The organism is Vibrio sp. UCD-FRSSP16_30, assembly GCF_001676025.1.
Classification (GTDB): Bacteria; Pseudomonadota; Gammaproteobacteria; order Enterobacterales; family Vibrionaceae; genus Vibrio.
The window spans coordinates 173,015-288,357 of sequence record NZ_LZFW01000002.1 but is presented as its reverse complement, the minus strand read 5'-3'; the positions used below and the strand labels follow the sequence as shown (position 1 = coordinate 288,357).

At 42.1% G+C, this 115,343-nt stretch carries 116 protein-coding genes, 10 tRNA genes and 1 other RNA gene (2 of these 127 running past the window's edge); 63 read left to right on the top strand and 64 right to left on the bottom strand.

The annotated features are described in order from the left end of the window. The 19 genes from A9260_RS02855 to tldD all read left to right on the top strand — a co-directional run. On the top strand, window positions 1-557 hold the end of the coding sequence (locus A9260_RS02855; protein WP_068695986.1) for a GspE/PulE family protein. 1,171 nt of this gene lie to the left of the window's left edge; the window shows 557 of its 1,728 coding nt (coding positions 1,172-1,728); the start codon falls outside the window, past its left edge; the stop codon is at window positions 555-557. 6 nt (window positions 558-563) lie between these two features. Further along, window positions 564-1,784, top strand: a complete 1,221-nt coding sequence (locus A9260_RS02850) for a type II secretion system F family protein (RefSeq protein WP_068695984.1) — start codon at window positions 564-566, stop codon at window positions 1,782-1,784. Then, on the top strand, window positions 1,768-2,241 hold the full coding sequence (locus A9260_RS02845) for a hypothetical protein (protein WP_068695982.1): 474 nt from the start codon (window positions 1,768-1,770) through the stop codon (window positions 2,239-2,241). The genes A9260_RS02850 and A9260_RS02845 overlap by 17 nt, the downstream gene beginning before the upstream one ends. A 92-nt stretch (window positions 2,242-2,333) precedes the next feature. Beyond that, a complete protein-coding gene (locus A9260_RS02840) occupies window positions 2,334-2,915 on the top strand; it encodes a prepilin-type N-terminal cleavage/methylation domain-containing protein (protein ID WP_068695980.1) in 582 nt (193 codons plus the stop codon). A gap of 237 nt (window positions 2,916-3,152) precedes the next feature. Beyond that, the gene (locus A9260_RS02835; protein ID WP_068695978.1) at window positions 3,153-3,647 is read left to right on the top strand and encodes a type II secretion system protein; all 495 of its coding nucleotides are present in this window, start codon (window positions 3,153-3,155) and stop codon (window positions 3,645-3,647) included. Between the two features lie 175 nt (window positions 3,648-3,822). Next, the gene (locus tag A9260_RS17165; RefSeq protein ID WP_068695976.1) at window positions 3,823-4,299 is read left to right on the top strand and encodes a type II secretion system protein; all 477 of its coding nucleotides are present in this window, start codon (window positions 3,823-3,825) and stop codon (window positions 4,297-4,299) included. Between the two features lie 125 nt (window positions 4,300-4,424). Then, window positions 4,425-4,904, top strand: coding sequence for a prepilin-type N-terminal cleavage/methylation domain-containing protein (locus tag A9260_RS02825; protein ID WP_068695974.1), 480 nt, complete (start codon window positions 4,425-4,427; stop codon window positions 4,902-4,904). After that, window positions 4,901-5,467, top strand: a complete 567-nt coding sequence (locus A9260_RS02820; RefSeq protein ID WP_068695972.1) for a type IV pilus modification PilV family protein — start codon at window positions 4,901-4,903, stop codon at window positions 5,465-5,467. The genes A9260_RS02825 and A9260_RS02820 overlap by 4 nt, the downstream gene beginning before the upstream one ends. Then, window positions 5,467-6,231 (top strand): PilW family protein, encoded by a 765-nt coding sequence (locus A9260_RS02815; RefSeq protein WP_231892542.1) that lies wholly within the window; start codon window positions 5,467-5,469, stop codon window positions 6,229-6,231. Before A9260_RS02820 ends, A9260_RS02815 begins: the two co-directional genes overlap by 1 nt. After that, window positions 6,221-6,697 (top strand): MSHA biogenesis protein MshP, encoded by a 477-nt coding sequence (locus tag A9260_RS02810; RefSeq protein ID WP_156683992.1) that lies wholly within the window; start codon window positions 6,221-6,223, stop codon window positions 6,695-6,697. The genes A9260_RS02815 and A9260_RS02810 overlap by 11 nt, the downstream gene beginning before the upstream one ends. 50 nt (window positions 6,698-6,747) lie before the next feature. Beyond that, the gene (locus A9260_RS02805) at window positions 6,748-10,170 is read left to right on the top strand and encodes a DUF6701 domain-containing protein (protein WP_068695968.1); all 3,423 of its coding nucleotides are present in this window, start codon (window positions 6,748-6,750) and stop codon (window positions 10,168-10,170) included. A gap of 159 nt (window positions 10,171-10,329) precedes the next feature. Further along, window positions 10,330-11,373: a rod shape-determining protein gene (locus A9260_RS02800; RefSeq protein ID WP_068695966.1), complete on the top strand. Its 1,044-nt coding sequence runs from the start codon at window positions 10,330-10,332 to the stop codon at window positions 11,371-11,373. Window positions 11,374-11,421: 48 nt separating this feature from the next. After that, the gene (gene mreC / locus A9260_RS02795; RefSeq protein ID WP_068695964.1) at window positions 11,422-12,318 is read left to right on the top strand and encodes a rod shape-determining protein MreC; all 897 of its coding nucleotides are present in this window, start codon (window positions 11,422-11,424) and stop codon (window positions 12,316-12,318) included. Then, on the top strand, window positions 12,308-12,796 hold the full coding sequence (gene mreD / locus A9260_RS02790; RefSeq protein ID WP_068695962.1) for a rod shape-determining protein MreD: 489 nt from the start codon (window positions 12,308-12,310) through the stop codon (window positions 12,794-12,796). The genes mreC and mreD overlap by 11 nt, the downstream gene beginning before the upstream one ends. A gap of 3 nt (window positions 12,797-12,799) precedes the next feature. Continuing rightward, window positions 12,800-13,375, top strand: a complete 576-nt coding sequence (locus tag A9260_RS02785) for a Maf family protein (protein ID WP_068695960.1) — start codon at window positions 12,800-12,802, stop codon at window positions 13,373-13,375. A gap of 15 nt (window positions 13,376-13,390) precedes the next feature. Continuing rightward, window positions 13,391-14,860 carry a ribonuclease G gene (rng, locus tag A9260_RS02780; RefSeq protein ID WP_068695958.1) on the top strand — a complete coding sequence of 490 codons (1,470 nt, stop codon included), beginning with the start codon at window positions 13,391-13,393 and terminating at the stop codon, window positions 14,858-14,860. A gap of 12 nt (window positions 14,861-14,872) precedes the next feature. Continuing rightward, complete coding sequence (locus A9260_RS02775; protein WP_068695956.1) at window positions 14,873-18,751, top strand: YhdP family protein; 3,879 nt, start codon at window positions 14,873-14,875, stop codon at window positions 18,749-18,751. Between the two features lie 10 nt (window positions 18,752-18,761). Further along, complete coding sequence (locus tag A9260_RS02770; RefSeq protein WP_068695954.1) at window positions 18,762-19,598, top strand: carbon-nitrogen hydrolase family protein; 837 nt, start codon at window positions 18,762-18,764, stop codon at window positions 19,596-19,598. 7 nt (window positions 19,599-19,605) lie between these two features. Next, window positions 19,606-21,051, top strand: coding sequence for a metalloprotease TldD (gene tldD, locus A9260_RS02765; protein ID WP_068695952.1), 1,446 nt, complete (start codon window positions 19,606-19,608; stop codon window positions 21,049-21,051). Window positions 21,052-21,172: 121 nt separating this feature from the next. Here the strand turns inward: tldD and yjgA are convergent, their stop codons facing one another. Beyond that, entirely contained in the window at window positions 21,173-21,700 is a 528-nt protein-coding gene (gene yjgA / locus A9260_RS02760; protein ID WP_068695951.1) for a ribosome biogenesis factor YjgA, read from the bottom strand. Window positions 21,701-21,830: 130 nt separating this feature from the next. Between yjgA and pmbA the strand changes: the two genes are divergently transcribed. Then, window positions 21,831-23,174 (top strand): metalloprotease PmbA, encoded by a 1,344-nt coding sequence (pmbA, locus tag A9260_RS02755; protein ID WP_068695949.1) that lies wholly within the window; start codon window positions 21,831-21,833, stop codon window positions 23,172-23,174. Between the two features lie 101 nt (window positions 23,175-23,275). Here pmbA and mgtE read toward each other — a convergent pair whose 3' ends face one another. From mgtE to A9260_RS02695, 12 genes are all read right to left on the bottom strand, one after another. Next, entirely contained in the window at window positions 23,276-24,634 is a 1,359-nt protein-coding gene (gene mgtE / locus A9260_RS02750; RefSeq protein WP_068695947.1) for a magnesium transporter, read from the bottom strand. A gap of 120 nt (window positions 24,635-24,754) precedes the next feature. Next, on the bottom strand, window positions 24,755-25,027 hold the full coding sequence (locus A9260_RS02745; protein WP_068695945.1) for an HPr family phosphocarrier protein: 273 nt from the start codon (window positions 25,025-25,027) through the stop codon (window positions 24,755-24,757). Beyond that, window positions 25,024-25,893, bottom strand: coding sequence for an RNase adapter RapZ (gene rapZ / locus A9260_RS02740; RefSeq protein WP_068695943.1), 870 nt, complete (start codon window positions 25,891-25,893; stop codon window positions 25,024-25,026). The genes A9260_RS02745 and rapZ overlap by 4 nt, the downstream gene beginning before the upstream one ends. Window positions 25,894-25,897: 4 nt before the next feature. Continuing rightward, window positions 25,898-26,365, bottom strand: coding sequence for a PTS IIA-like nitrogen regulatory protein PtsN (gene ptsN, locus A9260_RS02735; protein ID WP_068695941.1), 468 nt, complete (start codon window positions 26,363-26,365; stop codon window positions 25,898-25,900). 2 nt (window positions 26,366-26,367) lie between these two features. Continuing rightward, window positions 26,368-26,655 (bottom strand): ribosome hibernation promoting factor, encoded by a 288-nt coding sequence (gene hpf / locus A9260_RS02730; protein ID WP_068695939.1) that lies wholly within the window; start codon window positions 26,653-26,655, stop codon window positions 26,368-26,370. Window positions 26,656-26,676: 21 nt separating this feature from the next. Continuing rightward, complete coding sequence (locus A9260_RS02725) at window positions 26,677-28,128, bottom strand: RNA polymerase factor sigma-54 (RefSeq protein WP_068695936.1); 1,452 nt, start codon at window positions 28,126-28,128, stop codon at window positions 26,677-26,679. Window positions 28,129-28,170: 42 nt separating this feature from the next. Further along, on the bottom strand, window positions 28,171-28,896 hold the full coding sequence (gene lptB, locus A9260_RS02720) for an LPS export ABC transporter ATP-binding protein (RefSeq protein ID WP_068695934.1): 726 nt from the start codon (window positions 28,894-28,896) through the stop codon (window positions 28,171-28,173). 7 nt (window positions 28,897-28,903) lie between these two features. Further along, on the bottom strand, window positions 28,904-29,401 hold the full coding sequence (lptA, locus tag A9260_RS02715) for a lipopolysaccharide transport periplasmic protein LptA (RefSeq protein WP_068695932.1): 498 nt from the start codon (window positions 29,399-29,401) through the stop codon (window positions 28,904-28,906). Further along, window positions 29,382-29,945 (bottom strand): LPS export ABC transporter periplasmic protein LptC, encoded by a 564-nt coding sequence (gene lptC, locus A9260_RS02710; RefSeq protein WP_068695930.1) that lies wholly within the window; start codon window positions 29,943-29,945, stop codon window positions 29,382-29,384. Before lptC ends, lptA begins: the two co-directional genes overlap by 20 nt. Next, on the bottom strand, window positions 29,942-30,499 hold the full coding sequence (gene kdsC, locus A9260_RS02705) for a 3-deoxy-manno-octulosonate-8-phosphatase KdsC (RefSeq protein WP_068695928.1): 558 nt from the start codon (window positions 30,497-30,499) through the stop codon (window positions 29,942-29,944). The genes lptC and kdsC overlap by 4 nt, the downstream gene beginning before the upstream one ends. 3 nt (window positions 30,500-30,502) lie before the next feature. Then, the gene (gene kdsD, locus A9260_RS02700) at window positions 30,503-31,477 is read right to left on the bottom strand and encodes an arabinose-5-phosphate isomerase KdsD (protein ID WP_068695927.1); all 975 of its coding nucleotides are present in this window, start codon (window positions 31,475-31,477) and stop codon (window positions 30,503-30,505) included. 10 nt (window positions 31,478-31,487) lie between these two features. Beyond that, window positions 31,488-32,453, bottom strand: a complete 966-nt coding sequence (locus A9260_RS02695) for a calcium/sodium antiporter (RefSeq protein ID WP_068695925.1) — start codon at window positions 32,451-32,453, stop codon at window positions 31,488-31,490. A gap of 189 nt (window positions 32,454-32,642) precedes the next feature. On the opposite strand from A9260_RS02695, the gene mlaF reads away from it, so the two are divergent. From mlaF to A9260_RS02655, 8 genes are all read left to right on the top strand, one after another. After that, a complete protein-coding gene (gene mlaF, locus A9260_RS02690) occupies window positions 32,643-33,446 on the top strand; it encodes a phospholipid ABC transporter ATP-binding protein MlaF (protein ID WP_068695923.1) in 804 nt (267 codons plus the stop codon). Next, entirely contained in the window at window positions 33,443-34,234 is a 792-nt protein-coding gene (gene mlaE / locus A9260_RS02685) for a lipid asymmetry maintenance ABC transporter permease subunit MlaE (RefSeq protein ID WP_068695921.1), read from the top strand. Before mlaF ends, mlaE begins: the two co-directional genes overlap by 4 nt. Before the next feature lie 2 nt (window positions 34,235-34,236). Then, window positions 34,237-34,716: an outer membrane lipid asymmetry maintenance protein MlaD gene (mlaD, locus tag A9260_RS02680; protein WP_068695919.1), complete on the top strand. Its 480-nt coding sequence runs from the start codon at window positions 34,237-34,239 to the stop codon at window positions 34,714-34,716. 11 nt (window positions 34,717-34,727) lie between these two features. Next, on the top strand, window positions 34,728-35,360 hold the full coding sequence (mlaC, locus tag A9260_RS02675; RefSeq protein WP_373604467.1) for a phospholipid-binding protein MlaC: 633 nt from the start codon (window positions 34,728-34,730) through the stop codon (window positions 35,358-35,360). Next, entirely contained in the window at window positions 35,360-35,683 is a 324-nt protein-coding gene (locus tag A9260_RS02670) for an STAS domain-containing protein (RefSeq protein ID WP_068695914.1), read from the top strand. Before mlaC ends, A9260_RS02670 begins: the two co-directional genes overlap by 1 nt. A gap of 1 nt (window position 35,684) precedes the next feature. Continuing rightward, window positions 35,685-35,939, top strand: a complete 255-nt coding sequence (gene ibaG, locus A9260_RS02665) for a BolA family iron metabolism protein IbaG (protein ID WP_068695912.1) — start codon at window positions 35,685-35,687, stop codon at window positions 35,937-35,939. Between the two features lie 9 nt (window positions 35,940-35,948). Further along, window positions 35,949-37,217 carry a UDP-N-acetylglucosamine 1-carboxyvinyltransferase gene (gene murA / locus A9260_RS02660; RefSeq protein ID WP_068695910.1) on the top strand — a complete coding sequence of 423 codons (1,269 nt, stop codon included), beginning with the start codon at window positions 35,949-35,951 and terminating at the stop codon, window positions 37,215-37,217. 247 nt (window positions 37,218-37,464) lie between these two features. Beyond that, window positions 37,465-38,226 carry a 1-acylglycerol-3-phosphate O-acyltransferase gene (locus A9260_RS02655; protein WP_068695908.1) on the top strand — a complete coding sequence of 254 codons (762 nt, stop codon included), beginning with the start codon at window positions 37,465-37,467 and terminating at the stop codon, window positions 38,224-38,226. Window positions 38,227-38,284: 58 nt separating this feature from the next. On the opposite strand, the gene A9260_RS02650 is transcribed toward A9260_RS02655, so the two are convergent. The 4 genes from A9260_RS02650 to argF form a co-directional block, all read right to left on the bottom strand. Beyond that, complete coding sequence (locus A9260_RS02650) at window positions 38,285-38,674, bottom strand: RidA family protein (protein WP_068695906.1); 390 nt, start codon at window positions 38,672-38,674, stop codon at window positions 38,285-38,287. 42 nt (window positions 38,675-38,716) lie between these two features. Then, a complete protein-coding gene (pyrI, locus tag A9260_RS02645) occupies window positions 38,717-39,178 on the bottom strand; it encodes an aspartate carbamoyltransferase regulatory subunit (RefSeq protein ID WP_068695904.1) in 462 nt (153 codons plus the stop codon). A 16-nt stretch (window positions 39,179-39,194) separates the two neighbouring features. Beyond that, entirely contained in the window at window positions 39,195-40,124 is a 930-nt protein-coding gene (pyrB, locus tag A9260_RS02640) for an aspartate carbamoyltransferase (protein WP_068695902.1), read from the bottom strand. A 203-nt stretch (window positions 40,125-40,327) separates the two neighbouring features. After that, window positions 40,328-41,332 carry an ornithine carbamoyltransferase gene (gene argF / locus A9260_RS02635; RefSeq protein WP_068695900.1) on the bottom strand — a complete coding sequence of 335 codons (1,005 nt, stop codon included), beginning with the start codon at window positions 41,330-41,332 and terminating at the stop codon, window positions 40,328-40,330. 474 nt (window positions 41,333-41,806) lie between these two features. Between argF and rraB the strand changes: the two genes are divergently transcribed. Beyond that, on the top strand, window positions 41,807-42,226 hold the full coding sequence (rraB, locus tag A9260_RS02630; protein ID WP_068695898.1) for a ribonuclease E inhibitor RraB: 420 nt from the start codon (window positions 41,807-41,809) through the stop codon (window positions 42,224-42,226). 109 nt (window positions 42,227-42,335) lie between these two features. Here the strand turns inward: rraB and A9260_RS02625 are convergent, their stop codons facing one another. From A9260_RS02625 to pepA, 4 genes are all read right to left on the bottom strand, one after another. Further along, entirely contained in the window at window positions 42,336-42,737 is a 402-nt protein-coding gene (locus A9260_RS02625) for a DUF2061 domain-containing protein (RefSeq protein ID WP_068695897.1), read from the bottom strand. Between the two features lie 223 nt (window positions 42,738-42,960). Beyond that, on the bottom strand, window positions 42,961-45,834 hold the full coding sequence (locus A9260_RS02620; protein WP_068695895.1) for a valine--tRNA ligase: 2,874 nt from the start codon (window positions 45,832-45,834) through the stop codon (window positions 42,961-42,963). A 95-nt stretch (window positions 45,835-45,929) separates the two neighbouring features. Then, window positions 45,930-46,385: a DNA polymerase III subunit chi gene (locus A9260_RS02615; RefSeq protein WP_068695893.1), complete on the bottom strand. Its 456-nt coding sequence runs from the start codon at window positions 46,383-46,385 to the stop codon at window positions 45,930-45,932. Between the two features lie 72 nt (window positions 46,386-46,457). Beyond that, window positions 46,458-47,966, bottom strand: a complete 1,509-nt coding sequence (gene pepA, locus A9260_RS02610; RefSeq protein WP_068695891.1) for a leucyl aminopeptidase — start codon at window positions 47,964-47,966, stop codon at window positions 46,458-46,460. A gap of 218 nt (window positions 47,967-48,184) precedes the next feature. Between pepA and lptF the strand changes: the two genes are divergently transcribed. Then, window positions 48,185-49,285 carry an LPS export ABC transporter permease LptF gene (lptF, locus tag A9260_RS02605; protein ID WP_068695889.1) on the top strand — a complete coding sequence of 367 codons (1,101 nt, stop codon included), beginning with the start codon at window positions 48,185-48,187 and terminating at the stop codon, window positions 49,283-49,285. Further along, window positions 49,286-50,356 (top strand): LPS export ABC transporter permease LptG, encoded by a 1,071-nt coding sequence (lptG, locus tag A9260_RS02600; RefSeq protein WP_068695887.1) that lies wholly within the window; start codon window positions 49,286-49,288, stop codon window positions 50,354-50,356. An 81-nt stretch (window positions 50,357-50,437) separates the two neighbouring features. On the opposite strand, the gene A9260_RS02595 is transcribed toward lptG, so the two are convergent. Continuing rightward, on the bottom strand, window positions 50,438-50,914 hold the full coding sequence (locus A9260_RS02595) for an RDD family protein (RefSeq protein ID WP_068695884.1): 477 nt from the start codon (window positions 50,912-50,914) through the stop codon (window positions 50,438-50,440). A gap of 191 nt (window positions 50,915-51,105) precedes the next feature. Here A9260_RS02595 and A9260_RS02590 point away from each other — a divergent pair. From A9260_RS02590 to A9260_RS02575, 4 genes are all read left to right on the top strand, one after another. After that, a tRNA-Leu gene (locus A9260_RS02590) sits at window positions 51,106-51,190 on the top strand. A 392-nt stretch (window positions 51,191-51,582) separates the two neighbouring features. Next, window positions 51,583-52,668, top strand: coding sequence for a type I restriction endonuclease (locus tag A9260_RS02585; protein ID WP_068695881.1), 1,086 nt, complete (start codon window positions 51,583-51,585; stop codon window positions 52,666-52,668). Between the two features lie 34 nt (window positions 52,669-52,702). Next, window positions 52,703-53,455: an ion transporter gene (locus A9260_RS02580; protein WP_068695878.1), complete on the top strand. Its 753-nt coding sequence runs from the start codon at window positions 52,703-52,705 to the stop codon at window positions 53,453-53,455. A gap of 140 nt (window positions 53,456-53,595) precedes the next feature. After that, window positions 53,596-54,474 carry a patatin-like phospholipase family protein gene (locus A9260_RS02575; protein ID WP_068695876.1) on the top strand — a complete coding sequence of 293 codons (879 nt, stop codon included), beginning with the start codon at window positions 53,596-53,598 and terminating at the stop codon, window positions 54,472-54,474. 30 nt (window positions 54,475-54,504) lie between these two features. Here A9260_RS02575 and A9260_RS02570 read toward each other — a convergent pair whose 3' ends face one another. Both A9260_RS02570 and A9260_RS02565 read right to left on the bottom strand, forming a co-directional pair. After that, window positions 54,505-55,050, bottom strand: a complete 546-nt coding sequence (locus A9260_RS02570) for a pilus assembly FimT family protein (protein WP_197485219.1) — start codon at window positions 55,048-55,050, stop codon at window positions 54,505-54,507. Window positions 55,051-55,448: 398 nt separating this feature from the next. Then, on the bottom strand, window positions 55,449-56,786 hold the full coding sequence (locus tag A9260_RS02565; RefSeq protein ID WP_068695875.1) for a 6-phospho-alpha-glucosidase: 1,338 nt from the start codon (window positions 56,784-56,786) through the stop codon (window positions 55,449-55,451). Between the two features lie 134 nt (window positions 56,787-56,920). Here A9260_RS02565 and A9260_RS17160 point away from each other — a divergent pair, with 134 nt between their 5' ends. Next, window positions 56,921-57,631 carry a GntR family transcriptional regulator gene (locus A9260_RS17160; RefSeq protein WP_068695873.1) on the top strand — a complete coding sequence of 237 codons (711 nt, stop codon included), beginning with the start codon at window positions 56,921-56,923 and terminating at the stop codon, window positions 57,629-57,631. Window positions 57,632-57,828: 197 nt separating this feature from the next. On the opposite strand, the gene glmS is transcribed toward A9260_RS17160, so the two are convergent. After that, entirely contained in the window at window positions 57,829-59,661 is a 1,833-nt protein-coding gene (glmS, locus tag A9260_RS02555) for a glutamine--fructose-6-phosphate transaminase (isomerizing) (RefSeq protein WP_068695872.1), read from the bottom strand. A gap of 51 nt (window positions 59,662-59,712) precedes the next feature. Continuing rightward, window positions 59,713-60,480, bottom strand: a complete 768-nt coding sequence (locus tag A9260_RS02550) for a DeoR/GlpR family DNA-binding transcription regulator (RefSeq protein WP_068695870.1) — start codon at window positions 60,478-60,480, stop codon at window positions 59,713-59,715. A gap of 342 nt (window positions 60,481-60,822) precedes the next feature. On the opposite strand from A9260_RS02550, the gene nagB reads away from it, so the two are divergent. Then, window positions 60,823-61,623 (top strand): glucosamine-6-phosphate deaminase, encoded by an 801-nt coding sequence (nagB, locus tag A9260_RS02545; RefSeq protein WP_068695868.1) that lies wholly within the window; start codon window positions 60,823-60,825, stop codon window positions 61,621-61,623. A 202-nt stretch (window positions 61,624-61,825) separates the two neighbouring features. Here nagB and A9260_RS02540 read toward each other — a convergent pair whose 3' ends face one another. The 15 genes from A9260_RS02540 to mutY form a co-directional block, all read right to left on the bottom strand. Next, window positions 61,826-62,362, bottom strand: coding sequence for an MltR family transcriptional regulator (locus A9260_RS02540; protein ID WP_068696046.1), 537 nt, complete (start codon window positions 62,360-62,362; stop codon window positions 61,826-61,828). Between the two features lie 68 nt (window positions 62,363-62,430). Further along, entirely contained in the window at window positions 62,431-63,576 is a 1,146-nt protein-coding gene (locus A9260_RS02535; protein ID WP_068695866.1) for a mannitol-1-phosphate 5-dehydrogenase, read from the bottom strand. A gap of 96 nt (window positions 63,577-63,672) precedes the next feature. Beyond that, the gene (locus A9260_RS02530; RefSeq protein ID WP_068695864.1) at window positions 63,673-65,553 is read right to left on the bottom strand and encodes a PTS mannitol transporter subunit IICBA; all 1,881 of its coding nucleotides are present in this window, start codon (window positions 65,551-65,553) and stop codon (window positions 63,673-63,675) included. Between the two features lie 640 nt (window positions 65,554-66,193). Further along, window positions 66,194-66,269, bottom strand: a tRNA-Asn gene (locus tag A9260_RS02525). A gap of 20 nt (window positions 66,270-66,289) precedes the next feature. Then, window positions 66,290-66,365 (bottom strand) — tRNA-Thr (locus A9260_RS02520). Window positions 66,366-66,442: 77 nt separating this feature from the next. Beyond that, window positions 66,443-66,518: transfer RNA gene (locus tag A9260_RS02515), tRNA-Asn, on the bottom strand. A 21-nt stretch (window positions 66,519-66,539) separates the two neighbouring features. Next, window positions 66,540-66,615: transfer RNA gene (locus A9260_RS02510), tRNA-Thr, on the bottom strand. Between the two features lie 45 nt (window positions 66,616-66,660). After that, window positions 66,661-66,736 (bottom strand) — tRNA-Phe (locus tag A9260_RS02505). A 596-nt stretch (window positions 66,737-67,332) separates the two neighbouring features. Beyond that, a tRNA-Asn gene (locus tag A9260_RS02500) sits at window positions 67,333-67,408 on the bottom strand. A 39-nt stretch (window positions 67,409-67,447) separates the two neighbouring features. Then, window positions 67,448-67,523 (bottom strand) — tRNA-Phe (locus A9260_RS02495). A gap of 7 nt (window positions 67,524-67,530) precedes the next feature. Further along, window positions 67,531-67,606: transfer RNA gene (locus A9260_RS02490), tRNA-Thr, on the bottom strand. A gap of 53 nt (window positions 67,607-67,659) precedes the next feature. Next, window positions 67,660-67,735: transfer RNA gene (locus A9260_RS02485), tRNA-Phe, on the bottom strand. Window positions 67,736-67,838: 103 nt separating this feature from the next. After that, window positions 67,839-68,993, bottom strand: coding sequence for a membrane-bound lytic murein transglycosylase MltC (gene mltC / locus A9260_RS02480; protein ID WP_068695862.1), 1,155 nt, complete (start codon window positions 68,991-68,993; stop codon window positions 67,839-67,841). Window positions 68,994-69,040: 47 nt separating this feature from the next. Next, a complete protein-coding gene (locus tag A9260_RS02475; RefSeq protein WP_068695860.1) occupies window positions 69,041-69,313 on the bottom strand; it encodes an oxidative damage protection protein in 273 nt (90 codons plus the stop codon). 10 nt (window positions 69,314-69,323) lie between these two features. Continuing rightward, window positions 69,324-70,376 (bottom strand): A/G-specific adenine glycosylase, encoded by a 1,053-nt coding sequence (gene mutY, locus A9260_RS02470; protein ID WP_068695858.1) that lies wholly within the window; start codon window positions 70,374-70,376, stop codon window positions 69,324-69,326. 208 nt (window positions 70,377-70,584) lie between these two features. On the opposite strand from mutY, the gene trmB reads away from it, so the two are divergent. From trmB to glsB, 3 genes are all read left to right on the top strand, one after another. Continuing rightward, window positions 70,585-71,304, top strand: coding sequence for a tRNA (guanosine(46)-N7)-methyltransferase TrmB (gene trmB, locus A9260_RS02465; RefSeq protein WP_068695856.1), 720 nt, complete (start codon window positions 70,585-70,587; stop codon window positions 71,302-71,304). Window positions 71,305-71,573: 269 nt separating this feature from the next. Then, on the top strand, window positions 71,574-72,605 hold the full coding sequence (locus A9260_RS02460) for a TRM11 family SAM-dependent methyltransferase (RefSeq protein WP_068695854.1): 1,032 nt from the start codon (window positions 71,574-71,576) through the stop codon (window positions 72,603-72,605). Window positions 72,606-72,695: 90 nt separating this feature from the next. After that, the gene (glsB, locus tag A9260_RS02455) at window positions 72,696-73,616 is read left to right on the top strand and encodes a glutaminase B (RefSeq protein WP_068695852.1); all 921 of its coding nucleotides are present in this window, start codon (window positions 72,696-72,698) and stop codon (window positions 73,614-73,616) included. A gap of 73 nt (window positions 73,617-73,689) precedes the next feature. Here glsB and hemW read toward each other — a convergent pair whose 3' ends face one another. Genes hemW through A9260_RS02425 form a run of 6 tightly spaced genes read right to left on the bottom strand, consistent with a single transcriptional unit; the run spans window position 73,690 to window position 78,162 of the window. Further along, window positions 73,690-74,871 carry a radical SAM family heme chaperone HemW gene (gene hemW, locus A9260_RS02450; protein WP_068695850.1) on the bottom strand — a complete coding sequence of 394 codons (1,182 nt, stop codon included), beginning with the start codon at window positions 74,869-74,871 and terminating at the stop codon, window positions 73,690-73,692. Further along, the gene (locus A9260_RS02445; RefSeq protein WP_269451460.1) at window positions 74,868-75,494 is read right to left on the bottom strand and encodes an XTP/dITP diphosphatase; all 627 of its coding nucleotides are present in this window, start codon (window positions 75,492-75,494) and stop codon (window positions 74,868-74,870) included. Before A9260_RS02445 ends, hemW begins: the two co-directional genes overlap by 4 nt. 8 nt (window positions 75,495-75,502) lie before the next feature. Further along, the gene (locus tag A9260_RS02440) at window positions 75,503-75,946 is read right to left on the bottom strand and encodes a DUF4426 domain-containing protein (RefSeq protein WP_068695848.1); all 444 of its coding nucleotides are present in this window, start codon (window positions 75,944-75,946) and stop codon (window positions 75,503-75,505) included. 38 nt (window positions 75,947-75,984) lie between these two features. Continuing rightward, a complete protein-coding gene (locus tag A9260_RS02435; protein WP_068695846.1) occupies window positions 75,985-76,554 on the bottom strand; it encodes a YggT family protein in 570 nt (189 codons plus the stop codon). Between the two features lie 18 nt (window positions 76,555-76,572). Next, window positions 76,573-77,397, bottom strand: coding sequence for a pyrroline-5-carboxylate reductase (gene proC / locus A9260_RS02430; RefSeq protein ID WP_082957010.1), 825 nt, complete (start codon window positions 77,395-77,397; stop codon window positions 76,573-76,575). A 54-nt stretch (window positions 77,398-77,451) separates the two neighbouring features. Next, a complete protein-coding gene (locus A9260_RS02425) occupies window positions 77,452-78,162 on the bottom strand; it encodes a YggS family pyridoxal phosphate-dependent enzyme (protein WP_068695844.1) in 711 nt (236 codons plus the stop codon). A 24-nt stretch (window positions 78,163-78,186) separates the two neighbouring features. Here A9260_RS02425 and A9260_RS02420 point away from each other — a divergent pair, with 24 nt between their 5' ends. Beyond that, window positions 78,187-79,233, top strand: a complete 1,047-nt coding sequence (locus A9260_RS02420; RefSeq protein WP_068695843.1) for a type IV pilus twitching motility protein PilT — start codon at window positions 78,187-78,189, stop codon at window positions 79,231-79,233. A gap of 26 nt (window positions 79,234-79,259) precedes the next feature. Further along, entirely contained in the window at window positions 79,260-80,363 is a 1,104-nt protein-coding gene (locus tag A9260_RS02415) for a PilT/PilU family type 4a pilus ATPase (RefSeq protein WP_068695841.1), read from the top strand. A gap of 5 nt (window positions 80,364-80,368) precedes the next feature. Here A9260_RS02415 and ruvX read toward each other — a convergent pair whose 3' ends face one another. The 8 genes from ruvX to metK form a co-directional block, all read right to left on the bottom strand. Further along, complete coding sequence (gene ruvX / locus A9260_RS02410) at window positions 80,369-80,794, bottom strand: Holliday junction resolvase RuvX (RefSeq protein ID WP_068695839.1); 426 nt, start codon at window positions 80,792-80,794, stop codon at window positions 80,369-80,371. Next, window positions 80,791-81,351 (bottom strand): YqgE/AlgH family protein, encoded by a 561-nt coding sequence (locus A9260_RS02405; RefSeq protein WP_068695837.1) that lies wholly within the window; start codon window positions 81,349-81,351, stop codon window positions 80,791-80,793. Before A9260_RS02405 ends, ruvX begins: the two co-directional genes overlap by 4 nt. 120 nt (window positions 81,352-81,471) lie before the next feature. Further along, window positions 81,472-82,419 carry a glutathione synthase gene (gene gshB, locus A9260_RS02400; protein WP_068695835.1) on the bottom strand — a complete coding sequence of 316 codons (948 nt, stop codon included), beginning with the start codon at window positions 82,417-82,419 and terminating at the stop codon, window positions 81,472-81,474. Window positions 82,420-82,430: 11 nt separating this feature from the next. Next, on the bottom strand, window positions 82,431-83,162 hold the full coding sequence (gene rsmE / locus A9260_RS02395; RefSeq protein ID WP_068695833.1) for a 16S rRNA (uracil(1498)-N(3))-methyltransferase: 732 nt from the start codon (window positions 83,160-83,162) through the stop codon (window positions 82,431-82,433). Between the two features lie 95 nt (window positions 83,163-83,257). After that, on the bottom strand, window positions 83,258-83,953 hold the full coding sequence (locus tag A9260_RS02390; protein WP_068695831.1) for an endonuclease: 696 nt from the start codon (window positions 83,951-83,953) through the stop codon (window positions 83,258-83,260). A 103-nt stretch (window positions 83,954-84,056) separates the two neighbouring features. Continuing rightward, entirely contained in the window at window positions 84,057-84,551 is a 495-nt protein-coding gene (locus A9260_RS02385) for a SprT family zinc-dependent metalloprotease (RefSeq protein ID WP_068695829.1), read from the bottom strand. A 132-nt stretch (window positions 84,552-84,683) separates the two neighbouring features. Further along, window positions 84,684-85,478 (bottom strand): DUF2189 domain-containing protein, encoded by a 795-nt coding sequence (locus A9260_RS02380; RefSeq protein WP_068695827.1) that lies wholly within the window; start codon window positions 85,476-85,478, stop codon window positions 84,684-84,686. A gap of 236 nt (window positions 85,479-85,714) precedes the next feature. After that, a complete protein-coding gene (gene metK / locus A9260_RS02375; protein ID WP_068695825.1) occupies window positions 85,715-86,869 on the bottom strand; it encodes a methionine adenosyltransferase in 1,155 nt (384 codons plus the stop codon). A 340-nt stretch (window positions 86,870-87,209) separates the two neighbouring features. On the opposite strand from metK, the gene tkt reads away from it, so the two are divergent. From tkt to A9260_RS02345, 6 genes are all read left to right on the top strand, one after another. Further along, window positions 87,210-89,204, top strand: coding sequence for a transketolase (gene tkt, locus A9260_RS02370; protein ID WP_068695823.1), 1,995 nt, complete (start codon window positions 87,210-87,212; stop codon window positions 89,202-89,204). Between the two features lie 162 nt (window positions 89,205-89,366). Further along, a complete protein-coding gene (gene epd / locus A9260_RS02365; RefSeq protein ID WP_068695821.1) occupies window positions 89,367-90,392 on the top strand; it encodes an erythrose-4-phosphate dehydrogenase in 1,026 nt (341 codons plus the stop codon). Between the two features lie 163 nt (window positions 90,393-90,555). After that, the gene (locus A9260_RS02360; RefSeq protein ID WP_068695819.1) at window positions 90,556-91,719 is read left to right on the top strand and encodes a phosphoglycerate kinase; all 1,164 of its coding nucleotides are present in this window, start codon (window positions 90,556-90,558) and stop codon (window positions 91,717-91,719) included. A gap of 128 nt (window positions 91,720-91,847) precedes the next feature. Then, window positions 91,848-92,924: a class II fructose-bisphosphate aldolase gene (gene fbaA, locus A9260_RS02355; RefSeq protein ID WP_068695817.1), complete on the top strand. Its 1,077-nt coding sequence runs from the start codon at window positions 91,848-91,850 to the stop codon at window positions 92,922-92,924. A 257-nt stretch (window positions 92,925-93,181) separates the two neighbouring features. Next, window positions 93,182-94,003, top strand: a complete 822-nt coding sequence (mscS, locus tag A9260_RS02350) for a small-conductance mechanosensitive channel MscS (RefSeq protein WP_156683994.1) — start codon at window positions 93,182-93,184, stop codon at window positions 94,001-94,003. Between the two features lie 161 nt (window positions 94,004-94,164). Beyond that, window positions 94,165-94,857 carry an oxidative stress defense protein gene (locus tag A9260_RS02345; protein ID WP_068695813.1) on the top strand — a complete coding sequence of 231 codons (693 nt, stop codon included), beginning with the start codon at window positions 94,165-94,167 and terminating at the stop codon, window positions 94,855-94,857. A 316-nt stretch (window positions 94,858-95,173) separates the two neighbouring features. Here A9260_RS02345 and serA read toward each other — a convergent pair whose 3' ends face one another. The 5 genes from serA to zapA all read right to left on the bottom strand — a co-directional run bounded on the left by serA (window position 95,174) and on the right by zapA (window position 98,457). After that, on the bottom strand, window positions 95,174-96,403 hold the full coding sequence (gene serA, locus A9260_RS02340) for a phosphoglycerate dehydrogenase (protein ID WP_068695811.1): 1,230 nt from the start codon (window positions 96,401-96,403) through the stop codon (window positions 95,174-95,176). A gap of 210 nt (window positions 96,404-96,613) precedes the next feature. Further along, on the bottom strand, window positions 96,614-97,270 hold the full coding sequence (gene rpiA / locus A9260_RS02335) for a ribose-5-phosphate isomerase RpiA (protein WP_068695809.1): 657 nt from the start codon (window positions 97,268-97,270) through the stop codon (window positions 96,614-96,616). A gap of 82 nt (window positions 97,271-97,352) precedes the next feature. Continuing rightward, the gene (locus tag A9260_RS02330) at window positions 97,353-97,952 is read right to left on the bottom strand and encodes a 5-formyltetrahydrofolate cyclo-ligase (RefSeq protein WP_068695807.1); all 600 of its coding nucleotides are present in this window, start codon (window positions 97,950-97,952) and stop codon (window positions 97,353-97,355) included. Window position 97,953: 1 nt separating this feature from the next. After that, a non-coding RNA gene (gene ssrS, locus A9260_RS02325) (6S RNA) lies at window positions 97,954-98,138 on the bottom strand. A 28-nt stretch (window positions 98,139-98,166) separates the two neighbouring features. Next, on the bottom strand, window positions 98,167-98,457 hold the full coding sequence (zapA, locus tag A9260_RS02320) for a cell division protein ZapA (protein WP_068695805.1): 291 nt from the start codon (window positions 98,455-98,457) through the stop codon (window positions 98,167-98,169). 290 nt (window positions 98,458-98,747) lie between these two features. On the opposite strand from zapA, the gene A9260_RS02315 reads away from it, so the two are divergent. Genes A9260_RS02315 through A9260_RS02305 form a run of 3 tightly spaced genes read left to right on the top strand, consistent with a single transcriptional unit; the run spans window position 98,748 to window position 101,724 of the window. Next, entirely contained in the window at window positions 98,748-99,314 is a 567-nt protein-coding gene (locus A9260_RS02315; protein ID WP_068695803.1) for a UPF0149 family protein, read from the top strand. A gap of 40 nt (window positions 99,315-99,354) precedes the next feature. Further along, window positions 99,355-100,512, top strand: coding sequence for a 2-octaprenyl-6-methoxyphenyl hydroxylase (ubiH, locus tag A9260_RS02310; RefSeq protein ID WP_082957009.1), 1,158 nt, complete (start codon window positions 99,355-99,357; stop codon window positions 100,510-100,512). 9 nt (window positions 100,513-100,521) lie between these two features. Then, on the top strand, window positions 100,522-101,724 hold the full coding sequence (locus tag A9260_RS02305; RefSeq protein ID WP_068695801.1) for an FAD-dependent 2-octaprenylphenol hydroxylase: 1,203 nt from the start codon (window positions 100,522-100,524) through the stop codon (window positions 101,722-101,724). 53 nt (window positions 101,725-101,777) lie between these two features. Here the strand turns inward: A9260_RS02305 and A9260_RS02300 are convergent, their stop codons facing one another. Together A9260_RS02300 and ygfZ are read right to left on the bottom strand one after the other, a co-directional pair. Next, entirely contained in the window at window positions 101,778-101,984 is a 207-nt protein-coding gene (locus A9260_RS02300; RefSeq protein WP_068696038.1) for a DUF1107 domain-containing protein, read from the bottom strand. A 554-nt stretch (window positions 101,985-102,538) separates the two neighbouring features. Continuing rightward, on the bottom strand, window positions 102,539-103,477 hold the full coding sequence (ygfZ, locus tag A9260_RS02295; protein WP_068695799.1) for a tRNA-modifying protein YgfZ: 939 nt from the start codon (window positions 103,475-103,477) through the stop codon (window positions 102,539-102,541). Window positions 103,478-103,664: 187 nt separating this feature from the next. Here ygfZ and A9260_RS02290 point away from each other — a divergent pair, with 187 nt between their 5' ends. Next, window positions 103,665-103,928: an FAD assembly factor SdhE gene (locus tag A9260_RS02290; protein WP_068695797.1), complete on the top strand. Its 264-nt coding sequence runs from the start codon at window positions 103,665-103,667 to the stop codon at window positions 103,926-103,928. An 85-nt stretch (window positions 103,929-104,013) separates the two neighbouring features. Here A9260_RS02290 and nadB read toward each other — a convergent pair whose 3' ends face one another. Further along, window positions 104,014-105,645, bottom strand: a complete 1,632-nt coding sequence (gene nadB / locus A9260_RS02285) for an L-aspartate oxidase (RefSeq protein WP_068695794.1) — start codon at window positions 105,643-105,645, stop codon at window positions 104,014-104,016. A 408-nt stretch (window positions 105,646-106,053) separates the two neighbouring features. Here nadB and rpoE point away from each other — a divergent pair, with 408 nt between their 5' ends. From rpoE to acpS, 11 genes are all read left to right on the top strand, one after another. Next, a complete protein-coding gene (gene rpoE / locus A9260_RS02280) occupies window positions 106,054-106,632 on the top strand; it encodes an RNA polymerase sigma factor RpoE (RefSeq protein WP_068695792.1) in 579 nt (192 codons plus the stop codon). A gap of 24 nt (window positions 106,633-106,656) precedes the next feature. Continuing rightward, window positions 106,657-107,292: an RseA family anti-sigma factor gene (locus A9260_RS02275; RefSeq protein WP_068695790.1), complete on the top strand. Its 636-nt coding sequence runs from the start codon at window positions 106,657-106,659 to the stop codon at window positions 107,290-107,292. Continuing rightward, window positions 107,289-108,254 (top strand): sigma-E factor regulatory protein RseB, encoded by a 966-nt coding sequence (gene rseB, locus A9260_RS02270; protein WP_068695788.1) that lies wholly within the window; start codon window positions 107,289-107,291, stop codon window positions 108,252-108,254. Before A9260_RS02275 ends, rseB begins: the two co-directional genes overlap by 4 nt. A gap of 13 nt (window positions 108,255-108,267) precedes the next feature. After that, a complete protein-coding gene (locus A9260_RS02265) occupies window positions 108,268-108,762 on the top strand; it encodes a SoxR reducing system RseC family protein (RefSeq protein ID WP_068695786.1) in 495 nt (164 codons plus the stop codon). Window positions 108,763-108,871: 109 nt separating this feature from the next. Continuing rightward, window positions 108,872-110,665: a translation elongation factor 4 gene (lepA, locus tag A9260_RS02260; RefSeq protein ID WP_068695784.1), complete on the top strand. Its 1,794-nt coding sequence runs from the start codon at window positions 108,872-108,874 to the stop codon at window positions 110,663-110,665. A 96-nt stretch (window positions 110,666-110,761) separates the two neighbouring features. Further along, on the top strand, window positions 110,762-111,658 hold the full coding sequence (lepB, locus tag A9260_RS02255) for a signal peptidase I (RefSeq protein WP_068695782.1): 897 nt from the start codon (window positions 110,762-110,764) through the stop codon (window positions 111,656-111,658). 9 nt (window positions 111,659-111,667) lie between these two features. Further along, window positions 111,668-112,348: a ribonuclease III gene (rnc, locus tag A9260_RS02250; RefSeq protein ID WP_068695780.1), complete on the top strand. Its 681-nt coding sequence runs from the start codon at window positions 111,668-111,670 to the stop codon at window positions 112,346-112,348. Continuing rightward, window positions 112,338-113,327 carry a GTPase Era gene (gene era, locus A9260_RS02245; protein WP_068695778.1) on the top strand — a complete coding sequence of 330 codons (990 nt, stop codon included), beginning with the start codon at window positions 112,338-112,340 and terminating at the stop codon, window positions 113,325-113,327. The genes rnc and era overlap by 11 nt, the downstream gene beginning before the upstream one ends. A 54-nt stretch (window positions 113,328-113,381) precedes the next feature. Then, window positions 113,382-114,101 (top strand): DNA repair protein RecO, encoded by a 720-nt coding sequence (recO, locus tag A9260_RS02240; protein WP_068695776.1) that lies wholly within the window; start codon window positions 113,382-113,384, stop codon window positions 114,099-114,101. Beyond that, complete coding sequence (gene pdxJ, locus A9260_RS02235) at window positions 114,098-114,829, top strand: pyridoxine 5'-phosphate synthase (protein WP_068695774.1); 732 nt, start codon at window positions 114,098-114,100, stop codon at window positions 114,827-114,829. Before recO ends, pdxJ begins: the two co-directional genes overlap by 4 nt. After that, window positions 114,829-115,209: a holo-ACP synthase gene (gene acpS / locus A9260_RS02230; RefSeq protein WP_068695772.1), complete on the top strand. Its 381-nt coding sequence runs from the start codon at window positions 114,829-114,831 to the stop codon at window positions 115,207-115,209. Before pdxJ ends, acpS begins: the two co-directional genes overlap by 1 nt. 34 nt (window positions 115,210-115,243) lie before the next feature. On the opposite strand, the gene barA is transcribed toward acpS, so the two are convergent. Continuing rightward, window positions 115,244-115,343, bottom strand: the 3' portion of a protein-coding gene (gene barA / locus A9260_RS02225) for a two-component sensor histidine kinase BarA (protein WP_068695770.1). Its footprint extends 2,657 nt past the window's final position; the window shows 100 of its 2,757 coding nt (coding positions 2,658-2,757); the start codon falls outside the window, past its right edge — the gene reads right to left on this strand; it ends in the stop codon at window positions 115,244-115,246.

Here is a 115,343-nt window from a genome sequence, read left to right as displayed (position 1 = left end):
TCGGTGAGATGCGTGACCAAGAAACTGTTGAAATTGGTTTACGAGCCGCATTAACCGGTCACCTAGTATTAAGTACTTTGCACACCAATGATGCCGTTGATAGTACGCTTCGTATGATGGACATGGGCGCGCCAGGTTACTTAATTGCCAGTTCTGTTCGCGCAGTACTCGCGCAGCGTTTGATTCGCCGCGTATGTAGCGATTGTAATGAACCTCATACCACCAGTGTCGGCCAGCAAACTTGGTTGCAGGCTCGATTCCCTAATCAGACTAATGCACACTTTTCTAAAGGTCGCGGCTGTCAAAGCTGTAATTTGACGGGTTATAAGGGGCGTGTAGGTGTATTTGAACTATTAGAGCTTGACCAACCATTAATGGATGCATTACGTTCAAATGATGCGGTTGGATTTACTCAACAAGCACGCAAAACAGACGGCTACAAACCTTTATTGGTATCGGCAATGGAATTGGCGCTACAAGGGGTTGTTAGCTTAGAAGAAGTCATGACTTTAGGTGAGGGTGATAACTCCGAGCTTACTGACGCGTATATGTTGTAGGTATCAATGGCGACGTTTAAATATCAAGGAAGAAATCTTGAAGGTCAGAAAGTCAATGGCCTAGTTGATGCTGCCACCGAAGAGTTGGCGGCAGAAGCTTTAATAGGTAAAGGGATCATCCCTACTTCTTTGCGCTCAGGGACATTCAAAGAAAAAAGCAGCTTTGACTGGAAGTCGATGTTTGTCCCTGCCGTACCTCTTGAAATCTATGTGATATTTTGTCGTCAGATGTACAGTCTGACCAAGGCCGGTATACCACTATTGCGAGCCATTCGTGGTTTGACGACAGATGCCAGTAACAAGCAGCTAAAGCAAGCATTGGAAGAAGTCGGTGATGAGCTGACCAATGGTCGTAGTCTATCGGCATCCATGCAACTGCATTCCTCAGTATTTAGCCCTCTATTTGTTTCGATGATCTCGGTGGGAGAAAGCACCGGTCGTCTTGATCAGGCTCTACTGCAACTCAGCAACTACTATGAACAAGAATTAGAAACTCGTAAGCGGATTAAAACCGCGATGCGCTATCCGGTGTTGGTGTTGTCATTTATTACCTTGGCTATGTTTGTATTGAACATAAAGGTTATCCCGCAATTTGCCAGTATGTTTAGTCGCTTCGGGGTCGATCTTCCTTTACCTACACGAATACTCATCGGTACATCTAACTTTTTTGTGGAGTATTGGACGCTATTACTGGCGATTATGGTGGGTTTGATTTTTGCTTTTCAGGCGTGGATTAGCCGCGCAGAAGGGCGAGAAAAGTGGGATAGGATGCGTTTGAAGTTTCCGGTTGTGGGAGATATTGTCAATCGAGCGCAATTAGCTCGCTTCTCACGGACATTTTCTCTGATGCTGCAATCTGGCGTGCCACTGAATAATGCATTGGCATTATCCGCAGAATCGATGGATAACAAATATCTTGAAGCGCGCTTATTAGAGATGAAATCGGCGATTGAAGCCGGTTCTGCTATCTCCGCAGCCGCAAAAAATACGGGAATATTCACCCCTCTAGTTCAACAAATGATCTCAGTGGGTGAAGAAACTGGTCGTATTGATGAGCTTTTAATAGAAGTGGCCGACTTTTACGACCGAGAAGTGGATTATGACCTTAAAACATTAACCGCTCGTATTGAGCCAATTTTGTTGGTGATTGTCGCGGGAATGGTATTGATTCTAGCGCTGGGTATTTTCCTACCTATGTGGGGAATGCTGGATGCCATACAAAGATAGCAATAAAGAGAATAGGGCAGATACACACCTTGTTCATTTTTCAGCATGGGTTGCTGTGGTGCTCATTTTAATTGCGCTGTTGCTAGTATCGTTGCAAAGAGTCAGAAAAGAGGCAGAAAGTACTTCGGTGTCTCTTATTGCCCATAATGCATTGTATCGAGCCAATTATTTACGCCAGTACTGGGAGCTTCATGGGAAGCCAGTATTTGCTGAGATTAATGGGCTGATGATTGAGTTTAATGATAAAGGCTGGGTGAAACCTGTGCTAAAGGATGTGAAAAGCTGTAAGGCATGGCAGGAGATAATACTGCCGGAGCCAAAGCATGAGTACTCCCCTGTATCAATGGAATTGCAGCAGGATGAGAATCAATATTCATGCACTTACACTTTTAACAATGATGAATCACTAGTAATTAACATGGTTGGAGGGAATCTATCTATTCAAAAGGAATATTGAAACATTTAGTAACTATTTTTTCTATTACATGTAGATTATTTGACCAATGTCTATATAATCTGTCGTCCAAAGTATACCCAAGAGGGATTGTTATGAAACGTAATGCAGGTTTTTCCTTAGTCGAACTGGTTATTGTTATCGTAGTTTTGGGTCTTTTAGCGGTTGCAGCACTACCAAGATTCTTGAATGTGACTGACAAAGCAAAAGAAGCCAGTATTGAAGGTGTTGCCGGTGGTTTTGCTACTGCTGTGTTGTCTGCTCGCGCTCAATGGGAAGCGGAAGCGCGTCCACGTGCAGTAGCGAATAACAAGAACAGTAATTTTGTTGATTATGATGGAAGTTATTTTCAGCTGACTTCATCAGAAGCTACTGGTGCTGTAGAGTTACGTGATGGCTATCCAATCGCATTATCAGCGACTGAACCAACAGGTGTCTCTCCTACAGCTTTAACAGAGGCTCGTTGTGTCGATTTATTTAGTAACCTACTGCAAAATCCACCGAAAGTGGGTACGGTAAATCAAGCAAGTTCAGACAGCACCATCAAATATTCAGCTGAATTAATCAGTAGTATTGACTGTCGTTATACTCAGCTTACTGGCGAGCAAGGTGCAGCAGCTGGTCACTATTTTGATTACGATGTATCAAAAGGTAGTGTTCAGGTAACATTGAATTAAGTTGGCTGACATACGTCATCCATAGAATGAAAACACTCAGTTGTTGAGTCACACTTCAAAATACAACTGAGTGATCATATTTCTAACAGAACTGTTATAAAAACAGCCTGTTAGAAATTAAAACAAACAAGTAGAAATGTTATGAAAATTAACGCATAGCTCTTGTTTATATTATTTTACGAGTTAATATATTTAGTAACAACTAACTATGTTGAACACATTGAAAGGTATTGAAATATGAAAAAGCAAGGCGGTTTTACACTTATTGAGCTTGTAGTAGTTATCGTTATCCTAGGTATCCTAGCCGTAACAGCTGCTCCTCGCTTTTTGAATCTACAATCTGATGCTCGTGAGTCTTCTCTACAAGGCTTGAAAGGTGCAATGGCTGGCGCTGGTTCTATCGTTTACGGTAAAGCTGCGATTGAAGGTGTTGAGCGTAAAGACTATACTAAAGAGACAGCTGAACTTAAAGATGGTACCGAGTTACAGTTTGGTTATCCTAGAGCAACTGTTGGTGGTCTTGTTGCTGTTGTTCAAGGATTAGATGATTCAAACGATTGGGCTTATGCTCTTGATGCGACTCAATCTCAAGCTGGGCTTGTTGCTACTTTTGCTGGCACTGATGTAGATACTCTAGATGAAATTAATGCAACTGGTTGTTATGTAAGCTTCTATGAAGCAGCAACTTCTGTTGCAACACCATCTATTGCAGTCACTGATAGCGGTTGTTAATCACACCCCTAACAAATAAAATAGGCCAGCTTTGCTGGCCTTTTTTAATTCTGCAACTTAACTATTTTCTCAGCGAAATCACTTCCAATTCTATATAATCTAAATGCTTACCTTTTTCAGTAACTAGGAATAGGCTTTGAATAATCGTTATCTAAAGTATTAAAGGCTTGAAAATATGCAAAAGCAAAGTGGTTTTACACTTATTGAGCTTGTAGTCGTTATCGTTATTCTAGGTATCTTAGCCGTAACAGCTGCTCCTCGCTTTTTGAATCTACAATCTGATGCTCGAGAGTCTTCAGTGAAAGGCTTAAAAGCAGCAATGACTGATGCTAGTAATATGGTTTATAGCAAGGCTGCGATTGAAGGTATTGAACAGTCAGTTTCTTCAGCCCTTCGTGATGGAACGGAAATAAAATACGGTTATCCAACAAATGATGAGAAAGGAATTCTTAAGGTTATAGATGGTTTCTCTAGTTCCCCTGATAGTGATTTCACATATCTCATCGATGGTGCACAGACTCTTCTTATCACATTTGCAACAATAGCGCTGTCAAGTGGTGATATTTCGCCAAATGCTTGTTACGTTGAATATCAAGTTGCTAACTCATCAGATATACCACCTAAAATAACGGTAATTGACACTGGGTGTTAATCTTATCCTAAATGGCTAGCCCTGCTGGCCTTTTTAATTCTGCAACCTAACTATTTTCTCAGCGAAATCACTTCCAATTCTATATAATCTAAATACTTACCTTTTTCAGTAGCTAGGGATAGGCTTTGAATCATCGTTCTCTAAAGTATCGCAAAGGCTTTACCTTGGTAGAGTTGATTGTGGTGATCATCTTAGTCGCCATTATTTCTATTTTTGCCGTCAGTCGTTTTACTGGAGGCTCAAGTTATCGTTTGCCAGTAATCCAAGAGCAAACCATTAGTGTTATCCGTCAAATCCAACTTGGTCGTATGCAATCAAATGTCGCCGATCTTGATGATCTAAGCCCGTTTTATCGATTAATGCTGACCCAGCATTGTTTAGGCGCTCAATCCTTTTGTTCTAACCCTGCCTCATCAGATGATATCAGCGCTGCTGTTTTTACTGAGGATATTCGTTTTTCGCCTCTAACCACACTATTAGACTTTGATCTTTTAGGTCGTCCTTCCATTTCTCCGTTTGCGATTACGTTAACTGATAGTGCCGGTAATACTGCCCATATTTGTATTGAGGCTGAGGGGTATATAAGAAAGGGGCGTTGCTCATGAATAGAAGATACCCAAAAGGCTTTACCCTAATTGAATTGGTAGTGGGGATTGTCATTTTTGCTATTGCTATGATCTCTTATCTAAGCTTTTTAGCTCCGCAAATTCAGCGTTCAGCTAATCCTCATTATCAAGCAAGGGCTGGGGCACTTGGTCAAAGCTTTATGAATGAGATTCTGTCAAAAAGTTACGATGAAAACAGTGACCATAATGGTGGTGCAGAGCGATGTGATGCTGAAGGGCTGGACTGTATAGGTGCAACTGGTCCAGATACTATTAATGGTGTTATTGAATCTATTGGCTCTTATAATGATGTAGATGATTATATTGGCTGTTGGTATACCTCGCAAAATAGACCTGCAGATTGCACGACTGTTGGCGGTGGTAACCTCAGTGATGTGTTTGGCCGAGATATGTCGGATGCTTACCCAAACTTTCGAGTTGAAGTTGATGTGACGGAGAAGTTAGATGGAAATGGTCTTTCACAGTTTAAAAAAATTGAAATGATTGTGGTTGGTGGCAGTGCAGCTCGTCTCAAGTTTTTTGCAGAGCGAGGTAATTATTAATGATGCCTATACGCAGTGCTGCCCCCCTTGTTCGTGGTTTTACATTAATTGAAATGATCGTCACTATCGTAGTGATGGCCGTTGTTTTTCTCGGGATTACTTCTTTTACAGTCAGTGGCTTTGACGGTTATATCGATGCGACAAATAGAGAGCGTCAGCAGCAGCAGAGCCGTTTTGTTATAGAGAAAATGTCTCGCGAAATTAGAAATGCGGTGCCAAATAGTTTTAATACTCTGTTAGATTCATCCACTAGCAGTAAGTGCCTTACGTTTTTTCCTATTCATTTTTCAGGGCTTTATGATTGGCAAGGCAATGGTACAGATCTTGATTTTATTACTGGCCAATCGGGAGCCACTCTAGAAAGTGGTGACAGGATTGTGATTAATCCAAGTCGTTATGAAGACTTAATTACTACCCCTAATAGTCATGATATTTCAGCATTAAATCCTCCTAATGCCAATGGTGTGTACACATTAGAAAATGTATCTCTTCCTAGTACCTCTGTTGCTCAGCGTCACTATATTTATAACAGTAATGACTCTGTCCAATACTGCATTTCACGTACGACAACCACAACGGATGTTGCAGTGTTGACTCGTAATGGTTTTATGGTGGCTGATAGCCTTAATTTTTCCTCAAGTAACTTTCAATTTGTGCAGGCATCTCTACAGCGAGGCGGTTTGATTCACCTTGATCTTTTGTTTGAACAAAATGGTGAGCAAAGTGCTTATAAACACGATGTGCAGGTGTTAAATGTCCCTTAAATTAAATCGCATTATAAGAGCTGAAAATACGACGAGTATCCAGAGGCAGTCTGGAAGTGTGTTGATTATCGCTATTTTTACTTTGGTTGTTTTAGGTAGTCTGGCCGCGGTGATGAGCAAGATTGAATGGTCATCATCGGATACGCACACACGAGAGTTTATGAGCGCACAAGCATGGATGTTAACAACGTCTGCAAATGAATGGGCTTTAACTCAATTCTATCCTCTAAGTGGTAGCGTAGGTATGGAAGATAAGTGCTTGGGGAATACAAATACCAATATCGAGGGCATTGATGGTGCGAGTTATCAGCAACTTGCTCAGGATGTTTGTGGCGCAGTATCGATGAGTTGCCACTTAGCGGGGACTCTTGATAGCCAGAACTTATTTGTAGTGACAGCAACAGCAACCTGTGGTGAGGGCGCTTTTCAAGTACAACGTCGTCAAGAAGTGTGGATTAAGGAATAGGTAATGACATTGAGTTTATATTCTTCTTTTGATCTTTGGAGTGGTGCATAGTGGGGTTACTTCAGCGTATTTTGAGTTTTTGGGGATTACTTTGTCTTGTCTGCTTATCTGCTTCTGTTTCTGCAGATGACTTTACTCAAGGTAAGTGTTCGAATTTAAATCACAATCATGGTTTTTCAATTACCTTTACAGTCCCTAACCCTAAAGAAACAACCGTTAAATTAACCGCTAATCATTTCACTTCTATTTTATGGACAAGTGACGGTTCAATTGCAGCAGAAATTACAGATACAACCGTTGACCCCGGTGATAAAGTGCTTTTGATTTATAGTCCTACTCAGGCTAATGGTAAAGAAGGGGACTTAATTTATAAACTGAGTAACGGAACTGATTTTATAGAGCAAGAACGAAAGTCTATAGAAGTTGAAGGAGGCAATGGGAAATTATTAGTTGAAGGAGATCCTGCGACAGTAGAGTGTGGCGAGGTAGATGATGTACCTATATTAACTCCTAATTATTGTGCTTTATTTCCTGAACCACTTCAGAGTTGGACTGGTGTGCAAAGTTCCTTGAACATAACAAATAGCACAGCAAGGATTACAGGTTGGTCAGATGAATATAAAACAAAATATTTAAAACGAGTATCCGAAGGGTATCAGTTATCAGATCCTGATACATACACATCTATAGATGAATTCTTACTATTGGGATTTGATCAAACTGGTGAGTATTATCATATCTATAACTTCCCAATTTGTGCTGGAGTATCGTGTGATGTTGGTAATACTGATGGTGAATTAGAATCTAGAAAAGTCGATGGGGGTAATGTATTACCTATACCTGAAAAAAGCCCTACAGGAAGTTTAACTATTAATGGTGGAGATGAGATTGCACAAAATTGTGGTAGCACCTCAACAATTTGTTCATATCAAGAAAATGGCTCTGATGTTAATGTCACAATAAAAAGTGATCTTGCAACTTTTAAGATATATAAATTGCTTGATAGTAAATATGACCATGTATCTATTACTTTTCAAAATGGCATTTATATTTCTAACTTTCAAGTTGGTAGTGGTGGGCCCGACGGAAGTCTAAACTTGGTGTTTCCAGAAGATGCCAATGTCACGTTTGATTCATTTGATCATACAAACGGTAGTCTAGGGTATGATTTTCAGCCAAATGTAAGAATTAACGTTAGAACCAGTATAGATTTTAGTACCTCAGTCGCGACAACTTCGGGTTCATCGTATCCTATTATTTATGTGCCACAAGGATCAGTTACTTTCCATACTGCGGGCTCTGTATTTAAAGGGTATATATTGGCTGATTTATTTAGTATGAGTAGCTCAAGTGTTATAGAGGGGGCGGTGACGGCAAGGCAAGCAAACTTTAATAATAGTCCCCAAATTAGAAAGCCAGATGGTAATGTTTGTTCTACTCCGCCACCATCTAACCTTATCTCTAGCATTGAGATTCAACCCAATAACTACCATCTTACCTGTGAAGACAGCAACTCAGTCTACGTTGTCCCGTACGATCAAAATGGACAACCGATGAGTGATGTTGGCACTGAGAGTGTCTCACTAACTGTACCTGGTGTATCGGTGAGTGGAGGGGCTTTTGATAGTGCCAACCAACGTTTTGTTTTTAATATTGATAGCAGAGATAATAATGAGTATGGCGATGTATTAGCAACGGCAGAAGTAGTCGGTAGCTCTGCTAGTGATCAAGAAAATATCAGTTTTGTACCTTATAAGTTTGATATTAAACCTAGTTCAGATCTTACTTGGGGAGGGCAGGATTTAGAGGCTTTTGCTGGTGAATTAAAAAATATTGATGTTAGAGTCCTTGGTTGTACTAATAATTCATCTCCAGCGCCTGTTGTTATTAACTATGACAAAACATTATCTGCATCTAACGCTCTAACGTATATCTTACAAAGGCCGAGTAGTGGCGGAACGGGTCAATTAAGCAGTGCTGACTATTCATTTTCAGGTGGAGAGGTAAGTAACGTTGGTGTGAATTTTGATAACTCAGGTCAGTTATTAGTAACTCTGGAAGATAGTAGTTTTCAATGTACACCTAACGTAGCAAATATCATTAATTGCCCCAGTGATGGTGGCACATTAAAAGGGCAGTTTACGTTTAAAACTCGCCCATGGAAAATAGCCTTATGTAATATCCAATCAAATGGTAGGACAAACCCTGCTGGTGGAAGTACTGGTAACGGGTTTATAGCATCAGGTGAACCATTCTCTGTTGATTATCGCCCTATCGTTCATCCGGACTCAGCCAACGGTAATTCTGATGAGTGCGGTTATCCAATAACCAGCAATTATGCATTAGATAATGGTCCTCTTGAGCTCAGTTATAATGTTGTTTATCCAACAAATACAAATGTTAATCAAGGCAGTATGACTCCTGATTTAACGGTTGTACCTCCCTTTAATTCAACGGATACAAATGGCATTAAAACTCTTGATCATACATGGAGTGAAGCTGGTTCGATTGAGCTTACTTCACAAGCAACCTATCTTAGTATGGTAGTAGATCCAGATAGTCAGATGATTGGCCGATTTTATCCTGATTACTTTACTATTTTGAATAATAGTTGGGATGATCCAACAGGCCAAAGCTTTACCTATATGAATCAAAAATTTGCCAAAGTTACCGCAGAGGTTGGGGCGTTTAATACATTAGGTGGGGCGACTAATAATTATGGTGAATTCTTGCCTGAGCATAAGGCAAGTTTTGAATTTGATGAAGACCGTTTAAGCAATAGTGGTCCTCAAGATCTTGCATCTAATGCCAGTTATAGTGGCAACATTTGGCGTTTAGATAGTGATGAAATCTCATGGATGAAACTATTTGATTTTACTCCTGACGGGCCATTTAACTTTGCGGGAGGCGCAGAGAAAAAAGTATCTTTAAAAGTGACCTCTGCAACAGCGACAGATACTGCTCAATTTAAACAAGACAGAGGTGATGCATCCGGTATCACGACACAACAGTTACCCGATGAAGATCCTAGAGTGGTCTTTGGGCGCGTTAATTTGAGTGATGTCGGTGGGGTTGAGGGCACAAGTATTACCGTCCCCCTTCAGGTGCAATACTGGAAGAACGGGATGTTTGTTAATAATGAATTTGATAGTTTTAGTTTAATCAATGCAGAGATGGATGGTAATCCAACGGTTATTTGGCCGGTGGGTGGCAGCACAACAGTGACACTAGAAGGCACAGCAGATGTTAATAATGGTGTTGCGAATAGTGGATTAGTAGCAAAGCAGAGTGTTGCAGCAAGAGAACAAGTAAAAATCACACAACAACTTAACTCTTTAACAAATGAAATGCCTTGGTTAATGTTTGATTGGGATCAAAACAAAACCGACGAAGAAAACCCTTCAACCATTGTAACTTTTGGTATCAACCGTGGTAATGATCGAGTCATCTTTAGAGGTGAACCGGGTCTATAAGTTCCGAGTCATGTTCTATTTTTGGCGTTTAGTCAGGGAATTGTCAGAAAAAGGGGTATTAAGGCAATGTTTATCCCTCTACACCTTGCTGAATAAGTGAGGCATTGGTACATTTAATACAATTTTGTCTTCCAAAGATTGTGAGAAGAGCGCCTAGTTATGTTTAAAAAAATTCGCGGAATGTTCTCAAACGACCTATCTATCGATTTGGGTACAGCGAACACACTAATTTATGTAAAAGGACAAGGCATTGTCCTTGATGAGCCATCTGTTGTGGCTATTCGTCAAGATCGTACAGGTTCAACAAAAAGTGTTGCAGCTGTAGGTCATGATGCGAAGCAAATGCTAGGACGTACTCCTGGCAATATTTCTGCTATTCGCCCTATGAAAGATGGTGTAATTGCAGACTTTTTCGTGACTGAAAAAATGCTTCAACACTTCATTAAGCAAGTTCACGATAACAGCATCCTAAAACCAAGCCCTCGTGTATTGGTTTGTGTTCCTTGTGGTTCAACACAAGTAGAGCGTCGTGCAATTCGTGAATCAGCATTGGGCGCTGGCGCTCGTGAAGTTTACCTAATTGATGAGCCAATGGCGGCGGCAATTGGTGCAGGACTACGCGTTTCTGAGCCAACAGGTTCAATGGTTGTTGACATCGGTGGTGGTACAACTGAAGTTGCGGTTATCTCGCTAAACGGCGTAGTGTACTCATCTTCTGTACGCATTGGTGGTGATCGCTTTGATGAAGCCATCATTAACTACGTTCGTCGTAACTACGGCAGCTTAATTGGTGAAGCAACGGCTGAGAAGATCAAACACATGATCGGTTCAGCATACCCTGGTGACGAAGTAGAAGAATTAGAAGTACGTGGTCGTAACCTTGCAGAAGGTGTGCCTCGTAGCTTTAGCCTAAACTCAAACGAGATCCTAGAAGCACTGCAAGAGCCTCTATCTGGTATCGTTTCTGCAGTAATGGTTGCACTAGAGCAGTGTCCACCAGAGCTAGCTTCTGATATTTCAGAAAACGGCATGGTACTAACCGGTGGCGGTGCACTACTTAAAGATCTTGATCGCTTGCTAACAGAAGAAACAGGCATTCCTGTAGTTGTTGCAGAAGAGCCACTCACTTGTGTTGCTCTTGGCGGCGGTAAAGCGTTAGAAATGATTGATATGCACGGTGGTGATTTATTCAGTGAAGAATAATTCTTCCATTGAATGTCACTCATTAACTATATAAACGGATATTAAAGAATGAATCCTATCTTTGGCAGAGGTCCTTCTCTGCAATTGAGACTCTTTTTTGCCGTATTACTATCAGCCAGCTTAATGTTGGCTGATAGTCGTTTAGATACCTTCGCAAATGTACGCTATGTATTAAATAGCACTGTTGCGCCAATCCAGTATCTAGCCGACCTACCAAGAACGATGTTTGGTGAACTCTATGAGCGTTTTAGTAGTAAACAGCAGTTGCTAACAACTAATAAAGCGCTTCGTGATGAGTTACTTAAACAAAAGAGTGAACTGTCGTTACTGTCTCAATACAAAGAAGAAAACCAACGATTTAGAAAATTGTTAGGCTCTAGTTTTATTCGAGATGAAAAGAAAGTAGTAACAGAAGTCATGTCGGTAGACTCTTCATCCTACCATCAGCAAATTGTTATCGATAAGGGCCGCACTGATGGCGTTTATCAAGGGCAACCTGTCATTAATGAAAGCGGAATTGTTGGGCAAGTCACCGAAGTGGGCGCTCACAATAGCCGAGTGCTGTTATTAACTGACGCTAACTCGGCTATTCCTGTTCAAGTGATTCGTAATGATATCCGCGTGATTGCCGCTGGCAGTGGCAATGTGATGCAAATGCATTTACAACATATTCCAAGTAACTTCGATATCCAGCAAGGTGACGTTCTAGTGTCTTCTGGGTTGGGTGATGTCTATCCTGAAGGGTACCCAGTTGCTACCGTAAACAAGGTGCAAATAGATAACCATCAAGAGTTCTCAACTATTATCGCCACTCCGGCAGTTGATTTTGGGCGTTTACGTTATTTACTTTTAGTTTGGCCTCAGCAATCTAAGCAAGAACTTCCTGCAATAACCGAGCCGCCTGTACAACCAGAACAACCGGCAATTGAGGTTGATGATGAATAATATCCTTGGCAGTAAACTGGTTATTTGGACAACATTCTTAGTCGCTTTAATTCTGCAAGCCATTCCTTGGCCGGGTACGATGGATATACTTCGTCCATCGTGGTTAGTTTTAGTTACTTGTTATTGGGTGATGGCTGCGCCTCATCGAGTCAATGTTGGAACAGGACTTATTCTTGGCCTATTGTGGGATCTGCTCTTAGGTTCAACTTTAGGCATTCATGGAATGATGATGGCGATTGTGACCTATTTGGTGGCGATTAACTTCCTAGTAATTCGAAACATGGCACTGTGGCAACAAGCGCTGGTCATGGCGCTGCTGAGTATGCTCAGTATATCGATAGAATTCTTTGGCGAGTTTGTTATTCAAGATGTAGTATTTAATCCTGCATCACTGTGGGTAGCTTTAATTAACGCTATTCTATGGCCTTGGCTATTTTTGTTGTTGCGTCGTGTGCGTCGTATTTGGAGAGTCAGATAATTCATGTCTAAATCTCTAATTTTAGCGTCAGCATCACCTAGAAGACGTGAACTTTTATCTCAATTAGGTTATGAGTTTACTATACTCATCAGTAACATAGATGAAATTCGCAATCAGGATGAGTCGCCGAGTCAATATGTACAGCGATTAGCTGAAAGCAAAGCGAAAACAGTGCTTCAACAAGCTTGCGTGCAGGGCATTTCAGACCCTGTAGTGATTGGCTCAGATACCATTGTGACTCAAGGTGAATGTGTATTTGAAAAGCCAGAATCTTTGCAAGATAGTATAGAAATGCTTGGTCAACTGTCGAATGCAAAACATCAAGTGATGACGGCAGTTTGCGTTTCTGATTTAAATAAAACACAGACCATTATTTGTATTACAGACGTATGGTTTAAGCCTCTCAGCCTCCAAGAAATAAAAGATTACTGGCTGACTGATGAACCATGCGACAAAGCAGGAAGCTACGGAATTCAGGGTATAGGCGGAAAGTTTGTTACGCGTATAGAGGGCAGTTACCACAGTGTGGTAGGGCTACCTTTATTTGAAACCGAACAGCTCTTGCACCAATTTTTCTAAATTTAGAGGTGTGCTATGAGCGCAGAGTTATTGATCAACTCCACTCCGAGTGAGACACGAGTTGCTATGATTGAAGGCGGCGTCCTTCAAGAAGTCCATATAGAAAGGGAAGCTCGCCGAGGAATCGTCGGCAATATTTACAAAGGTCGAGTAAGCCGCGTTCTGCCCGGAATGCAGGCTGCATTTGTTGATATAGGTTTAGATAAAGCCGCCTTCCTACACGCTTCCGATATTGTTCCTCATACCGAATGTGTTGCTGAGAACGAAAAGCAGCAGTTTAAAGTGCGTGATATTTCAGAACTGGTTCGCCAAGGTCAAGATATTGTAGTGCAGGTGGTAAAAGATCCACTTGGTACTAAAGGCGCACGTTTAACCACTGATATTACACTTCCATCTCGTTATCTTGTCTTTATGCCCGGCGCAAGTCATGTCGGTGTATCTCAACGCATAGAGTCAGAAAAAGAACGCAATCGTCTTAAAAAAATTGTCGCGCCTTATTGCAGTGAGACGGGTGGATTTATTATCCGCACCGCGGCAGAAGGTGCAGATGAAAAAGAACTGGCACAAGATGCCGCGTTTCTTGAGCGCCTATGGGAAAAAGTCATGGTGCGCCGTTCAAAATACATCACCCGTTCTACTTTGTATGGTGAGTTAGGGCTAGCCCCACGTATTTTGCGCGATTTTGTTGGTACCGAAATTTCTTCCATTCAAGTTGATTCACGCATGGTTTATGACTCTTTGCTTGAGTTTACCGAAGAGTTTGTTCCTGAGCTTATGGATAAGCTGAGTTTGTATGACGGTGATAAACCTGTTTTTGATTTATATGATGCAGAGAGTGAAATTCAACGTTCTCTTGACCGTAAGGTCACATTAAAGTCAGGCGGTTATCTTATTATTGATCAGACGGAAGCAATGACAACGGTCGATATTAATACCGGTGCATTTGTTGGCCGACGTAATCTCGAAGAAACCATATTCAATACCAACTTAGAAGCCACAGAGGCGATTGCTCGCCAGCTTAGATTGCGAAATTTAGGTGGCATTATTATTATCGACTTTATCGATATGATCAGTGATGAGCATCGTAATCGCGTACTGGCTTCTTTGGATGCAGCTTTAAGTTTTGACCGAGTTAAAACCAATATCAACGGCTTTACTCAGCTTGGTTTAGTTGAGATGACACGTAAACGTACTCGTGAAAGTATCGAGCATGTATTGTGTTCTGATTGCCCAAGTTGTGAAGGTCGCGGCTCAGTTAAGACGGTTGAAACCGTGTGTTATGAAGTGCTTCGTGAAATCACTCGAGTGAACCGTGCTTATGACGCGGATAAATTCTTAGTTTATGCTTCACTTGCGGTTGCAGATGCTCTGCAAGGTGAAGAGTCTCACGCATTAGCTGAACTAGAATTGTTCATCGGTAAGCAAGTTAAAATCACAGCCGAACCGCTTTATGTTCAAGAGCAGTTCGATGTTGTAATGATGTAGGATAAGGTTTCATTGGCGTCATTTTCAGTTCGACTAGAGCGATTAATTCTTTCGTTACTAGTGTTTATCTTCGTTTCATTAGCGGTGCTAGTCACCGCTTTACGTATTGCCTTACCACGCCTAGACAACTATCAACAAGAAATCGAAAGCTGGATTAACCAAGGCTCAGGCCTTAACTTTACCATTGGTGAAGTTCACGGCTATTGGAAAAATACTCACCCTTCATTATCTCTCTCTGGTCTGCAAGCCGATATCCCTAAAGGGGTCAAAGCTTTCTCCGTTGGAGAAGTGCGCGCCGAATTTGATTTAGTCGACTCTCTTTTAAGCTTACAACCTAAGGTCAGTGAGTTAGTCGTCGATGGCTTGCATATTGATATTAGTGATATTGACCTTTTTCATCGTAATGATGAGGGGCAACAGCCGAAAAAAGAAGATGATCAGAAATTACTGCACAATTTAGAAAACCTGATACTTCGTCAACTGAGTGAGTTTTCACTGACTAATTCAAGTTTGGTGTTCAAGAGTGCTGACGGTGGTATTCGTGAAGTTGAAATTGAAAATCTAAATTGGCACAACAACGAAAATCGTCACCGTGCTGACGGGGTGATCAGCATTAAAGATGTTCAGCTCAATAGCGTGAGTGTGATTGCCGACTTTACTGATAATAATGGTCTTGCTGACATTAGTGGTGATTTTTATTTACAGGGCAACAACTTCAATATTACGCCTTGGGTCTCTCCCTATCTAGCCGACGGTGTTGTCGTCGATAAAGGGCGCGTCAGTCTGAATACTTGGGTGTCTCTTAAAAATAACACTCCGATAGATGCTTATTTAGAGATCTCTCCTTCTCAGTTGCAATGGCGCGATAAACATAATGTTAAAAGCTCCATTTCCATCAACGGTGGGGTGATGAAACTAGACCCAACCGAAGAAGGTTGGCAGCTCAATGGACAAGATCTTGCGATTAGTTCTAATGGACAGAAATGGCCGGATTTAAACATTGCCTTTCAGTGGTCTCCTGAGCAATGGAAACTTAATGCAACTGAAATTAAGTTAGATAGATTGACCCCGATTTTAGATTTATTGCCAGACATGGAGAAAACTAAAAATTGGGTTAATACCGTCAAACTTGATGGCAGAGTAAAAGACATTCGTGTGTCTATGGGCAAAGGTGTCGAGTCTTTGCGTTATTCAGCAAAAGTTGAAGATGGGCGCATGGAACATTGGGAATTGCTTCCCGGGTTCCATACATTAGAAGCGCAAGTTTTTGGGCGCTCTGATTTGGCTAAAGCCAGAGTCACGATGATTGATGACACACTACCCTATGGTGATGTTTTCCAAGCGCCTTTAAGTATTCGCCAAGCAGAGCTTGATCTCGTATGGCAATCCGATGATGACGGATGGAGACTGTGGTCTGATAAAGTGACAGCCGCAACACCCGATCTTCAGGTATTAGGCGCGTTTAAACTCGATTTTCCTAAACAATCTCCTGCCTTTTTATCTTTTTATGCGGAAGCTGATTTACTCAATGCCGGTCAAACATGGCGCTATTTGCCAACGTTGGCGCTAGGGCGAGGTCTTACCGATTACCTATCTTCAGGTATTCAAGGTGGTACGGTCAAAACAGCAAAACTACTATGGTATGGCGAGCTTTCTAAGTTCCCATATCGTAATAATGATGGCGTTTTTCAAGCTTGGGTGCCGCTGCGAAAAACCAAATTTAGTTTTAGCACTGAATGGCCTGCGCTAACCGATATGCAGTTGGATTTATTGTTTGAGAACGAAACTATGTTCTTGGACTCTAGAGATGCCAAGCTATTGAATATCCATGCCGATCGTATTTCGGGGCAAATTCCTCAAATGCACGGTGATGGACATATAGAGATCTTTGCCGCGGCAAAAGCCGAAGGCTCTGATGTGCGTGATTATATGAGCGCCACACCTTTGGTTGGCTCAGTGGGCGCGGTGTTAACAACCATAGATATTAAAGGGCAAGTTGATTCTCAGTTTCAGCTGCACATTCCTTTTAGTACCAAAGAAGAGCCTAGAGCTTGGGGCTACGCTGATCTCAATAATAATGACATCAATATTACCGCGCCACCGATGAAGTTGACCAAAGCCAGTGGTCGAATTGAGTTTGATAATGATGTTGTTAAATCTTCGGGGCTTAAAGCCGGTCTGCTTGGGCAGCCTATCGCTTTAGACTTTACTGGGCAAAATGCTGAGTCGAGTTACGATACTCGCATTGATCTGATTGGAGATTGGAGCACTAAGCCTTTAATTCCTTATCTTGGTAAAACATGGCTTGAACCTATCTCAGGGCATGCACCGTGGAATATGGGTATCGATCTACAGATTAATGATGTTGGCTTTACCTATCAGATTGATGCTAAAGCTAATTTAACCTCATTAGCCAGTAATTACCCTGAGCCGATGAAGAAAAAGAAAGGCGAAGTTTGGCAAGCTCGAATGCAAGCATCGGGTAATCAAGAGTCCATTTCGGCAAGGCTTCAGCTTCCTGTTGCTAAGTTCCAAACAGAAATAGATATCACACAGGGTAGACCGGTACTTAAAGCCACAAATACCGTGATTGGTTCGGGAAGTTTCCGCGTAAGCCCTATTGTGGGTCATCATGCTTCACTTCGCTTACCCAAGTTTGACGTCGATGAATGGCGTGAAACGTTAGGTAAGTCTGCGGTGGGTCCTAAACCTATTGTTAGTGAGTTGAATGCGCCTGAGTTTCCAACGCCACAAAGAATTAGAGTTCAGACAGATAGTCTTACTATTGGTGGCTTGGACTGGAATGACGTGGATCTGATTGCGCGTAATCGCAACAATAAATGGGATCTGAATATTGATAGCTCGCAAATAAAAGGCAAGGCAGATTACGATGGTCAGCACCTTAATGTGGCTTTATCTCAGCTGCAATTGTATTTAGCGGATCCTGAAAGTTTGGTTGATGAGTCAGTAGTGGATCAAAATGATCTTAAAAACCAAGAAAAACCTAAGCCATTAATTTCCGACTTTGACCGTTCATTTTTTGCCAACATTCCAAGCTTTGATTTGAAGATTGATGACTTTTGGATGCAAGGTTACAAAGTGGGCAAGGTAGATGTGGTGATGAAGCACGATGGTCAGCGCCTTGTTTGGGATAAAGCTAATTTGACCAGTGGTAAGTCAAGTGTGACGGCATCGGGCTGGTGGAAGCTAACAGACAAAGATAGTGTGACTCATGTTGATATTAATGCCAAAGGGGATAATAACTCCGAAATCATGGCTCGCTTTGGTATCAACTCAGGTATTCAAAAAGCGCCGTTTGAGTTTGATTCATCATTAGACTGGAAAGGCTCGCCATGGAATATACAAGTTGATACGCTCAACGGCACATTAGATGCAGACTTTGGGCGTGGTGTTATCTCTGATGTCGGTGGCGCGGCTAAACTGCTGGGCATGTTCAGCTTAGATTCTCTTGTCCGACGCATGCAGCTAGACTTTAGCGATGTGTTTGATGATGGACTGGCATTTGATTCCATTGAAGGTTCAGGTAAGGTTGAAAATGGCATATTTGTCACTAACAACCTTAAAATGGACTCTATTTCCGGAGACATGACTATTCGAGGTTTAGCAAATCTAAATACTCAAATGGTTGATGCAGAAGTGACCTTTAAGCCAGATGTTACCTCTGGTATTCCAATGCTCACCGCTTTTGCTGTAGCACCGCAAACAGCGCTTTATGTGTTGGCGATTAGTACGGTAGTGGCCCCGGTTATTGAGATCATCACTCAGGTGACTTATGAGATAAAAGGCCCGATGAATGCGCCGACTGTGAAAGAGAAATCACGTCGTAAAGGCGACTACGAAGTGCCTAAAAAACTTCGCTCTGAATCATAAGGGCTAGATGATGGAATCGTCAAAGATCGGTTTGATTCAAATGACATCGGGAAAGGATGTCACTGAAAACTACCAATATATTGAGACGCAAGTTAGAGAGCTTGCCTCGCAAAATTGCCAGCTTATCGTGACACCTGAAAACAGCCTATTGTTTGATAGTGCGCAAGCTTATCAAGTACTTGCAGAGGATCTAAATTCAGGTCCTATTCAGTCGCAATTGGCTGAGTTAGCAAAAGAGTTAGCAGTATGGATTGTAATCGGGTCTTTTCCGATTCGAGCCGATGAGGGGAAACTTTACTCGACTTGCTTAGTCTTTAATGATCAAGGTGAGTTAGCTACTCATTACAACAAGATGCATTTATTTGATGTTGATGTTGAAGACGGGCATGGTAGTTACCGTGAGTCAGACTGTTTTGAACATGGTCATCAGCCGCAAGTTGTTGCAACGCCTTTAGGTAAATTAGGGCTGACGATTTGTTATGATTTAAGATTCCCTCATCTTTTTAATGTACTGCGTGAGCAAGGCGCTGATCTGATATTAGTCCCGGCGGCGTTTACCGCAGTGACAGGAGAAGCCCATTGGGAAACGCTTCTTCGAGCAAGAGCAATTGAAAACCAAGCATGGGTTATTGGTGTTGGTCAATGCGGTCAGCACTCCTCTCAAAGGCATACTTGGGGACATTCGATGGTTATCGATCCTTGGGGAAAAGTAGTCGCTAAAGGCGCAACAGAACCTTGTAACTTAACAGCTGAGATAGAATTACATCAAGTGGAGCAAATTCGTAAGGCGATGCCGGTTGCTTCACATCAAAAAATTTCTAACCTCATTAAAAATGAGGACAATTGAGTAAATTATGACTATTGAACAAGTAGAACAAGAACTGCTATCTCCGACAGGATTGAATGAGCAGGATATAAACAACGCACTTTCTTTAATTACTAGCCGTGATGTGGATTATGCTGATGTGTATTTTCAAGCTAGCTGGCATGAAACATTAGTACTAGAAGATAGCATCATTAAAGATGGCTCTTTTAATATTGATCGTGGTGTTGGTGTTCGAGCGGTCAGTGGTGAGAAAACAGGTTTTGCTTATTCAGATCAAATTCAAGTTGATAGCCTAAAGCAAAGTGCTATCGCAGCTCGCGGCATAGCTAAGCAAGGACAAACTGGCACAGTTCAGACTTTTTCTCGTCATAGTTCTAATAAAATTTATGCAGGTATTAATCCACTGCACAGCCTAGAGAAACAACAAAAAATTGATCTTTTAAAAGAGATCGATATGTATATCCGCACTAAAGAGCCGTTAGTCAGTGAAGTGAACGTAGGCTTAAGTGGCGTTTATGAGCAGGTGCTTGTGGCAGCAACGGATGGTACGTATGCCGCTGATATTCGTCCGCTAGTGCGTCTTAATATTAGCGTACTGGCTCAACGTGGTGATCGTCGTGAACGTGCTTCTGTTGGTGGTGGTGGTCGTTATGATTATCAACGTTTTCTTGCTATGGATGGTAGCAAAACCGTCGCGATGAATATGGCCGATGAGGCTATTCGTCTGGCTCTAGTCAGCCTTGAAGCAGAAGCGGCGCCCGCTGGAGCTATGCCTGTTGTTCTTGGCGCAGGTTGGCCGGGAGTGTTACTTCATGAAGCGGTAGGTCATGGTTTAGAAGGTGATTTTAACCGTAAAGATTCGTCTGTCTTTTCTGGAAAAGTCGGCGATAAAGTAACTTCAAGTCTTTGTACTATCGTTGATGATGGCACTATGAAAGACCGTCGTGGCTCACTCAATATCGATGATGAAGGTGTTGAAGGACAATACAATACGCTCATTGAAAACGGCGTATTAAAAGGTTACATGCAAGATAAACTCAATGCTCGCTTAATGGGCGTAGCACCGACGGGTAATGGTCGTCGTGAATCTTTCGCACATCTTCCTATGCCGCGCATGACAAATACTTATATGTTGCCGGGTGAACATACACCAGAAGAAATCATCTCTACCGTGAAGAAGGGACTATACGCACCAAGTTTTGCTGGTGGTCAGGTGGATATCACTTCAGGTAAGTTCGTATTCTCTACATCAGAAGCGTACCTAATTGAAAACGGTAAAATTACTCGTCCAGTTAAAGGCGCAACGCTCATCGGTTCTGGAATCGAAGCCATGCAGCAGGTATCTATGGTCGGTAACGATCTGCAAATAGATAAGGGTGTTGGTGTGTGTGGTAAAGCCGGTCAAAGTGTTCCTGTTGGAGTTGGTCAACCAACATTGAAGTTAGACACTATAACGGTTGGTGGAACTGAATAAGTCGCGGTTCGACTTATTGACGACATACATAATTTAAATAACAGACTCCAATACAAAGTTAACTCATCCTAGATATTAATATTTAGGATGAGTTAATCAAACATAAGGGCGATGACCGTCTTTATGCGTCTTCTTCGTTAAGTCCTTTAAGAACTTGGAAAATTTCACGGTAAGCTTTTGGTGGCTTACTGGCTTTTTTCTCTTTATTTGCTTGGCGCGCTAATTGGCGTAAACGCTGTCTGTCTGCTTGTGGAAATTGATTTAATACTTCCTCGATAGCAGCATCACCCTCTGCAACAACACGATCGCGTAGCAATTCAAGCTTGTGTAACTCAGCAGATGCTTGAGAGTGTTTGTTGTGATATTTATCTAAAGCCGCTTGAATTGGCTCTATTTCAATTTGTCGCATTACTTTGCCAATGTATTGAAGCTGACGACGTTTTGCTTCATTTTTAAAACGTTGGGCATCTTTAATGGATATGGCAAGGCTTTCTGGTAGTGGAAACTTATCCAATACACCTGGTTTTAGCGCGACAAGTTCTTCACCTAGTTTCTGTAAGGCTTCCATGTCTTGTTTCATTTCGGTTTTACTAACCCAAATGATTTCTTCTTCTTCATCCCAAGGGGCTTTCTGGTTTTTTCTGGCCATAATCTGCTCTTAGTTGTTCAATTCTGAATACGTATTTCACTTTATGTCGGTTATTTTAACAAACAAATTGGGGAGAATGCGAAAAGCTTGGTATTCTAACCTGTATTGCCCGCAAATAATTGATTTAACTATGGACGCTAGACAACAAATTTCCCAACAAAAAGTAGAATTAGAAGAAGCAGTCGCAAAAGCTCTGAGTTTAGCTTCGGCGCAAGCTGATGGTGCAGAGGTTGCAATCAACAAATCTACGGGCCTGAGTGTAACCACTCGACTGTGTGAAGTAGAGAACGTCGAGTTTAATAGCGACGGTGCTTTGGGTATCACAGTTTACCGAGGTCAAAAAAAGGGAAGTGCATCGACATCTGATCTTAGTGAAAAAGCGATTGCGCAGACAGTTGCTGCCGCTTTAGATATTGCTAAGTACACTTCAGAAGATCCTTGCGCCGGTCCAGCGCCAGCTGAGTTAATGGTTAAAGAGGTGAAAGATCTCGATCTATTCCACCCATTTGAAGCTGATCCTGATCAAATTGCCAAAATTGCAATTGAAGCAGAAGAAGCGGCTCTGGCTTATAGCGATAAGATCAAACAAAGTGATGGTGCCAGTTATGATACGCACTATGGCATTCGCGTTTACGGCAACTCGCACGGCGTATTAGCCAGTTATCCATCAAGCCGTCATAGCGTAAGTTGTAGCATGATTGCTACTGGTGCAAATGGTGAAATGGAGCGAGATTATAGTTACAGCATTGCTCGTCGCGCTGAAGATCTTTGGACAGCAAAACAAGTCGGTATCAATGCAGCTGAACGCACTATCCAACGTTTAGACTCTAGACAAATTGCGACAGGTGAATACCCTGTAATGTTTGCTGCCGAAGTGGCAACAGGTCTGATGGGGCATTTAGTTGGCGCAATTAGTGGTGGCAGCCTTTACCGTAAGTCATCATTTTTATTGGACCATTTAGGTAAGCAAATTCTACCTGAGTGGTTTAACGTGAATGAGAAACCACATTTACTAGGTGGCTTAGCTTCAACGCCATTTGATAGTGAAGGTGTGCAAACCAAAGATTACGACATCATTACTGATGGCAAACTGGCGACTTACCTATTAACCAGTTATTCCGCTCGCAAGTTGGGAATGACGCCTACAGGGCATGCTGGTGGTATCCATAACTGGTTTGTGCAATCAACAGGTCAAGATTACCAAGCAATGCTCAAAGAGCTTGATACTGGCTTCCTTGTGACTGAGTTGATGGGGCAGGGCGTAAATGGTGTTACTGGTGACTACTCTCGCGGAGCGGCTGGTTTTTGGGTAGAAAATGGCGTAATCCAATACCCTGTATCGGAAGTAACCATTGCGGGTAACTTGAAAGAGATGTATCAAAGAATTGTCGCAGTGGGTAGTGATGTAGAAACTCGCTCACAAATTCAAACCGGCTCTATGCTGATTGAATCCATGAAAGTTGCTGGCATGTAGGCCATTGGCTTTAGGTTTATTGCTTGAAATTAAATAACTAAAAAGGGTTCTGATGAAAATCAGAACCCTTTTTGTTTTTAGTCGGTATTGAAGGTAAGAACCTACAGTAAAAAGACGGTAGCAAGACCTAAGAAGACTGACAATCCAACGACATCGGTAATGGTTGTTAACGCCATTCCGCCCGCAAGAGCAGGATCGATGTTCATTTTCTTAAGAACAATAGGCACAGTTACTCCGGCAACACCTGCTATAAATAGGTTAGTTAGCATGGCGGCTGAGATAATGAGGCCAAGCTTCCAGTCGTGCTTCCAGAACACCACAATCGCACCGATAATTAGCGCCCATAATATGCCATTAAGGAAACCAATCGCGGCTTCTTTCATTAATAGTTCTTTGCGGTTACTGTCACCGATATAACCTAATGCCAATCCACGAATAACCAGAGCAACGGTCTGATTACCTGCCACGCCACCCATTGAAGGTACGATAGTCATTAAGATGGCAATCGCGGCCATTTGTTCTAAGGTTGCTTCGAACATATTGGATACAGAGGCTGCTGCAAGAGCGGCAAGTACATTCACCCCAAGCCAAATGCTACGACGGCGAGCCGATTTTACTACTGGCGCAAAGGTATCTTCATCGTCATCAAGACCGGCTAAGCTCATCATTGAGTGCTCGGCATCTTCACGAATGATATCCACCACATCATCGATGGTAATACGCCCAACTAGGTGTTGGTTTTTGTCAACAACAGGTGCTGAAACCCAGTTTCGACGTTCAAATAAACTGGCGACATCGGTATCGCTAAGATCGACAGAGATAGCTTCATCAGCATCTTCCATGACTTCGATAACAGGGACATCGGGTTGAGTTGTGAGTAGCGTTGTAAGGGAAAGATTACCAATTAAGCGATCGTTATTATCAATCACATACAAGGTATCGGTTGTCTCTGGCAGCTCTCCTTTCATTCGCAAATAGCGAAGAACCACATCAATATCGACACCACTACGAATAGTGGTTACATCGGTATTCATTATTCCGCCAGCAGTATCTTCTGGATAAGATAGAGCGGTTTCCACACGCAGTCGATCTGCGGCGTCCATTTGGCTAAGAACTTGTTTTGAGACACTATCAGGTAAGCTACGAAGGACGTAAGCAACATCATCGGTATCCATGCCTTCGGTTGCTTCTGCAAGCTTACCGGGAGCCATTTTAGCAACGAGGTTATCTTTTACGTCTTCACTGAGTTCATCAAGAATGTCGCCGTAATCTTCTGGGTCAGTTAGTTGCCAGAGTACTTCACGGCTTTTGCGTGGGGAAGCTTCAAGTAGGTGCGCAATATCCTCGGGCTCCATACTTTGCAGCTGACGACGAACGAAGACAAAGCGGCCAACATCCAGCGCATCACTTACTTCTTGAAGCGTCTGGTGGGCTTGATCAAACTCGATCTGTTCCGCCATTATTTGCCTCCGTTAGTTTGATTCACCGAATAAATTTATAAAAGGATATTAGACTATTTTATTCAAGGGGTTAATAAGTTATTGGCGCTAAAAGCCATATTTCAGGTGAGTGAGTGAAAATTATTCATCTTCTTCAAACTTTTCTTCAATGAGAGCACATATTGCATCAAGGGCTTGTGGCGCTTGTGAACCATTAGCGGTGACCGTTACGTATTCGCCTTGTGCTGACTCCAGCATCAGTAGCGCCATTACGCTGTCAGCATCTGCGCTACTTTCTTCATTGTGAACCGTCACTTTAGCCTCAAAGCTTTGCGCAAGCTCTACTAGCTTTATGGCCGCTCGTGCGTGTAAGCCAAGCTTATTAATAATGAGCAGTCGACGGGATTTGATCACTTTTCTTTCTCTAACTGATTATGACGAATGAGCACTTGCTGGCCTTGAGCAAGGAAGTATTCACCAATCTGTTGAGTTAGGAATACAGAGCGATGTTTGCCACCGGTACAACCGATCGCAACAGTAAGATAACTACGATTATTTTTCTCTAAAGACGGTAACCAACGCTCAATAAATGCTTGAATTTGCTCTTTAAGTTCCACGACATCATCAAAGCTATACAGATAATCTTGAATCGGTTTATCTAGCCCTGTTAGCGGTCTTAGGGCTGCATTCCAGTGAGGATTAGGTAAGAAGCGAACATCAAACACATAATCGACATCAGGCGGAAGTCCGTGTTTAAAGCCAAAAGACTGGAAGACCATCACTAACTCTTGGCCATCACGGCCTAAAATACGCTTGCGCACCATTTCACTGAGTTCATGAATAGACAGTTTACTGCTGTCGATGACTAAATCGGCTTGTTCTTTTAATGCCGAGAGTAGGTGCTTTTCTTCAATAATGGCTTGTTGTAGCGAGCGAGAATCTTTGACCAATGACAGGGGATGAATTCTTCGTGTTTCGCTATAGCGCTTAATGAGCGTCTCTTCATTAGCTTCTAGATAAAGCACAGTGACTTGCACCGAATCATCTAAAGTTGAGAGCACTGACGTCACTTGATGTGGGTTGGTTGGCAGGTTGCGAATATCAATACTGACAGCAACCTTGGTCTGCTTTGCACTTAAACCTTCAACAAAAGCACTTAATAGCGTAACAGGCAGATTATCAACACAGTAATAGCCAATATCTTCTAGGGCGCGTAAAGCAACACTTTTGCCTCCGCCAGAATTACCGCTTACAACAACAAGTTGGCGTGGTGCAGACATAGTGTTATTCCTTTGGACACTCAATAGACTCAGCAACCATTATCTCAAATAACTCTTCATCAGATGTTGCATGACGGAGTTTTTTGAGGATTTTCTTGTCATTGAGGCGTTCAGCCATACAAGACAAGGTTTTTAAATGTTCTTTACATTGGTCTTCTGGTACAAGCAAAGCAAACAGTAAATCGACAGGGCGATTATCGATAGCATCAAATTCAATCGCTTCATCGCACTGTAGCAACACTGCAATGGCTTGATCAGAGTTACTCATACGTGCGTGAGGAATGGCGATGCCATTACCAATGCCGGTACTTCCAAGTTTCTCTCTGCCTAGCATACATTCGAACAAGTCAGTTGAATCATGACCGGTATGGGTTGCTGCAATTTGACTGATAAGCTCTAAAGCTCGCTTTTTACTTGTACAATGGACTGCACTTTTGGTGCAGTCCAAAGACAATACTTGATTAATTTGCATAGTTAGTGACTACTTAACTTCTCTTTATGCTTGGTTAATTGACGAACTAGTTTATCGACTAAAGCATCAATAGCAGCATACATGTTTTCTTCTTCAGCGGTGGCGTGAATGTCACCCTGGCTTACGTGTAGCGTAGCCTCTGCTATATGGTTTACTTTTTCAAGCTTTAAAATAACTTGAACGTTATTTATGTGCTCGAAGAAACGCTCTAGTTTTTGAAACTTGGAATCAACGTACTCTTGAAGTGAATCAGTAAGTTCTACATGGTGACCTGTAATATTGATTTGCATAAGCGTTCCTTCTATTGATGCCTAAACTAGGCGTTTTCGTTGACTAGAGGGGGCGATACCTAATGATTCTCGGTATTTTGCCACTGTGCGTCTTGCCACTTTTACCTCTTGTTCAGCGAGTAGGTTAGCAATTTTGTTATCACTCAACGGTTTTGCGCTATTCTCTTCCGCTACCAATTTCTTGATTAATGCACGAATTGCAGTAGAAGATTTATCTTCCCCGTCATTGTTACTGACGTGGCTTGAGAAGAAATATTTTAGTTCAAAAATACCACGAGGTGTGTGCATATATTTTTGAGTTGTGACGCGTGATATAGTTGATTCATGCATATCGATAGCTTGTGCAACATCATTTAGGATCATCGGTTGCATTGCCTCAGCTCCCTTCTCAAAGAATTCCTGCTGAGTTTCAACAATACACTTTGCTACTTTAAGCAATGTATCACTTCGGTTCTCAAGGCTTTTAATTAGCCACTTAGCTTCTTGGATCTGATCTTTAATATACTGATTATCTTCACTATTTGCCCCAGTAATGGTGGCGTAGTGTTGGTTTACTTCAAGTTTTGGCGTGTCGGTATTATTGAGAAATACTGTCCACTTACCATTTACCTTGATGACATTGACATCCGGTATGACATATTCAATATCACTGTCACCAATTTGACTACCAGGTCTTGGGTCTAATTGTTGAATCAGCTGTAAGATCTCAATCAAATCGCTTTCTTTGAGCTTAGTTTCTTTCACGATTAATTTGTAGTCGCGATTGGCTAAATGTTCGATATGATTTTTTAGAATCTCACAAGCTTGTTGCTTACGAGGTGTGCTATCGGGAAGGGCGTATAACTGTAGCAACAGGCATTCTTGTAAATTACGAGAGCCAACACCTAAAGGTTCAAATTGCTGAATACGTTTTAGTACCGCAATCGTTTCATCTTCTTCTAGATCAGCAAGTGACAAGCTTTCGGTAATTTCTTCAGTCGATACGGTAAGAAAACCTTTGTCGTCGATGGCATCAATAATAGCCATCGCAATCGCATGGTCGGTTTCAGTAAATGGAGTGAGCTCTAATTGCCATAACAGGTGGTCATAGAGATTCGTTTGAGTCTCGCCCTGATAAATTGGCAGTTCATCATCAAGGGCCACTCCAGTATTACCTGAATTAGAGCTATAAACATCTTCCCAAGAAGTATCAACGGCAAGATCATCCCCAATAGAGTTCTCAGCCATGAGTTCAGCACTGTCTTGAGCGCTGGGTTCGATAGGTTCTTCTTTGCTTGTTTCTTGGGGAGAGTCTGGTTTTTCTTCTGCTTGAGTATTTTCTTCGGCAACTTGCAGCAAGGGATTACAGTCCAATGCTTCTTGGATCTCTTGCTGAAGCTCGATACTGGACAATTGCAGCAATCGTATTGCTTGCTGCAATTGGGGGGTCATTGCGAGTTGCTGACCAAATTTGAGTTGTAATGCCGCTTTCATAATACTGAGTCGCCTCAATGAACTGTGTATAGACGGGACTGTTTATAGTCGGAACTGTTCACCTAGGTAAACTTTCTTCACTTGTTCATTACTCAGAACTTGCTCAGGAGTACCTTCTGCAATGAGATGTCCTTGGCTAACAATGTATGCACGTTCACATACATCTAAGGTTTCCCTTACGTTATGGTCGGTGATAAGTACGCCTAGACCACGATCTCTTAGGTGTTCAATGATCTTTTTAATATCAATAACAGAGATAGGATCAACACCGGCAAACGGTTCATCTAATAAAATAAATTGCGGATTTGCCGCTAGCGCACGAGCAATTTCTACACGGCGACGTTCGCCACCAGAAAGTGCCATACCGTTACTTTTACGGATGTGCTGAATATTAAATTCATCTAATAGCTCTTCGAGTTTTTCATCTCTTTCTTGCTTAGATATTTCATTGCGCGTTTGTAATACCGCGTAGATATTATCTTCAACCGATAGCTTTCTAAAGATAGAAGCTTCTTGAGGAAGGTAGCCTATCCCCATACGAGAGCGGCTGTGCATTGGCAGAATACTGATATCTTCATCATCAATGAGGATTCGGCCTTCATCACGCGCAACTAAGCCGACAATCATATAGAACGAAGTGGTTTTGCCAGCACCGTTTGGCCCAAGCAGACCCACAATCTGTCCTGACTCTACTTGCAGGCTAACATCTGCAACCACTTTGCGATTTTTGTAGCTTTTTGCTAGGTGTTCAGCTTTCAGTGTTGACATAGATAGACTATTTATTCTCTTTAGGTTGCGGTTGCAATACAGTTGATACTCGAGAGCCTTTACCACCTTCGGCTACCATTTTCTCTGTAGTGATATGGTATTTGATTCGCTCACCATTAATCGTACTGTCATCTTGCGCTAACATAGCTTTCTTGATCATGGTTAGCTGATCGGCAGCCATGTCGTAATAAAGTTCTTCAGCATGACCATGGATAGTTTTGCCATCATCGGTTTTTTGCGAGAATTTAGCTAACTCACCAAAGGCTTCAATTTTTTCAATCGCACCATCTTTTGGGTTACGAAAGACAATCACTTTATCACCCTGAACATGAATACTGCCCTGGCGCATAACAACATCACCAATGAACGTGACTTTATTGCTCTTCATATCAAGCTGCTGACTATCTGAGTCAATATAGACGGGCTGCTCTGAGTCTGTTGAGAGTGCGTAGGCAGCTGGAGATAGTAGTATTGCGAGTAAAAGACTAAGGCTTAGCTTTTTCATAGATCCCTTTTACATGATTAAATAGAACAGCAGTGTTGTCGTCTAAATTACCTTTCATAGCTTGGCCTGTATTGACAAACTGTGGGCCTTTTAAGGTAACTAAGACATCTGAATTAAAATTCTTACTGTCCAATTCAATGGTCATTTTATTGGTAGTTAATGTTTCGAAGCTAGCGTCAGGTAGCAAATTGGTCGCAATGACATTTCCCATTAACGTTAGATGATTATTCTTATCTAAAACCGCTTTATCTGAAACGACCTGCCACTCTTCGGTTGTACCTTCACGATACACATACATGATGAGGTTATCAAATAAGGTGTCACCGCTTTGTGCATAATGGTCAAGCTTCAATGAGCTGATTTTGTAGTTACGAATGCCATCTAAGTCATAGTTGGTATTGGTGACGTGTCGCCCTGTGAACATAGGCAGCTCAACATTTGGTGCAACCTGAATCACATCTTGTTCTTGATTTACCAGTAGATAATAACCGGAGAAACATACAATACCGATTAGCACTATCTGAAAAATTCGAGAACCGGTCATATACTCAGACCCTTGTGTTGTTCAATTTCTCCCCGAGCTTGCAAAATAAGGTCAGAAACTTCACGTACCGCGCCGTGTCCGCCTTTAATTTTGGTCACGTAATTGGCTCGTTGAACCAACAGTGGGTGTCCATCATTAACACATACTTTTAGAGCGACTTTTTCCATTACGGGCCAATCAATAAGATCATCACCGATATAGCCAGTATGTTCAGGAGCAATATTCAGCTTGCTTGCAATGTCGTTATAAGCTTTTATTTTGTCGTCTTGTCCTTGATAAATAAGTGTAATACCAAGGGCGCGCATGCGGTTTTCAACAATTTGAGAACGGCGTCCAGTGACGATAGCAATTTCAATTCCAGCGTTCATTAGTGATTTTACGCCGTAGCCATCTCGGGTATGAAAAGTTTTAAGCTCTTCACCATCATTACCCATGTACACCAGACCATCAGAAAACACGCCATCCACATCGCAGATAAGCAGCTTTATCTCTTTTGCTATTGCAAATACAGACTTTGAAACTGGACCATATAGAGAATCGACCATTTCACTCATGAATTACATTACTCCAGCTTTAAGAAGGTCGTGCATGTTGAGTGCGCCAACCAATTTATTATCTTCACACAACAATAGTGCAGTAATACTGCGTTGTTGCATGATATTGAGCCCTTCAACCGCCAGTAGAGATGGCGAAACAAAACTAGGATTCTTTGACATTACATCACCAATTTTGGTGCTATGAATATCGATACGCTTATCTAATAAGCGACGTAAATCCCCGTCAGTAAAGATACCCAACACCTGATCTTGTTCATTGACGATAGCCGTCATGCCAAGACCTTTCTCACTGATTTCAATCAGTGCGTCTTTAATTAAGGCATCTGCTGTAACTTTAGGAACTGATACACCAGTATGCATAATGTTTTCTAATTTTAATAACAGTTTTCGACCTAAAGCGCCGCCCGGATGAGACAGTGCAAAGTCTTCGGCGGTAAAGCCTCTGGCTTGCATCAATGCCATTGCCAGTGCATCACCCATGACTAGGGTTGCTGTAGTGCTACTAGTGGGCGCAAGCTCAATAGGGCAAGCCTCATTAGGTACAGCAATGCAAAGGTGAATGTCTGCCAGTTTAGCCATATTTGATGTTGGCTTACCTGTCATGCTAATAATTTGCACGTTAAGGCGTTTTAAGACAGAAAATAGAGACAGAATTTCTGATGACTCGCCTGAGTTTGAAATTGCCAGCACAATGTCATTTGGAGCAATCATCCCTAAGTCGCCATGAGCGGCTTCCCCAGGATGAACAAAAAACGCTGAGGTTCCGGTACTGGCAAGGGTTGCCGCAATCTTTTTGCCGATGTGCCCTGATTTACCCATTCCCATAACCACGACTTTACCGTGCTTGTTGCCAAGAATAGTATCGCAGGCTTTATCGAAATCATGGTTAAAATACTGAGCAAGTTGTGTCAGCCCAGCAATTTCTGTATCCAGTACATTTTGTGCGGCTTTTTGATAGTCAAACTTAGATGTCATGAGACTTTCCTTATGCGCCAACATTGATGAATAAGTAACTTTGATAGGCGATAAACAACACAAACAGTATGCCGCCTTCTATTCGATTTATCCGTTGAGATTTACCCAATGCCATGACTACTAACAGTAGCGATACGCCCAGCATGACCCAAAAATCTCGGTTCATCGCATTTTCATTTAAAAACGATGGGTTTAATAGGCCGGGGATACCCATAACGGCAAGTATGTTAAACACATTAGAGCCAATGATATTACCGATGGCCATATCATCTTCGCCCTTCATTACGCCGGCTAAGGAAGCAGCTAACTCAGGAAGGCTAGTACCGATAGCGATGATTGTCAGTCCAATCACCAGATCGCTCATCCCAAAATATTTGGCAATATAAACCGCGTTATTCACTAGAAGGTTGGCGGAAATAGGTAGCAGGATAAGACCGACTACAATCCAAAAGGCCGCTTTTTTATTGGCTACGCCATCGGGAACTTCAGATTCCTGATCGACAACCAAGGTATCGCCTTTTTTCTTCTCAGTGCGAGAAATGTGTAGCATTGCCAGAATAAACGCAAAAAAGAGCGCCACTAACAACACACCTTCCATGAAACCAAGATAATGGTTCCACATAATGCCGCCAGCAATGAGCGTGACACCAATCATTAGAGGTAATTCACGTTTTAGTACGCCAGAGTTCACCGTCAAAGGTTTTACTAGCGCCGTAATACCGATAATTAAAGCAATGTTCGCGATGTTAGAACCCAGCACATTACCTACAGCTGTATCTGTTCTGCCGTCTAAAGCGGCGGTTGCGGAAACCATCATTTCAGGCGCGGAAGAACCCATAGCAAGAATGGTCATACCGATAACAAGCGGTGATATTCCAAAGTTCCTAGCAAGGGCTGCTGAACCGAATACCAGTCTATCGGCACTCCAAACCAGCATGATTAAACCGACGACAAGAAGACAAATCGCTGAGATCATTTATGTGCTCTTTATTAATTGATACGAGTTAAACAGTGATTTTGACGTTAAGCTGTCAAAAAGGGAAGATTTTAGACGAATTATTTACACACAAGTCTGATAAAATTCCTATGATTAACTCGACCAACTCACTGATTTATTCAACCTTTTTGATATGTGACTGGTTTGAGGTCTTAACAAGGAGTGTTAATGCTCGAAGACAAAAGCAAAATCACCTTAAAAAATGTGACATTTTCTCGGGGTTCTAGAGTGGTATTTGACCAGATTAATCTGTCGGTACCAGAAGGAAAGATTACCGCGATCATGGGTCCATCAGGTATAGGTAAAACGACACTACTCAAATTGATTGGTGGACAGATACAGCCTGACAGCGGTGATATATGGTTTGAGCAGAATAATATTCCTGCCCTTAGCCGAAGCCAACTATTTCAAGTTCGTAAAAAAATGAGCATGCTGTTTCAATCTGGCGCGTTATTTACGGATCTGACGGTTTTTGAGAATGTGGCTTTTCCGATTCGCGAGCATACCGATCTTTCTGAGTCTTTTATTCGCACCATCGTTTTGTTAAAACTAGAAGCTGTAGGGTTGCGCGGCGCGGCAGAATTAATGCCCAGTGAACTGTCTGGCGGCATGACTCGCCGAGTGGCATTGGCAAGAGCGATTGCTTTGGATCCTGAAGTTGTTATGTACGATGAGCCTTTTGTTGGGCAAGATCCAATAACTATGGGCGTACTAGTAGAGCTGATAAAAAAACTTAATCAAGCGCTAGGGATTACCTCTATTGTGGTATCACATGACGTACCAGAAGTGATGAGCATTGCAGATTACGTTTATTTGGTGGCAGAACAAAAAGTCATCGCCAGTGGTACACCAGCACAAATAGAACAAAGTGACGATCCAAGAGTACTGCAATTTTTAAAAGGACATGCTGATGGAGCAGTGCCGTTTGCGTTTCCATCGTCATCACTAGAAAAGGATTTATTTCAATCATGATGTCTAGGGTTATCAATAAAGTAGCCGATGTAGGAGCATCAGGAATTAGAGTCAGCCGTTCTTTTGGGCGCGCAACTCTCATGATGTTTGGCGCTCTGGTAAGCAAACCTCAGCCTTTGAAAAGTATGCCTTTACTGTTTAAGCAACTTTACTCAGTAGGTGCGCAATCATTAGTGATTACTTTGGTCTCAGGTTTGTTTATCGGTATGGTGCTTAGCCTGCAAGGTTATGTGGTACTCGTCGATTACGGTGCAGAAGGCAGCTTAGGGCAAATGGTTTCGTTATCCTTGCTGCGTGAATTAGGGCCAGTCGTGACAGCACTATTATTTGCTGGGCGCGCAGGTTCAGCGCTTACCGCCGAAATCGGTTTGATGAAAGCGACAGAGCAATTATCCAGCCTAGAGATGATGGCGGTAGATCCTTTAAAACGTATCATTAACCCAAGATTCTGGGCCGGTGTAATTTCGATGCCTCTACTCACAATGATTTTTATCGCTGTGGGTATTTTAGGCGGTCACTTAGTCGGTGTGGATTGGAAGGGGATTGATCAGGGCAGTTTTTGGTCTACGATGCAATCTTCGGTTGAGCTAGGCAGAGATGTAGGTAATAGCTTACTGAAATCTTTGGTGTTCGCGGTAACTATTGTGTGGATTGCCCTGTTTAATGGCTATGATGCTATTCCGACCTCTGAAGGAATTAGCCAAGCAACGACTCGTACCGTTGTGCATTCTTCTCTAGCCGTGTTGGGCTTAGACTTTGTTTTAACAGCATTAATGTTTGGAAGTTAATTATGAATCAATCACGGAAGTTAGAATTGTGGGTAGGTAGTTTTATTATTTTAGGCATTCTTGCTGCCCTATTTATGGTATTTAAGGTTGCGGATGTTCGCTCGCTAGGAAGCCAAGATAATTACAAACTTAAAGCATATTTCGATAATATTGGCAGCCTTAAAGTACGCTCCCCTGTAAAAGTGGGAGGAGTTGTTGTGGGTCGAGTTGCGGATATCACCTTAGATACGGAATATTACACGCCGGTGGTAACATTAACCATCGAAGAGCGTTACGGACACTTCCCTGATACTTCAAGTGCCCACATTTTGACATCAGGCCTTATTGGCGAACAATACATTAGCTTAATTCCAGGCTTTATTGATGAAGATGCTGAGTTGCTAAAAGATGGCGACAAAATTGAAGATACCAAATCAGCATTGGTGCTCGAAGATTTGATTGGGCAGTTTATGTATAGCCTAGGTGACGGTTCAGGAAAATAGCCATGAAATATATGAATAGATTAATCGCATTAATTTTTATGTTTTCTTCAGCAATTGCGTGGGGAAATACCATAGACAAAACGCAGCCATACCAAATGATGGAAGCAGTAGGCAGCAGTACTTTTGCCAGACTGAAAAGCGAGCAAGCTCAATTAAGACAGTCTCCAGAAGAACTAAAAGTTGTGGTTGAAGAAGAATTAATGCCATATGTGAATGATCGTTACGCAGGCTTAAAGGTGCTCGGTAATTATCTAAGACACGCAGACAAACAAGAAGTGAATGAGTTTCTTGCGGCATTTCGCAACTACTTAGTCACGGCTTATGCGCAAGTACTGACTCAATATAAAGATCAGGATATTCAATATGCGAAAGCGCGCTCTATAAGAGACGACCAACGTATAGTATCTATTCCTGTAAAGATTGTTGACGGAAAACGACCGCCGATTAACTTAGAGTTTAAATGGCGCAAAGATAAGAAAACCAATGAATGGCAAGCTTTTGATATGGTTGCAGAAGGTGTGAGTCTACTTTCAAGCAAGCAATCAGAGTGGGGCAGCAAAATCCGTAAAGATGGTTTGCCTGCGGTCACTAAAGAGCTAGAACGTTTATCTAAAACGCCTATTCATTATGATGAAGCAAAATAATGAATAGTGAAGCAACCTGGAACATCGTTGACGATCAGCACGCTACATTAAGTGGTGTGCTTAATCGAAATAGCATTCCAAAGCTTTGGAAGCAAATTCAGGGATGGCAACCTAAGACAGAACGATTAGACATCAATCTAAAAGGGATAGTAAATCCTGATTCTGCAGCAATGGCACTCATTCTGCATACGATTGAACATGCAAAAAATCGTAACTGCCATATAATGTTGCGATCTGTACCAAATAGACTGCTGACTTTATTTGAAGTGAGCAATGCAATGCCGTTATTGGCCGAGCATATAGATATTGAAACTGAGGGTTAAAGTGGATAGTACACAAGTTAAAAAATTGCTCGACGACGCGTTGCAGCTAGAAGAAATTCAAGTAAAAGGGGAAGGCAGCCATTTTGAAGTTATTGCTGTTGATGCAACTTTTGATGGTATGAGCCGTGTTAAAAAGCAGCAATTTATTTATGCCCCTTTAACCGAATACATTAAAACTAATGAGATTCACGCACTTTCTATCAAAGCTTACACTCCAGAAGAGTGGCAGCGTGATAAAAAACTAATGTCGCTTTAAGGAAAAGTAATGGAAAAATTCCGAGTCACTGGATCTTCAGCCCCTCTTAGCGGTGAAGTTTCGATTTCTGGTGCTAAAAATGCGGCGCTACCTATTTTATTCTCAGCAATTTTAGCTGAAGAACCTGTTGTATTGCATAACGTACCTAAGTTGCGTGATATCAATACTAGCATGGCTTTATTGCAACAACTCGGTGCTAAGGCATCTCGAGATGGCGATACAACTACTTTGCTGGTGGACGCTTCTAACATTAACGAATTTTGCGCACCTTACGATCTAGTGAAAACGATGCGAGCTTCTATTTGGGCTTTGGGTCCTCTAGTGGCAAGATTTGGTGAAGGCCAAGTAAGCTTGCCTGGTGGCTGTGCCATTGGCGCACGTCCAGTCGATCTTCATATTCAAGGTCTTGAAAGCCTTGGCGCACAAATCACCCTTGAAGACGGTTACGTTAAAGCGAAAGTGGACGGCCGATTGAAAGGCGCTCACATCATCATGGATAAAGTCAGTGTTGGCGCAACCATCACTATCATGAGTGCTGCAACATTAGCAGAAGGTACTACGGTACTTGATAACGCCGCTCGTGAGCCAGAAATTGTCGATACCGCTGAATTCCTAATCGCTCTTGGCGCTAAAATTTCAGGTGCAGGAACAGACACTATTACTATCGAAGGCGTTGAACGTCTTGGTGGTGGTGAGCATACAGTTGTTCCTGACCGCATTGAAACCGGTACTTTCTTAGTGGCTGCGGCTGTCTCTGGCGGTAAAGTGGTTTGTCGTAATACACGCGCAAGTTTACTAGAAGCTGTTTTAGCTAAACTAGAAGAAGCTGGTGCAAAAGTTGAAACCGGTGAAGACTGGATTTCTGCTGATATGACGGGCAGAGAATTAAAGGCTATTACGATTCGTACCGCGCCGCACCCTGGTTTTCCAACCGACATGCAAGCACAGTTCACCTTGCTTAACATGATGGCGAAAGGCGGTGGTATTATTACTGAAACCATCTTTGAAAACCGTTTCATGCACGTTCCTGAACTACAACGTATGGGCGCAAAAGCTGAAATCGAAGGGCACACAGTCATTTGTGGTGATAGCGAAGGCTTGAGTGGTACTCAAGTAATGGCGACAGATTTACGTGCATCAGCAAGTTTAGTTATTGCTGGTTGTATTGCTAAAGGTGAGACCATTGTCGATCGTATTTATCATATTGATCGTGGCTATGACCGAATTGAGCATAAGCTCAGCTTGCTTGGCGCTAATATCGAAAGATTTAGTGACTGATTACGCAATTTAAGCGCTATTTCAGGCCGAAACCGTGTGGTTTCGGCTTTTTTATTTGGTAGACTTAGCGAAAGGCTTGCCGTTACTTACTGCGATTGGTATGAGTTACGTTAGCAATAATACCGTTAGTTTGACCTTGTGGTCTTTGAATACTAATAAAAATAACCGTTCCTCAAATAATCATCTCAAACTGTGATTGTTCGGGGACGACAATTAATCAGCGAAAGTTATCGCTAGGAATTAAATAATGATTGCTTTACTGCGCCTATTTTTGGTATTCATTTTTGCCATAATGATGTTTGTATTTGGTTGTGGCTACTGCCTATTTAGCCCTAGAAATCCTAAACACGTATTTAGATTTGGTCGTTACTTTGGTGCTATGCACCGAGTGTTTGGTATTAAATTAGAGCTTAGATTACCAGAGGATGCCTATAAGAGAGGTCAAGCAACTTACATTGCCAACCACCAGAACTCTTGGGATTTATTCACAGTGTCGTCAGCGGTAACACCGAATGTTGTGACTGTGGGTAAGAAGAGCCTACTGTGGCTGCCTTTATTTGGTCAATTGTACTGGGTGACGGGTAATATCCTGATTGACCGTGCTAATCGTTCAAAAGCAAAAGGAACGATTGATCAAGTCGTTGATAAGATGAAGCAAACTCGCTTATCTGTTTGGATGTTTCCTGAAGGTACTCGCTCACGTGGACGTGGTTTACTGCCTTTTAAAACGGGTGCATTCCACACCGCAATTGGCGCTGAAACGCCAGTCATCCCAATTGTTTGTAGTACGACACAAGGTAAGATCAAACTGAATCGTTGGAACAACGGTCATGTGATTGTTGAAATGCTACCTCCTGTTGATACCACTGAATATAGTAAGTCAGATGTTCGTAAGCTTGCGGAAACTTGCCGTACTCAAATGGCAGAAAAACTAAAGCAGTTAGATGAAGAAGTTGATGCAAGAAACGCCGCTGATGGCGTGAAAAATCATTTAGAACCTAGAACCTAGAACCTAGAACTGAAAAAAGGGAGCGAAAGCTCCCTTTTTGCTATAAACAATTTACTGCTTATTTACGAACTGCAATAGCTTCGATTTCGATACCAACATCTTTAGGTAGGCGAGCTACTTCTACACATGAACGTGCAGGGTAGTTTGCTACATTGTGTGCATCAAAGAACTGGCCGTAAACTTCGTTTACTGTGCCAAAGTCGCTGAGATCTTTTACAAATACCGTCATTTTAACGATGTCTGTTACGCTTAGACCTGATGATTCAACAACAGCTTTAACGTTAGCAAGAGATTGCTTAGTTTGTGCTGCGATGTCAGAGGCTACTTCGCCAGTTTCTGGGTTGACAGGGATCTGTCCAGAAGTCATAACCATGCTACCTAGATCAACACCTTGAACGTAAGGGCCGATTGCTGCTGGAGCACTGTCAGTATGAAGTATTTTTGTCATTTTTATTTCCATCTAATCTTAGGTTATTAATACAGATGCTATTTATAGCTCAGTGACTACTTCGCGTGAATAAACTTTTTCACAGTATTTGCACTTCAACCGAATACTTTCTTTTTTTGTGATCACGTTAAAATGGCTTTCTACTGGCTCGCCATGAGTAATGCAATTGCTGTTTGGACAAGCAAAGACACCGGTCACAGCGCTTGGTAATTCAAGCTCCAGCTTTTTCACAACGCTATAGTCTTCAATTTGATTAACCGTGGCATAAGGAGCATATAAGGCAAGTTTGTTTGCCTGCTCTTTATTGATGAACACGTTTTCAATTTTCAGAATATCTTTTGCACCAAGAGCAGACGATGGCAGGTTTAGGCCAATCGTGACGCGCTCATTAGATTTGTGCATAGAGAACAGTTTTAGAACCTTAATGCCAACGTGAGCTGGAATATGGTCAATAACAGTGCCGTTTTTAATTGCTTCAACTTGTAATTGAGTTGGTTTAGTCATTAGTAAATCTCCTCTATTACAGGGTTTGGTTTAAAACAAGAGCCAGCAAGGCTTCACGCGCATACACACCATTTTCTGCTTGAGAGAAATAGTAAGCGTACGGAGTTTTATCGACATCTATCGTGATTTCATCAACGCGAGGTAGCGGATGAAGTACTTTTAGATTATCGCGAGCATTGGTCAGTAGTGATGCAGTAAGAATATAAGCCGATTTTATGTGGGCATATTCAGAGTCATCAAAACGCTCTTTTTGAACTCGAGTCATGTACAGGATATCCAGTTCAGGGATAACACTTTCCATGTCTGTGTGCAGGCTGTATTCAATAGATGCTTCGTCTAATTCTTCGCAGATATAATCTGGCATCGCTAGTGCTTCAGGCGCGATGAAGTAGAAGCGAACGTTATTAAACTTAGCTAATGCTTGGGTTAGGGAATGGACGGTACGGCCATATTTTAAATCCCCAACAAAGGCGATGTTAATCTTGTCTAAACGACCTTGAGTTTCGTAAATAGTAAACAGATCAAGCAGTGTTTGCGTCGGGTGTTGGTTTGAGCCATCCCCGGCGTTAATGACTGGAACACCATTTGAAAACTCAGAGGCAAGTCTTGCAGCGCCTTCTTGAGGGTGGCGCATGACAAACGCATCAACATAAGTTGAAATCACTTGCACAGAATCTGCCAGTGTTTCGCCTTTTTTCGCCAGTGACGTATTACCATCGTTATCAAAACCAATGACATTACCGCCAATGCTTTGAATCGCGGTTTCAAACGAAAGACGTGTGCGTGTTGATGGTTCAAAAAAGCAACTAGCCACTACCTTATTCTTAATCAGTTCAGGCATTGGCTCTAATTTGAGTCTTCCAGCTGTCTGTACAATAAGCTCAAGCTCTTCACGGTTTAACTCTGGAATGGAGATAATGTGCTTATTGAAAAGCGTGTTTTGCATGGTCTATTCCCCTGGTCGTGCACACAAAAAAGCCCCCCTAAAAAGGGAGGCTAGAATTAATTCTGAATAAATAGGAGTCGAACACGGCATTGGCTGTGTTTCTGAATTACGTTTAGAGTGCTACGGTGCAGCATACAACCCTCCTAATTTATCGTTTGGAATTATACGCTCTCATAATGTGATCGCAAGCGTTTGCGTCAGAATTATTGACCTAACGTCGCAACCATTATGGCTTTGATTGTATGCATTCTGTTTTCTGCCTCATCAAAGACAATCGAATATTCAGATTCAAATACTTCATCTGTCACTTCTAAACCTTGCATCCCAAACTTTTCGGCAATCTCTTTGCCAACAGCCGTTTGATCATCATGGAATGCCGGCAGACAATGCATAAACTTAACCTGCGGGTTTTCCGTTGCTTTAATGGTATCCATGTTCACCTGATAAGGCTTCATGACTGAAATACGCTCTTCCCAAGCCTCTGCTGGTTCTCCCATAGATACCCAAACATCGGTATACAGGAAGTCACAACCTTTAACTCCAGATGATACATCTTCTGTCAGAGTGATTTTAGCGCCAGTTACTTGTGCAATAGCTTGGCACTGTGTAACTAGGTCTTCTTCTGGCCAGTAAGCTTTTGGAGCAACCAGACGAATGTCCATCCCCATTTTTGCTGCGCCCACTAACAAAGAGTTACCCATGTTGTTACGAGCGTCACCAAGATAAGCAAAGCTCACTTCATGCAATTGTTTGCCGCGAGCATGTTCTTGCATCGTCAGGAAGTCAGCCAAAATTTGTGTGGGGTGGAACTCATCGGTAAGTCCGTTCCACACCGGCACACCAGCGTGAGCGCCAAGCTCTTCAACAATAGCCTGACCAAAACCGCGATACTCAATACCATCGTACATTCTGCCTAGAACTCTAGCGGTATCTTTCATTGATTCTTTATGGCCAATTTGAGAGCCTGATGGGCCTAAATAAGAGACTTGTGCTCCCTGATCAAAAGCGGCAACTTCAAAAGCACAGCGCGTTCTCGTTGACGATTTCTCAAAGATCAAAGCAATGTTTTTTCCCTGCAAGCGTTTTTGTTCTGTTCCCGCATACTTGGCTTTTTTCAGCTCAGCTGAAAGCTCTAGCAAGAACTGAATGTCTTTTGGAGTAAAGTCTAAAAGCTTTAGGAAGTTACGATTTCTTAAGTTATAGGCCATGCTGCTTCTCTTCTTAGGTGCTATTATGATTTTATTGCATATAAATGCTAATAAATCAAATACAAATTCACTTATTGTTCAGGTTATGAGGTGATTTTAGTGCGATAGCTTGTTTAGCCCATTCAATCTAATTGAAACAACGATAAGTTCTCAATCCATTGAGGGCGGTGCATTCTGAAAGGTCGACTAATACGCCATCAAAACCAACGATCAGTATATCGCTACCTCGACTATTAGTGCTGTCGAGGTGATCACTTTTTATTACCTAGGGTAATTCAAAGATGAAGAATAAGCTGGGTAAAGGCGGTTGTTTATAGTAAGGATGGAGGCAACTGGTAAGTGGAAGTGCAGTAACGGACTAGTTATTGAGAAATCTAGGCTAAGATTGAGCCTAGATATGGTATTTCGTGTCGAACCGTGCCATATTTCGTCCGTATATAAATCTATTATTTTTACCTGTTCGGGAGCACACCCATGTCACAAGTGGAAGAGTATCTATCAGTCGAAGAACTTATCGAATTTCAGAAAGAAGAAACACGCGATATCATCGCGGCGTTGCTTGAAGACGGTAGTGAACCTGATGCTTTGTATGAAATTGAACACCACCTTTTCGCTGAGACGTTTGAAGCGTTAGAAAAAGCGGTTGTTGAAGCCTTCAAAATGGGTTTTGAAGTATTAGAAGCTGAAGAAACAGAAGATGAAGATGGCGATAAGTTATTGTGCTGTGATGCAACCATGACTTGTACGTTAGATCCTGAGTTGATCGATCAGCAAGTGGCAACACTTATTCACTTGGCTGAAAAATACGACATCATCTATGACGGCTGGGGCACTTACTACGAAGGTGAAGATGCGCTAGTTTATGATGAAGAAGACGGCGAAGATGAAGAGTAATCTTTAATCGACCGAAACTAAAAAAGCTCGCTATTTAGCGAGCTTTTTACTATCTGTAATCTTACTACCTGCAATCTTATCCGCGAGACTTATCAGTTGCTCGCGACCATTATGCGTGGCTAAGCGTTGAAGTCATCATCGGCTCAGGTGATGAGAAGTACTTGCTCCAGACTTTCTCATGGAAGTAGTAAGCACAAGTATTAATGGTCGGCTCAATTATCGCCAGTAAGCCACCCGCTAGTGCATCGCCAGTCAGTAGATAAATAACAGTGAATGCGACACTAAAGTGCACAACAGCAAAGCTGGCTGTTTTAATTTTAGAATGCAGTTGTTTTGCTTTTAAGAATGCTGCTGAGTTCCATACTTTCTCATGGAAGTAGAATGCGACAGTATTAACGCTAGGCTCTATCATCGCGATTAAGCTACCAATAATCACGTCACCAGTAAGTAGATAGGCAACAGTAAAAGCAATTGAAAAGTGTAGAGTTGCAAAGCTAAGAGTTTTTTTCATCATCGATACCAAATTTGTTTTTGTTTATAGTTGTTTGTTGCTATGGATATAGTATTGATAATTATTCGCATTTAGGCAATGTTTTTTATTCAATTAATTTGATAGGTATTACCTATTAACTAGTTAGGAGCAATAGAACTTACCGGTTCAACTCTTAGATCGTTAAATTCCAGCCACAAAAAAGGGCTGGCAATGCCAACCCTTTTCTTATGACTTGTTTAAATTACAGTGCAGCGATAGTCGCTTTTTGCTCTGCAAGTTTAGTCAGTGTTTCTTTATAACCATCTAGCTTCTCACGCTCTTTGGCAACAACGGCTTCTGGTGCTTTCGCCACAAAACCTTGGTTGTTTAGTTTGCCTTCAATACGTTTGATCTCGCCTTCAGTTTTCTTGATTTCGCCCGCTAAACGGTTAAGTTCCGCGTCTTTATCAATTAGACCTGCCATTGGGATCATTAGCTCAGATTTACCAACCAGTGATGTCGCGCAAGCTGGTGTATCAGCGCCGTCTGTTAGTAGCTCAATGCTGTCTAGTTTAGCTAGAGACATAAGCACAGCTTTGTTCGCTTCTAGACGCGCAGCATCGCTGTCATCGGTTGCTTTAAGCATAACGTCAAGAGATTTGCTTGGCGCAATGTCGTATTCCGCACGTAGGTTACGAATAGCAGTGATGAAAGACTTAACCCATTCGATGTCATCAACGATCTCAGCATCGAAGTTAGCTTCGTTAAACTGAGGAAGCGCTTGAGTCATGATAGTCTCGCCTTCAACACCGTCTACTAGCGGCTTAACGCTCTGCCAGATAGATTCAGTGATGTAAGGAAGAACAGGGTGAGCAAGACGCAATGTCTTCTCAAGAACCGTGATCAACGTGTAGCGAGTAGCTTGTTGTTGAGCTTCAGTGCCTTTCCAAAGAACCGGTTTAGTCAGCTCTAAGTACCAGTCACAGAATTGGTTCCAGATGAATTCGTAAAGCGTGTTTGCCGCCATGTCTAGACGGTAGGTGTCTAGGTGAGCGTTAAACTCTTTCGCAGCAACTTCAAACTGAGATTCAATCCATTTATCCGCTAGAGAGAACTCCATATTGGCACGCTCTTCTACAGATAAAGACATACCACAATCATGCTCTTCTGTGTTCATTAGCACGTAACGGCTTGCGTTCCATAGCTTGTTACAGAAGTTACGGTAACCTTCAAGACGCTTCATATCCCAGTTGATGTCACGGCCAGTAGAGGCCATAGCAGCAAGAGTGAAACGAAGTGCATCAGTACCGTATGGTTCGATACCATCTTCGAATGTTTTACGGGTCGCTTTCTCGATCTTAGCAGCGAGTTTAGGTTGCATCATGTTGCCACAACGCTTCTCTACTAGATCTTCAAGGCCGATGCCGTCAATCATATCGATAGGGTCAAGTACGTTACCTTTCGACTTAGACATCTTGTCGCCGTTTTCATCACGGATAAGGCCCGTCATGTAAACTGTTTTGAAAGGTACTTGTGGTTTGCCATCTTCGTCTTTTACGAAGTGCATGGTCATCATGATCATACGAGCAACCCAGAAGAAGATAATATCAAAACCTGATACTAGAACTTCAGATGGGTGGAATGTTTTCAGTGCTTCAGTATCTTCAGGCCAGCCCTGCGTGCCAAAAGTCCAAAGTGCAGAAGAGAACCAAGTATCTAATACATCGTTATCTTGATTAAGTACGATAACAGGCGCTAGGTTATGTTTTTCACGCACTTCTTCTTCTGTGCGACCAACGTAAACTTTACCGTCGTTGTCATACCATGCTGGGATGCGATGTCCCCACCAAAGTTGACGAGAAATACACCAGTCTTGCACGTCACGCATCCACGCAAAGTACATGTTTTCGTATTGCTTAGGAACAAACTGGATTTGACCATCTTCGACCGCTTTAACAGCAGGTTCTGCAAGAGGCGCGGTACGTACATACCACTGGTCAGTTAGCATAGGTTCGATAACTACGCCGCCACGATCACCGTAAGGTACGGTTAAGTCGTGATCTTTAATTTCTTCAAGAAGACCCAGTTCGTCAAATTCGGCAACGATAGCTTTACGAGCAGCAAAGCGCTCCATACCGTGATATTTAGCCGGAAGCTCGCTTGAATACACATCGCTTTCTTCGCCGTTAGTGGTGAACACTTCAGCGGTATCACGAATGTCGGCATTAAAGGTAAGGATGTTGATCATTGGTAGGTTGTTGCGTTTACCAACTTCGTAATCGTTAAAGTCATGAGCAGGGGTGATTTTCACACAACCTGTGCCTTTTTCCATGTCTGCGTGCTCATCACCAACGATAGGGATAAGACGGTTAACAACAGGAAGTAGGATTTCTTTACCGATAAGATCTTTATAACGAGGATCTTCAGGGTTTACTGCAACGCCAGTATCACCGAGCATGGTTTCTGGACGAGTAGTTGCGACAACGATGTAGTCTTTGCCGTCTGCAGTTTTAACGCCATTGGCTAGCGGGTAGCGGAAGTGCCACATGAAGCCTTTTTTGTCTTTGTTTTCAACTTCTAGATCAGAAATTGCAGTGTGCAGTTTAGGATCCCAGTTTACGAGACGTTTACCGCGGTAGATTAGGTCTTCTTCGTAAAGACGAACAAACACTTCTTGAGTGGCAGCCGATAGGCCATCATCCATAGTGAATCGTTCACGATCCCAATCAACAGATGCGCCAAGACGACGAAGCTGTTTAGTGATAGTGCCGCCAGATTCGCCTTTCCATTCCCAGATTTTATCGATGAACGCTTCACGGCCGTAGTCGTGCTTGGTTTTGCCTTCTTCTGCGGCAATTTTGCGTTCAACAACCATTTGGGTTGCGATACCTGCGTGGTCAGTACCTACTTGCCAAAGGGTATTTTTACCCTTCATGCGTTCAGCACGGATTAGCGTATCCATGATGGTGTCTTGGAATGCATGTCCCATGTGTAAGCTACCGGTGACATTCGGTGGTGGGATCATGATGGAATATGATTCTTTAGTGGTATCACCGTGTGGCTTAAAGTAGCCTTTTTCTTCCCAAGTCTTATAAAGATCTTGTTCGATAGATTTTGGGTTATATGTCTTTTCCATAATACTCTTACATGGATAATTAGTTGATGGCAAACTGCATAAATTAAGGGTTTATCAACCGCCCGTTGATAAATGCTTTAGCTATGAAGTTTGGTTTATTTAGCTGATTCTGCAATGGTTATCGTCTGCATTTCATAACCCGCTTGTCGGTAAATTTTATACCTTTCTCGGGCGATATGCTTCGCTTTTTCATCACAAGGCACGAAGTCTACCACTTGAGACACTATTCCCGCAAAGTTTGTATCATCTTCGGCTAGATTAATGACGATATTACGGGTTCTGTGTAGATTAGTGTTACCACTGCCTATTTCTACCGCTGTGCAATTCCAAGGCCCTTCACCGCTAAGGTTATGCGCAATAAAATCCGCTTCACTTAATTGAAAAAGAAACTCATCCCATTGCTCGGCATCTTGTTTATCTTTGGCATTCAAATAAATTCGCGCACCTTGCTGAGTAAAGTGCTTGATTAAGTAGCAGACATAACTCTGAAAGCCTTGCTTTGAATCTGCAATACTATTGGGCTCAATTAGATAAAAAGTGGCAACAGACATGTTCTCTCTCAATAAAAAGCGCCTCCAAGAAGGAGGCGTTAGATTATTAGATTAGCATAGACAGCTAGGCTATTACTCTTCGTTTTCTTGTCCGCTACGGTTAAGTAAGAACTGAACCAATAGAGAAACAGGACGACCTGTAGAGCCTTTCGCTTGACCTGATTTCCAAGCTGTACCAGCGATATCTAGGTGAGCCCAGTTATACTTTTTGGTAAAGCGAGACAGGAAACAGCCCGCAGTGATAGTGCCAGCTGGGCGACCACCAATGTTTGCCATATCAGCAAATGGGCTAGCAATTTGCTCGTGATACTCGTCTGCCATAGGTAGACGCCAAGCACGGTCACCCGATTGCTCAGAAGCATTGACTAGCTCATGAGAAAGAGGGTTGTGGTTTGAAAGTACACCACTGATGTGATGACCAAGGGCAATCACACACGCACCAGTCAGCGTGGCGACATCAACCACACAATCAGGTTCAAAACGCTCAACGTAAGTTAATGCATCACATAGCACTAAGCGACCTTCAGCATCAGTATTAAGCACTTCAACTGTTTGACCAGACATAGTGGTTAAAATGTCACCTGGGCGGTATGCGTTGCTACCGGGCATGTTTTCACAGCCAGCAAGAATTGCCACAACATTGATAGGCAAGTTCAGTTTAGCCAGTGCTTTCATTGTGCCAAAGACACTTGCCGCACCACACATATCGTATTTCATTTCATCCATGCCATCGCCTGGTTTTAGTGAAATACCGCCTGAATCAAAGGTAAGACCCTTACCAACCAATACAATCGGTTTAGCGGTTGAATCTGGATTACCTTTATATTCAATTACCGACATCATAGATTCGTTATGCGAACCACGACCTACTGCAAGGTATGAAGTCATACCCAGTTTTTCCATTTCTTGCTCACCAATAATTTTAGTGGTGACTGTCTCATAGTCATCGGCTAAGCGACGCGCTTGAGAAGCAAGGTAGGCTGGGTTTGCCACGTTAGGTGGCATGTTGCCAAGATCTTTCGATGCAGAAACACCGGATGCAATGGCCAAACCATGGTTGATTGCGCGTTCGCCAATGTTGAGTTCACGGCGAGTCGGTACATTAAATACCAATTTACGCAGCGGACGACGAGTTTCTGGCTTATTACTCTTAAATTGGTCGAAAGTGTAAAGACCATCATGAGTCGCTTCTACCGCTTGGCGCACTTTCCAGTACGTATCGCGGCCTTTAACGTGAAGCTCGGTAAGGAAGCAGACTGCTTCCATAGAACCTGTTTCGTTTAGCGTGCTGATGGTTTTTTGAATGATTTCTTTATATTGGCGTTCGCCAAGCTCACGCTCTTTACCACAACCTACTAACAGAACACGTTCTGAAAGAACCCCAGGTACTTGATGCAATAGCAGCATTTGTCCTGGTTTACCTTCTAAATCGCCTCTACGCAACAGCGAGCTAAGATAGCCATCACTGATTTTATCTAGTTGCTCTGCAACCGGTGAAAGACGGCGAGGCTCAAAGACTCCAACAACAATACAAGCACTGCGTTGCTTCTCTGGGCTACCACTTTTTACACTGAACTCCATGCCTACTCCTACATCCTGAAGACAAACCACAATAAATGTTAGATAATGCCTGCTTAACTTGTTGAATCTTAGTCAACAGCTATGTTTACTCAATAAGTAAAGCAAGTTAATTGATTATCGATTAGTCAGAAAATTTGAAAAATTAAAGCTTCAACCAGAAATTATAGCGATTCCTGTGAAAATACAAGTTTTGCATCCAAGCTTATAGGGACTTTAGCGTGATTATTGTTAGATATTTGATCCGCGAGACAATCAAGAGTCAGCTGGCCATCTTTTTCGTACTGTTTTTAATCTTTCTTAGTCAAAGGTTTATCAGTGTGTTGGCCGATGCCTCAAACGGTGACATTCCAGCCCGGTTAATTATGACTGTGGTTGGCTTAAACATGCCTGCAATGGGGCTGTTAATGTTACCTCTTAGTTTATACATAGGTATTTTGCTTACTTTTGGCCGTTTGTATGCCGAAAGTGAGATAACCGTGATGAATGCAACCGGAATTGGGAACAAATTTCTCATTCAAGCTGCTTTATATCTGGCGGTTATTACCTCTGGTGTTGCTGCATTCAACTCATTGTACTTTTCCCCTTGGTCTCAAGATAAAGTTGCTCAAATAATGGATCAACTGGCTGCCGAAACCAGTGTTGAACTGTTACAAAAAGGGCAATTCCAAAGTACGCCTGATGGCACTGCGGTTGTCTTTATTGATGAATTAAAAGATAAAAAGCTGACCAATGTTTTTGTAGCGCAAACGGTAGGCGAAGGTTCAATTCGTCCAAGCGTGGCATTTGCCGACTCAGGTGTGGCGAAAGAGCTATCCGATGGTCGTCAAATCTTAACCCTGCAAAGTGGTACTCGATTTGAAGGGATACCTACTCAGCTTGATTATATGAGAACCGACTTTAACGAGTATGACGCGCTCATCGGTCAGCGAGAAGTGAAGCCAAAAGGTCGAGATTACGAAGCCGTACCAACAATACAACTGTTTAATAACCCTGATAAAAAAGCCAAAGCGGAGCTGCATTGGCGGATTAGTTTAATTATCTGTATTCCGCTTCTTACGCTGGTGGTTATTCCGTTGTCTGCGGTAAACCCAAGGCAGGGGCGCTTTGCTAAAATGGGGCCTGCTATCTTGTTTTATCTTGCCTACTTTATGGCGATAAGCGCCGCAAAATCAGCAATCGAAGAAGGTAAGATCTCGGAGGTGGTTGGCATGTGGCCGATGAATATAGCCTTATTGATGGTGGGTATTATTCTCAACTCGATTGATAGTCTGCCGGTCAGGCGCTGGAAAGATAAACTACGCCAGAAGAGGGCCTCGTAAGTGTTTAAGATTCTCGATTTATACATAGGCAGAACCATCATCGCCACTACCAGTATTTGTTTGGTTACGCTGGTGGGCCTATCTGGCATCATTAAGTATGTAGAGCAACTGCGCAAAGTTGGGCGAGGCACTTACGATTTGTTGCACGCGCTTTATTTTGTCTTGCTGAGTGTGCCTCGTGATATTGAACTGTTTTTCCCTATGGCGGCGCTGTTAGGTGCATTGATTGCTCTTGGCACACTGGCTACCAGCTCAGAACTGACCGTTATGCAAGCGGCAGGTTATTCCAAAGTAGACATTGGTATGTCAGTGCTAAAAACAGCACTACCTTTGATGCTATTGGTGATGTTGCTAGGCGAGTGGGGCGCACCACAAGCGCAGAAAATGGCTCGTGATTTACGCACCATGTCTATTTCTGGTGGTCACATGGTGTCTACACGTACTGGTGTTTGGGCAAAAGATGGCGATGACTTTATTTATATCGGCAACGTTAATGAGCAAAAACTCAAAGCCATCAACATCTGGGAATACGATAAACAAAAAGAATTAATGAGAAGTATCTTTGCCCAAAGTGCTGATTATATTGGTGATAAAACGTGGCAGCTTAAACATGTAACGACCACGCTCTACACCAACGAAACCGAAATAAGTAAGAAAAAAGAAGATACGCTGGCATGGAAAACCACTCTAGAACCTGACCGGTTAGAGATAGTGACCGTGAAACCAGAGGAGTTATCACTTACTGGTCTATACGGCTATGTAACGTATTTGAAAGACTCAGAACAAGATGCCTCGCGCTACGAATTAGCCTTCTGGCGTAAAATAACGCAACCATTATCCATTGCGGTCATGATGATGCTGGCATTGTCGTTTGTGTTTGGCCCACTGCGTAGTGTGACCATGGGAGCGAGAATACTATCAGGCGTCATTGCCGGATTCTCGTTCTACATATCGTCAGAATTTTTTGGACCATTAAGTGTGGTGTATCAAATCCCGCCGATGTGGGGGGCATTAGCCCCAAGTGTCGCCTTTATGCTAGTGGCGATTATACTGCTAAGGCGAAAGCTCTAAATAGCAGATTAAGCAAAAGTAAAAACATAAAAGGAAGGCATTGCGCCTTCCTTTTTATTTGCGGAGTATTATTAAGATTCTCTAGCGAGCTTTAGGTAACACCACAACTTCCGTCTTCGCCCATATATCGTGAAAACCACGATTATGAGGATCGATAGGCGCACAAAGGTTACTTAAACCAAAGGCTGATGTCGCCACGCGAATGCACGCTTGAGTTACGCTAATCAGTGAACCGTCACTGTTTTGTACTTTAAGCTTCCAAGCTCTCATACCCAGTGTTTGACCGGCTTTTGTCCAAAAGAACACAAAGAAACCAATCCAGACCGACGCCAGATACAAACTAAACAATACACTCCAGGTAGGATGATTGGTGAGATAATCGCTGGCATCGATATATTGACCATAGTTCATCACGCCTGCTGCAACCAAGGCTTCAAAGACAGCCACAACCAGACCTGCCGCCATCATCAACACGGCAATAATGATAAGAGCATCGTAAACCCAAGCTCCGAGACGTCGCATTAACCCAGCTTTAGGTAAAGAATTTTGAGCGTTCATACGTTATATATTCTAATTAGACTATTTTGGGCGTCAGAATATCCATTTGTCAGCCACCTGCAAAGCGTTACAGTGCAAAAAAGAGGGGTTCATGCCTAAAAAACATTCGAACGAATCATAATTGTAATATTTACCCTTGCACGGCATCGCCTGTTCCGTATAATGCAAAACGTACCTCAAAGGTACACCGTGCCGGTATGGTGAAATTGGTATACACGACGGATTCAAAATCCGTTGCCTTCGGGCGTGGCGGTTCAAGTCCGCCTACCGGTACCATTATTTAATGATAAAGCCTCGACTTCTGTCGGGGCTTTGTTGTATCTGGGGAAACCAAAGCATGACATCTGCCTCTCTGTTTGTGATGAACGCTTCCTCTATTGAATAGGTTTAATTAATTCTGACGTTTCTCAAACTTCATTTTATATCGATTCAGAACTCAAGAAAGTAGCAATACCGCTACAAACGATAAAAATCATAAACTTACATAAGTAAAGTTAGTACTACTAAGTTGTAGTGGGTTAAGGTTGGTTTTAGTTCACACGCCTTTTATTGATGATAAATCAAAGTTTACAATCGGAATTTGTTAAATTTTCAAAGCTGGTTCCTAGACGATTATTATTCATTTGGTATTATGTGCCAATTGCTGTCTAAATTAAAAAGGTAAGGCTATGGATTTTATTGAACGATTACAGGGGCTATCTAAAAAAATAGCACAAACTGGTTCAAGACTAGAAACAGAAGAGGCGACAAAGAATGCTTTGATAATGCCATTCTTACATTCAGTTCTTGGCTATGATGTTTTTGACCCAACAGAGGTGGTTCCTGAGTTTAATGCTGATACTGGTACTAAAAAGGGAGAAAAGGTTGATTATGCACTCCTTAAAGATGGTGAAGTACAAATTCTAATCGAATGTAAAAAATTTGGTGAAAAATTATCTACTAAACATGCAAGTCAATTATTCCGCTACTTCTCTGTAACTAATGCTCGAATTGCGATTCTGACAAATGGTGAAGTATACGAGTTTTATACTGATTTAGATGCCCCAAATAAAATGGATGAAAAACCTTTCTTAATTCTTAACATGTCAGATATTGATGAGCATATTGTTCCTGAAGTTAAGAAGCTAACTAAGTCATCTTTTGACGTTGATTCCGTTGTTGATGCTGCTGGTGAGCTTAAATACCTCAATCAAATTAAAAAAGCACTTCAAGAACAGTTTAAAAACCCTGAAGAAGATTTTGTTAAGTTTTTCACTTCAAAGGTTTATGAGGGTGTTCAAACTGCAAAGGTTAAAGCTCAATTCTTAGAAATTACATCTAAAGCATTAAAACAGTTTTTAAATGATAGTATCAATGATAGGTTAAAATCAGCTATTGGTACTAATGATGATATTGCGGTTACAGTAAAAACTCCTGAATTAGATACTGAAATAACAACAGAAGCATTAGAAGATAGTAAATCAAAAGTAGTGACAACAGATGAAGAAACAGATGGTTTTAATATAGTTAAGGCTATTCTACGTGCAAAACTAGATGTTTCACGTATCACTGCAAGAGATACTCAAAGCTACTTTGGTATCCTACTCGATGACAACAACCGTAAGCCTTTGTGTAGATTGCATTTTAATGCCAAGCAAAAATATCTTGGTGTTATAGGCGAAGATAAAAAAGAAGTTCGTCATCCAATAGAAACATTAGATGATATATATAACCTGTCTGATGTTTTGCTTAAACAAGCATCTAAATACGAATAATTATGAGTAAGGGAGGTCACGCTCCCTTTTTAATATGAAATATTTCACTGAACCAAGATACAGCTCAATTGTCATTATATTATCTGTAATCCTCGCATTCCTTAGTAGTTATAGTAATTCAATTATAATACATATACTTAATTGGCTTGTAATAGTTTACTTTATTTTTGAAGTGTTTTTTAAGATAAAGAAAAACACTTGGCATGTATATATATCTTCGTTAGGTAATAAATTTGATTTGTCCATAGTCCTTATAAGCTTAGCTTTCTTGTTCTCTCCAACAGAAGCTATTGGGAGTGTCGTATACCTTCGGATATTTAGGATGATATCTCTCATAAAAGTAATAAGATTAATGCCTGATACCGAGCATATTGTAAATGGTCTTATTCGTGGTATTAAAGCTTCAAAAGCAGTGTTGATTTTATTAGGTATACAATTAACATTTTTTTCTTTATTAGGCTTTACTTTATTTTCCAATATTATTCCTGAATATTTTGGTGATCCGTTGCGATCTATGAATACTATTTTTGGCATATTTACGGTAGAAAATTGGGGGGCAGTTCCAGAAGCAGCAAAGGCTCTTAATCAACCGTATGTATATTACTCTGTAAATGCATTTGTCATTATGGTTCTAGTGTTAGGAGGGTTTATCGCTCTATCGTTAGCTAATGCAATTTTCGTTGACGAAATGGCTAGTGATAATAACGATCAGTTGATGGGCGAAATATCGTTTTTAAAAAATGAGCTTAGTGAAATAAAAGATCTATTAAGAAAAATCGATAAGTAGAACTTAATGCAATAAGGTTCATTGAGTCTAGTGGTGCACTTGCGATAACTTCCACCTATCAAACCAATAATTACTAGCGATTATTCTCCTTCTAAATTGTGAACTATTCTATGCGCAGTTGGGTTTAGAGATACATTATTGTGAATAAAAAAGCGTTGGTGGTAGAAGGTGGGGCAATGCGTGGTATTTTTGCTGCGGGTGTGCTGGATGCTTATTTAGATTATGAGCATTTGCCTTTTGATTTTGCAATTGGCGTGTCCGCTGGGGCGTCTAATCTATTAGGGTTTCTTGCACAAAGTAAGCATAGAAATTACAAAATCATTACCGAGCTTGCGACCTCAAAAGATTTTTATAGTCTGTCTCGTTTTGCTAGAGGTGGTAACTTAACGGATGTGAAATGGTTAAGTGATGCCTCTATGGATAAGTATCCCATTGATCTGGATGCGTTATTTAACTCCATTCCTTTTTACGCGGCTACCACGGATATCGAATCTGGAGTGGCTCGATACTTTCAGGTTTCTCGGCAAAATATGTCTGGGGTGATAGAGGCAACAACCGCCTTGCCTATCGCTTATAAAGGCAGTGCGTGTTTCTCTGGTAGCTGTTTTACCGATGGTGCGGTAGCGGATTCAATCCCGGTAAAAGAAGCGTATCGACGCGGCGCCCGTGATATTACGGTGATTCTGTCTCACCCTTTGTCTTACAACATGCCAGAATCTAAGAGCCATTGGTTGATGAAGCGTTTATTGAGAGAGACGCCAAAGGTGGCAGAAACATTAACAACCCGAGCCATACGATACAATCAGGTACTGGAGTTTATTCGCTTTCCTCCTACTGATGCAACCATCCGCGTGATTGCGCCGCCAGAGAACTTCCCTGTGAAGCGTTTGACACGTAAAAGGCAATTACTCGATATTGGTTATCAAATGGGGTTAGAAGCTGGGCAAAACCATGTGCTCAATCTACAAGGTAGAGAGCGGTTTTCTGTGGAAGAGTGTACTGCTTGTTATGCGATTTAAGGTGGCTATTATCTTTCGCTAGCCTGCCTATTAACATCCATCGAGCACGGTTCCTATGGTCGGTGTTCCGCCATCTTGTGGGTTGTAATAGTAGGAGTAACAAAGATCGGCCAGTTCATATCCAATAGGCCATACCGTCACTAACCCCCTTTGGCCGCTGTAGTTATCTGGTATTGGAAATCCAGGTACATTGTTGCCCCATTGATTACCCACACCACACAGATCATGTTTTACGCAAGTGGCTCTAACGTCGGTCCATTCAATGACTTTTCCTATGTCGAGTATGTGTTGCCATGCATCTCGCCAGTGTCCTGCTACGTGTCCATTGTATACGGTCACTGTTTTGCCAATGCTTGGCAGGTTAACGGTGCCATTGGTTACCCCTTGAATCTGCGCTTTAAATAACACTTGGTCTGCACTTGCACGCATGGCTGAGGCAACCATCGTCATGGTGTTTATGCGAGCATCAGTCGATAACCGTATGAATTTGGGTATGGCAACTACGGCCAGTATGACCATAAAAACAATAACGCAAATGAGCTCTATTAAGGTAAATCCTTTGGATTTTTTGACCACAATACATCCTTGTTATTGTGAGGTTTAATAAACTTTTGGTAGGCGTAACACGCTGTTTATATTGATAAAATCATTGTGTTTATAATTCGCAATACTAAAAGGTAGCATTATTATTACCGAAATCAAATCAGTCTTGATATTAAAGGTTCCGTTAAAACAAAAAAGTCGCCAATAACATTTATTGGCGACTTTTGCTCTTAGGTATTTAGGGCGAACGCATGAGTGAACACTTATCGATCAATCATGCACATCATCGCCACAAGACGCTGTGAAATCATCCTTGATGTCGAAGGGTAATAAGATCGCATAGGCCGTCTTGCATATGTATCTAGTACTATTTCAAACTGGCTTTCGGAAAAAGCATGAGTAAGAAATAGCCCTTGTTATCATCGGTTAGATTAAGCTTCTTGTTCAAAGAACTGAGGAAGGTAAGCTTTATTTTCCTCTAAAATGTCTTCAGCAAGTTTCTTAGCTTTTGGTACGCTTATAACTGTACGGTTAAGTGTAAGAGCATTGATAAGCTTCTGGCGCGAACCGGTGAACCACGCATCAACGACTAGCTTTTCAAAGCCGAGTTGAGTTTCAATCATCGCTTTCTGGAACGTTGGAATTTTACCAATGGAATAGGGTTCTACTCCATGATTCATCAATGCTGCTGGTACTTCGACCATAGCATCATCTTGCAGATTGCTGATAATGCCGTTGTTAGGAACAATGACAAGGTATTTCTCACCCTGATTAAATAGCACTGATGCAGCGACACGGACCATGTAGATACCATGAACGTCTGCGTGCATGTTCTCACATTCGGTCGTGTTGTTTTCAATAATACGGCGACACATACTAAAGACCGTTTTCTCTCGGCCATTAATCACTTGACGAGCACGAGTATTATTAATGTCTTCTTTTGCTACCATCTTCTCTGGGTATAGGTAGTACTGTAGATAGGTGCTTGGTAGATACTCCGGATTATCCGCCAGCATCATCTGCATGTTTTTAAATGTTGCTTGCCATGATTGATCGTGGGCAATATCAACCGCACTTGCTTCTAACCCTTTTTCTAGGATGATGTCTTTGATCTTTTGTGTAAGGTCTTCACCCTGACGGTTACGAACTTTTGTAAACCAACCGTAGTGATTAAGGCCGTAGTATTCTGGCACTAAATCCCAAAGCTCACAGCCTAGCATTTTTGCGTAACTTTCCATGATCACACACGGCATATCACAGATATTGAGAATCTTTTTATTGTCCGGATAGACGCGGTTGAGTGCCTCTGCAACGATAGCCGCAGGGTTGGTGTAGTTAAGCACCCACGCATCAGGGCTGAACTTACGAATATCTTTTACCAAGTCAATCATATCGCCAATAGAACGAAGACCATAAGCCATGCCACCTGCACCACAAGTTTCCTGCCCAACGCAACCGTGAGATAAAGAAATTTGTTCATCGCGTTCACGCATGGCAAGGCCACCGGTACGAATTTGGATAAAAAAGACGTCAGTATCTTTGAAGGCTTCTTCTCGGTTAGTCGTGTAAACAAACTCTTCTACTTCCGGATATTTTTCCTTTAGAAGGATCTTCGTTGCTTCCGAATTAAGTTTTTGGCGTTCGCCATCAATGTCATAAAAACGAATGGTTTTAAGCGGTAGATTTTCTTTTTCCGCGATTAAGCTCATCATCATACCTAAAGTATAAGTAGAGCCGCCGCCGATAATGGTTAGGTTTTGTCGTTTCACTGTAGGGCCTCGTCTTGTTGTATGTATTGGCTATGTACATATAATGTATACATATCGTATACATGTCAACATATGATAAGCAGTTAATGTCTATTTAATGTATACTTCCTGTAAGACACTAAGCTTGAGACGTTATGAAACCGGTATATTTAAAAATTGTTGATGATCTTGTTGAGCAAATTGAAACAGGAGTTTACAAAGAAGGGGACATGATTCCGCCGGAGAACTTGTTGCTTGAGGTGTACGGTGTAAGCCGAATGACGGTAAGAAAAGCGCTTGGGTTACTGGTAGATCAAGATTTGCTTTATCGAGTAAAAGGACGGGGTACGTTCGTTAAAAAAAACAAATCCGCTGTTCATGATGCCTTTTATCTCAATGGTTTTTATGCAGAAGTGAAAGCTCAGGGTAAAAAGCCAACAACTGAAATAATAACTTTTGAGGTGCTGGAGCCAGATGCTTTGGTGGTCTCCAAGTTAGAAATTGATGAACACGATAAGGTTTACCATATTGAACGATTGCGACTCATTGATGGTGAGCCTGAAATGCTGGAGCGCACTTATTTACCTTTATCGCTATTTTCTGACTTAACTGTCGATGCTATGCGAGGTTCAAAGTATGAGTACATTGAAGCGAAAGGCATGAAAATTGCGCAAAGCAAACAAACCGTAATGCCTGAAATTGCAGAGAAAAAAGTAAATAGCCTATTGGGTATAAAAGATGACTCACCATTATTGAAGGTGCTCTCTGTGGGTGAGTTTGATGATGGAACGATTTTTGAGTACAGCGTTAATTACTTCAAGCTCAATCAATACAGTTTTGAGTTTATCGCTAAGCGTCCAAATTAACCTGTAACCACGTTTATAGCTTGAAAGCCTCCTCTTAGCCTTCACTCGTTTGCTTGACGATTTGCTTCTCAGTTTAATGTGATTTTTCCATAAAAAAGCCCGGTTAATTCATTATCTTAACCGGGCTTTGAAAGTCTTTGCTTTATTGTTGAGTTCTAATCTTAGGTGTCTTGAGAATCGACACTAGAATAAAAACGTTATTCAACCGTTACCGCTTTTGCTAGGTTACGAGGTTGGTCAACATCAGTACCTTTGATGATGGCAACGTGGTAAGACAGCAATTGCATTGGCACTGTGTAGAAGATTGGTGCGGTGATTTCGTTTACATGAGGCATCTTGATGATCTTCATGTTTTCATCGCCTTCAAAGCCCGTTTCTTCGTCTGCAAATACGTATAGTTGACCGCCACGAGCACGTACTTCTTCAACGTTTGATTTAAGTTTCTCTAGCAGGTCGTTATTTGGTGCAACCACAACAACTGGCATGTCAGCATCAATCAAGGCTAGTGGGCCGTGTTTAAGCTCGCCTGCTGCGTATGCTTCTGCGTGAATGTAAGAGATTTCTTTAAGCTTCAATGAAGCTTCCATTGCGATAGGGTAGAACTCACCACGACCAAGGAACAAGGTATGATGCTTATCGGCAAAATCTGGGGCTAATGCTTCGATTTCTTTATCAAAAGCTAATGCTTTTTCAATGGCTTGTGGAAGTTCATGCAAAGCGTGAACAATCTCAGTTTCGCGAGCTTCATCTACGCGACCTTGCAAGCGACCAATAGAGACAACCATCATTAGCATTGCTGCAAGCTGAGTGGTGAATGCTTTGGTTGATGCTACGCCAATCTCTGTTCCTGCGCGGGTCATGAAGGCAAAGTCTGATTCACGAACCAGTGATGAGCCTGCCACGTTACAGATAGTCATTGCTGCCATGTAGCCTTTTTCTTTTGCTAGGCGTAATGCAGCAAGAGTATCGGCTGTTTCACCTGATTGAGAAAGAGTCACAAGCAAGCTGTTTGGACGAGTAACAAATTTGCGGTAACGGAATTCAGAAGCGATTTCTACGTCACAGCTTACGCCAGCAATAGATTCGAACCAGTAGCGAGCGGCCATACCTGAGTTGTATGAAGTACCACAAGCGATGATTTGAACGTGCTCAACTTTGCTTAGGATCTCTTCGGCGTGTACACCGATAGCGTTAGTGATCACAGAGTCTGCTGAGAGACGACCTTCCATTGTGCTGATAAGTGCAGTAGGTTGCTCAAAGATTTCTTTTTGCATGAAGTGGCGGTATTTACCTTTATCGCCAGCATCGTGTTCAGCGTTAGATTCGTGTTCTTCACGCTCAACAGAGTTACCTTCTTTATCGAAGATAGAAACATCACGACGAGTAATTTCTGCAATGTCGCCTTCTTCTAGGTAGATGAAGCGACGAGTGACGTTAAGTAGTGCTAGTTGGTCAGAAGCTAGGAAGTTTTCACCTACGCCACGGCCAATTACGATAGGGCTACCAGAGCGAGCAACAACAATGCGGCTAGGATCTTTACGATCAACGGCTACAGTACCGTAAGCACCTTCTAGTTGTTTGGCTGTTTTTTGTAGCGCTTCAATCAATGATGCTGATGTTCTTAGTTCCCACTCGACTAGGTGAGCAATAACTTCAGTATCCGTTTGAGAAGTGAAAACATAACCGCGTTCAATAAGCAGCTCGCGCAACTCTTCGTGGTTTTCAATAATGCCGTTATGTACTACTGCAATATCGCCAGAAACGTGTGGGTGAGCGTTTGCTTCGCTTGGTTCACCGTGCGTTGCCCAACGTGTGTGTGCAATACCAGTACCGCCGATAACGTGTTGTGCATCAACAGCATCAGCCAGTTCTTGAACTTTACCTAAACGACGTACACGAGTAAGGTTTGACTCGCTATCAACAACAGCAACACCTGCTGAGTCATAACCGCGGTATTCAAGACGGCGTAAGCCTTCGACTAGGATTTCTGCTACATCACGTTGTGCTACTGCACCAACAATTCCACACATGTTTGATTCTCCGGTTTGTCTTCATGCTGAGAAGAAGACGATAAATATTAATTACTTTTCTGCTCGTATTACACGCACAGATTTAGATTCGATAATGTTTTTAGCTTCGTCAGATAAGCTCTGATCGGTGACCACTACATCAATGCTATCCCACGCCAGTTCTAAGTTTGGAATGCGACGGCCAATTTTGTCTGATTCAATCATCACGATAACTTCGCGAGAGACTTCAGCCATCACGCGGCTTAAACCAATCAGCTCATTGAAGGTGGTGGTGCCTCTTGCAAGGTCAATACCGTCTGCACCAACAAACAACTGGTCAAAGTCATAAGAACGTAGCGCCGCTTCTGCCACTTGTCCTTGGAATGAATCTGAATGTGCATCCCAAGTGCCGCCAGTCATCAATAGGGTAGGTTCACTTTCTAATTCGTTAAGAGCGTTTGCCGCGGTTAATGAATTGGTCATCACAACTAAGCCTTTTTTAGTGCTTAGTTGAGATATGAGCGCCGCCGTTGTGCTGCCGCTATCAATAACGATACGGTTATGGTCACGAACTAAAGAGGCTGCTGTAGAGGCGAGTGAAAGCTTTTCTTCTGAGATAAGAAGATCAATTTCTTCGGCAACGGTTTCTCTAGGTAAAGAGACTGCGCCGCCATAACGACGCAACAATTGACCGCTTTGCTCTAAAGATGCCAGATCTTTTCTGATAGTGACTTCAGATGTGTCATAACGTTTTGCTAATTCTTCAACGGTGGCTTCACCTTGCTCTTCTATTAAAGAAGCAATTGCACTGCGTCGAATTTGAGTATTTCTTTTAGTCATAACTGATTTAGTTTCGTTTTGATTGTTTTATTCTTTCACATCGAAACTTAGATGTCTACAAACTGAAAGTTTATTTAGCTTGTGGGTTGAGTTAGATCAAAGAATTGCAGGCTAACTTACGAAGTGAAGAGGATAATTTTCTTTGTGAAATATGCATGATTTTATATGCCATTGCTTTCGTTGTGAAAGCCTATTGTTGATGACTATATGAGCGAAATGGTGGTGATTAGAGGACTTTTTTACCGATCAAGATCAAAATCTTATGATTACCTATTGGATAATATGCTGACTTATTTTACACTACAAAAAAACATCAAACCCTAAATTCAAAAAGGTAGAGTTATGAGACTTATTCCGTTAAGCAATGCTGAAAAAGTAGGTAAGTGGGCTGCTCGTCATATTGTTGAGAGCATCAATAAATTTCAACCAACGGCTGAACGCCCATTTGTATTAGGTCTACCAACAGGTGGCACACCACTAACTACGTACAAAGCACTTATCGATTTGTACAAAGCGGGTGAAGTAAGCTTTAAGAACGTTGTTACGTTCAACATGGATGAATATGTCGGTATTGATCCTAAACACCCTGAGTCTTACCGCTCTTTCATGTACGACAACTTCTTTAACCACGTTGATGTTCAAGAAGAAAACATTAACTTGCTTGACGGTCTAGCTGACGATATCGACGCTCATTGCGCTGCATACGAAGCTAAAATGAAATCTTACGGCAAGATTAACTTGTTCATGGGTGGCGTTGGCATTGATGGCCACATTGCATTTAATGAGCCAGGTTCATCTCTATCATCTCGCACTCGTATCAAGACACTAACTGAAGATACTCGTATTGCGAACTCTCGTTTCTTTGATGGTGACATCTCACAAGTACCTAAGTACGCACTTACTATTGGTGTTGCTACTTTGCTTGATGCAGAAGAAGTAATGATTCTTTCTCTAGGTCACAACAAAGCTCAAGCTCTGCAAATGGCTGTAGAAGGCTGCATTAACCACATGTGGACTGTTACTGCGCTACAAATGCACAATAAAGCTGTTATTGTTGCGGATGAGCCAGCACAACAAGAACTTAAAGTTAAAACTGTTAAGTACTTTAACGAGCTAGAAGCTGAAAACATTAAAGGTTTATAATCTTTAATCACGCTGAATAAAAATTAATGTTCGACGCTACTTAGTGCCATTGGTATTAGTAGCGTCGAATTTTTTTTGCGCTATTTCTGAACATTTAATTACTGTGATTGGTATAAATGTCATCTCTGTAATGGTAACAGATGCGATCGCACCGCTAAGGACTGATTATTGCTTGCTGTAAGGTGGTTTTGTTTGAGTGGTTTTATGAGGTAAGGTCGTTCTCGCGACATAGCTGAGCCACTATATCGGTTACAGCCAGTACTAATGTTGATCGTACACGTTGGAAGTGTCTGCTTAAAAACATATCTAAAGTTGCACCGCTCATGCCTTCGGTAAGAGAAGCATTAAACTCTAGGGGAATCAGTGTTTTTACGGCATTGATTTTGTTTAATTCAAATAAAACATCGACTTCGGTAAAGCTAACTTTATCGCCTTGAAATTTTGCCCATTCTCTTAAAGTGACAAAAATATCAATATCATCATAAACTTCTTTAGAGATGCTGCCTAAACCCAATAACAGTTTTGTTCTTACTAAGATCTCTCCTAGCGGTCCATCATTGGTCAATAAGGGGTCGACAACAAACTTCACTGCGTAGTCATCTTTAAATAAGATGCTTTTTAGTAATGCATCAACAGTATCGTCTAATACATCATAAGCAATCAACAGGCATTCATGGGCACTCTCTGCTTCAGAAAGGGCTTCTAGGAGTTCTGTTTCGTGCTCAGGCGTTATTGGCATACAACTCTTAATACTGTGCAAACGGGGTGTGAAAGGTGCTTCATGAGAAGCACCTAAACGAGGTTTCATTAGATTGCTAAATAAGCTGCTTCTGCGCGCTTAACGACTTCTGAGTCAACACTCAGCTCTGAGTAGTGAGCTAAGGTTTCAGCAAAGCCTTTTTCGGCAAACATTGCTTGAAGTTCTACAGCTTGCGGATCATCGTCATTTTTATAATGGAATGCAGCAGCAATCCCTTTAACTAAATGATCATTTGGCAGGCTGTATTCTAACGTACCATTTAAAGGTTTGACTAGACGATCTTGCGGACTTAGTTTACGAATTGGCTGACGGCCCACACGATCAACTTCATCGCGAAGGTATGGATTCGCAAATCGACCTAAAATCTTTTGGATATAGGCTGCATGAGCTTTGGCTTCAAAACCGTAGCGACGAATAAGAACCTCGCCACTTTCTTCCATGGCTGCGGTGACTTCTGCGCGGATAGCATCGTCTTCAATTGAGTCTTTAATTGTCTCGTGACCGGCGAGTACGCCTAAGTAAGCAGTAATCAAGTGACCAGTGTTTAAGGTAAACAGTTTACGCTCAACAAACGCCATTAGGTTATCAGTACATTCCATTCCTGGGATGTTAGGCACATTGCCTTTAAATTGTGTGCGGTCAACAATCCACTCACTAAAGGTTTCAACCGTGACTGCTAGCGGGTCAGTTTCACCTGCTTCTGCTGGTGGCACGATGCGATCCACTGCTGAATCGACAAAACCAACTTGTTGATCAGCTTTTGCTTTTACGTCATCACTTAAATGCCCGTACACCGCTTCTTTAAGCTGACTTGTACCACGAACCATGTTTTCACAGGCAATGATGTTTAACGGCGTTTCATTGCCTTGGAAGAAGCGAAGTTCGATTCCTTGGGCAATGGTTTTTGAAATAATGTTTAGAACAGTTGGACCAACGGCTGTTGTCACTAAATCTGACTCAGCGATACAGTTGATGACCTCTGAACTGGTCGAGTTTACGGCTGTGACATTGGATACGGTTTCTACCACACAGTCTGCGCCAACCACTTTAACGGGGTATTCATTGCGCTCGATAAGAGCATTTACCACAGTTTCATTTACATCTGCAAACGTGACTGAGATGCCAGCATCTGATAACAATTTACCAATAAAGCCACGCCCAATGTTACCTGCGCCAAAATGTAGAGCTTTCATAACGGTACCTAATAAAGATTAATAAGAATAAAAAGGAGGCCAGCGGAATGTTAGGGGAGCTGGCCTCGTCACTTACTTAGGAGCATGACTTAAGCATTACTTACCGTTGAGAATATTGAGTACATCCTGAGGATTTGATGTATTTTTCAATAACTCAACTGCTTCTTCGTCATCAAGTGAATTTGTGATAGCGGTGATTACTTGGATATGCTCGTCACCTTGTGCGGCAATACCAATCACCATCTTAGCAATGTCATCTTCTTCTTCACCCCACTGAATACCTTCAGGGAATTGGCAGAAGACAATGCCAGTGCTTTTAACGTATTTTTTAGCTTCGATAGTACCGTGTGGTACTGCGATAGACTCACCTAGGTAAGTAGACACTAGTTCTTCACGAGCTAACATTCCGTCAATATATTCAGGGCTAACGTTGTTTAGTCTTACAAGTTGTTCACCTGCAAACTTAATCGCTTGCTCTTTGGTTTTTAGATTTAAACCTAAGAAGATATTGTCGTCAGATAGTTGCAGCGTACCTTGTGGCTTAGTGTCTACTGCTACTGGCGCATCAGTTTTTTTTTCAGCACCTTGAGCGTCTAGCAATTGCGCGACAAGCTTGTCGTATACGCCACCATCTAGGAAGTTAGAGAGTGAGATATGATGAGCATCACTGACAACAGAACGAGCACGGTCGGTAAGATCTTTGTGAGTAACAACGATATCGACATCTTGTGGAAGGTTGTTGATAGCAAGGTTAGTCACTGAAATATTTAGACCAGCTGCTTCTACCTTTTTGCGTAGTAGACCAGCACCCATCGCACTTGACCCCATACCCGCATCACAGGCTACGATAATGTTTCTAACTGCTGCCATGCTTACGTTACCAGCACCTTTAGAAGACGCTTTCATGTCTTTCATTTGGCTTGCAGCTTTTTCTAGTGAATCGTCTTCATCATCTGATTGAGCTTGAGTCTTCATTAGCAGTGCTGCAACAAGGAAAGAAACCGCTGCTGCTGCAATAACCGAAAGGATTACGCCGATGAATGAATCTTTAGGTGTCATGATAAGGACAGCAAAGATAGAGCCCGGTGATGCTGGTGAAATGAGACCTGAACTAAAGATAACGTTAGTGAATACGCCTGTCATACCACCTGCGATTACCGCAAGAACTAGGCGAGGGTTCATTAATACATATGGGAAGTAGATTTCATGGATACCACCAAAGAAGTGGATAATAGAAGCACCAGCAGCTGATTGCTTAGCGTTACCTTTACCAAATACCATGTAAGCAAGGAGTAGACCAAGACCTGGGCCTGGGTTTGCTTCGATTAGGAAGAAGATTGAGCGACCAAGTTCTTCTGATTGCTGAACACCTAGTGGTGTAAAGATACCGTGGTTGATAGCGTTGTTAAGGAATAGGATTTTTGCAGGTTCTACGAAAATAGAAGCTAAAGGAAGTAAACCAGCATTAACCATTACATCTACGCCAGCCGCTAGGCCAGTCGATAGTAGCTTAACTGCAGGGCCTATGACTAAGAATGCAAGGATTGCACAAATCATACCGATAATGCCGGCAGAGAAGTTGTTCACTAGCATTTCAAAGCCACTCTTCACTTTACCGTGAACAGCTGCATCAAATTTCTTAATTGCAAGGCCACCAAGAGGACCAACAATCATTGCACCCATAAACATTGGGATATCAGTACCAACGATAACACCCATTGTCGTGATAGCACCAACAACCGCGCCACGTTCACCACCAACCATTTTACCACCGGTATAACCAATCAATAGAGGCAATAGGTAAGTAATCATTGGGCCAACCATGGCGGATAGTGTTTCGTTAGGTATCCAGCCTGTTGGTATAAATAGTGCGGTAATGAAACCCCAAGCAATGAATGCACCTATATTAGGCATAACCATGTTGGAGAGGAAACGACCAAAGTTTTGGACTTTTATCTTCGCTTCGGGAGATAGCATAGGTGACCTCATTTATTATTTGAGCCAGATGGCACTGTTGTTTTGTTTAACGTTGGGAAAAATCTAACACATAATTTTGAAAATGCATTATCCGGCAATAAAATGTGATGCGTGTCACTTTATATTTACCGTGCGCATCAAATCATAGTGATCTAAGTCACAAATAACCGCTGTTGAAAAATTACACAAGACACCAAGTGATAATCGCTATCAACTAAAGGTGACTTAAGTCACGTTATTATTATGGGTGATAAAAAATAGAACGTGATCTAAATCCCATTTATTGCTTTAAATAATTAGAATTATGAATGAGTGGTTAATTGTTGATTTATTTCGGGTTATGAAATAAACAAAAGCTAAATTCAATCTAGATCTCGTAATTTAATTACATGATTTGGTGCGCGTGACTAAAATAACAGACAAGGTGTCAGTGAAAATTTGCAGCAGGGTAGGTAGAGCCGGGATAAATAAGCTTACTTGCTGGTAATTAGGGCGCTTTGGGTATTTAAGCTAGAAGTAGAAGTCGATTGGTATTATTTGTGGAACTATTAAAATCAGCAAGGATGACTCGCTGCTTTTTACGATAGGCATAATCAGCAGATACAAAAAAGCCCCAGTCCGAAGACTAGGGCTTATAATGTGGCTCCCCTTGCAAGACTTGAACTTGCGACATACGGATTAACAGTCCGCCGTTCTACCAACTGAACTAAAGGGGAATTACTTTTAAGTAAATAAATGGTGCCGACTACCGGAGTCGAACTGGTGACCTACTGATTACAAGTCAGTTGCTCTACCTACTGAGCTAAGTCGGCACACTATATTTTGTTGGCTTTCGCCTAACTAAACTCTATCACTATTTAGTTAATAGTATTAGATTCTAGTTTAAATGTGGCTCCCCTTGCAAGACTTGAACTTGCGACATACGGATTAACAGTCCGCCGTTCTACCAACTGAACTAAAGGGGAATTACTTTTAAAGTAAATAAATGGTGCCGACTACCGGAGTCGAACTGGTGACCTACTGATTACAAGTCAGTTGCTCTACCTACTGAGCTAAGTCGGCACACTATATTCTTTACTGATGTCTAAGACACCAACAATTAAATTGTGGTGCCCGGAGGCGGAATCGAACCACCGACACGAGGATTTTCAATCCTCTGCTCTACCGACTGAGCTATCCGGGCGACGGGGGGTATTAAACGGTTTTTCCCTATTCACGTCAACAAAAAAATGCAAAAAAGATTCCACTTGGCGAAAATCTAGTCCGAAGTGTATATTTTCTGTATAAAAGAGTGCTTTTTTAGCCAATTCCAAACAAGTTGCGCATCCGGTTTTTGCTGTATTACGTGCTACAGGTAAAGGGCAAAGCAAATAATTTTGCGACTTAAGTGCAAGGATCATGAGATTACAGTGAGTAATAACTTATCGAGTGCCAATTCCGGTGATTGTGAAACATTCAGACTAGATAACTTTTACTGTGCTGTTTTATTACTCATTAGAAAGGGGAGCGAATTGCAGCATGCAGATAAAGCTTAACTCAGAATTTAGATAAGTGCAGCTGGGAGTAAATCGAGACAGAATGTATGGCAGAAATAAGAGTATTAATACAATGATACCAATCGTCGCCAGTCACTGGGAAGCGCTGCGGGTTAAAACACTTAATAGCGGTGCTTACTATGAGTTATTAATTATGAGTGATTAATTATGAGTAGCGCAATCTTGTGAATGCTTAAAATGCAGATACAAAAAAGCCCCAGTCCGAAGACTAGGGCTTATAATGTGGCTCCCCTTGCAAGACTTGAACTTGCGACATACGGATTAACAGTCCGCCGTTCTACCAACTGAACTAAAGGGGAATTATTTGAGCAACACTTAGCGTGTTACGCACCAAATAATGGTGCCTCGAGGCGGAATCGAACCACCGACACGAGGATTTTCAATCCTCTGCTCTACCGACTGAGCTATCGAGGCAAAAGAATGGTGCCGACTACCGGAGTCGAACTGGTGACCTACTGATTACAAGTCAGTTGCTCTACCTACTGAGCTAAGTCGGCACACTATATTCTTTTTGCTTCACTGACGTTCTATGAACACCAACAACAAATTGTGGTGCCCGGAGGCGGAATCGAACCACCGACACGAGGATTTTCAATCCTCTGCTCTACCGACTGAGCTATCCGGGCAACGGAGCGTATTAAACGCATTTTTCGTAAATCCGTCAACTGCTTTTTGAGTTTTTTTCAAAAAAACGTGTTCTTTGCCTTCTATTTGACCATATTGGTTAAATTATCCCTTACCTTGATTAAATTCCCGCTTAAATTTAGTCACTTTTTGCAAATACTTACGCGACTCCATATTTCGATGTTTATTGGTTAATGCCCAATAAACTTGATTTGGCTGCAAGGCATTGATGTGTTTTAGTGCATTATTTCGACTGTTTCGGTCAAAAGTATTTAACACACCGCCAGTGCCACCGTTATAAGCGGAGATCATAGCGTACTCTAAAGATAAGAAATTATGGATATCTTTAAGGTAACGATTTTTAAGGATGTAAAAGTACGCAGTTCCTACATCAATATTATTCTCTGGATTAAACAGATATTCGGGTGATGGCATACCGGATTTTTTCTTCACTAGCTTAAATACATCGGCACCGGCTGTTTTAGGTACGACTTGCATTAACCCGTAAGCATTAGCCCAGCTGACCGCGTAGGGGTTAAAACTACTTTCAGTTTTGATGATCGCATAAATAAGATCTTCGGGAATATCGTAACGCTGTGAGGCTTTTCTTACGATATTGGCATACTTATAAGAGCGCACATCAGAGTGGGTCGAAACCATTGGAATTTCGACATAGTGGGCTATTTTATAGTCCACTTTTTTGGTTTTCATCTTGTGTGCGATCAAATAGTCAGCAAAACGGTTAGCACGCCAATTCCATTGGATAGCTTTACCATCTTGATCGACAACTTGTTGATATAAAAAGGGTTCACCCTCTAGTTTTATATTTGCAGATGAAAATAGATCTACGTGAGCAGGATCGTCAGGTGTCAATAAAGTGGTAATTATGGCGGTTTTTAGATGCGCTTTAGGATCGCTAGTGGCGACGGTTTCAATGGTGATCTTACCCGTAGAAAAGTTCACTTCAGCACGGCTGTCATAGTTATCTATGTATTTGACATAGTTACTCTTACCGGCAACTTTAACCTGATCTTTACCCCATTTCTTTTCGATATCACCAGTAAAACTGTTGATCAACGAATCTAATGCATCGGTATCTTTTTCAAACTGTCCGGGACTTGGAGCAAGGTTATGCGCGGCAAATCGACTGGTAGGTTCGTAGTTAACGTCATAAATTTTTTCTACAAATTCACGACTGCAACCGGTAAGCATTGCTGGAACGAGCAAACAGGGAAGGAGTAAAGAAAGCAGCTTTTTCATTGGCATCCAAAAACAAAAAAAGAGTGGCTAAAGCCACTCAATAGATATTACTTACTTGGTGGTGTATAACCATCAATGACAACTTCTTTACCTTCAAACAAGAAATTAACCATTTCTGTTTCAAGCAATTTACGATGTTCAGGGTCCATCATATTCAATTTCTTTTCGTTAATAAGCATGGTTTGCTTGCTTTGCCACATTGCCCACGCCTCTTTTGAAATGCCATCAAATATGCGCTTACCAAGTTCACCAGGATAAAGTTGAAAATCCAGACCATCTGCATCTTTTTTTAGATGTTCGCAAAATACTGTGCGGCTCATGAGTTGTTCCTTATGTTAGATCGTACTTAAGGTTTGCTAATAGGTTCTTAACCGGTGTAGCCAGCCCAAGTTTTTGTGGTTGTGACAAGTTATACCAAAGACCTTGGCTTTGTTCCATTACAAGGCTAGGTCGCTGAGTTAGGTTTATTAAAACAGGTGTGATGTCTAAATGGTAATGGCTAAAAGTATGTTTGAATGCAATCAATGTTTTAGTCGTATTTATTTCAGCTTGTGTACAGCCAAACTGCTGTAAAAAATAATCCAAATCCGCGCTAGGTTGCTCAGGAAAACAGTGCAGTCCTCCCCATATACCTGATGGCGGTCTTAGATCCAGCCACACTTCATCTTGGTAGTGTAGGATGACAAACCAAGTTTGCTTAGTTGGTTTGTCTTTTTTGGGCTTTTTACCGGGATAATCGGCCTGAGAGTGCTGTTTAAAGGCGATACAGTGTTCTGATACTGGGCATAAAGAGCATTTAGGCTTACTACGTGTACAGACCATTGCGCCCATATCCATCATCGCCTGATTATAGTCATCTACCTGCTGTTGCGGGGTATGCTCCGTTGCTACTGCCCATAGTGCGTTTTCAACGCTTTTCTTGCCCGGCCAACCTTCAATGGCATTGGTACGTGCCAGAACTCGTTTTACATTGCCATCAAGAATGGCGTGCGGCTGTTTAAACACCGAAGATAAAATGGCCGCAGCGGTGGAGCGTCCAATTCCGGGCAGAGCATTAAGCTGTTCAATATCTAACGGAAATTCACCGTGATATTGGGTTGCGACAATCTGCGCCGCTTTATGTAAATTGCGTGCTCGGGCGTAATAACCAAGCCCTGTCCAAAGGTGTAACACTTCATCAATATGAGCATTGGCAAGGGATTCAACATCTGGAAATTGAGTGGTAAAGCGCTCGAAGTAGGGGATAACGGTTGCGACCTGAGTTTGCTGCAACATTATCTCAGACAGCCATACCCTGTAGGCGGTTTTTCCCTGCTGCCAAGGAAGGTGTTTTCGACCGTATTGTTGATACCAGTTAAGTATTTTATTTGCGAATGGCGTCACTTATAGCCCAGAAAATTAGTCATCAAAGATTAGAAATTGCACCATAATAGAAGGGAGATGTAAAATTGAGTTGTACTGAATAAGCCTAACTTTTGGCTATTATGCTGAGAAATTGGAATAAATTAGCCTAGAAACGGTTTATGCACTTGCGTAATGAAGATTTCTTTGGATAATTCCCGCTTTGATTAATCGATGAACAGGCAACAGAATGAGCGAAGTAACGACTAACGAATATACCGAAGACGGCAAACTGGTGAGAAAAATCCGCAGTTTTGTTCGTCGAGAAGGTCGATTGACTAAGGGTCAAGAAACCGCTTTGAATGATTGCTGGTCTGCAATGGGCATCGATTACCAAAATGAATTACTAGACTGGACACAAGTGTTTGGTAACGACAATCCTGTCGTACTAGAAATTGGCTTTGGTATGGGTACTTCTTTGGTTGAGATGGCAAAAGCTTCTCCTGAGAAAAACTTTATCGGTATTGAAGTTCATCGCCCCGGTGTTGGCGCTTGTTTGAGCCAAGCTCGCGATGAAGGTGTGACTAACCTACGTGTGATGTGCCACGATGCGGTAGAAGTGTTTGCTAACATGATTCCTAACGCTAGTTTGCATACCCTACAATTATTCTTCCCAGACCCTTGGCATAAAAAACGTCACCATAAGCGTCGTATCGTTCAACTTGAGTTTGCTGAAATGGTACGTGAGAAACTGCAGCTAGAAACCGGTATTTTCCATATGGCGACAGACTGGGAAAACTATGCCGAGCACATGGTTGAGATCATGAATCAAGCGCCAGGCTTTGCCAACATCGCAACCGATGGCGATTACATTCCTCGCCCTGATGAGCGACCATTAACTAAGTTTGAAGCTCGTGGCCATCGCTTAGGTCACGGTGTTTGGGATATTAAATACAAACGCACTGCTTAATTCTAATCGAGTTATTATAGGGGCAGGTTACGAACGTTATTTGAACAAAATCATGTGCATTATCGGAACGAGCCTTTGTTGTATGGATTTGTGGCATGGATGCCACAATGAAGCCATCAAGGATGATTTCACGGCGTTTTGTGGAGATGATGTACATGATTGGTCGATAAATGTTCACTCATGCGTTAGCCCTAATTATAGGGGCTACGCAGTAGCTCCTTTTGTTTATACCTATCAAATATTTATACCCATCAAATTAAGGTTTTTCGATGTTTCAATACGCTATCTTGGCAAACCCCGGCCACAATCGCATTTATTTCGATACCGCGGTAAAAATTGCTTGTTCTGAACTTAAAGCAATTCTTACTTCTATGGATATCACTGTCGATGAAGTGTCAGAAAAAGACATTGGTTTGCCAGCTGCTTTAGTCTTTGAAACAGAACAAGAATTGGATGCTGCGCAGCTAAAAAGACTGTCATCATCTTCAATCTATTACGCGATTTTTCAAGTAATGGATTCTGGTTTATTGAAACCACTACAGCCACAAGCTTTTAATACTTTCCCTGAGAGTATGAGTCAGATATTACGTTATCCGGGGAAAACCAATGAGCAATTTACTCGCTTAATGGTCAATCTTGGACTTAGTGCCTCGCAAACTAATAGCGAACGTAAATGTTTGATGGATCCTATGTGTGGTAAAGGCACCACGCTATATGAAGGTTTGATCCAAGGCTTAGATGTGATGGGTGTAGAGATCAATGCGAAGTGGGTTCAAGAGATCCAAACTTTCATTGTTAAGTACATGAAAAACGGCCGCTATAAGCACAAAGTGATCAAAGAGAAGCGCACCGGTGCTGGTGGCAAAAAGATTGCTGATGGTTTTGCGATGACTGCGGCAGTAAACAAAGACGATTTTGTTAATAATAACAGCCAGTCAATGAAACTGTATGCCTCTGATACGCGCATTATCAATCAAATCATCAAGAAGAATAGCTGTGATGTGATGGTGTCCGATCTTCCCTATGGTGTTCAGCATGGCAGTAAAAATGCTAGCGATACCAAGATGGCTCGTAGCCCTCTAGAGTTGATTGAGGAGGCTCTGCCTGCTTGGAAGAGTGTGCTAAAGCCAAAAGGTGCGATTGTACTTTCCTTTAATGAGTTTACATTGAAGTGGAGTGAGCTTGCTAAGCTGTTTGCAGAGCAAGGTTTTGAAGTACAAGATGAGTCACCGTATATTGGTTATTTACACAGAGTTGATCAGTCGATCAACCGAAATATCTTTATTGCGGTGAAGCCGTAAGCTTTATTTCCCGAGCTTGTTTGCACAAGATTTAGAGAAAAAGCCAACCTAGTGTTGGCTTTTTTGTCTTTAAATGACCGAAGGTGAAAAATGAAACCTACCGCGCAAATTTTACAAGACATATTGGCTGAAGTGACGCCATTAATTGGTCAGGGAAAAGTCGCTGACTATATCCCTGCGTTAGCGCAGGTAGCAAATACTAAGCTTGGCATTGCGGTGTACACCAATGCAGGCGAAGTGTTTAAAGCCGGAGATTCTGAGGAAGCATTTTCAATTCAATCTATCTCTAAAGCGCTGAGTTTAACCCTTGCTATGCGTCTTTATGATCAGAGTGAAATTTGGCAACGAGTAGGCAAAGAGCCTTCCGGTCAGGCATTTAATTCATTGATTCAGTTAGAGATGGAGCAGGGGATCCCGCGTAATCCCTTCATCAATGCTGGTGCAATTGTCGTCGCAGATTTATTAAATTGTCGATTATCAGCCCCTCGACATTCTTTATTGGAGTTTGTTAGACAGTTATCGGGTGACCCGCGTTTGGTCTATGACAAGGTAGTAGCCAATTCAGAAATGATGCACGGTGACCGCAACGCGGCAATTGCCTATCTAATGCGCTCCTTTGCTAATTTTCATAGTGAAGTACATCCGGTTCTAGAAAACTATTTCTATGCTTGCGCACTAAAAATGAGCTGCGTAGATTTAGCCAAAACCTTTAGCTATCTTGCAAATAAAGGCAGTTTAGTGCAATCGGGCAAGCGCATAGTGTCAGTCACTCAGAGCAAACAATTGAACGCATTATTGGCCACTTGTGGTTTGTATGATGGAGCTGGTGAGTTTGCTTATCGGGTTGGTATGCCGGGTAAGTCTGGTGTCGGCGGCGGTATTATAGCGATTGTTCCGGGTGAAATGACGATTGCAGTATGGTCTCCAGAGCTCGATGCTTCTGGTAACTCGCTAGCAGGCACGCGGGCGTTGGAGTTGTTATCGGAACGTATTGGTCGTTCTATCTTTTAAAGAGTGCTCATTAACTAAATGCCTCAATAACTAATGGCTCATAATTATGGAGCCATTAGTTTCTTTATTTTATCTATTCGCTTTCTTCTGGCATAAAAGCTTCGAGCAGATCGTTAAGGAATAGCTTTCCTTTCTCCGTGATCTGCCAATGAGTATCACTTTCTGTCAGATAAGCCATATCTAACGCCCAGTCCATTGTCGGCTTAATTGAGCTTAAAGGAAGCCCTGTGGTATCAATGAAGTCTTGTTTTGGGCAAGCTTCAATGAGTCGAAAGCGGTTCATGAAGAACTCAAATGAACGGTCTCCATCTGCGACTAACTGCTCACTATTGGTATAGGGTTTCACTAGGTTTTGGTATGCGCCTAAATACCCGCGAGGGTGCTTGATCTTAGTGGTACGTACAATGCGTCCATCGGCAAAGCTCAATTTGCCATGTGAACCACAACCAATGCCAAGGTAGTCACCAAAGCGCCAATAATTGAGGTTGTGCTGACATTGATAGCCCGGCTTGCTATAGCCAGAAATCTCATATTGTACGTAGCCAGCCGCGGTCAGCTTTTGATGTCCTTGTTCAAAGATATCCCATAGGTCATCGTCATCTGGCAAAGTCGGTTTTTTATAATAAAACAGCGTATTCGGCTCAATCGTTAACTGATACCAAGATAAATGCGGCGGAGCGAGCTCAATGGCTTTTTCTAAATCAGTGAGTGCCTGTTTGATGCTTTGATTTGGTAAGCCATGCATCAAATCTAGGTTGAAGCTATTTAGACCGATATTATGCGCAAGTTTTGCCGCATTTACCGCTTCATCTTTACCGTGAATACGCCCTAAACGTTCCAGTTTTTCTTGCTCAAAGCTTTGCACGCCAATAGACATTCGGCTAATGCCTGCATCAACGTATTGAGCAAAACGCTTAGCTTCAATCGTGCCAGGATTTGCCTCCATCGTAATCTCAATGTTGTCGATAAATGGGATTCGTTGTTGGACTCCCTTTAATAGACGAGCGATTTGATCAGAGGAAATTAGGCTTGGGGTTCCACCACCAATGAAAATAGAAGTGAGCTTCCTCTCTTCTATTGAATCCGCGTACTTGGCAAGATCCGTCTCTAAATCTTCAAGCAGGGCATTAATGTACAACTCTTCAGGAATATCACCTTTTAAGGCGTGTGAATTAAAGTCGCAATAAGGGCATTTTTGTACACACCATGGAATGTGAATATACAGCCCTAGTGATGGTGGAATTAGTTTGCTCATAGTGCTTGTTTTAACTTATCAAACAGTTGGCTTAGTGCTTTACCGCGATGGGAAAGCTGTTTTTTTCGTTCAGGTGTCAGCTGTGCTGATGCGCACTGATCTTCTGGCACATAAAAAATAGGATCATAACCAAAGCCGTTTTCACCCTCAGATTGCTCTAAGATCTGACCTTCCCATACGCCATGACAAACAATAGGAGTCGGGTCTAGGTGATGACGCATGTAGACCAAAACGCAATGAAAGCGAGCGCTGCGTTGATCTTTAGCAACGCCTTCAAGATCGTGCAGTAACTTGTCGAGGTTTTGCTTGTCTGTAGCATCTTCTCCGGCAAAACGTGCCGAATAAATACCGGGCGCGCCTTTTAGGTAATCAACTTCTAAGCCAGAGTCATCAGCAATCGCGGGTAGACCGGTTTCTTGAGCGGCATGACGGGCTTTAATAATGGCGTTTTCGATAAAAGTAGTGCCAGTTTCTGCAACATCGGAGACGTTGTATTCACTTTGCGCTTGTACCTCAAAACCAAAATCAGACAATAGGCTTGCCATTTCGCGCACTTTACCTTGGTTGCCAGTAGCAAGTACTAATTTATTTGCTGGCTTATTTACAGATTCGTTGACAGACAAAGGGGAAATTACTCCTGAATATGGAAGGTTTGATTAAATCGAAGAATACCACTGCCTTTAGTGCCAGAGTCTGCTTTGATTTCAAAGCGGAAAGTTTCATTCTCGGTAATAGGCAGTTCCGCTAAATAGTAGATAGCTTCACCTTGAGTGATTTCTCTAAAGGTTAATTTTTTGGTATTTCCGACCAAATTTTTTGCCGTACCTGTCAGTACGACTGGGGTAGGTTTTTTACCTACGCTGTAGAGATCTAAAGCGCTGATATTGATCAGCGCGATATAAGGGTTTCTTTTTAGCTTTAAATCTCTAGCAACTTTAGGGGCTAAAAATGTCGAATTAAACGCAGAATAATGCAGTTCAATATCTTTCATTCGAACAAATTGTCCCGCTAAACTTGGCATTGCAAATCCTGCAATTAGCAGAGCGCACAGTGCTTTTATAAGTTGCTTTTTCATTATGTAACTCATCGTGTAACGGGGCCCCTAAATAAAAATTACAGTCCGTACCAAATCGGTCCAAATAGGCTGCTAGTTAAGTCACCCATTAGGAAGTTGGCAAATTGAAGGACAAGAAACAGAACCAAAACACTAAGATCTAATCCACCCATTGCTGGAAGAATACGGCGAATTGGTGCAAGCATAGGTTCAGTTAATTGATGGAATACATATTCCATAGGGCTGCGACCTTGGCTTACCCAGCTAAGAATTGCACGTAGTAGTAGCACCCAAAATAGTAATTTACCGGCCGCTTTAACTAGAGCAAGCAGACCAATAATTAATAGATCAGGACTAAAGCCTACCGCGCCATTGGACGCAATAAACATCAGCAGTACAAACTTTAATACACATAGCACGTAGGCAAAGCTAATCGTAGCAAGATCGATATTACCAATTGATGGAATAATACGGCGCAGTGGTTTTAAAACCGGTTGTGTTGCTTTCACAATAAACTGTGAAAACGGGTTGTAGAAGTCAGCTCGTGCCGCCTGCAACCAAATTCTAAGAATGACGACCATGATGTATAGGTCAAAAACGGTAGTCACTAAAAATTGCATTGAATTCATTACAAAACCTTGATGAAGTTAAAAAAGGGATTCCATCTCTTCGGCACGTTTTACTGCAGCCTGCATGGCTTTAGCGACGGTATCGGAGAGTTGATGTTGGTTAAATGTGGCGATAGCTTCTGCTGTCGTACCACCTTTTGAGGTCACCTGATTACGCAAAGTCGCAAGCTCTAAATCTGGATTTTCGACCACCATTTGTGCAGCGCCTGCGGCAGATTGTTGAACCAGTAAGCGCGCGGTTTGTTCGTCAAAACCTTGAGCTATGGCTTCTTTTTGCATTGCTTCCATAAATAAGAAGAAATAAGCAGGTGAGCTTCCAGCTGCGGCAATAATCGAGTTAATTTGAGCTTCACTTTCAACCCAGCAAATCTCGCCTACTGCTTGCATTAATTGCCCAGCAAAGGCTTTGTGTTGTTGGCTAATATTCTGTGGAGCATATAAGCCACTCATGCCCAGTCCCAGTAAAGAGGGAGTATTTGGCATGACTCGTACAAAGTCGGCATTTTTACCGAGCATTGATTGTAAACGTGGCACGGTAATACCTGCCGCAATTGAGATGAGTAGTTTGTTCTCAAAATCAATATCAGAAAGTTCAGCTAATACATCGGACATCATCTGCGGTTTTACTGAGAGAACAATCACATCAGCTTGCGAGACGGCTAAGTGATTGTCCGGCGTTGTGGCAACCGAAAAACGCTCAGCGATGCTATCGCGACTTTGCTGTGAAGGCGCAGTTGCCGTGATGGCTTGCGCTGGATAGCCACTATCAAGCAGTCCTGCAATGATAGAGCTTGCCATGTTCCCAGAGCCAATAAAGGCAATGTTACGTACTGAATTAGCCAAAAAGTGATCCCTTACTGTTTGTTTTATTTATGGTTTACTAACTTATGGTTTGCTCTATTTAGCATTTGAATAGTCACGTGCACCAAAAATAGCGGTACCGATGCGAACCATGGTACTGCCAGCTTCGATTGCCGCTTGCATATCGCCACTCATGCCCATAGACAAAGTATCTACTTGTGGATATTGGGATTTTATTTGTTCAAACAAGTCTTTAAGCTGATTAAAGGCATGCAGCTGCTCATCATAACTCGAAACATTCGCTGGGATGGACATTAGTCCACGCAAAGTTAGATTAGGTAGACCTTCGATAACCGTCGCCAGTTCGAGAGCTTGTTGTGTGGAAATACCTGATTTACTGGCTTCGCCGCTGGTATTCACTTGAATAAGCACTTGTATCGGTTTTTTATTATCTGGTCTTTGATCGCTTAGGCGTTGAGCAACCTTGGCGCGGTCAATAGAGTGCACCCAATCAAAGTTCTCACTGATGGGACGCGTTTTATTAGATTGTATTGGACCAATAAAGTGCCATTTTATGTCTAAGTCGTTATGATGTTCTTGAAAATATTGAATTTTTTCAACGCCTTCTTGAACGTAGTTCTCGCCAAATTGACGTTGACCAGCTTCACAAGCATTCACTACGGCTTGAATCGGTTTAGTTTTACTTACCGCAAGAAGTTGCACTGAATGAATTGGACGCCCAAACTTACGTTCAGAATCTTGAATCTGCTGATGAATATTTTCTAAATTTGATTGGATTGTCTGCATAGTTTTGACTTAATAAGGAATGTTATGGATATCACCGAATTACTTCGCTTTAGTGTAAAGCATAATGCCTCAGATCTACATCTTTCGTCAGGTTTGCCACCAATGGTTAGAATTGATGGTGACGTTCGACGTCTAGAGATGCCTGAATTTAGTGAGGCTGAAGTTCATGCTCTTATTTTTGATATTATGGATGATGCTCAGCGAAGTGAGTTCGAGTCAAATTTAGAGCTCGATTTTTCGATAGAACTTAGTGGTGTGGGGCGTTTTAGGGTTAATGCCTTCAATCAAAGCCGTGGTTCTTCGGCAGTATTTCGAACCATCCCAACCGTCATTCCTACTTTAGAACAGCTTAATTGCCCGCCTATATTTGAAAAAATAGTCAACTATGAGAAAGGCTTAGTCTTGGTAACAGGGCCTACAGGCTCGGGTAAATCAACCACTCTAGCGGCGATGGTTGATTATATTAATCGTAACCACAATAAGCATATTTTAACCATTGAAGACCCTATCGAATTTGTTCATCAAAGTTCTAAATGTTTGGTGAATCAGCGTGAAGTTCACCGTGATACACATAGCTTTAAGGCGGCATTACGTTCGGCTTTGCGTGAGGATCCTGATGTAATTTTGGTGGGTGAGCTGCGCGATCAAGAAACGATCAGCCTTGCTCTTACTGCCGCAGAAACCGGTCACTTAGTCTTTGGTACTTTGCACACTAGTTCTGCTGCAAAGAGTATTGATAGAATTATTGATGTGTTTCCAGCAGGCGATAAAAACATGGTGCGCTCTATGCTATCGGAATCGTTACGTGCAGTGATTGCGCAAAAGTTATTAAAACGCAATGGTGGCGGGCGAGTGGCATGTCATGAAATTATGCTGGCAAACCCAGCAATTAGAAACCTTATCAGAGAAGATAAAGTCGCGCAGATGTACTCCATTATCCAAACGGGCGCAGCTCTTGGCATGACAACGATGGAGCAATCGGTTAATCAACTGATGCAACAAGACTTAGTGAGCCGAGAAGAGGCTGAGGCTAAGATTGAGATTCAACCTATGCTTGGTTCTGGTTTTTAAGCATAAAATAACAGCAAGGAAAGAAGATGGAACTTAAAGAATTGCTCGATGCGATGACGCAACAAAAGGCGTCAGATTTGTACATTACGGTAGACTCTCCTTGCATGTTTCGCATCGACGGGGAGTTGCAGCCTTTTGCTGACAAACTGCATCAATCTGGAGTGACAGCCCTTCTTGATAGCATCATGGATAATGATAGGCGTAAGGAGTTTCGCGCTACTCGAGAGGCTAATTTTGCCATTGAGAGTGAATCTGGTCGCTTTAGAGTCAGTGCTTTTTTTCAGCGTGACTTACCCGGTGCGGTGATTCGTCATATTGAAACAAATATTCCTTCTTTTGCCGATCTTGGCTTGCCTGATACATTAAAAGATCTGGCGATGACAAAGCGTGGTTTAGTCTTGGTAGTTGGTGCGACAGGTTCTGGTAAATCCAGTACTCTTGCCGCTATGGTCGGCCATAGAAATCAAACTCAACACGGTCATATATTGACGGTAGAAGATCCCATTGAATTTGTGCATCAGCATCACAAGAGCATCGTCACTCAGCGTGAGGTTGGGCTCGATACAGAAAGTTATGAAATTGCGTTAAAGAACTCATTACGACAAGCTCCGGATATGATTGTCATTGGTGAGATACGCACCCCAGAAACCATGCGTTATGCAATGACCTTTGCTGAAACGGGGCATTTGTGTGTGGCAACCTTGCACGCCAATAATGCCAATCAGGCATTAGATCGGATTTTACATTTGGTGTCCAAAGAACAAAGAGAGCATTTCCTGTTGGATCTTTCTCTTAATCTAAAGGGAATTGTCGGTCAGCAATTGCTTAAAGCCAAAAATGGTACGGGACGCCATGTTGCTTTAGAGATACTGCAAGTGACGCCAAGGGCATCGGATCTCATTCGTCAAGGGGAGATCACAGAGATCAAAAGCTATATGGCAAAAACTCAACAAGTTGGGATTTGTACTTTTGATCAATCTCTACTTGAACTGCTTAAGCAAGATAAGATCACAGAGGAAGAGGCGTTACGCAGCGCAGATTCTGCCAATGATCTGCGCCTGATGTTAAAGAATCATCAAGGGGTAAGTACTGATGGTCCTTTAGATGACATTAAGATTGATATGGGATGAGGGGGCTACTCTCCCCACTGGCTTTCAAACCAACTTTCTAAAATCACCACGGCGGATTGGCAATCCACGTTACCTTTACTTAATGCTTTGTAACCACCCATAGCAAAAAGATCTGAGCGAGCTTCTGTTGTTGAAAGTCTTTCATCATGAAGCTCAACCGGCACGCCAAATCGACCATGTATGCGCTGAGCAAACTTTTTCGCCCTAGGGGTGATGGTTTGCAAGTCTTTACCGTGTAAGTCTGTTGGTAAGCCTACAACCACTAAATCGGGTTTCCACTCAGTCAGTAAATTACCAATATCGTCCCAATTTGGGATGCCGTCTTTGGCCTTAAAAGCTTTTAGAGGGGTGGCTGTACCTGTGATGTCTTGGCCTATGGCACTACCAATGCTTTTGGTGCCATAATCAAATGCCATGATGGTTTTGCTCATGCATGTCCTGCTTGTGTTGATAATTGGGAGGCATCTATACCTAAAGATTGCACGGCGCTAGACCAGCGATCTTGTACTGGTGTTGTAAAGATAATATTGGGATCAGCTTCGATCGTTAACCAAGAGTTTTCGGCGAGTTCGCTTTCCAGTTGACCGGCTTCCCAACCTGAATATCCCAGTGCCACTAGGTACTGTGTTGGCTCTTCTTGAGTACCGAGCACTGCCAATATGTCTTTAGAGGTCGTGACGGTCAGGCTGTCTGTCATCACCATACTCGATTGATATTTATCTTTTGGTTGATGCAAAATAAAGCCGCGATCTTCTGATACCGGGCCGCCATTGTGTACTGGCTGCTTGAGACTATCGCCAGCTTGGATATTGGCTGATTTAAGCTCGACCTGCTTTAACATGCCGCCGACAGTGATATCGATAGGAGCGTTAATCATAATCCCCATCGCGCCATTTTCATTATGCTCACAAATATAGATAACGGAACGCTTAAAATAAGGGTCTTCTATCGATGGCATGGCGACTAAAAAATGATTAGTAAGATTCATAGGCTACCTCTGAAAATTCCCTCTTAAAATAAGACAGCAAGCGAGTGTTGATGCAATATCGGTTATTCACAAGCTTGCTGGCTACGAGTTTTAGCAGTTATTTCTTTTGCAAGAGAGGTATTACTTATTGATGCGACGCTCAATAGCATCCATCAATTTACCGGTAATTGAGATGCCAAATTCAGTTTCGATCTCAACAATACAAGTAGGGCTAGTGACATTAATTTCAGTTACTTTGTCGCCAATAACATCTAAGCCGACAAAAATGAGTCCTTTCTCTTTAAGTGTAGGACCGATTGCATTAGCTATGGCAAAATCTGTCTCGCTTAGAGGTCTTGCTTCACCGCGACCACCTGCTGCTAAGTTGCCGCGAGTTTCACCTTTGGCTGGGATACGCGCTAGGCAATATGGCATTGGCTCGCCATCAACGATCAAAATACGTTTATCACCATTGCTAATATCGGGAACGAACGCTTGTGCCATTGCGTAGTTTTGACCATGGTTAGTTAGGGTTTCGATAATAACCGATACGTTAGGATCGCCTTCTTTAACTCGGAAAATAGACGCGCCGCCCATTCCATCAAGAGGTTTAAGAATGACATCGCGATGCTCTTCATGGAACGCTTTGATTTTTTCAGCTTTGCGAGTCACGATAGTGGTTGGCGTTAGAGCAGCAAACCATGCGGTATAAAGCTTCTCGTTACAATCACGCAGGCTTTGTGGCTTGTTGACGATGAGAGTCCCTTCCACTTCCGCGCGCTCAAGAATGTAAGTTGCGTAGATGTATTCAGTATCAAATGGTGGATCTTTACGCATTAATACCGCGTCAAGATCGGACAATTTGATGGTTTGCTCTGACAGGAACTCAAACCAAGATTCAGGGTTCTTTTCTATTTTTAGAGTCTTAGTATCGGCAACAGCCACACCTTGATCTAAGTGAAGATCATTCATTTCCATATAGTGGATTTCATAACCACGGCTTTGCGCTTCAAGGAGCATTGCAAAGCTTGAATCTTTTTTAATGTTGATGGATGAGATTGGGTCCATCACTATGCCGATCTTAATCATTCGTTTCTCTCCTAGCCAAGATCGCCAAAGCGAACTTGCAGTGCGGTAATTGCTGTTAGAGCTGCGGTTTCTGTTCGTAGCACGCGCGGGCCTAACAAAGTTTGTTCGAAGTTATATTCTGTGGTCATGGCAATTTCTGAATCAGAAAGTCCACCTTCTGGGCCTATCAATAGTTTCACTTGGGTCATAGGCTGCGGAAGTGTATTGATAGAGTAGGGTGCTCGAGGGTGAAGATTGAGTTTTAACCCTTGGTACTCTTCGCTACACCACTGCTCTAATTGCATGATAGGTCTGATGACAGGGACTCGATTGCGACCACTTTGTTCACAGGCAGCAATTGCAATTTTTTGCCATTGCTGCAGCTTTTTTTCAAAACGTTTAGGATCGAGTTTTACGCCACAGCGCTCAGAGATAAGAGGGGTGATGGTATTCACGCCAAGCTCTACTGATTTTTGAATGGTGAACTCCATCTTATCGCCACGAGAAACAACCTGGCCTAAATGAATGTCTAGCGGGGATTCAACATTATGTTGTGTAGAGTCTTGTATTTCTACTGCAACGTTTTTCTTGGAAACCTCAGTGATGACTGCGGAATATTCAACGTTGCTACCGTCAAAGAGAGAGACGGCTTGGCCTACCTGCATTCTTAATACACGCCCAATATGTCCAGCAGCATCGTCGCAAAGCTGAACTTGTGTGGCTGAAGATAAAGATTCCGGATGATATATCCTAGGGATGCGCATTTAAATCGTACCTGTAACTGACTGAACTAACTAAATATGGTTGCTATGGTAACAAATAACAAGAGGGGTCGCTCAGTCTGCTTGGTACGATTTTTTTAGTGTTGACACTTTTGCTCAACGAACGGGTTAGAGTTACCTTGAATTTTAGTGATTAACTGGTCTCTTTTGCATTCCCAATCTGTTACCGCGTAGGTTTTATTCCAAGCTTGCATCAGCTTTATTTGCGAAGATGAGAGTGTAATAGGGTATTGCTGTTTCATGTATAAATAGGTGCGAGCGATAGCTCCACGAGCATAGGTTGGCGGCATAACTTTGTCATCTTTAAAGCTTACCTGCATTTTACATTGGCCATAACTGACACCATGTACGCCGTTCCATTGCGAGAAATCATAGTTAGAACGGTCGCCATTAACCTCACCGATTGCTGGCACCAAATTATGTAGATCCGCTTCCATCTCTTTATAGATAGGATCACTCTTGGTGCAATTAGAGCGTCCACCTTCTTGCCAACATTGTCTTTGTTTGCCTAATTGCGCCGCAGGGACGATATGTTCCCATTCGATACGATTGGCTCGGCGCTGTTGTTTTCGCACTTGATAACCGCAGTCAGATAATTGCGGTGTCCCTTTTTTACCATGCCAGTCAATGTGACAGCCACAATAGAAGGTTTGTGGATGCTGCTGATAAATGCCTATCGCGAGCTGTTTTGATTTATAAAAGGAATGCGGTTTGGCGTGTGCAGTTAGAGAGATAAGTACTAGGCCAATAATCAGGAAAATTGAACGTTTCAAGGATATTCTATGGATGTTGATGAAAAACAGCGTAGAGATTACCGTTAATCGGCTTATTTGACCAGATTTTGTTCAGTGAAGCATTAGATGAGATTGCTTGATATTAACTGAGCTGTTTTCCCGTAAAGCTCAAAGTATTGCCACAACTGCGACAGGTATAACTACTTTCGCTTCTCATCACTTTATTGTGACGACGAATAGTAAGAGGGTAGGTTCGACAACCGCATTGGTACTCGAAGGTTTTACCTTGAACGGAACTGACATCCATAGAGTGAGTCCGCTCAGGCTTGATTGAAAACACTTTGGACATGACATATTGCCATTCTTTACCATGTGGTCTTACTCGACCAAAAACTTGGTGGGTAATTAAATGTGCCAACTCATGAGGTAAAACTTCATCAATAAAGTCTTGCTGATTTTCAGCTAACAGTACTTTATTTAATTTAATCACATTAAGCTGCAAAAAGGCTTTTCCTGCGGCTTTGCCACGCATATCAATTTCTATCTTTGGCATAGCAAAGGTACGCTTGAAATGTGTGTTAGCCACCTGAATCAGTGAGGCCGTTTTTTTTGTGAGCTGATATTGAAGCGGATCCATGCGAGAAATAGTTGATTGAGATGAACTAGCGTTACTTTAACTTAATCTTGGAATTCAGGTCAATGCAGGTAAAAAAGGAGAACTTAAGTTCTCCTTTTTATGATTAATAAATTCAATGTGTTATCTATGAAATTAATGTTTCTTTTGAATTGTCGCGTGATAGGCATGCCATGTGCCATAACCTAAAATGGGCATCGTCATTATCATGCCAATGCCGTAAGTTGCAAAGCCAATCAGTACTCCGCCACAAATAATTCCAGCCCATACCAGTAGAGGCCCAGGGTTACTTTTTACTGCGTGAAAACTGGAAAATATTGCGGTCATAATATCAACGCGTCTTTCTAGCATAAGAGGCATCGAGAAAACGGAAATACTAAAGACCACGGTTGCCAAAATGAATCCGGCGATAGAGCCTGTAATAAGGAAAGGAGCAAATTCAATAATGCTGGCACCTTCTACTGAGGGGTATAACGCATGCAGTAAAGAGGCGATTCTCATCCAAAATATCATGGCCACTACAAGTAGTACCGCAAAGCTCCATTGTGATGTTGAATTACGCCCAATGGCTTTCATCGAATGCAGTAGACTGGGTTGTTTTCCTCGTTCTATTGCCCAACTTGTATCGTACAAACCAAGGGCCAGAAAGGGGCCTATTAGCATGTAGATAATAAGTGCGGGAAGAATAACTAAATGGGAGTGGTTGCCCTGTAGGTATATCAAACCAACAATGCCGGCAGCGGCTACAGCAAAACAAGCGCCATAAAAAAGGCTAATAATAGGGGAGCGAATAAAATCATTTAAACCTAACGCGAGCCACTGAAAAGGGTCGCTAATGGTGATGCTGTTGCATGGTAGTGTTTTTGCGTATTCGCTATCTTTAACTTTCGATGTATTGTGCAAGCCATCTTCGTTATATGTACGAGGCATGGTAATCCTCCAGATTAAGTCTAACGGACTAAACTAGAATCCACTTTAGACTGAGCCACATTATTTATTTTGTAAAACTTGATCTGGTTAACATTTCATTAACTTTGATAACTATCGTCATGGATGGCATGAAATACAAATTTTGTGGGAAAATTAATCAGAAAGGAGTAGTTGGCAGGATAAAAAAAACCTCAGCACAAAGGCTGAGGTTTCAGAATGTTTACCGCTAAATTAGCTTATTTGATACCAGCAAAATCTTTAAGAATCGCCGCTTTGTCAGTCGCTTCCCAAGGGAATTCTTCACGACCAAAGTGACCATAAGCTGCTGTTTTCTTGTAGATAGGTTGAAGCAAGTTCAACATTTCTTGTAGACCGTATGGGCGTAAGTCGAAGTTTTGACGAACAGCTTCAATGATGATTTCTTGAGCTACTTTTTCAGTACCAAAAGTTTCGATCATGATAGATGTTGGATCAGCAACACCGATAGCGTAAGACAGTTGGATTTCACAACGGTCAGCCATACCAGCTGCCACGATGTTCTTCGCTACATAACGTGCTGCGTATGCTGCACTACGGTCAACTTTTGATGGATCTTTACCAGAGAATGCACCGCCACCGTGACGAGCTGCGCCGCCGTAGGTATCAACGATGATTTTACGACCAGTTAGGCCACAGTCACCCATTGGGCCACCGATAACAAAACGACCAGTTGGGTTAATAAAGAATTTAGTTTCTTTATTTAACCATTGCGCAGGAAGTACTGGTTTAATGATTGTTTCCATTACTGCTTCACGAAGGTCATCCGTTGAGATGCTTTCGCTATGCTGAGTAGATAGAACAACAGCGTCGATACCAACAATCTTACCTTGGTCGTATTGGAACGTTACCTGAGATTTTGCATCTGGGCGCAACCATGGCAGTGTGCCGTTTTTACGAACTTCAGCTTGTTTTTCTACAAGACGGTGAGAGTAAGTAATTGGCGCAGGCATTAATACTTCAGTTTCGTTAGTTGCGTAACCAAACATAATACCTTGGTCTCCAGCCCCTTGATCTTTAGGGTCTGACTTATCAACGCCTTGGTTGATGTCTGGAGATTGCTTACCGATAGTGTTTAATACAGCACAAGAGTCTGCATCAAAACCCATTTCTGAGTTAACGTAACCAATTTCACGAACCGTTTCACGTGTCAGCTCTTCGATATCAACCCAAGCAGAGGTAGTGACTTCGCCGCCTACCATAACCATGCCAGTTTTTACGTAAGTTTCACATGCAACACGAGCTTTAGGATCTTGCTCAATGATTGCATCTAGAACCGCATCAGAGATTTGGTCTGCAATTTTATCTGGATGGCCTTCTGATACAGATTCAGAAGTAAACAGGTGCTTAGCCATGATGGGCTCCCTTATTTCTTAGTTAAGAAAAGACGCATCATGGCGTCTTTTAAGTTGTACTTGTTAAGTAGGTGTTTCTACTTCTAGACGTCTATTCTAATTTTGAATGTGCGAAATACAAGCTTTTTTACGATTTAAGTGGGAAAAGATTTGCATTGAGGTAAATCAGGTTTTCTCCATGCAGTGAGATATTAAGCAAATTAATGCATCTTAGTGTGAATTATGCACGGGAAACCGTTTGCAGTAATAGAGGGGCTTTGCGACAATAACCGTTCTCAACACCCTCTGTTGAGTTCAGGACTTATTTTTTAATAAATTGCTTATGCATTCAGGAGCAGACATGTCTTCTCGTAAAGATCTAGCCAATGCAATTCGTGCTCTTAGCATGGATGGTGTTCAACAAGCTAACTCTGGTCACCCAGGCGCACCTATGGGTATGGCTGACATCGCTGAAGTACTTTGGCGTGGTCATCTAAACCACAACCCACAAAACCCAGAGTGGGCTGACCGCGACCGTTTTATTTTATCAAACGGCCACGGCTCAATGCTGATCTACTCTCTGCTTCATTTGACCGGTTATGAGTTATCTATTGATGACCTTAAAAACTTCCGTCAGTTGCACTCTAAGACACCAGGTCACCCAGAATATGGTTACGCACCTGGTATCGAAACGACAACAGGTCCTTTAGGCCAAGGTATTACTAACGCAGTTGGTATGGCTATGGCTGAGAAAGCACTTGCTGCTCAGTTTAACAAAGAAGGTCACGACATCGTTGATCACTTCACTTATGTATTCATGGGTGATGGTTGTTTGATGGAAGGTATTTCACACGAGGCTTGTTCTCTTGCGGGTACTCTTGGTCTTGGCAAGCTTGTTGCTTTCTGGGATGACAACGGCATCTCAATTGATGGTGAAGTTGAAGGTTGGTTCTCTGATGATACGCCTAAGCGTTTTGAAGCTTACGGCTGGCACGTAATTCCGGCTGTAGACGGTCACAATGCAGAAGAAATTAACGCAGCTATCGTTGCGGCTAAAGCAGACCCTCGCCCAACACTTATCTGTACTAAGACAGTGATTGGTTTTGGTTCTCCAAACAAAGCTGGCACGCACGATTGTCACGGTGCTCCACTAGGCGCTGACGAAATCGTTGCAACTAAAGCCGCTCTTGGCTGGGAACACGGTCCTTTCGAAGTTCCTGCTGACATCTACTCACAGTGGGATGCAAAAGCATCAGGCTCTGAAAAAGAAGCAGCTTGGAATGCTAAGTTTGACGCTTACGCGGCAGCATACCCAGCAGAAGCTGCTGAACTAAAACGTCGTGTAAATGGCGAACTTCCTGCACAGTGGGAAGAAGCAACTAACCAAATTATTGCTGACCTTCAAGCTAACCCTGCAAACATTGCATCACGTAAAGCATCGCAAAATGCATTAGAAGCGTTTGGTAAAATGCTTCCTGAATTCATGGGTGGTTCTGCTGACCTTGCGCCTTCTAACTTGACTATGTGGTCTGGTTCTAAGTCTCTTGAAGCAAATGACTTCTCAGGTAACTACATCCATTACGGTGTACGTGAATTTGGTATGACTGCAATCATGAATGGTATTGCTCTGCACGGTGGTTTCGTACCATACGGCGCAACTTTCCTAATGTTCATGGAATACGCGCGTAACGCAATGCGTATGGCTGCTCTGATGAAAATTCAGAATATCCAAGTTTATACTCATGACTCTATCGGTCTGGGTGAAGATGGTCCAACTCACCAACCGGTTGAGCAAATCGCTTCTCTACGTTTGACTCCAAACATGAGCACATGGCGTCCATGTGACCAAGTTGAGTCAGCAGTTGCTTGGAAATTGGCTATCGAACGTAAAGATGCGCCTACAGCGCTTATCTTCTCTCGCCAAAACCTTGCACAGCAAGAGCGTAACGCAACTCAAGTTGCTGATATCGCTAAAGGTGCTTACGTATTGAAAGATTGCGCAGGTACACCTGAGCTAATCATCATTGCGACAGGTTCTGAAGTTGAACTTGCCGTTGCAGCGCAAGCTGAACTAACAGCCACAGGCAAAGCAGTACGTGTTGTTTCAATGCCATCAACAGATGCATTCGACAAGCAAGACGAAGCTTACCGTGAATCAGTCCTACCTTCATCAGTGACTAAACGTATCGCTGTAGAAGCCGGTATCGCTGACTTCTGGTACAAGTACGTTGGCTTCGGTGGCAAGATCATCGGCATGAGATCATTCGGCGAATCTGCACCAGCAGGCGAGCTATTCAAAATGTTTGGTTTCACAACTGACAACGTAGTAAATACAGCTAAAGAGCTTTTAGCTTAATTTATTGCCACTTCACAAAATATAAAGCCAGCAGTTTACTGCTGGCTTTTTTGTCTTTAATTCGTTCCTTTTAGCATTTAGAGTAATCCTTTTTCTATTTGCTATTACAGAATGATAAACTTCTACTCAATAATTATAATAAGCCTTATTCGGAGTAAAGGTATGTTAAGAGTAGCTATTAATGGGTTTGGTCGTATTGGACGCAATGTACTTAGAGCTGTTTATGAAAGTGGTAAGTCTGGGCAGATTCAAGTTGTTGCTGTTAATGAATTAGCTCAGCCTGATGCTATGGCTCATCTACTTCAATATGACACTAGCCATGGACGTTTCAATCTTAAGGTCTCTCATACTCAAGAGTATCTAAATATTCATCATTTAGATGGCAGTAAAGATGAAATACGTATTCTGCATCTTGCAGAGCTAGATTTACTTCCTTGGCGTGATTTAGATGTAGATATTGTTCTGGACTGTACTGGTGTTTTTGGCTCTCAGGAAGAAGGGCAACAACACATTGCTGCTGGTGCTGGTAAAGTGCTGTACTCACACCCGGGCTCTAATGATCTTGATAACACCATTATCTATGGCATCAACCATCAAAGCTTAAAACCAGAACATAAAGTTGTTTCAAACGGTTCTTGCACCACAAACTGTATTGTTCCTATCATAAAAGTGCTTGATGAAGCCTATGGTATCCAACGAGGCACGATTACTACTATTCACTCATCAATGAACGATCAGCAAGTTATTGATGCCTATCATCCCGATTTGCGACGTACTCGCAGTGCCAGTCAGTCAATCATTCCTGTTGATACAAAATTGCATAAAGGTATCGAAAGGATCTTTCCAAAGTTTGAGAATAAGTTTGAGGCTATTTCAGTCAGGGTTCCAACTGTTAATGTAACGGCAATGGATTTAAGTGTAACTTTGGACACGAACGTCACTGTTCATGACGTAAATCAAACTATTTTGCAAGCGTCTCAATGTACATTACAATCAATAGTTGATTACACTGAAGCTCCATTGGTATCAATTGACTTTAATCATGACTCGCATAGTGCGATTGTCGATGGGTCTCAAACCCGAGTCAGTGATGGCCAATTAGTCAAGATGTTAGTGTGGTGTGATAATGAGTGGGGATTTGCAAATCGGATGCTAGATACGGCTTTGGCGATGCATAGCTCACATTAATTACATTGCGTGAAATAAATACATGGCTTTTTAGTTCCAACTCTTGAACTATAAAATAAATGGCCCAATGTAGCTTTATATTAGAGAGATTTTGAACACTCTTTTTAGCAATTTTGCTAGGATAGGGTGCACAGTTTTTAAATTTAAACCTAGAGGACTAACAATGTCTGTAATTAAGATGACTGACCTGGATCTAGCAGGTAAACGCGTATTTATCCGTGCTGACCTAAACGTTCCAGTAAAAGACGGTAAAGTAACTTCTGATGCTCGTATTCTTGCATCTATCCCTACTATCAAGCTTTGCTTGGAAGCGGGTGCTAAAGTAATGGTTACTTCTCACCTAGGTCGTCCAACTGAAGGCGAATACGCTGAAGAGTTCTCACTACAACCTGTAGTTAACTACTTAAACGATGCGCTTGATTGTGAAGTTAAGCTAGCTAAAGACTACCTAAATGGTCTTGAGCTAAATGCTGGCGAACTCGTTGTTCTTGAAAACGTTCGTTTCAACAAAGGCGAGAAGAAAAACGAAGAAGAGCTATCTAAGAAGTACGCTGCTCTTTGTGACATCTTTGTTATGGATGCATTTGGTACAGCTCACCGTGCTCAAGCGTCAACTCACGGTGTAGGTACTAACGCTCCTGTAGCTTGTGCTGGCCCTCTTCTTGCAGCAGAGCTAGAAGCACTGGCTAAAGCAATGGATAACCCAGAGCGCCCACTAGTGGCTATCGTTGGTGGTTCTAAAGTTTCTACTAAACTGACTGTTCTTGAGTCTCTATCTAAAGTTGCTGATCAACTTGTTGTGGGTGGTGGTATTGCTAATACATTTATCGCTGCAGAAGGCCACAACGTAGGTAAGTCTCTATATGAAGCAGACCTAGTTGAAACAGCTAAGAAACTAATGAAAGAGTGTGCAATTCCAGTTGCGACTGATGTTGCTTGTGCAAAAGCATTTGATGAGAACGCTGAAGCGGAAATCAAAAACGTTGCTGACGTTCAAGACGATGACATGATTTTCGACCTTGGCCCTGATTCAACAGCGGTTCTTGCTGACATCATTGCTAATGCAAAAACTATTCTTTGGAATGGCCCTGTTGGCGTATTCGAATTCAAAAACTTTGAAGCGGGTACAGCAGGTATTTCTAAAGCAATCGCTGAGTCTGCAGGTTTCTCTGTAGCCGGTGGTGGTGACACGCTAGCAGCTATCGACAAGTTCGGTATCAAAGCTGACGTTTCTTACATCTCAACTGGCGGCGGCGCTTTCCTTGAGTTTGTAGAAGGTAAAGTACTTCCAGCAGTTGCTATGCTAGAAGAACGCGCAAAAGCGTAATTTTTTTAGGCGAGAACCTTGTTCTCGCCCTTTTTATTAATTTTGCTACAAAACCTTGTTTTGTCAGTAATTTTTATGTTTGCAAAAGTGCAATTTAATACTAAACGACAGAAAATAGGACTTATTCCATGTCTAAGATCTTCGATTTTGTAAAACCTGGTGTTATCTCTGGTGATGACGTACAAAAAGTGTTTGAAGTAGCAAAAGAAAATAACTTTGCTCTTCCTGCAGTTAATGTTGTTAATACTGATTCTGTAAATGGTGTACTAGAAGCAGCAGCTAAAGTTAAAGCTCCTGTAGTAGTTCAGTTTTCTAACGGCGGTGCAGGCTTTTTTGCTGGTAAAGGCGTTAAATTAGAAGGTCAAGGTGCGCAAATCCTTGGTGGTGTTGCTGGCGCTAAATACGTTCACGCTGTTGCGGAAACTTACGGTGTTCCAGTTATTCTTCATACTGACCACGCAGCTAAGAAACTTCTTCCTTGGATTGACGGTCTACTAGACGCTGGTGAAGAGTTCTTCGCTCAAACTGGTAAGCCTTTATTCTCTTCTCATATGATCGACCTTTCTGAAGAGTCTCTAGAAGAGAACATCGAAATCTGTTCTAAATACCTAGAGCGCATGGCTAAAATGGGCATGACTCTAGAAATCGAACTAGGTTGTACTGGTGGTGAAGAAGACGGCGTAGATAACTCTGATATGGATGCATCTGAGCTTTACACTTCTCCTGAAGATGTTGCTTACGCATACGAGAAACTAAGTGCTATTAGCCCACGTTTCACTATTGCTGCATCATTTGGTAACGTACACGGTGTGTACCAAGCAGGTAACGTAGTTCTTACTCCAACTATCCTACGTGACTCTCAAGCATACTGTGCTGAGAAGTTTGGTCTAGCTCATAATGCGCTAAACTTTGTATTCCACGGTGGTTCTGGTTCTTCTGAAGCAGAAATCAAAGAGTCTATCGGCTACGGTGTTATTAAAATGAACATCGATACTGATACACAGTGGGCGACTTGGGACGGCATCCGTACTTACGAAGCTGAAAACCATGACTTCCTACAAGGCCAAATTGGTAACCCAACGGGTGAAGCTGCGCCTAACAAGAAGTACTACGATCCTCGCGTATGGCTACGTGCTGGTCAATCTTCTATGGTTACGCGTCTTGAGAAAGCATTTGCTGACCTTAACGCAATTGACGTGCTTTAATCGTCTCGCAACTCACTAATTAAATTAGAAAAACCCGCTTTTATAGCGGGTTTTTTTTGTCTTCTGTACTATAGTTTTTAGGTGCAGTCTTTAAAGTCTTCAGCATGCTGTGTTTTTTACAGAAGCTTGACTTATAACGTACATATGGAAGTATGATGCTGATCACAGCATAGTTGTAACACTTTATTACGGAAGAGAAATTTACAATGTCACAAGAAACCCCTGAAATCCCAAGCGTAGATGCCCTTCATGAAGGCATGCAAGGTGCTCACCATTGGTTCCTGAACAATTCGGATCTATTAGTGAGCTATGCAGTAAATATCATTACTGCTGTTCTGATTCTTTTTATTGGTAATATTATCACTAAAATGATTGCGAACAGTGTTTCAAAAATGCTTGAAAAGCGTGATTTAGATAAGGCTGTCATTCACTTTGTTCATGCGATGGTTCGCTATCTGCTATTTGTTATCGTATTGATTGCAGCTCTTGGACGCCTTGGTGTTCAAACAGCTTCTGTTGTCGCTATCATCGGTGCTGCGGGTTTAGCCGTTGGTCTTGCTCTACAAGGCTCTCTATCTAACTTTGCTGCTGGTGTTCTTATTGTTGCGTTCCGTCCGTTTAAATCTGGTGACTACGTAGAAATTGGCGGTGTCGCAGGTTCGGTTGATTCAATTCAAATTTTCCAAACGGTTCTGACATCTCCAGACAATAAAATGGTTATCGTGCCAAATGGTAGTGTTATAGGCAGTCCTATTGTTAACTACTCACGACATGATACACGCCGTGTTGATCATGTGATTGGTGTGTCTTACGGTGCTGACTTGAAGAAAACTGAGCAAGTGATCAGACAAGCACTAGAGGCCGATGATCGTCTTCTTAAAGATAAAGGCATTCAAATTGGCGTATTGGCACTAGCTGATTCATCGGTGAACTTTGTGGTTCGCCCTTGGTGTCGTACGGCTGATTATTGGGATGTATATTTTGATACGCTACAAGCGATTAAAATTGCTCTTGATGAGAATGGTATTGAAATTCCATTCCCACAAATGGATGTACATGTAAATAAAGTGGAATCGTAATCCGACTTTATACTTTCTAAACGCGCCTTTTGGCGCGTTTTTTCGTTTGGGATAAATGATAGCAATCGTAGCCAGTTAAAGTGATCACTTACTTGCTGTGATTGGTATGAAACCTTCTCATTAATAGGCAGTCAAAAAAGTAAGATTAACTGGAGAATATGATGACAATGTTTAGATTAATTTTTACGGTGCTTATCTTTCTATGTAGTTTTGGATCTCAGGCACAAGTATTAAATTTCCCCCACTTAACCACGACAGGTTACGGGGAGGTTTTTGCCGAGCCTGATATGGCAGAGTTTAGCGTTCAAGTTGTGGTGATTAAAAATAGCGCAGAAGACGCTAAGACTGAGGCGGATAAAGTTGTCGATGACTTTTTAGCAAAGCTACAAGCATCAGGCTTAGCAAGAGAATATATTCAAAGCGGTAATATTCAGTTAATACCGCAAATGCATTACCCCAAAAATGCCAAGCCAGAACAAAAAGGTTATCGAGCATCGCGAACAATTAAGGTCACAGTAGAAGATCTCGCAGCTTTACCTAAGCTACTTGATGTTGCACTTAAATCGGGTATTAATCGTATTGATAGGGTTCAACTAGGCGTTAAGGATTCAGCTAAGTATCAAGGTATTGCACGTAGTGAAGCGATTAAAGATGCACAGTTTAAAGCAAAGTCGATTGCTGAAGGTTTTGATAAACAATTAGATGGTGTGTGGCAAATCAGTTATCAATCCCCGCAAGTTAGGCCTATGCTCTCTCGAAGTGTGCAGATGGATTCACCTGAGCGTACAAGTAGCTACCAAGATTCAAGAATTGTGATAAAAGATCGTATTAATGTCATTTATAAGCTGAAGTAATTCCATTAAACGTAGTAAATCTAAAAAGCCCTTACTGTTTTCGTTTAAATAAAACGAACAGTAAGGGCTTTTTAGTTATGGTCTATAGCTTTGTCGAATAGCTAGCTAGGGCGAACGTATGAGTGAACATTTATCGAATAATCATGTACATCATCTCCACAAGACGCCGTGAAATCATCCTTGATGGCTTCATTATGGCATCCATGCCATAAACCCATATCACAAAGAGTTGTTCCTATAATGCACATGATTTTGTTCAAATAACGTTTGTTATCTCACCCTGGCTAGCTAGGCTTTTTAGTGCGCCAATTAACTCTTAGTGAAGTAGGCGAGCTCTAATCGTGCCATCGATCTCTTTTAGCTTATCTAGGGCTTCTTGAGAGCGGTTTGCTTCAACATCTATAACAACATAACCGATACTGCTGTTAGTTTGTAAGTACTGACCAATGATGTTGATGTCTGCACTAGCAAATATGGTGTTAATTTGCGTTAGGATGCCCGGGCGGTTCTCGTGAATGTGTAGCAAACGAGAAGTGCCTTTGTGTTGTGGCAGTGATACTTGAGGGAAGTTAACACTTGATAGTGTTGAGCCGTTATCTGAGTATTTAGCCAGCTTGCCCGCAACTTCTACACCAATGTTTTCTTGCGCTTCTTGTGTTGAACCACCTACGTGAGGGGTCAAAATAACGTTATCAAACTTGGTTAGAGGTGACTCAAAAGAGTCAGCATTTGTTTTTGGTTCTACTGGGAATACATCCACAGCCGCACCAGAAATATGACCAGATTCTAGTGAGTTACATAGTGCAGGAATATCGACAACTGTTCCGCGAGCGGCATTGATAAAGATTGAGCCAGGCTTCATTAGAGCAAACTCTTCAGCGCCCATCATGTTCTTTGTTTCAGCCGTTTCTGGTACGTGTAAGCTAATCACATCACATTTGCTCAGTAGCTCAGTCATGCTTCGAACTTGAGTTGCATTACCCAAAGACAGTTTATTTTCAATGTCGTAGAAGTAAACACGCATCCCTAAGTTTTCAGCAATGATACTCAGCTGAGTACCGATATGGCCGTAACCAATAATACCTAAACGCTTACCACGAGCCTCATAAGAATGGTCGGCACTTTTTTTCCAAATACCACGGTGTGCAAGTGCGTTTTTCTCTGGAATGCCGCGCATCAACAATAGGATCTGACCAAGCACCAACTCGGCAACACTACGAGTGTTAGAAAATGGTGCGTTAAATACAGGTACGCCTTTAACCGCCGCCGCTTTTAGGTCAACTTGGTTAGTACCAATACAGAAACAGCCAATAGCAACTAGCTTGTTTGCTGCTGCTAATACTGTTTCATTTAGGTTAGTGCGCGAACGAATACCGATAAAGTGAACGTCTTTAACCGCTTCAATTAATTCTTCTTCCGAAATTGAGCCTTTGTGATATTCAATGTTGGAGTAACCCGCAGCCTCTAGTACTTCAACTGAAGAAGGATGCAGTCCTTCAAGAAGTAGTATTTTAATTTTATCTTTATCAAGTGAGACTTTAGTCATTGCGGTTATTCCTTAACGTATCAGTAAATTAATTTCGAAAAATAAACGTTTTCCAAATTGGACTGACTCTAAATTATCAAAAAAAGAACAGCTTGGGTAAGAAAATTACAATAAAAAAAGAGCAGTCACTTAAATGAGTGACTGCTCTTTATGTTTTTTAGCTAAATCAGTAGCTTATATTTACTGCTAAAAGCTTTTGTCTATATTTTATTACTCTTCGATCTTAGCGCCGTCTGGCGTACCTGTTATAACAACATCTGCACCTCGGTGCGCAAAAAGACCGACAGTAACGACACCAGCAAGTGCATTAATTTGGTCTTCAAGTTGTTTAGGCTGAGTGATTTTTAGGCTATGTACATCTAGGATAACGTTGCCGTTGTCAGTGGTTACACCTTCACGATAGACAGGATCACCACCAAGTTTAACTAATTCACGAGCAACGTATGAACGCGCCATAGGAATCACTTCAACAGGAAGAGGGAAGTTACCTAGTACATCGACTGCTTTAGTGCCATCAACGATACAGACAAATTTTTCAGAGATAGCAGCAACGATTTTTTCTCTTGTTAATGCTGCGCCACCACCTTTAATCATGTCTTTATCGGCATTGATTTCATCAGCGCCATCAACATAAACATCTAAAGAAGCCACTTCGTTACAGTCAAATACCGTAATACCAAGCTGCTCTAGTTTTGCAGTTGATGCCACAGAGCTAGAGACTGCCCCTTTTATCTTGTCGCTCATTGTACCCAAAGCATCAATAAAATGGTTTACGGTTGAGCCTGTGCCAACACCAACAATTGCGCCAGCTTCAACATATTTAAGTGCTGCCCAACCAGCTTCTTTTTTCATTTCATCTTGGGTCATTCTAGTTCTCCAGATCGAGAGTAAAGGGGGTCGATGAGAGTATATACTCATCGGTGAAATATTTGAATAAAGGCTTAGGCTGTTAAGTCGCTGACGACCAATCCCATGTTTTACTTGGTGTAATAATCTTATCTAATGGAATATCCCACTCTTGAGTAGGGAGTTGGCTAAATTGCTGACAGTCATGAGCGATGCCAATAGGCTTTGGTGTAGGGCTATTAATAAACGGAGCTAAAGTTCTGTCGTAATAGCCACCGCCCATTCCAAGTCTTTGTCCGCAAGAGTCAAAGGCGACTAATGGCGTGAAAATAACATCAAGCTGAGCGGCTGGGATAATATCTTTAACGGAAAGCTTAGGCTCTAAAATGCCATATTTATTGGCGGTTAACTGGCTATTTTTGCTTAGCTGTATAAACAGTAATTGCCCTTTAGAGAAAGGATGAAGAACAGGGATATAGGTGTTTATTTGGTTTTGCCAACACCAGTTTATTGCCAAAGCAGGATCGAGCTCACCATCATTGGTCAGGTATAACGCGACATTTTTTGCGTATTTAAGCTCAGGAAGCTGACTAAACTGTTTAACTAGCTGTGATGAAGCGTTTTGCTGTTGAGAAGTCGAGAGATTGGTTCGAAGCGTTCGAACGTGTTTGCGTATTTCATTACGTGTTAATAATGATTGCATGAGGGACCCCAGAGTGCCGTTGCGGATTTTGGCCCTTGAACCAGCTGGTTCAAGGCGGATCAGCAATGAGGACCGTAGGCTTCTCGATACGAGTCGAGCCTGCTCAATAGCCATCAAGTACTAACCCTTAAGGGTTGCTTATCGGCTCAGGGACATAAATCCAGCTGACGCACACCCCAGGGTAATTTTAATTCTGCCGTCCAGTTGGCTCTTTTTACTCTTTAGTCAGCGCTTTGTCTAGCTTGTCATCTAGAAACTCAAGGCGCTGTTCGATATCTTGTTGGATTTCGCTTGTTGCTTCTTTTTCGAGTAACTCATAGCAGATATTGAGAGCTGCTATAGTAATAAGCTTTTCGGTATTTGCGACTTTTGTCTTTTGTGCCATATCCTCAATACGTTGATTGAGGTTAAGTGCAGCCTGTCGCAGAGCGTCTTCTTGACCGACAGGACAATTTACTCGAGTAATTTTACCTAAAATTTCAATTTCAACTGCTTGACTGTTCATGCTAGACAACTCGTTATTGCTCCGAAAGCTTGTGCGTCCCGTGCACATTTAGGCAAGAAACTATAGGAAAACAGTCACCAAGATTCAAGCTTTTCCGAACATGAGTATGACCATACGCTGTTCAATTAGTCAGAAACAAGGCAATTTGTTTAATTACTCTACATTTAAGTGTAGAAGCATAGCGCTTATTGGGAGTAAATTGCTAGTACTTGGTGCTGATTTGAGTCTGTCACCTGCTTCAAGCTGGTGATAAGATAACGATATAACTCTCTTATTAGGACTATTACCTCATGAGCCAGACATCTTTACCTAATTACCAGTCAGTGACTGATGAATTATCAACGGCACAAATTGCCGTAACGCCCGCAGAAATGCACGGTCTTCTCATTGGTATGTTAAGTGGTGGATTAAGTCATAGCAGTGATGCATGGCAGTCTTTGTTATATGACTATACCAATGATGGAACAGGCTGGCCTATGACGTGTCTAGCGATGGCGCAACAATGCCTCAAGCTAGCTGGCGAAGAGTTAACAGATGATAACTTTGAGCTAAGTATTTTATTGCCGACAGATGCTGACATTTCAACGTATACACAAGCGATGAGCGAATGGGTTAGTCATTTTGTTTCAGGCTTAGGTTTGATTGATGCGCAAGTCAATAAAGCCAGCGAGCAGACAAAAGAAGCCATTCAAGATCTATTAGAAATATCCAAAGTAGATGTTGATCCTGAAGATGATCTAGAAGAGCAATCGGCACTACTAGAGCATGTTTTAGAGCATGTTAAAGTGTGCGTATTAACCGTTTATTCCGAGTTGGCTAATAAACCAGCTGAGCCAGAATCTAAAACAGTTCATTAATCTGACTGAACCATTTTTACTCACAATAAGGTAGTTTCTATTGCAGTACGATGTGATTGTTATTGGTGGCGCGATGAGCGGAGCAACGCTTGCTCTTGCATTGAGTCGAATCGCCAATAAAAAAGTTGCCGTTGTAGAGGCCTTTGCAGAATCAGCGCAACACCCCGGTTTTGACTCAAGAGCCATAGCTCTATCTTTGGGGAGTGTGCAACTGTTACGTGATTACGGACTTTGGGATGACTTATCAGGAAATGCGACATCCATTAATTCGATAGAAGTTTCTGATAAAGGTCATTTTGCTCAAACTGGGTTCAATGCACAGCAGTTAGGAAAAGAGCTGTTAGGTTCAGTCGTCGAACTTGCTGATGCTGGGGTTATGTTTCGTGAGCAGCTGCAAAAAGATCCTAATATTGATTTCTTTTGTCCAGATTCCATCAGTGGAATAGTTCAGCATCAAGACTACATTGAAGCTGAACTGGAATCCGGTATTCGACTTTCTGGCTTGCTGATGGTTGCCGCCGATGGTGCAAACTCTAAAGTTGCAGAACTTATTCACAATCCTAAATCGTTAGATGATTTCAAACAGCACGCAGTGATTGCCAATATCGAATTAGATAAGCCTCATGATAATCGCGCGTATGAGCGTTTTACTGCCCATGGCCCTGTCGCATTACTACCAATGACACATAATCGTATGTCGTTGGTATGGTGTATGTCTGAAGCCACGCTAGAAAAGACTTTGCAGTGGAACAAGGAGCAATTTTTAGCTGAGTTACAGCAGCAGTTTGGCTGGCGTTTAGGTCGCTTTAATAAAGTGGGTGAATTAGCGAGCTATCCACTGCAATTACATAAGCGAGACCGATTAATTCATCACAGGATCGCTTTTGTTGGTAATGCGGCTCAAACGTTACATCCGATTGCCGGTCAAGGGTTTAACTTGGGCGTGAGAGATGTTGCAACGTTAGTTGAAGTTGTGGCAAAACATACTGACTGTGGCGAATATACTTGCCTTGCGAGCTACCGAGATAATCGAACAGCAGACAGAGAAGCAACTTGCGCGATGACATCGGGCTTAGTCAGAATATTTTCCAACGATTGGTTGCCTATGGTGGCGGCTCGAAACCTTGGATTAGCTATTTTTGACATGGTTCCTTTTATTCAAGGGCCAGTTAAAAATCGTAGCCTAGGACAGGTATAGAACATAAAAATGATTAAAAACGTAGATTTAGCCATTGTTGGCGGTGGTATGGTTGGACTGACTTTAGCCTTAGCGTTAAAGGATACCGATATTCGTATTGCGATTATCGAAAGTGCTGAACCTATTGAGGTGAGTGACGAGCCGGCTTCAAGAGTTTCAGCGCTAAGCCGAGCAAGTGAAGCTATTTTATGTAACCTTGGTGCTTGGCTTGGAATTGCCAAGCAGCGTCATACGCCATACACCAAGATGCAAGTGTGGGAGAAAGACACCTTTGCCAAAATAGACTTTTCAGCCAGTGATCTGCATGAGGATAATCTGGGCCATATTGTCGAAAACCAAATTATTCAATCCGCTCTACTTGAACAAGTGGCTAAGCTTGAAAATGTGACTCTATTTCAGCCCAACAAGTGCAGTAATTTAGCGATTGGAGAAAGAGAAGCTTGGCTAACTTTAGACAATGGTCAAAATATTACGGCTAAGCTGGTGGTTGCGGCAGATGGTGCAAACTCTTGGGTACGCCAACAGCAAGGTTTTCCTGTTACGGAATGGGATTATGACCATAGTGCAATCGTTGCCAATGTGACGATGGAAGAGCCTCACCAAGGTGTTGCAAGACAAGTATTTACCCATTCAGGTCCGTTAGCCTTTTTGCCTCTGCACGAGCCAAACCTTTGTTCAATAGTTTGGTCACAAGACACAGATAGAGCGCAGCAATTAATGAGTGCGCCGAATGAGTCCTTCATTAAGCAACTGACGGTCGATTTCGATATGCGTTTGGGGAACGTTCAGAACTTAGGTAATAGAACCGCTATTCCTTTAAGAATGCGCTACGCCCGTGATTTTGCTAAAGAGAGAGTTGCCTTAATTGGGGATGCCGCGCACACCATTCATCCTCTTGCTGGACAAGGTGTTAATTTAGGTCTTTTAGATGCGGTGACATTAGCGCAAGAAGTCGAAAAACACTGGAATCTAGGTAAAGATATTGGTGAATACGCCAATCTTCGTCATTTTGAGCGCTGGAGAAAAGCAGAAGCAATTAAAATGATCTCTAGCATGCAAGGATTTAAAGAATTGTTTGAAGGGGATGATCCTTTGAAGAAGCTAATTCGTGGTGTAGGAATGAGTTTGGCTGGAACACTGCCAGGCGTAAAAAATGAAGTGATGCGCCATGCTTTAGGTTTAAAAGGCGATCTTCCTAAATTGGCCAAATAATTAAAAATTGCTCACTAAAAAAGGAGGCTTACGCCTCCTTTGTTTTAGCCAACTTAAATGTAGCAAGCTCGAAGTCTTTTCACTTCGATGTTCACTTCGTTTACCGCTTTGAAGTGACGTTCTTCAGCGTGATGAGGGAGGATTAACTTCCCATTATCAAACTCAAACTTACCTACACCGTAAATATCTATTCGTCCTTTGAATAATCTACTTACGTGTTTTGCAATCATGCTCGGAACATAACGCTTAAACAGTCTCATTTCTGATACCTTTAATTTTTTCATTTATTATTATTTGCCTCCATGGCAGGGCGCATTATAAGGTTTTTTGTTTACAATATTGTGATGAAACTAGATTTATAAACAAGAATATCCATATGCACTGACGTTTTTGTCTAACTTTGTTCTTTAGCATAGTCAATAATGGTGGTTTTTTATTCAAAGCCAGTTTTAAGCACTAAAGTTCATCGTTATCAATGAGTCCATATTCATATAGACAGCTCACAGTGCAAAAGTTCGACAAAATTGCCGTGAATATGCAACAAGATGTGAATAAGGGGCGGTATGCCGTTCTGTTAATAAGTTTAGCTTATGAAAGTAAGGGATGGGTACGACTGGATAAGTTCAGACTGATAGCTTGCGACAGATAGTTTTAGATAGGCAAGTTTAATCGGATAGATTCAAAATAGATGGATTCAATATTTTAGAATGAAATCTTCAGCGATGTTAAAGGAGTGTAATGGAGAGAATAGACTCTCCCCATTTTGTTGTAATAAATCAGCGTGATAAAAATAACCGCTATCAGTAAATGACAGTTATTGCTCTAAGTCATAAGGTAAATCGACTAAAGTCCAAATATTGTCGGGATTGCCTGCAACTCTAAAGCGAGTATCAAATTCGATGTCCTTGTTGAGTACGATTAAGGCCAGAGCCTCACCTTGCTCATTACGATATTGCGCGATCGCATCACCAGCGCCACGCCAATTTTCACCGACTTCACGCTCAAAACTGAAAGAATCATCACTCGTTGCAGTGCCTTGCACTAGACGCATAACTTTCTTATTTGTTCCGCGGTATTTTGCTCGTGCTACCGTTTCTTGCCCTGTGTAACAGCCTTTTTCAAAGCTGATACCCGATACGGCCTGCAAATTTAACATTTGTGGTATATGTATGTTTTGCTGTGCTTGAGTGACGCGAGGGATGCCATTAATAATGTCGAAATAGTCCCAGTAATCTGGCGTCACTTTTTGTGCATCGGTTAATTTATTTTCTAAGCTTTCTAGTTCACTTTCATCGACTAAAAGCAACCAGCGTAGATCTTGTATTTTAACGGCAGTACCAAAAGGTAGGTGGCGTACGTTGTCTTTAGTGTCGCTAATAGAATCAATGAACGCTTCTGCTTTATCACCAAATACACCAATACTAACTTGCTGACTCACAATAAGGTCTACTTTAGAAAAAACAGCGTATTTTTTGATTTCTTGTAAAGCGTTTTCAATGCCTGATTTATGTTGCCATAGGGCATAGCCTTGATTGTGATGAAATAGATGAAACAGGCTCCACATTTTTCCCTTAGCGTCACAGTGTGCGCCTAGAGTTGATTGCGATGCATCTAGCTTAACCACATCGCAAGTTACTTGCCCTTGGAGGTAAGACTTACTCTGTTCTCCTACGGCTGTAATTGCTTGCCAATCGGGTAGTAATGTCCATGCAAGTGCCGGGGTATTTAAAGGTACGGAAAGTGTCGCACTCATAGTGGTTCCTTAAACTAGATCGTTTTATCTATGGTAATCACAAATTGTGCTTATGTCTAAGGGCGGAATTTTAATTCATGTGTGATTTTAAGCAGGATTAAGCAATAAGCTGTGATTAAGCTAATAGTTACTGCCGAGTAGGACTGTTACACTCGGGGAAAGGGAATGAGATTATTTGAGGTAACGCATGTACACACCAGAACAGAAAGCGCGTATAAAATGGGCGTGTCGTCGAGGCATGTTAGAGTTAGATGTTGTGATTATGCCGTTTTTTGATGAATGTTTTGACCAGCTGACTGAGCAAGAGAAAAAAGACTTTGTTGCTTTGCTAGAGAGTGATGATCCAGACTTGTTTACCTGGATTATGGGACATGGGCGTAGTGAGAATTTGGCGTTGGCTTCTATGATTGATAAAATCGTAGCGCATAATTTAAGTAAAGTTCGCTCTTAAAAATTGATATAAAACCAAATAAAGAAAGGCGCCTCGATTTAACGGGGCGCCTTTTTGTTAGCTGTTAATTAATCAAAACATTAGATTAATTAGGGTAGCTCTTACCTAGATGATTAGGCACTAAAATTGTGGGTTTAGCCTCTTCGAGCATCTCTGGGTAATCAAGAGTGTAATGTAAGCCACGGCTCTCTTTACGCTCCATCGCACAGCGAACCATAAGATCGGCCACTTGCAGTAAGTTACGTAATTCTAAAAGGTTGTTGGATACGCGGAAGTTACTGTAGTAATCATTCACTTCTTTTTGCAGTAGTTGGATGCGATGCAATGCACGTTCAAGTCGCTTATCGGTACGCACTATTCCCATGTAATCCCACATAAATAGTCGTAGCTCATGCCAGTTATGCTGCAACACGACTTCTTCATCTGAGTTGCCTACCTGACTTTCATCCCAGCCAGGAAGATTGACTGGCATTTCAGCGCTATCAAGTTGTTTGAGAATGTTTTCTGCAGCTGACCAAGCGTACACCACGCACTCTAGTAATGAGTTGGATGCCATGCGGTTTGCGCCATGCAGACCGGTATAACTTACTTCACCAATAGCATACAGTTGTTGTACATCCGTTTGACCTTCAGGATTCACCATTACTCCACCACAGGTGTAGTGGGCAGCAGGAACAATAGGGATTGGCTCTTTAGTCATGTCTAGACCAAGATCTTGCAGACGCATATGAATGGTCGGGAAGTGCTTGGTAATGAACTCTGCAGATTTATGACTGATGTCTAAATACATGCAATCAGCACCAAGACGTTTCATTTCATAATCTATTGCGCGAGCCACAATATCACGCGGTGCTAATTCTTCACGCTCATCAAAGTCGGGCATAAAGCGTGTGCCATCAGGTCTTAGCAAGTAAGCCCCTTCGCCGCGTAATGCTTCAGTAAGAAGGAAGTTTCTCGCCTCTGGGTGGAACAGACAGGTTGGATGGAACTGATTGAACTCAAGGTTGGCTACTCGACAACCTGCGCGCCATGCCATTGCAATGCCATCACCGGATGATACATCAGGGTTACTGGTATATTGATACACCTTAGAGGCGCCGCCAGTGGCCAGTACGACAAATTTTGCGGCAATAGTCTCAACTAACTCTGAGTCACGATTCCAAACATAAGCACCCACAACTTTTTGTGCACTGCCATTTATTTTGTCTTCAGTGATAAGGTCGACTGCGTTATGTCGTTCTAGAACGGTAATATTGGGGTGGTTTAATACATTTTCTTGTAAAGAAGTTTGCATCGCCATACCGGTTGCATCAGCAGCATGCAAAATACGTCGGTGGCTGTGACCGCCTTCTCGGGTCAGGTGATAACGTGGCTTTTCACTATTGCTACCAGACTCTTCTTGATCAAAAGGGACACCGCCATCAATTAACCATTGTACGCATTTTTTTGCGTTCTCTGCGATGAACTGAACTTTGTCTTTTTCACACAAGCCAGCGCCGGCGATTAAGGTATCTTCGACATGTGATTCGACGGTATCTGACTCATCGAATACGGCTGCAATGCCGCCCTGAGCATAAAAGGTTGCTCCTTCTCGGCTCAAGCTTTTGCTCAATACAATGACTTTGGATTTTTCGGCAATACGAAGGGCTAAAGAGAGTCCTGCTGCACCGCTGCCAACAACGAGTACATCACATTGATGTTGAGGTATTGAATTCATTAAACTGTTCTATCCTATTTATCCATTAGGCTTGCAAGCCAATCATTATCCACTCGTTGAACACGTGTTTTATTTTATAGTTTTTGACCGGTTCTTAACCCAGACGAGGACTAGGGTGCTACTATTCGAATACTAGCTACAGTTACTATTCGACTATCCGTTATGGCGCTAAACAGTGCGTTCTACCCAAGTTATAACTTTAGGCGAAGTTTGTATCTAATTAACCATCATTTGACTAGTACATCATATTTTTGACTAAGTTTGAAAAAAACTATAAACAAAATGAACTTTTCTATCTCTTCTTAGTCACAATAGTGCTCTAGTAATTGATGGTGTCAATAATAGATTATGCATTGATTAAACTCATATCTGAGAAGATGAGAGCTAAATATAGGAGTAAAAGCTCGAATGAACGAGCAGTTGACCGATCAAGTATTGATTGAGCGGATTCAAAATGGCGATAAACAAGCCTTTAATCTTTTGGTCGTAAAATACCAAAATAAGGTGTGTAACTTGATCTCTCGATATGTAAACAACCACAGCGATGTTGCGGATGTTGCACAAGAGACTTTTATCAAGGCGTATCGTGCTATCCCAAATTTTAGAGGGGAAAGTGCGTTTTATACTTGGCTTTATCGCATTGCTGTTAATACCGCAAAAAATCACCTAGTGGCACTTGGGCGTAGGCCACCGGCCACCGATGTGGATGCTGAGGATGCTGAATACATAGAAACTGGCAGCGCATTAAAAGAAATATCGAACCCAGAAAACTTAGCGTTGTCCAATGAATTGAAAGAGGTAGTTTTCAATGCAATTGAAGCACTACCAGAAGATTTAAAAACAGCGATGACTCTGCGAGAGCTTGATGGGTTAAGTTATGAAGATATTGCAGCTGTTATGGAGTGCCCTGTAGGCACAGTTCGTTCGCGAATATTTAGAGCTCGAGAAGCGGTAGAGAAAAAAATTCAACCACTTCTTCAGCGTTAGAAAATAATCACAATGGTGAAAGTAATGTCTAACAAAGAGAAAATCTCAGCGTTGATGGATGGAGAGTCAGTAGACTTAAGCCTGATATCTGAGATAGAAACTGAGACAGATGCTCAGCAAACTTGGCAAAATTATCATTTGATTGGTGATGTCATGCGAGGTGATGCACCGCAAGGGGCTGACTGGGATATCGCAAGTCGAGTTGCTCTTGCCCTTGAAGATGAACCCGTTCATTCAGGCCATACTCAAGAAAGCAGTACTCAGAGCAGTAATGTTCAGCCGATGCTAGAAACTCAGCCTTCACCTGCTACGGCTAAAAAAGGTCTCCCTCAATGGCTCACCCAATTTGGTCAAGTAGCGGTTGCTGCTTGCGTTTCTTTTGCGGTCATTTTAGGGGTTCAACAGTACGGTGGTAGTGTTGATGGTTCTCCTGTTGCTGAAACGCTTCCTGTATTACAGACGATTCCTATGTCGGGTAGTGCAGAGCCTGTTAGCTTAACTCGTGACTCTGTTCGTGCGAAATCTGAATCACTAACACCACAAGATGAGAAAATGGCAGAGCAACGTCGACGTATTAATACTGTGTTGCAAGATTATGAATTACAACTTCGTTTAAACCATAGCGAAAGTAATTCTGACGTAGAAACGGATATAAAATGAAGAAATTTCTGGCCAGCGCTTGTGCGTTGCTCAGCTTAGCCACTTCTCCTTTAGCCTTAGCCGATGATTCAGCATTAGTTGATGAAAATTCTGCTGAGGCTCTTATTCATAAGATGAGCCAAGCAAGTGATACGCTTAATTATGAGATTTCATATGTGCTGATTCGTAAGAGCAGTATTGAACCTCTGGTGTATCGTCAAGCTAATGACAATAATACTTTGTTTGCTCAACTGATGTATTTGAGTGGCCCAGTGAGAGAAGTTATACGACGCGGCAATCAAGTCAGTTACATTGAGCCGGGCATTGATCCTTTTACTATTGTATCGGATAAAATGGTTGCGCCTTTAATGCCAATGCTTGAGGTTAACCCAGACAGACTGACTGCAAATTATGATTTTGTGAAGGTTGGACGGGCTCGAGAAGCAGGTGCACCAAGTGATGTGGTTCGTGTTGTTCCTAAAGATGGACAGCGTTACTCCTACATTGTGTGGATTGATGAAGCTTCGTCATTGCCGTTACGTGCTGACCTGATTGATAGAGATGGTGAGATATTAGAGCAGTACCGAACTGTGTCTTATTCTGTCACCGATCATCTAGTCCCTATAATGAAGGGGCTTGAACAAGCAACATTGCCTGATGTTGTGACATTACCTGATAGTAGTGTTGATGAGATCTCTTGGAATGCAGGTTGGATGCCAAAAGGTTTTGTGAGTAAAAAAATGCAAAGCCATCCGTTGTTGGGTTCCGACCGTGTTGTTGAGAGCCAAATTTATTCGGACGGATTGTTTCAGTTCTCAATCTATGTGGCTCCTGAAGACGATTTATCGTTAAAACGCCAACTAGTGAGGCAGGGCAGACGTACTTTGCAAAGTGCGGTAGTTCACAAACATGAAGTTATAGTTGTCGGAGATATTCCTCCCACTACAGCGCAACGTATTCTACAATCAGTGACTTTTCATTAGGTAGTATATAAATATGATGAACGCACTCGCTATGGTGACAAAAGTAACAGAGCTGTCACCGGCTAAAGCAAGTGAAAAGCTGTTTAAGGTTGATATCACTTGTGAGCAACAGACCAGTTGTAGTGGCTGCGCATCTAAATCCAGTTGCGCTACCGGCCAAGTGACCAAGGCTATTGGCAACAAAGAGCATGCTTGGTCGCTAACCACCTCAACCCCTGTTGTCGCGGGTGATATCGTAGAGATAGGTTTACCCGAAAAAGCACTATTGTCTGCCGCAGCGTTAGTTTATCTGGTTCCTTTACTCTTTCTTCTTATTGGCGCTTTAATTGGAACTGAAGTTTCTAACGCTTTCTTGAGTGGTCAGGAGTGGGTGAGTATCGTATTTGGCGCTGGATTAGCGTTCATCAGTGGCGTGGTAATTAAAGCCAAATTAAACGGTAATCAGCATCAGGCTGAGCAGCAAGTAACCTTGATCCGCACCTTAGGCCAACCACTTGAAGTAAAATGAAGATAGCGGCAAGCGCTGAAATTCGGTAGAATCTGCCAATCTAAGCAAAATGATGACCAAAAACATCATTTCCCCTTTCAATTTTGTATGAGTCTAACCACACCTTACTATGAAGAACATTCGTAACTTTTCGATTATTGCCCACATTGACCATGGTAAATCCACCTTATCAGATCGTTTGATACAAGTTTGTGGAGGCCTGAGTGATCGCGAAATGGAAGCGCAAGTTCTTGATTCTATGGATCTTGAAAGAGAGCGTGGTATTACGATTAAATCTCAAAGTGTGACCCTAGACTACAAAGCAAATGACGGGGAAGTTTATCAACTTAACTTTATCGATACCCCTGGACACGTTGATTTCTCTTATGAAGTCTCTCGCTCTCTCGCTGCGTGTGAAGGTGCGTTACTCGTTGTTGATGCAGGTCAGGGTGTTGAAGCTCAGACTCTAGCTAACTGTTACACTGCAATCGAAATGGATTTAGAGGTTGTGCCAATCTTAAATAAGATTGACCTTCCAGCCGCCGATCCTGAACGTGTTTCTGAAGAAATTGAAGAGATCGTTGGCATTGATGCAATGGAAGCGGTTCGTTGTTCTGCTAAAACAGGTTTAGGCGTTGATGCCGTACTTGAAGAGATTGTAAAAGAAATTCCTGCACCTGAAGGTGATCCGGATGCTCCACTGCAAGCGCTAATCATCGATTCATGGTTTGATAACTATCTTGGCGTTGTTTCTCTCGTTCGTATTAAAAACGGTAGCATCAAGAAGAACGACAAGATCAAAGTAATGACCACAGGCCAAGTTTGGGGTGTGGATCGTTTAGGTATCTTTACACCTAAGCAAATCGATACAACTGAACTTAATACCGGCGAAGTTGGCTGGGTTGTTTGTGGTATCAAAGACATTCTAGGTGCACCAGTCGGTGATACTTTAACTCATGCTAAAGTGAGCTGTGAAACGGCACTTCCTGGTTTCCAAAAAGTAAAACCACAGGTATACGCGGGTTTATTCCCTGTATCATCTGATGATTATGAAAACTTCCGTGATGCTCTGGGTAAATTAAGCCTAAATGATGCATCACTATTTTACGAGCCAGAAAGCTCGGCAGCACTTGGTTTTGGTTTCCGTTGTGGTTTCCTTGGTATGCTTCACATGGAAGTTATTCAAGAGCGTCTAGAGCGTGAATATGACCTAGACCTAATCACTACCGCACCTACGGTTGTTTATGAAGTAGTAAAAACCAATGGTGAAGTGCTTTATGTTGATAGCCCTGCCAAGCTACCAGCAGTTAATGACTTAGAAGAAATTCGTGAGCCAATTGCTCGTTGTAACATCTTAGTACCTTCAGAGTACCTAGGTAACGTTATTACACTTTGTGTAGAGAAGCGTGGTCTTCAGGTGGATATGGTTTATCACGGAAACCAAGTCGCTCTAACTTACGATCTTCCAATGGCAGAAGTGGTACTAGACTTCTTTGACCGTTTAAAATCAACTTCTCGTGGCTATGCATCACTGGATTACAACTTCCATCGCTATGAAGTATCAAGCATGGTTCGTGTAGACGTATTACTTAATGGTGATACAGTAGATGCACTGGCGATTATCACGCACAAAGATAACTCTCAAAGTCGTGGTCGTTTATTGGTTGAGAAAATGAAAGAATTCATTCCTCGCCAGATGTTTGATATTGCAATACAGGCGGCAATTGGTAACCACATTATTGCTCGCTCTACCGTTAAGCAACTGCGTAAAAACGTAATCGCTAAATGTTACGGTGGTGATGTGAGTCGTAAGAAGAAACTGTTGAAGAAACAGAAAGAGGGTAAGAAACGTATGAAGCAAATCGGTAACGTTGAGCTTCCACAAGAAGCCTTCCTTGCGATTCTTCATGTTGGTAAAGATTAACCATTAATCATGGTTGAATAAGAATTATAAAGTGAAAGGGTTATTGACCCTTTCACTTTCGTTGTTTTAGAAACAGATAAATTTTAAGGGATTTTAATGGCTAATACGTTTTCGCTAATCCTAGTCGTAGTGACTTTGGTTACTGGTATTGTCTATGCTTTGGAAAAGTTTGTATGGGCAAAAAAACGTGCTGCTAAAGTGGCAGATGTTGAAGCTCAAACAACCGGCTTAGATGAGAAAACAAAGGAAAAAATAGCAAATCAACCTTGGTGGATTGAAAATAGTGTTTCTATCTTCCCTGTGATTGCGTTCGTTTTGATCCTGCGTTCTTTTATTTATGAACCATTCCAGATCCCATCAGGTTCGATGATGCCAACGTTATTGATTGGTGATTTTATCGTGGTTGAAAAGTTCTCTTATGGTTTAAAAGACCCGGTATGGCGCTCTCAATTAGTGGAAACAGGTAAGCCTGAGCGTGGTGATGTTGCGGTATTTAAATTTCCACCACAACCAAGTATTGACTACATTAAGCGAGTCATTGGTTTGCCTGGCGATACTATTCGCTATAATCAAGATAAGAAGTTGTGTATTAAACCTAAGGGAGAGCTGCAATGTAGCCCTGTTCCTTTAACGAATTACACAGAAAGTGAATTTGTACAAAATAATGTCCCGTTGATTCGTTTAGATGAAACAATGGGTGAGCATCATCATCAAGTTTTGATAAACCCTCTGCGTCAAGATAACGTAGCAGCTTATCAACCTCGAGGTGGTGTTCGTGAATGGGTTGTGCCTGAAGGGCATTACTTCATGATGGGTGACAACCGAGATAACAGTGCTGATAGCCGTTATTGGGGGTTTGTTCCTGAAGCTAACTTAGTTGGCAAAGCAGTTGGTATTTGGGTGAGTTTTGAGTTTGATCGCGATAGCGCTAGCTTCTTACCATCTTGGATTCCAACCGGTATTCGTTTGAACCGCGTTGGCGGTATAGAGTAATCAGAGAGTATGAATTCTCAATTAAGTAGATTAGAAAGATGCATTGGTTATAAGTTTAATGACATAGATAACCTACATTTGGCGCTGACACACCGTAGCGCCAATGGCAAACATAATGAGCGACTAGAGTTTCTGGGCGATTCAATTTTAAGTTTTGTCATCACTGATGATTTGTACCATCGTTTTCCTAAGGTGAACGAGGGTGATATGAGTCGAATGCGAGCAACTTTGGTTAGAGGTAAAACTCTGGCTGAGCTTGCGCGAGAATTTGAACTCGGAGACTACTTAAAATTAGGTCCAGGTGAGTTGAAAAGTGGTGGTTTCCGCCGTGATTCTATTCTTGCTGATGCTGTAGAAGCAATCATTGGCGCTGTGTACTTAGATAGTGGTACAGAATCTGTGCGTGCAATAGTTTTAGGCTGGTATATGAGCCGCCTTGAAGCTATTGAACCTGGAGTATCACAAAAAGATCCTAAGACACGCTTGCAGGAGTTTTTACAAGGGCGTCGTAAACCTCTTCCAGATTATGAAGTCACTAGAATTAAAGGTGAAGCTCATAACCAAGAGTTTACTGTTGATTGTATTGTCTCGGGTGTCGAAAGACCATTCACTGGTAAAGGTACAAGCCGCCGTAAAGCAGAACAATCTGCAGCAGAACTTGCGTTGGAGAAACTAACTAATGTCAAATAATGATCAGCCAGAAGAAGATCAAGGTATCGATCTTGATGCTTATTTTGCGACTAATAACCAAGAGAAATCTACTTCGGTAGACAATCAGCATTGTGGTTTTATCGCGATTGTAGGTCGACCTAACGTAGGTAAATCAACTCTTTTGAACCATATCCTTGGGCAGAAGATTTCAATTACATCTCGTAAGCCACAAACTACGCGTCACCGTATAATGGGCGTAGATACTGAGGGTGATTATCAGGCTATTTTTGTTGATACTCCGGGACTACATATTGAAGAAAAACGTGCGATTAACCGCTTAATGAACCGTGCTGCTAACAGTAGCTTGAGTGATGTTAACCTAGTGTTTTTCCTAGTCGATGGAACTCATTGGACTGCCGATGATGACATGGTGCTTAATAAATTAAGAGCCGCTAATTTCCCTGTTGTTTTGTGTGTCAACAAAGTTGATAAAGTTCAAGATCGCAATCTTGTGATGAGTCACATGCAAGAAATGACGGAGAAAATGGATTTTGTCGATGTAGTGCCAATCTCGGCTAAACTCGGTAAAAACATTGACGTTTTACGTAAGCATGTCCGTAATTTCTTACCTAAAGCGACGCATCACTTCCCTGAAGAATACGTAACGGATCGCTCTCAGCGCTTTATGGCATCAGAGATCGTTCGTGAAAAGCTAATGCGTTTCACCGGTGATGAACTGCCGTATTCAGTGACTGTAGAGATCGAGCGCTTTGACTATAACCCTGATAATGATGGTTTTCATATCAATGCGTTAATCTTAGTTGAGCGCATCGGTCAAAAGAAAATGGTTATTGGTAAAGCGGGTGAGAAGATCAAAACCATCGGCCGAGAAGCTCGTCTTGATATGGAAGAGTTATTTGGTCGCAAGGTCTATCTTGAAACTTGGGTTAAAGTTAAATCTGGTTGGGCTGATGATGAACGGGCTCTTCGTTCATTAGGCTACATGGATGACTTGTAAGCACTAATCATTAAAACTCCACTTTATAGTGGAGTTTTTTATAGCATTGAATCTATGTCAGTAATTGAAGGGTTTCAGCGCTGCTTTGTTTTGCACCGTCGTCCCTATACAGAATCTAGCTTAATCTTAGATGTCTTCTCTGAAGAGTTTGGTCGAGTGACCATACTGAGTAAGGGAGGAAGAAGTAAGCGTTCCCCTTTAAAAGGGGCTCTGCAGGCTTTCACTCCGCTATTACTAAAATGGTCAGGTTCAGGCTCAATGAAAACATTGAGACAAGCAGAGCCGATCAGTTTAGGCATCCCTTTATCTGGAGTAAACCTTTACTCTGCAATGTATGTGAATGAGATTCTTGCTCGCGTCATTGGACAAGAAATCCCTTACCCTGAACTATTTATCGATTATCTTCATGCTTTAACTGAGCTTGCACAAGCGGATAATCCTGAGCCTGCGCTGCGCCGGTTTGAATTGGCTTTGTTGAGCGCTCTTGGTTATGGCGTTGATTTTCTGCATTGCACCGGCACTGGCGATCCAGTTGAGCCACAGATGACTTATCGGTATCGAGAGCAGCAAGGATTTATCGCCTCGGTGCGCAAAGATCACTTCACTTTTAAGGGTGAAGAGCTTATTGCGCTTAGTGAAAGGCGCTTTACCTCAAAATTACAATTGAGTGCGGCAAAGCGCTTTACACGTATAGCCTTAAAGCCTTATCTTGGCGGAAAACCAATAAAAAGTCGGGAGTTATTTATGCCCCGAACACGGAGTATCAAAAAATGAATCCAATCTTACTTGGGGTCAACATTGACCACATCGCCACCCTACGAAATGCTCGTGGAACAAAGTACCCAGATCCTGTTCACGCTGCTGATATTGCAGAGCGTGCTGGTGCGGATGGTATTACTATTCATTTGCGAGAAGATCGTCGTCATATCAAAGATCGTGACGTACGTATTTTGGCTGAAACAATACAAACACGCATGAATTTAGAGATGGCAGTGACTGATGAAATGGTTGATATTGCCCTAAAAACCAATCCTGAATTTGTTTGTCTTGTTCCTGAAAAACGTGAAGAACTGACTACTGAGGGCGGCTTAGATGTCGTTGGTCAGTTTGAAAAGATTAAAGCGGCAACCAAGAAACTGACCGATGCAGGCATTAAAGTCTCTTTGTTTATTGATCCAAACCAAGATCAAATTAATGCATCAAAAGAAGCGGGTGCGCCATTCATCGAATTGCACACTGGCCATTACGCTGATGCAGAAAACGAAGAACAGCAACAAAAAGAGTTAGCGGTTATTGCTAAGGCTGCAACCTATGCATCACAGCAAGGTATTATCGTTAATGCAGGCCATGGTCTGACGTATCATAACGTAGCTGCCGTAGCGGCTTTACCTGAAATCTATGAGCTTAATATTGGCCACTCTATTATGGGTCGTGCGGTATTTGAAGGCCTTGATAAAGCCGTTGCTGATATGAAGGCAATTGTGGAACAGGCTCGTAAATAATGCCTCTTGTTGGCTTAGGTACGGATATTGCTGAAATTGAGCGCGTAGAAAAAGCGCTCAATCGTAGTGGTGTTTCCTTTGCAAAGCGTATCTTAACTGAAACAGAAATGGCTAAGTTTGAGTCATTGACCCTAAAAGGGAAGTTTCTTGCTAAACGTTTTGCCGCCAAAGAAGCAGCTTCTAAAGCATTGGGTACTGGCATTGCGAAGGGTGTGTCTTTTCAAGACTTTACTATTAGCAACGATGAGCAAGGCAAGCCATGTTTAGCCTTATCTGGTAAAGCATTGCAAATAGCCCAATCATTAGGAGTCACTAGCGTTCATCTGTCTATTTCAGATGAACGGCATTACGCTGTTGCAACCGTCATCTTAGAGCGTTGATTTACCGCTAGTATGCCTCTTAAAAATCGTCATATTAAAGGTACAAACGAGCTGTCGTTTGTACCTTTTCCATTTCATCTTGTAACTCGAGCAATTCAGGCTCAATGTTATCAATGGTCTCTCCAGAGCGAAGC

Bases quoted from the DNA above. Each gene is read 5' to 3' on its own strand.
- A9260_RS02850 (WP_068695984.1), top strand. From the start codon at position 564: ATGGCGACGTTTAAATATCAAGGAAGAAATCTTGAAGGTCAGAAAGTC.
- A9260_RS02845 (WP_068695982.1), top strand. From the start codon at position 1,768: ATGCCATACAAAGATAGCAATAAAGAGAATAGGGCAGATACACACCTT.
- A9260_RS02840 (WP_068695980.1), top strand. From the start codon at position 2,334: ATGAAACGTAATGCAGGTTTTTCCTTAGTCGAACTGGTTATTGTTATC.
- A9260_RS02835 (WP_068695978.1), top strand. From the start codon at position 3,153: ATGAAAAAGCAAGGCGGTTTTACACTTATTGAGCTTGTAGTAGTTATC.
- A9260_RS17165 (WP_068695976.1), top strand. From the start codon at position 3,823: ATGCAAAAGCAAAGTGGTTTTACACTTATTGAGCTTGTAGTCGTTATC.
- A9260_RS02820 (WP_068695972.1), top strand. From the start codon at position 4,901: ATGAATAGAAGATACCCAAAAGGCTTTACCCTAATTGAATTGGTAGTG.
- A9260_RS02815 (WP_231892542.1), top strand. From the start codon at position 5,467: ATGATGCCTATACGCAGTGCTGCCCCCCTTGTTCGTGGTTTTACATTA.
- A9260_RS02810 (WP_156683992.1), top strand. From the start codon at position 6,221: ATGTCCCTTAAATTAAATCGCATTATAAGAGCTGAAAATACGACGAGT.
- A9260_RS02800 (WP_068695966.1), top strand. From the start codon at position 10,330: ATGTTTAAAAAAATTCGCGGAATGTTCTCAAACGACCTATCTATCGAT.
- mreC (WP_068695964.1), top strand. From the start codon at position 11,422: ATGAATCCTATCTTTGGCAGAGGTCCTTCTCTGCAATTGAGACTCTTT.
- mreD (WP_068695962.1), top strand. From the start codon at position 12,308: ATGATGAATAATATCCTTGGCAGTAAACTGGTTATTTGGACAACATTC.
- A9260_RS02785 (WP_068695960.1), top strand. From the start codon at position 12,800: ATGTCTAAATCTCTAATTTTAGCGTCAGCATCACCTAGAAGACGTGAA.
- rng (WP_068695958.1), top strand. From the start codon at position 13,391: ATGAGCGCAGAGTTATTGATCAACTCCACTCCGAGTGAGACACGAGTT.
- A9260_RS02770 (WP_068695954.1), top strand. From the start codon at position 18,762: ATGGAATCGTCAAAGATCGGTTTGATTCAAATGACATCGGGAAAGGAT.
- tldD (WP_068695952.1), top strand. From the start codon at position 19,606: ATGACTATTGAACAAGTAGAACAAGAACTGCTATCTCCGACAGGATTG.
- yjgA (WP_068695951.1), bottom strand. From the start codon at position 21,700: ATGGCCAGAAAAAACCAGAAAGCCCCTTGGGATGAAGAAGAAGAAATC.
- pmbA (WP_068695949.1), top strand. From the start codon at position 21,831: ATGGACGCTAGACAACAAATTTCCCAACAAAAAGTAGAATTAGAAGAA.
- mgtE (WP_068695947.1), bottom strand. From the start codon at position 24,634: ATGGCGGAACAGATCGAGTTTGATCAAGCCCACCAGACGCTTCAAGAA.
- rapZ (WP_068695943.1), bottom strand. From the start codon at position 25,893: ATGTCTGCACCACGCCAACTTGTTGTTGTAAGCGGTAATTCTGGCGGA.
- ptsN (WP_068695941.1), bottom strand. From the start codon at position 26,365: ATGCAAATTAATCAAGTATTGTCTTTGGACTGCACCAAAAGTGCAGTC.
- hpf (WP_068695939.1), bottom strand. From the start codon at position 26,655: ATGCAAATCAATATTACAGGTCACCATGTAGAACTTACTGATTCACTT.
- A9260_RS02725 (WP_068695936.1), bottom strand. From the start codon at position 28,128: ATGAAAGCGGCATTACAACTCAAATTTGGTCAGCAACTCGCAATGACC.
- lptB (WP_068695934.1), bottom strand. From the start codon at position 28,896: ATGTCAACACTGAAAGCTGAACACCTAGCAAAAAGCTACAAAAATCGC.
- lptA (WP_068695932.1), bottom strand. From the start codon at position 29,401: ATGAAAAAGCTAAGCCTTAGTCTTTTACTCGCAATACTACTATCTCCA.
- lptC (WP_068695930.1), bottom strand. From the start codon at position 29,945: ATGACCGGTTCTCGAATTTTTCAGATAGTGCTAATCGGTATTGTATGT.
- kdsC (WP_068695928.1), bottom strand. From the start codon at position 30,499: ATGAGTGAAATGGTCGATTCTCTATATGGTCCAGTTTCAAAGTCTGTA.
- kdsD (WP_068695927.1), bottom strand. From the start codon at position 31,477: ATGACATCTAAGTTTGACTATCAAAAAGCCGCACAAAATGTACTGGAT.
- A9260_RS02695 (WP_068695925.1), bottom strand. From the start codon at position 32,453: ATGATCTCAGCGATTTGTCTTCTTGTCGTCGGTTTAATCATGCTGGTT.
- mlaF (WP_068695923.1), top strand. From the start codon at position 32,643: ATGCTCGAAGACAAAAGCAAAATCACCTTAAAAAATGTGACATTTTCT.
- mlaE (WP_068695921.1), top strand. From the start codon at position 33,443: ATGATGTCTAGGGTTATCAATAAAGTAGCCGATGTAGGAGCATCAGGA.
- mlaD (WP_068695919.1), top strand. From the start codon at position 34,237: ATGAATCAATCACGGAAGTTAGAATTGTGGGTAGGTAGTTTTATTATT.
- mlaC (WP_373604467.1), top strand. From the start codon at position 34,728: ATGAATAGATTAATCGCATTAATTTTTATGTTTTCTTCAGCAATTGCG.
- A9260_RS02670 (WP_068695914.1), top strand. From the start codon at position 35,360: ATGAATAGTGAAGCAACCTGGAACATCGTTGACGATCAGCACGCTACA.
- murA (WP_068695910.1), top strand. From the start codon at position 35,949: ATGGAAAAATTCCGAGTCACTGGATCTTCAGCCCCTCTTAGCGGTGAA.
- A9260_RS02655 (WP_068695908.1), top strand. From the start codon at position 37,465: ATGATTGCTTTACTGCGCCTATTTTTGGTATTCATTTTTGCCATAATG.
- A9260_RS02650 (WP_068695906.1), bottom strand. From the start codon at position 38,674: ATGACAAAAATACTTCATACTGACAGTGCTCCAGCAGCAATCGGCCCT.
- pyrI (WP_068695904.1), bottom strand. From the start codon at position 39,178: ATGACTAAACCAACTCAATTACAAGTTGAAGCAATTAAAAACGGCACT.
- pyrB (WP_068695902.1), bottom strand. From the start codon at position 40,124: ATGCAAAACACGCTTTTCAATAAGCACATTATCTCCATTCCAGAGTTA.
- argF (WP_068695900.1), bottom strand. From the start codon at position 41,332: ATGGCCTATAACTTAAGAAATCGTAACTTCCTAAAGCTTTTAGACTTT.
- rraB (WP_068695898.1), top strand. From the start codon at position 41,807: ATGTCACAAGTGGAAGAGTATCTATCAGTCGAAGAACTTATCGAATTT.
- A9260_RS02625 (WP_068695897.1), bottom strand. From the start codon at position 42,737: ATGAAAAAAACTCTTAGCTTTGCAACTCTACACTTTTCAATTGCTTTT.
- A9260_RS02620 (WP_068695895.1), bottom strand. From the start codon at position 45,834: ATGGAAAAGACATATAACCCAAAATCTATCGAACAAGATCTTTATAAG.
- A9260_RS02615 (WP_068695893.1), bottom strand. From the start codon at position 46,385: ATGTCTGTTGCCACTTTTTATCTAATTGAGCCCAATAGTATTGCAGAT.
- pepA (WP_068695891.1), bottom strand. From the start codon at position 47,966: ATGGAGTTCAGTGTAAAAAGTGGTAGCCCAGAGAAGCAACGCAGTGCT.
- A9260_RS02595 (WP_068695884.1), bottom strand. From the start codon at position 50,914: ATGAACGCTCAAAATTCTTTACCTAAAGCTGGGTTAATGCGACGTCTC.
- A9260_RS02585 (WP_068695881.1), top strand. From the start codon at position 51,583: ATGGATTTTATTGAACGATTACAGGGGCTATCTAAAAAAATAGCACAA.
- A9260_RS02580 (WP_068695878.1), top strand. From the start codon at position 52,703: ATGAAATATTTCACTGAACCAAGATACAGCTCAATTGTCATTATATTA.
- A9260_RS17160 (WP_068695873.1), top strand. From the start codon at position 56,921: ATGAAACCGGTATATTTAAAAATTGTTGATGATCTTGTTGAGCAAATT.
- glmS (WP_068695872.1), bottom strand. From the start codon at position 59,661: ATGTGTGGAATTGTTGGTGCAGTAGCACAACGTGATGTAGCAGAAATC.
- A9260_RS02550 (WP_068695870.1), bottom strand. From the start codon at position 60,480: ATGACTAAAAGAAATACTCAAATTCGACGCAGTGCAATTGCTTCTTTA.
- nagB (WP_068695868.1), top strand. From the start codon at position 60,823: ATGAGACTTATTCCGTTAAGCAATGCTGAAAAAGTAGGTAAGTGGGCT.
- A9260_RS02540 (WP_068696046.1), bottom strand. From the start codon at position 62,362: ATGCCAATAACGCCTGAGCACGAAACAGAACTCCTAGAAGCCCTTTCT.
- A9260_RS02535 (WP_068695866.1), bottom strand. From the start codon at position 63,576: ATGAAAGCTCTACATTTTGGCGCAGGTAACATTGGGCGTGGCTTTATT.
- A9260_RS02530 (WP_068695864.1), bottom strand. From the start codon at position 65,553: ATGCTATCTCCCGAAGCGAAGATAAAAGTCCAAAACTTTGGTCGTTTC.
- mltC (WP_068695862.1), bottom strand. From the start codon at position 68,993: ATGAAAAAGCTGCTTTCTTTACTCCTTCCCTGTTTGCTCGTTCCAGCA.
- A9260_RS02475 (WP_068695860.1), bottom strand. From the start codon at position 69,313: ATGAGCCGCACAGTATTTTGCGAACATCTAAAAAAAGATGCAGATGGT.
- trmB (WP_068695856.1), top strand. From the start codon at position 70,585: ATGAGCGAAGTAACGACTAACGAATATACCGAAGACGGCAAACTGGTG.
- A9260_RS02460 (WP_068695854.1), top strand. From the start codon at position 71,574: ATGTTTCAATACGCTATCTTGGCAAACCCCGGCCACAATCGCATTTAT.
- glsB (WP_068695852.1), top strand. From the start codon at position 72,696: ATGAAACCTACCGCGCAAATTTTACAAGACATATTGGCTGAAGTGACG.
- hemW (WP_068695850.1), bottom strand. From the start codon at position 74,871: ATGAGCAAACTAATTCCACCATCACTAGGGCTGTATATTCACATTCCA.
- A9260_RS02440 (WP_068695848.1), bottom strand. From the start codon at position 75,946: ATGAAAAAGCAACTTATAAAAGCACTGTGCGCTCTGCTAATTGCAGGA.
- A9260_RS02435 (WP_068695846.1), bottom strand. From the start codon at position 76,554: ATGAATTCAATGCAATTTTTAGTGACTACCGTTTTTGACCTATACATC.
- A9260_RS02425 (WP_068695844.1), bottom strand. From the start codon at position 78,162: ATGCAGACAATCCAATCAAATTTAGAAAATATTCATCAGCAGATTCAA.
- A9260_RS02420 (WP_068695843.1), top strand. From the start codon at position 78,187: ATGGATATCACCGAATTACTTCGCTTTAGTGTAAAGCATAATGCCTCA.
- A9260_RS02415 (WP_068695841.1), top strand. From the start codon at position 79,260: ATGGAACTTAAAGAATTGCTCGATGCGATGACGCAACAAAAGGCGTCA.
- ruvX (WP_068695839.1), bottom strand. From the start codon at position 80,794: ATGAGCAAAACCATCATGGCATTTGATTATGGCACCAAAAGCATTGGT.
- A9260_RS02405 (WP_068695837.1), bottom strand. From the start codon at position 81,351: ATGAATCTTACTAATCATTTTTTAGTCGCCATGCCATCGATAGAAGAC.
- gshB (WP_068695835.1), bottom strand. From the start codon at position 82,419: ATGATTAAGATCGGCATAGTGATGGACCCAATCTCATCCATCAACATT.
- rsmE (WP_068695833.1), bottom strand. From the start codon at position 83,162: ATGCGCATCCCTAGGATATATCATCCGGAATCTTTATCTTCAGCCACA.
- A9260_RS02385 (WP_068695829.1), bottom strand. From the start codon at position 84,551: ATGGATCCGCTTCAATATCAGCTCACAAAAAAAACGGCCTCACTGATT.
- A9260_RS02380 (WP_068695827.1), bottom strand. From the start codon at position 85,478: ATGCCTCGTACATATAACGAAGATGGCTTGCACAATACATCGAAAGTT.
- metK (WP_068695825.1), bottom strand. From the start codon at position 86,869: ATGGCTAAGCACCTGTTTACTTCTGAATCTGTATCAGAAGGCCATCCA.
- tkt (WP_068695823.1), top strand. From the start codon at position 87,210: ATGTCTTCTCGTAAAGATCTAGCCAATGCAATTCGTGCTCTTAGCATG.
- epd (WP_068695821.1), top strand. From the start codon at position 89,367: ATGTTAAGAGTAGCTATTAATGGGTTTGGTCGTATTGGACGCAATGTA.
- A9260_RS02360 (WP_068695819.1), top strand. From the start codon at position 90,556: ATGTCTGTAATTAAGATGACTGACCTGGATCTAGCAGGTAAACGCGTA.
- fbaA (WP_068695817.1), top strand. From the start codon at position 91,848: ATGTCTAAGATCTTCGATTTTGTAAAACCTGGTGTTATCTCTGGTGAT.
- mscS (WP_156683994.1), top strand. From the start codon at position 93,182: ATGCAAGGTGCTCACCATTGGTTCCTGAACAATTCGGATCTATTAGTG.
- A9260_RS02345 (WP_068695813.1), top strand. From the start codon at position 94,165: ATGACAATGTTTAGATTAATTTTTACGGTGCTTATCTTTCTATGTAGT.
- serA (WP_068695811.1), bottom strand. From the start codon at position 96,403: ATGACTAAAGTCTCACTTGATAAAGATAAAATTAAAATACTACTTCTT.
- rpiA (WP_068695809.1), bottom strand. From the start codon at position 97,270: ATGACCCAAGATGAAATGAAAAAAGAAGCTGGTTGGGCAGCACTTAAA.
- A9260_RS02330 (WP_068695807.1), bottom strand. From the start codon at position 97,952: ATGCAATCATTATTAACACGTAATGAAATACGCAAACACGTTCGAACG.
- zapA (WP_068695805.1), bottom strand. From the start codon at position 98,457: ATGAACAGTCAAGCAGTTGAAATTGAAATTTTAGGTAAAATTACTCGA.
- A9260_RS02315 (WP_068695803.1), top strand. From the start codon at position 98,748: ATGAGCCAGACATCTTTACCTAATTACCAGTCAGTGACTGATGAATTA.
- A9260_RS02305 (WP_068695801.1), top strand. From the start codon at position 100,522: ATGATTAAAAACGTAGATTTAGCCATTGTTGGCGGTGGTATGGTTGGA.
- A9260_RS02300 (WP_068696038.1), bottom strand. From the start codon at position 101,984: ATGAGACTGTTTAAGCGTTATGTTCCGAGCATGATTGCAAAACACGTA.
- ygfZ (WP_068695799.1), bottom strand. From the start codon at position 103,477: ATGAGTGCGACACTTTCCGTACCTTTAAATACCCCGGCACTTGCATGG.
- A9260_RS02290 (WP_068695797.1), top strand. From the start codon at position 103,665: ATGTACACACCAGAACAGAAAGCGCGTATAAAATGGGCGTGTCGTCGA.
- nadB (WP_068695794.1), bottom strand. From the start codon at position 105,645: ATGAATTCAATACCTCAACATCAATGTGATGTACTCGTTGTTGGCAGC.
- rpoE (WP_068695792.1), top strand. From the start codon at position 106,054: ATGAACGAGCAGTTGACCGATCAAGTATTGATTGAGCGGATTCAAAAT.
- A9260_RS02275 (WP_068695790.1), top strand. From the start codon at position 106,657: ATGTCTAACAAAGAGAAAATCTCAGCGTTGATGGATGGAGAGTCAGTA.
- rseB (WP_068695788.1), top strand. From the start codon at position 107,289: ATGAAGAAATTTCTGGCCAGCGCTTGTGCGTTGCTCAGCTTAGCCACT.
- A9260_RS02265 (WP_068695786.1), top strand. From the start codon at position 108,268: ATGATGAACGCACTCGCTATGGTGACAAAAGTAACAGAGCTGTCACCG.
- lepA (WP_068695784.1), top strand. From the start codon at position 108,872: ATGAAGAACATTCGTAACTTTTCGATTATTGCCCACATTGACCATGGT.
- lepB (WP_068695782.1), top strand. From the start codon at position 110,762: ATGGCTAATACGTTTTCGCTAATCCTAGTCGTAGTGACTTTGGTTACT.
- rnc (WP_068695780.1), top strand. From the start codon at position 111,668: ATGAATTCTCAATTAAGTAGATTAGAAAGATGCATTGGTTATAAGTTT.
- era (WP_068695778.1), top strand. From the start codon at position 112,338: ATGTCAAATAATGATCAGCCAGAAGAAGATCAAGGTATCGATCTTGAT.
- recO (WP_068695776.1), top strand. From the start codon at position 113,382: ATGTCAGTAATTGAAGGGTTTCAGCGCTGCTTTGTTTTGCACCGTCGT.
- pdxJ (WP_068695774.1), top strand. From the start codon at position 114,098: ATGAATCCAATCTTACTTGGGGTCAACATTGACCACATCGCCACCCTA.
- acpS (WP_068695772.1), top strand. From the start codon at position 114,829: ATGCCTCTTGTTGGCTTAGGTACGGATATTGCTGAAATTGAGCGCGTA.